The sequence below is a fragment of the Cytobacillus sp. FSL R7-0680 genome, assembly GCF_038009245.1.
GTDB classification, from domain to species: Bacteria; Bacillota; Bacilli; order Bacillales; family Cytobacillaceae; genus Cytobacillus; species Cytobacillus kochii.
In genome coordinates, this window is sequence record NZ_JBBPAO010000001.1 from 3919402 (window position 1) to 4034744 (window position 115343).

104 protein-coding genes, 12 tRNA genes, 6 rRNA genes, 2 pseudogenes and 5 riboswitches (1 of these 129 running past the window's edge) are annotated in these 115343 nt (G+C 38.5%); of the genes and pseudogenes, 109 read left to right on the plus strand and 15 right to left on the minus strand.

Annotated elements, in window-relative coordinates:
- The 15 genes from MKY26_RS19640 to MKY26_RS19710 all read left to right on the plus strand — a co-directional run.
- A protein-coding gene (locus MKY26_RS19640) for a cobyric acid synthase (protein ID WP_095370842.1) crosses the window boundary here: on the plus strand, positions 1-1312 show its 3' portion. 191 nt of this gene lie to the left of the window's left edge; only the last 1312 of its 1503 coding nucleotides appear in the window; the start codon falls outside the window, past its left edge; its stop codon occupies positions 1310-1312.
- Entirely contained in the window at positions 1309-2106 is a 798-nt protein-coding gene (cobS, locus tag MKY26_RS19645) for an adenosylcobinamide-GDP ribazoletransferase (protein ID WP_095370841.1), read from the plus strand. Before MKY26_RS19640 ends, cobS begins: the two co-directional genes overlap by 4 nt.
- Complete coding sequence (locus MKY26_RS19650) at positions 2064-2669, plus strand: histidine phosphatase family protein (protein WP_157733816.1); 606 nt, start codon at positions 2064-2066, stop codon at positions 2667-2669. The genes cobS and MKY26_RS19650 overlap by 43 nt, the downstream gene beginning before the upstream one ends.
- Positions 2621-3061 carry a bifunctional adenosylcobinamide kinase/adenosylcobinamide-phosphate guanylyltransferase gene (locus MKY26_RS19655; RefSeq protein ID WP_095370839.1) on the plus strand — a complete coding sequence of 147 codons (441 nt, stop codon included), beginning with the start codon at positions 2621-2623 and terminating at the stop codon, positions 3059-3061. The genes MKY26_RS19650 and MKY26_RS19655 overlap by 49 nt, the downstream gene beginning before the upstream one ends.
- Positions 3062-3077: 16 nt before the next feature.
- Entirely contained in the window at positions 3078-3659 is a 582-nt protein-coding gene (locus tag MKY26_RS19660; protein ID WP_095370838.1) for a cob(I)yrinic acid a,c-diamide adenosyltransferase, read from the plus strand.
- Between the two features lie 3 nt (positions 3660-3662).
- Entirely contained in the window at positions 3663-4169 is a 507-nt protein-coding gene (locus tag MKY26_RS19665) for an ECF transporter S component (protein ID WP_322910317.1), read from the plus strand.
- On the plus strand, positions 4166-4885 hold the full coding sequence (locus MKY26_RS19670) for an ATP-binding protein (RefSeq protein ID WP_095370837.1): 720 nt from the start codon (positions 4166-4168) through the stop codon (positions 4883-4885). Before MKY26_RS19665 ends, MKY26_RS19670 begins: the two co-directional genes overlap by 4 nt.
- On the plus strand, positions 4882-5484 hold the full coding sequence (locus MKY26_RS19675) for a histidine phosphatase family protein (protein WP_095370836.1): 603 nt from the start codon (positions 4882-4884) through the stop codon (positions 5482-5484). The genes MKY26_RS19670 and MKY26_RS19675 overlap by 4 nt, the downstream gene beginning before the upstream one ends.
- Positions 5485-6218: 734 nt before the next feature.
- On the plus strand, positions 6219-7295 hold the full coding sequence (locus tag MKY26_RS19680) for a D-alanine--D-alanine ligase (protein ID WP_341098410.1): 1077 nt from the start codon (positions 6219-6221) through the stop codon (positions 7293-7295).
- Between the two features lie 96 nt (positions 7296-7391).
- Positions 7392-8765 (plus strand): UDP-N-acetylmuramoyl-tripeptide--D-alanyl-D-alanine ligase, encoded by a 1374-nt coding sequence (locus tag MKY26_RS19685; protein ID WP_307315433.1) that lies wholly within the window; start codon positions 7392-7394, stop codon positions 8763-8765.
- 206 nt (positions 8766-8971) lie between these two features.
- Positions 8972-9658 (plus strand): alpha/beta hydrolase, encoded by a 687-nt coding sequence (locus MKY26_RS19690; protein ID WP_095370833.1) that lies wholly within the window; start codon positions 8972-8974, stop codon positions 9656-9658.
- A gap of 439 nt (positions 9659-10097) precedes the next feature.
- Complete coding sequence (locus tag MKY26_RS19695; protein ID WP_095370832.1) at positions 10098-11579, plus strand: DEAD/DEAH box helicase; 1482 nt, start codon at positions 10098-10100, stop codon at positions 11577-11579.
- A 212-nt stretch (positions 11580-11791) separates the two neighbouring features.
- A complete protein-coding gene (fosB, locus tag MKY26_RS19700) occupies positions 11792-12211 on the plus strand; it encodes a metallothiol transferase FosB (protein WP_341098414.1) in 420 nt (139 codons plus the stop codon).
- A 176-nt stretch (positions 12212-12387) separates the two neighbouring features.
- The gene (locus MKY26_RS19705; RefSeq protein ID WP_095370830.1) at positions 12388-12867 is read left to right on the plus strand and encodes a PH domain-containing protein; all 480 of its coding nucleotides are present in this window, start codon (positions 12388-12390) and stop codon (positions 12865-12867) included.
- Positions 12857-14296, plus strand: a complete 1440-nt coding sequence (locus MKY26_RS19710; RefSeq protein ID WP_341098415.1) for a PH domain-containing protein — start codon at positions 12857-12859, stop codon at positions 14294-14296. The genes MKY26_RS19705 and MKY26_RS19710 overlap by 11 nt, the downstream gene beginning before the upstream one ends.
- 57 nt (positions 14297-14353) lie before the next feature.
- On the opposite strand, the gene MKY26_RS19715 is transcribed toward MKY26_RS19710, so the two are convergent.
- Entirely contained in the window at positions 14354-15079 is a 726-nt protein-coding gene (locus MKY26_RS19715) for a rhomboid family intramembrane serine protease (protein WP_307315423.1), read from the minus strand.
- 91 nt (positions 15080-15170) lie between these two features.
- Here MKY26_RS19715 and acpS point away from each other — a divergent pair, with 91 nt between their 5' ends.
- From acpS to MKY26_RS19785, 14 genes are all read left to right on the plus strand, one after another.
- Positions 15171-15527 carry a holo-ACP synthase gene (gene acpS / locus MKY26_RS19720; RefSeq protein WP_095370827.1) on the plus strand — a complete coding sequence of 119 codons (357 nt, stop codon included), beginning with the start codon at positions 15171-15173 and terminating at the stop codon, positions 15525-15527.
- A 230-nt stretch (positions 15528-15757) separates the two neighbouring features.
- Positions 15758-16777 carry a LolA family protein gene (locus MKY26_RS19725; RefSeq protein WP_095370826.1) on the plus strand — a complete coding sequence of 340 codons (1020 nt, stop codon included), beginning with the start codon at positions 15758-15760 and terminating at the stop codon, positions 16775-16777.
- A gap of 276 nt (positions 16778-17053) precedes the next feature.
- Positions 17054-18202: an alanine racemase gene (alr, locus tag MKY26_RS19730; RefSeq protein ID WP_341098416.1), complete on the plus strand. Its 1149-nt coding sequence runs from the start codon at positions 17054-17056 to the stop codon at positions 18200-18202.
- Positions 18203-18419: 217 nt separating this feature from the next.
- A complete protein-coding gene (locus MKY26_RS19735; protein WP_095373546.1) occupies positions 18420-18701 on the plus strand; it encodes a CopG family ribbon-helix-helix protein in 282 nt (93 codons plus the stop codon).
- A gap of 4 nt (positions 18702-18705) precedes the next feature.
- Positions 18706-19056: a type II toxin-antitoxin system PemK/MazF family toxin gene (locus MKY26_RS19740; protein ID WP_095370824.1), complete on the plus strand. Its 351-nt coding sequence runs from the start codon at positions 18706-18708 to the stop codon at positions 19054-19056.
- A gap of 392 nt (positions 19057-19448) precedes the next feature.
- Entirely contained in the window at positions 19449-20267 is an 819-nt protein-coding gene (locus tag MKY26_RS19745; protein ID WP_095370823.1) for an STAS domain-containing protein, read from the plus strand.
- A 4-nt stretch (positions 20268-20271) separates the two neighbouring features.
- Positions 20272-20628, plus strand: a complete 357-nt coding sequence (locus tag MKY26_RS19750; protein ID WP_066192954.1) for an STAS domain-containing protein — start codon at positions 20272-20274, stop codon at positions 20626-20628.
- 4 nt (positions 20629-20632) lie between these two features.
- Positions 20633-21034, plus strand: a complete 402-nt coding sequence (locus MKY26_RS19755) for an anti-sigma regulatory factor (protein WP_095370822.1) — start codon at positions 20633-20635, stop codon at positions 21032-21034.
- Between the two features lie 12 nt (positions 21035-21046).
- On the plus strand, positions 21047-22060 hold the full coding sequence (locus MKY26_RS19760; RefSeq protein WP_095370821.1) for a PP2C family protein-serine/threonine phosphatase: 1014 nt from the start codon (positions 21047-21049) through the stop codon (positions 22058-22060).
- A gap of 58 nt (positions 22061-22118) precedes the next feature.
- Positions 22119-22451 (plus strand): anti-sigma factor antagonist, encoded by a 333-nt coding sequence (locus tag MKY26_RS19765; RefSeq protein ID WP_095370820.1) that lies wholly within the window; start codon positions 22119-22121, stop codon positions 22449-22451.
- Positions 22448-22921 carry an anti-sigma B factor RsbW gene (rsbW, locus tag MKY26_RS19770; protein ID WP_095370819.1) on the plus strand — a complete coding sequence of 158 codons (474 nt, stop codon included), beginning with the start codon at positions 22448-22450 and terminating at the stop codon, positions 22919-22921. The genes MKY26_RS19765 and rsbW overlap by 4 nt, the downstream gene beginning before the upstream one ends.
- The gene (sigB, locus tag MKY26_RS19775) at positions 22899-23693 is read left to right on the plus strand and encodes an RNA polymerase sigma factor SigB (RefSeq protein WP_095370818.1); all 795 of its coding nucleotides are present in this window, start codon (positions 22899-22901) and stop codon (positions 23691-23693) included. Before rsbW ends, sigB begins: the two co-directional genes overlap by 23 nt.
- The gene (locus MKY26_RS19780; protein WP_224938125.1) at positions 23690-24283 is read left to right on the plus strand and encodes a PP2C family serine/threonine-protein phosphatase; all 594 of its coding nucleotides are present in this window, start codon (positions 23690-23692) and stop codon (positions 24281-24283) included. The genes sigB and MKY26_RS19780 overlap by 4 nt, the downstream gene beginning before the upstream one ends.
- A 135-nt stretch (positions 24284-24418) precedes the next feature.
- Positions 24419-26584: a Tex family protein gene (locus MKY26_RS19785; protein ID WP_095370817.1), complete on the plus strand. Its 2166-nt coding sequence runs from the start codon at positions 24419-24421 to the stop codon at positions 26582-26584.
- A 73-nt stretch (positions 26585-26657) separates the two neighbouring features.
- Here the strand turns inward: MKY26_RS19785 and cmpA are convergent, their stop codons facing one another.
- Positions 26658-26777 carry a cortex morphogenetic protein CmpA gene (cmpA, locus tag MKY26_RS19790; RefSeq protein ID WP_095370816.1) on the minus strand — a complete coding sequence of 40 codons (120 nt, stop codon included), beginning with the start codon at positions 26775-26777 and terminating at the stop codon, positions 26658-26660.
- A 115-nt stretch (positions 26778-26892) separates the two neighbouring features.
- Between cmpA and MKY26_RS19795 the strand changes: the two genes are divergently transcribed.
- From MKY26_RS19795 to tsaD, 21 genes are all read left to right on the plus strand, one after another.
- Complete coding sequence (locus MKY26_RS19795; RefSeq protein WP_340977542.1) at positions 26893-27348, plus strand: SprT family protein; 456 nt, start codon at positions 26893-26895, stop codon at positions 27346-27348.
- A gap of 91 nt (positions 27349-27439) precedes the next feature.
- Positions 27440-27514, plus strand: a tRNA-Asn gene (locus tag MKY26_RS19800).
- A gap of 4 nt (positions 27515-27518) precedes the next feature.
- A tRNA-Ser gene (locus MKY26_RS19805) sits at positions 27519-27609 on the plus strand.
- A 38-nt stretch (positions 27610-27647) separates the two neighbouring features.
- Positions 27648-27719, plus strand: a tRNA-Glu gene (locus tag MKY26_RS19810).
- 15 nt (positions 27720-27734) lie between these two features.
- Positions 27735-27811, plus strand: a tRNA-Asp gene (locus MKY26_RS19815).
- 11 nt (positions 27812-27822) lie between these two features.
- Positions 27823-27897 (plus strand) — tRNA-Gln (locus MKY26_RS19820).
- Between the two features lie 7 nt (positions 27898-27904).
- Positions 27905-27977 (plus strand) — tRNA-Lys (locus MKY26_RS19825).
- A gap of 15 nt (positions 27978-27992) precedes the next feature.
- Positions 27993-28079, plus strand: a tRNA-Leu gene (locus tag MKY26_RS19830).
- Between the two features lie 65 nt (positions 28080-28144).
- Positions 28145-28221, plus strand: a tRNA-Arg gene (locus MKY26_RS19835).
- 8 nt (positions 28222-28229) lie between these two features.
- Positions 28230-28306: transfer RNA gene (locus MKY26_RS19840), tRNA-Pro, on the plus strand.
- Between the two features lie 25 nt (positions 28307-28331).
- Positions 28332-28405, plus strand: a tRNA-Gly gene (locus MKY26_RS19845).
- A gap of 118 nt (positions 28406-28523) precedes the next feature.
- Positions 28524-30072: ribosomal RNA gene (locus tag MKY26_RS19850) — 16S ribosomal RNA — on the plus strand.
- A 320-nt stretch (positions 30073-30392) separates the two neighbouring features.
- Positions 30393-33326, plus strand: a 23S ribosomal RNA gene (locus tag MKY26_RS19855).
- A 230-nt stretch (positions 33327-33556) separates the two neighbouring features.
- Positions 33557-33673: ribosomal RNA gene (gene rrf, locus MKY26_RS19860) — 5S ribosomal RNA — on the plus strand.
- The 16S, 23S and 5S rRNA genes sit together here with 12 tRNA genes alongside, the layout of an rRNA operon.
- Before the next feature lie 26 nt (positions 33674-33699).
- Positions 33700-33773: transfer RNA gene (locus MKY26_RS19865), tRNA-Met, on the plus strand.
- Positions 33774-33776: 3 nt separating this feature from the next.
- A tRNA-Asp gene (locus MKY26_RS19870) sits at positions 33777-33853 on the plus strand.
- Positions 33854-34371: 518 nt separating this feature from the next.
- Positions 34372-34791, plus strand: a complete 420-nt coding sequence (locus tag MKY26_RS19875) for a hypothetical protein (RefSeq protein ID WP_341098418.1) — start codon at positions 34372-34374, stop codon at positions 34789-34791.
- A gap of 167 nt (positions 34792-34958) precedes the next feature.
- Positions 34959-35414, plus strand: a complete 456-nt coding sequence (tsaE, locus tag MKY26_RS19880) for a tRNA (adenosine(37)-N6)-threonylcarbamoyltransferase complex ATPase subunit type 1 TsaE (protein WP_341098420.1) — start codon at positions 34959-34961, stop codon at positions 35412-35414.
- A complete protein-coding gene (gene tsaB, locus MKY26_RS19885; RefSeq protein ID WP_341049622.1) occupies positions 35411-36118 on the plus strand; it encodes a tRNA (adenosine(37)-N6)-threonylcarbamoyltransferase complex dimerization subunit type 1 TsaB in 708 nt (235 codons plus the stop codon). The genes tsaE and tsaB overlap by 4 nt, the downstream gene beginning before the upstream one ends.
- Complete coding sequence (gene rimI / locus MKY26_RS19890) at positions 36115-36567, plus strand: ribosomal protein S18-alanine N-acetyltransferase (protein ID WP_341098422.1); 453 nt, start codon at positions 36115-36117, stop codon at positions 36565-36567. Before tsaB ends, rimI begins: the two co-directional genes overlap by 4 nt.
- Positions 36564-37586: a tRNA (adenosine(37)-N6)-threonylcarbamoyltransferase complex transferase subunit TsaD gene (gene tsaD, locus MKY26_RS19895; protein ID WP_341098423.1), complete on the plus strand. Its 1023-nt coding sequence runs from the start codon at positions 36564-36566 to the stop codon at positions 37584-37586. Before rimI ends, tsaD begins: the two co-directional genes overlap by 4 nt.
- A gap of 287 nt (positions 37587-37873) precedes the next feature.
- On the opposite strand, the gene MKY26_RS19900 is transcribed toward tsaD, so the two are convergent.
- Complete coding sequence (locus MKY26_RS19900) at positions 37874-39799, minus strand: ABC-F family ATP-binding cassette domain-containing protein (protein WP_341098424.1); 1926 nt, start codon at positions 39797-39799, stop codon at positions 37874-37876.
- A gap of 143 nt (positions 39800-39942) precedes the next feature.
- On the opposite strand from MKY26_RS19900, the gene moaC reads away from it, so the two are divergent.
- Positions 39943-40425, plus strand: a complete 483-nt coding sequence (moaC, locus tag MKY26_RS19905; RefSeq protein ID WP_095370808.1) for a cyclic pyranopterin monophosphate synthase MoaC — start codon at positions 39943-39945, stop codon at positions 40423-40425.
- Positions 40426-40448: 23 nt separating this feature from the next.
- Complete coding sequence (locus tag MKY26_RS19910; protein ID WP_095370807.1) at positions 40449-41087, plus strand: redox-sensing transcriptional repressor Rex; 639 nt, start codon at positions 40449-40451, stop codon at positions 41085-41087.
- 29 nt (positions 41088-41116) lie between these two features.
- Here the strand turns inward: MKY26_RS19910 and MKY26_RS19915 are convergent, their stop codons facing one another.
- Together MKY26_RS19915 and MKY26_RS19920 are read right to left on the minus strand one after the other, a co-directional pair.
- On the minus strand, positions 41117-41320 hold the full coding sequence (locus MKY26_RS19915) for a DUF4305 domain-containing protein (RefSeq protein WP_095370806.1): 204 nt from the start codon (positions 41318-41320) through the stop codon (positions 41117-41119).
- A gap of 6 nt (positions 41321-41326) precedes the next feature.
- A complete protein-coding gene (locus MKY26_RS19920; RefSeq protein ID WP_340977548.1) occupies positions 41327-42055 on the minus strand; it encodes a CPBP family intramembrane glutamic endopeptidase in 729 nt (242 codons plus the stop codon).
- Between the two features lie 266 nt (positions 42056-42321).
- Here MKY26_RS19920 and groES point away from each other — a divergent pair, with 266 nt between their 5' ends.
- Both groES and groL read left to right on the plus strand, forming a co-directional pair.
- Positions 42322-42606, plus strand: a complete 285-nt coding sequence (groES, locus tag MKY26_RS19925; protein ID WP_095370804.1) for a co-chaperone GroES — start codon at positions 42322-42324, stop codon at positions 42604-42606.
- A gap of 60 nt (positions 42607-42666) precedes the next feature.
- Positions 42667-44295, plus strand: a complete 1629-nt coding sequence (gene groL / locus MKY26_RS19930) for a chaperonin GroEL (protein WP_341098425.1) — start codon at positions 42667-42669, stop codon at positions 44293-44295.
- Positions 44296-44370: 75 nt separating this feature from the next.
- Here the strand turns inward: groL and MKY26_RS19935 are convergent.
- From MKY26_RS19935 to MKY26_RS23410, 3 genes and pseudogenes are all read right to left on the minus strand, one after another.
- Positions 44371-44559, minus strand: a pseudogene (locus tag MKY26_RS19935) (tyrosine-type recombinase/integrase); the annotation flags it as partial.
- Positions 44560-45019: 460 nt separating this feature from the next.
- A complete protein-coding gene (locus tag MKY26_RS19945) occupies positions 45020-45934 on the minus strand; it encodes a bifunctional helix-turn-helix transcriptional regulator/GNAT family N-acetyltransferase (RefSeq protein WP_307318802.1) in 915 nt (304 codons plus the stop codon).
- 493 nt (positions 45935-46427) lie between these two features.
- Positions 46428-46655, minus strand: a pseudogene (locus tag MKY26_RS23410) (YolD-like family protein); the annotation flags it as partial.
- A gap of 171 nt (positions 46656-46826) precedes the next feature.
- On the opposite strand from MKY26_RS23410, the gene MKY26_RS19950 reads away from it, so the two are divergent.
- From MKY26_RS19950 to MKY26_RS19960, 3 genes are all read left to right on the plus strand, one after another.
- Complete coding sequence (locus tag MKY26_RS19950) at positions 46827-47018, plus strand: YolD-like family protein (RefSeq protein ID WP_341098426.1); 192 nt, start codon at positions 46827-46829, stop codon at positions 47016-47018.
- Between the two features lie 1086 nt (positions 47019-48104).
- Positions 48105-48335: a helix-turn-helix domain-containing protein gene (locus tag MKY26_RS19955; protein ID WP_341049631.1), complete on the plus strand. Its 231-nt coding sequence runs from the start codon at positions 48105-48107 to the stop codon at positions 48333-48335.
- Between the two features lie 87 nt (positions 48336-48422).
- On the plus strand, positions 48423-48641 hold the full coding sequence (locus MKY26_RS19960; RefSeq protein ID WP_341049633.1) for a hypothetical protein: 219 nt from the start codon (positions 48423-48425) through the stop codon (positions 48639-48641).
- Between the two features lie 173 nt (positions 48642-48814).
- Here MKY26_RS19960 and MKY26_RS19965 read toward each other — a convergent pair whose 3' ends face one another.
- Positions 48815-49768, minus strand: coding sequence for a hypothetical protein (locus tag MKY26_RS19965; protein WP_341098427.1), 954 nt, complete (start codon positions 49766-49768; stop codon positions 48815-48817).
- Between the two features lie 877 nt (positions 49769-50645).
- Here MKY26_RS19965 and MKY26_RS19970 point away from each other — a divergent pair.
- Both MKY26_RS19970 and MKY26_RS19975 read left to right on the plus strand, forming a co-directional pair.
- The gene (locus MKY26_RS19970) at positions 50646-51272 is read left to right on the plus strand and encodes a hypothetical protein (protein ID WP_322910517.1); all 627 of its coding nucleotides are present in this window, start codon (positions 50646-50648) and stop codon (positions 51270-51272) included.
- A 76-nt stretch (positions 51273-51348) separates the two neighbouring features.
- Entirely contained in the window at positions 51349-51978 is a 630-nt protein-coding gene (locus tag MKY26_RS19975) for a hypothetical protein (RefSeq protein WP_341049637.1), read from the plus strand.
- Between the two features lie 444 nt (positions 51979-52422).
- Here the strand turns inward: MKY26_RS19975 and MKY26_RS19980 are convergent, their stop codons facing one another.
- Both MKY26_RS19980 and MKY26_RS19985 read right to left on the minus strand, forming a co-directional pair.
- Positions 52423-52635, minus strand: coding sequence for a hypothetical protein (locus tag MKY26_RS19980; protein ID WP_341098428.1), 213 nt, complete (start codon positions 52633-52635; stop codon positions 52423-52425).
- Positions 52636-52722: 87 nt separating this feature from the next.
- Complete coding sequence (locus tag MKY26_RS19985) at positions 52723-53313, minus strand: hypothetical protein (RefSeq protein WP_341098429.1); 591 nt, start codon at positions 53311-53313, stop codon at positions 52723-52725.
- 539 nt (positions 53314-53852) lie between these two features.
- On the opposite strand from MKY26_RS19985, the gene MKY26_RS19990 reads away from it, so the two are divergent.
- The 11 genes from MKY26_RS19990 to MKY26_RS20040 all read left to right on the plus strand — a co-directional run bounded on the left by MKY26_RS19990 (position 53853) and on the right by MKY26_RS20040 (position 64834).
- Positions 53853-55205 (plus strand): aromatic ring-hydroxylating dioxygenase subunit alpha, encoded by a 1353-nt coding sequence (locus tag MKY26_RS19990; protein WP_289432755.1) that lies wholly within the window; start codon positions 53853-53855, stop codon positions 55203-55205.
- Between the two features lie 35 nt (positions 55206-55240).
- On the plus strand, positions 55241-55801 hold the full coding sequence (locus tag MKY26_RS19995; protein WP_095370777.1) for an aromatic-ring-hydroxylating dioxygenase subunit beta: 561 nt from the start codon (positions 55241-55243) through the stop codon (positions 55799-55801).
- A gap of 194 nt (positions 55802-55995) precedes the next feature.
- Positions 55996-56355, plus strand: a complete 360-nt coding sequence (locus MKY26_RS20000) for a non-heme iron oxygenase ferredoxin subunit (RefSeq protein ID WP_095370776.1) — start codon at positions 55996-55998, stop codon at positions 56353-56355.
- Between the two features lie 26 nt (positions 56356-56381).
- Positions 56382-57263 carry a 3-(cis-5,6-dihydroxycyclohexa-1,3-dien-1-yl)propanoate dehydrogenase gene (gene hcaB / locus MKY26_RS20005; RefSeq protein ID WP_218971976.1) on the plus strand — a complete coding sequence of 294 codons (882 nt, stop codon included), beginning with the start codon at positions 56382-56384 and terminating at the stop codon, positions 57261-57263.
- A 210-nt stretch (positions 57264-57473) separates the two neighbouring features.
- Entirely contained in the window at positions 57474-58883 is a 1410-nt protein-coding gene (locus tag MKY26_RS20010; protein ID WP_340977639.1) for a PucR family transcriptional regulator, read from the plus strand.
- Positions 58884-58945: 62 nt separating this feature from the next.
- Entirely contained in the window at positions 58946-59881 is a 936-nt protein-coding gene (locus MKY26_RS20015; RefSeq protein ID WP_095370774.1) for a DODA-type extradiol aromatic ring-opening family dioxygenase, read from the plus strand.
- A 14-nt stretch (positions 59882-59895) separates the two neighbouring features.
- On the plus strand, positions 59896-60750 hold the full coding sequence (locus tag MKY26_RS20020) for an alpha/beta fold hydrolase (protein ID WP_095370773.1): 855 nt from the start codon (positions 59896-59898) through the stop codon (positions 60748-60750).
- Positions 60751-60842: 92 nt separating this feature from the next.
- On the plus strand, positions 60843-61634 hold the full coding sequence (locus MKY26_RS20025) for a 2-keto-4-pentenoate hydratase (protein ID WP_328199872.1): 792 nt from the start codon (positions 60843-60845) through the stop codon (positions 61632-61634).
- Between the two features lie 281 nt (positions 61635-61915).
- On the plus strand, positions 61916-62788 hold the full coding sequence (locus tag MKY26_RS20030; protein ID WP_307318775.1) for an acyltransferase: 873 nt from the start codon (positions 61916-61918) through the stop codon (positions 62786-62788).
- A gap of 86 nt (positions 62789-62874) precedes the next feature.
- Positions 62875-63498 (plus strand): TetR/AcrR family transcriptional regulator, encoded by a 624-nt coding sequence (locus tag MKY26_RS20035; RefSeq protein ID WP_307318773.1) that lies wholly within the window; start codon positions 62875-62877, stop codon positions 63496-63498.
- A gap of 70 nt (positions 63499-63568) precedes the next feature.
- Positions 63569-64834 (plus strand): MFS transporter, encoded by a 1266-nt coding sequence (locus tag MKY26_RS20040; protein WP_341098430.1) that lies wholly within the window; start codon positions 63569-63571, stop codon positions 64832-64834.
- Positions 64835-64859: 25 nt separating this feature from the next.
- Here the strand turns inward: MKY26_RS20040 and MKY26_RS20045 are convergent, their stop codons facing one another.
- Entirely contained in the window at positions 64860-65267 is a 408-nt protein-coding gene (locus tag MKY26_RS20045) for an NUDIX hydrolase (RefSeq protein WP_095370770.1), read from the minus strand.
- Positions 65268-65440: 173 nt separating this feature from the next.
- Here MKY26_RS20045 and MKY26_RS20050 point away from each other — a divergent pair, with 173 nt between their 5' ends.
- The 10 genes from MKY26_RS20050 to MKY26_RS20095 all read left to right on the plus strand — a co-directional run bounded on the left by MKY26_RS20050 (position 65441) and on the right by MKY26_RS20095 (position 78086).
- Entirely contained in the window at positions 65441-66817 is a 1377-nt protein-coding gene (locus MKY26_RS20050; protein WP_095370769.1) for a UDP-N-acetylmuramoyl-tripeptide--D-alanyl-D-alanine ligase, read from the plus strand.
- Positions 66818-66934: 117 nt separating this feature from the next.
- The gene (locus tag MKY26_RS20055; protein WP_341098431.1) at positions 66935-67954 is read left to right on the plus strand and encodes a DUF3231 family protein; all 1020 of its coding nucleotides are present in this window, start codon (positions 66935-66937) and stop codon (positions 67952-67954) included.
- 362 nt (positions 67955-68316) lie between these two features.
- Complete coding sequence (locus tag MKY26_RS20060; protein ID WP_341098432.1) at positions 68317-69744, plus strand: aldehyde dehydrogenase family protein; 1428 nt, start codon at positions 68317-68319, stop codon at positions 69742-69744.
- 96 nt (positions 69745-69840) lie between these two features.
- Positions 69841-70005, plus strand: a riboswitch (M-box (ykoK) riboswitch).
- Positions 70006-70247: 242 nt separating this feature from the next.
- The gene (gene mgtE, locus MKY26_RS20065; protein ID WP_095370766.1) at positions 70248-71618 is read left to right on the plus strand and encodes a magnesium transporter; all 1371 of its coding nucleotides are present in this window, start codon (positions 70248-70250) and stop codon (positions 71616-71618) included.
- 1113 nt (positions 71619-72731) lie between these two features.
- Positions 72732-73103 (plus strand): MerR family transcriptional regulator, encoded by a 372-nt coding sequence (locus MKY26_RS20070; RefSeq protein WP_224939188.1) that lies wholly within the window; start codon positions 72732-72734, stop codon positions 73101-73103.
- 39 nt (positions 73104-73142) lie between these two features.
- Positions 73143-74480 carry a hemolysin family protein gene (locus MKY26_RS20075; protein ID WP_224939152.1) on the plus strand — a complete coding sequence of 446 codons (1338 nt, stop codon included), beginning with the start codon at positions 73143-73145 and terminating at the stop codon, positions 74478-74480.
- Between the two features lie 38 nt (positions 74481-74518).
- Positions 74519-75571 carry a hemolysin family protein gene (locus tag MKY26_RS20080; RefSeq protein WP_095370763.1) on the plus strand — a complete coding sequence of 351 codons (1053 nt, stop codon included), beginning with the start codon at positions 74519-74521 and terminating at the stop codon, positions 75569-75571.
- A gap of 69 nt (positions 75572-75640) precedes the next feature.
- Positions 75641-75688, plus strand: a riboswitch (PreQ1 riboswitch).
- A gap of 99 nt (positions 75689-75787) precedes the next feature.
- Entirely contained in the window at positions 75788-76288 is a 501-nt protein-coding gene (queF, locus tag MKY26_RS20085) for a preQ(1) synthase (protein ID WP_095370762.1), read from the plus strand.
- Positions 76285-76908 carry a queuosine precursor transporter gene (locus tag MKY26_RS20090; protein WP_341098433.1) on the plus strand — a complete coding sequence of 208 codons (624 nt, stop codon included), beginning with the start codon at positions 76285-76287 and terminating at the stop codon, positions 76906-76908. The genes queF and MKY26_RS20090 overlap by 4 nt, the downstream gene beginning before the upstream one ends.
- A gap of 284 nt (positions 76909-77192) precedes the next feature.
- Entirely contained in the window at positions 77193-78086 is an 894-nt protein-coding gene (locus tag MKY26_RS20095; RefSeq protein ID WP_095370760.1) for an SDR family oxidoreductase, read from the plus strand.
- A 42-nt stretch (positions 78087-78128) separates the two neighbouring features.
- Here the strand turns inward: MKY26_RS20095 and MKY26_RS20100 are convergent, their stop codons facing one another.
- A complete protein-coding gene (locus MKY26_RS20100; protein WP_340977659.1) occupies positions 78129-78593 on the minus strand; it encodes a hypothetical protein in 465 nt (154 codons plus the stop codon).
- 211 nt (positions 78594-78804) lie between these two features.
- Between MKY26_RS20100 and MKY26_RS20105 the strand changes: the two genes are divergently transcribed.
- The 18 genes from MKY26_RS20105 to MKY26_RS20190 all read left to right on the plus strand — a co-directional run bounded on the left by MKY26_RS20105 (position 78805) and on the right by MKY26_RS20190 (position 97936).
- Positions 78805-79815, plus strand: coding sequence for an ABC transporter substrate-binding protein (locus MKY26_RS20105; RefSeq protein WP_322910503.1), 1011 nt, complete (start codon positions 78805-78807; stop codon positions 79813-79815).
- Between the two features lie 703 nt (positions 79816-80518).
- The gene (gene cpaB, locus MKY26_RS20110) at positions 80519-81283 is read left to right on the plus strand and encodes a Flp pilus assembly protein CpaB (protein ID WP_322910502.1); all 765 of its coding nucleotides are present in this window, start codon (positions 80519-80521) and stop codon (positions 81281-81283) included.
- A 29-nt stretch (positions 81284-81312) separates the two neighbouring features.
- Entirely contained in the window at positions 81313-82476 is a 1164-nt protein-coding gene (locus tag MKY26_RS20115; protein ID WP_341098434.1) for an AAA family ATPase, read from the plus strand.
- A 23-nt stretch (positions 82477-82499) separates the two neighbouring features.
- Positions 82500-83828 (plus strand): CpaF family protein, encoded by a 1329-nt coding sequence (locus tag MKY26_RS20120; protein WP_251163545.1) that lies wholly within the window; start codon positions 82500-82502, stop codon positions 83826-83828.
- Positions 83829-83842: 14 nt separating this feature from the next.
- Positions 83843-84769 carry a type II secretion system F family protein gene (locus tag MKY26_RS20125; RefSeq protein ID WP_340977663.1) on the plus strand — a complete coding sequence of 309 codons (927 nt, stop codon included), beginning with the start codon at positions 83843-83845 and terminating at the stop codon, positions 84767-84769.
- A gap of 4 nt (positions 84770-84773) precedes the next feature.
- On the plus strand, positions 84774-85709 hold the full coding sequence (locus tag MKY26_RS20130) for a type II secretion system F family protein (RefSeq protein ID WP_251163547.1): 936 nt from the start codon (positions 84774-84776) through the stop codon (positions 85707-85709).
- A 104-nt stretch (positions 85710-85813) separates the two neighbouring features.
- Entirely contained in the window at positions 85814-86044 is a 231-nt protein-coding gene (locus MKY26_RS20135) for a hypothetical protein (protein ID WP_251163548.1), read from the plus strand.
- A gap of 31 nt (positions 86045-86075) precedes the next feature.
- A complete protein-coding gene (locus MKY26_RS20140) occupies positions 86076-87470 on the plus strand; it encodes a VWA domain-containing protein (RefSeq protein WP_322910498.1) in 1395 nt (464 codons plus the stop codon).
- 16 nt (positions 87471-87486) lie between these two features.
- Positions 87487-87876, plus strand: coding sequence for a TadE/TadG family type IV pilus assembly protein (locus MKY26_RS20145; protein WP_341098436.1), 390 nt, complete (start codon positions 87487-87489; stop codon positions 87874-87876).
- Positions 87877-88593, plus strand: a complete 717-nt coding sequence (locus MKY26_RS20150) for a hypothetical protein (RefSeq protein ID WP_341098438.1) — start codon at positions 87877-87879, stop codon at positions 88591-88593.
- Between the two features lie 25 nt (positions 88594-88618).
- On the plus strand, positions 88619-89887 hold the full coding sequence (locus tag MKY26_RS20155) for a hypothetical protein (RefSeq protein ID WP_341098439.1): 1269 nt from the start codon (positions 88619-88621) through the stop codon (positions 89885-89887).
- A 13-nt stretch (positions 89888-89900) separates the two neighbouring features.
- On the plus strand, positions 89901-90752 hold the full coding sequence (locus MKY26_RS20160) for a hypothetical protein (protein WP_322910495.1): 852 nt from the start codon (positions 89901-89903) through the stop codon (positions 90750-90752).
- Between the two features lie 13 nt (positions 90753-90765).
- Positions 90766-91455 (plus strand): hypothetical protein, encoded by a 690-nt coding sequence (locus MKY26_RS20165; protein WP_251163554.1) that lies wholly within the window; start codon positions 90766-90768, stop codon positions 91453-91455.
- The gene (locus MKY26_RS20170) at positions 91455-91661 is read left to right on the plus strand and encodes a hypothetical protein (RefSeq protein WP_251163555.1); all 207 of its coding nucleotides are present in this window, start codon (positions 91455-91457) and stop codon (positions 91659-91661) included. The genes MKY26_RS20165 and MKY26_RS20170 overlap by 1 nt, the downstream gene beginning before the upstream one ends.
- Before the next feature lie 133 nt (positions 91662-91794).
- Complete coding sequence (locus MKY26_RS20175) at positions 91795-93039, plus strand: DUF5068 domain-containing protein (RefSeq protein ID WP_251163556.1); 1245 nt, start codon at positions 91795-91797, stop codon at positions 93037-93039.
- 160 nt (positions 93040-93199) lie between these two features.
- The gene (locus tag MKY26_RS20180; RefSeq protein ID WP_341098440.1) at positions 93200-94579 is read left to right on the plus strand and encodes a VWA domain-containing protein; all 1380 of its coding nucleotides are present in this window, start codon (positions 93200-93202) and stop codon (positions 94577-94579) included.
- A 618-nt stretch (positions 94580-95197) separates the two neighbouring features.
- On the plus strand, positions 95198-95776 hold the full coding sequence (locus tag MKY26_RS20185) for a hypothetical protein (RefSeq protein ID WP_251163559.1): 579 nt from the start codon (positions 95198-95200) through the stop codon (positions 95774-95776).
- A 456-nt stretch (positions 95777-96232) separates the two neighbouring features.
- Positions 96233-97936, plus strand: coding sequence for a transglutaminase domain-containing protein (locus MKY26_RS20190; protein ID WP_341054033.1), 1704 nt, complete (start codon positions 96233-96235; stop codon positions 97934-97936).
- 42 nt (positions 97937-97978) lie between these two features.
- Here the strand turns inward: MKY26_RS20190 and MKY26_RS20195 are convergent, their stop codons facing one another.
- On the minus strand, positions 97979-98968 hold the full coding sequence (locus MKY26_RS20195) for a choloylglycine hydrolase family protein (protein WP_307319157.1): 990 nt from the start codon (positions 98966-98968) through the stop codon (positions 97979-97981).
- Positions 98969-99305: 337 nt separating this feature from the next.
- Between MKY26_RS20195 and MKY26_RS20200 the strand changes: the two genes are divergently transcribed.
- The 9 genes from MKY26_RS20200 (at position 99306) to rrf (MKY26_RS20240) (ending at position 113521) form a co-directional block, all read left to right on the plus strand.
- Positions 99306-100259, plus strand: a complete 954-nt coding sequence (locus MKY26_RS20200; protein ID WP_224939194.1) for an AAA family ATPase — start codon at positions 99306-99308, stop codon at positions 100257-100259.
- A gap of 1 nt (position 100260) precedes the next feature.
- Positions 100261-101457, plus strand: coding sequence for a DUF58 domain-containing protein (locus MKY26_RS20205; protein WP_341098442.1), 1197 nt, complete (start codon positions 100261-100263; stop codon positions 101455-101457).
- Complete coding sequence (locus MKY26_RS20210; RefSeq protein WP_341098444.1) at positions 101454-103646, plus strand: transglutaminase TgpA family protein; 2193 nt, start codon at positions 101454-101456, stop codon at positions 103644-103646. Before MKY26_RS20205 ends, MKY26_RS20210 begins: the two co-directional genes overlap by 4 nt.
- Positions 103647-103715: 69 nt before the next feature.
- Positions 103716-103817: riboswitch (purine riboswitch) on the plus strand.
- A gap of 208 nt (positions 103818-104025) precedes the next feature.
- Positions 104026-105546, plus strand: a complete 1521-nt coding sequence (gene guaA / locus MKY26_RS20215; RefSeq protein ID WP_412728639.1) for a glutamine-hydrolyzing GMP synthase — start codon at positions 104026-104028, stop codon at positions 105544-105546.
- 72 nt (positions 105547-105618) lie between these two features.
- Positions 105619-106131, plus strand: a complete 513-nt coding sequence (locus tag MKY26_RS20220; protein ID WP_341098445.1) for a GNAT family N-acetyltransferase — start codon at positions 105619-105621, stop codon at positions 106129-106131.
- A gap of 165 nt (positions 106132-106296) precedes the next feature.
- Positions 106297-106400: riboswitch (purine riboswitch) on the plus strand.
- A 128-nt stretch (positions 106401-106528) separates the two neighbouring features.
- Complete coding sequence (locus tag MKY26_RS20225) at positions 106529-107857, plus strand: NCS2 family permease (RefSeq protein ID WP_095370727.1); 1329 nt, start codon at positions 106529-106531, stop codon at positions 107855-107857.
- 614 nt (positions 107858-108471) lie between these two features.
- A 16S ribosomal RNA gene (locus MKY26_RS20230) occupies positions 108472-110020 on the plus strand.
- 218 nt (positions 110021-110238) lie between these two features.
- Positions 110239-113171: ribosomal RNA gene (locus MKY26_RS20235) — 23S ribosomal RNA — on the plus strand.
- 233 nt (positions 113172-113404) lie between these two features.
- Positions 113405-113521: ribosomal RNA gene (rrf, locus tag MKY26_RS20240) — 5S ribosomal RNA — on the plus strand.
- 78 nt (positions 113522-113599) lie between these two features.
- On the opposite strand, the gene MKY26_RS20245 is transcribed toward rrf (MKY26_RS20240), so the two are convergent.
- The gene (locus MKY26_RS20245; RefSeq protein ID WP_095370726.1) at positions 113600-114088 is read right to left on the minus strand and encodes a hypothetical protein; all 489 of its coding nucleotides are present in this window, start codon (positions 114086-114088) and stop codon (positions 113600-113602) included.
- A gap of 193 nt (positions 114089-114281) precedes the next feature.
- On the opposite strand from MKY26_RS20245, the gene MKY26_RS20250 reads away from it, so the two are divergent.
- Together MKY26_RS20250 and MKY26_RS20255 are read left to right on the plus strand one after the other, a co-directional pair.
- Positions 114282-114824, plus strand: a complete 543-nt coding sequence (locus MKY26_RS20250) for a DUF2179 domain-containing protein (RefSeq protein ID WP_095370725.1) — start codon at positions 114282-114284, stop codon at positions 114822-114824.
- Positions 114821-115015, plus strand: a complete 195-nt coding sequence (locus MKY26_RS20255) for an NETI motif-containing protein (protein WP_251163305.1) — start codon at positions 114821-114823, stop codon at positions 115013-115015. Before MKY26_RS20250 ends, MKY26_RS20255 begins: the two co-directional genes overlap by 4 nt.
- Positions 115016-115109: 94 nt before the next feature.
- Positions 115110-115211, plus strand: a riboswitch (purine riboswitch).
- Positions 115212-115343 lie beyond the last annotated feature (132 nt).

The window sequence follows — 115343 nt, forward strand, 5'->3', positions numbered from 1 at the left end:
TGCGAAAATAGAGGCAACCGTCTATATGAATCCAATTCTCTTAAAACCAACATCAGACTCGACTTCTGAAGTCGTTTTGTTTGGGAAAGCTGAGACGATTCAGTCTGGTCGTGACTATAGAGCCTCTTTCTATGAAAAGGGACTAGAGGCGATTAAGATAGCACTTAATAAACTAGAAAACACTTATGATGCGATCGTGATGGAAGGTGCTGGGTCTCCTGTAGAAATTAATTTAAAAGATCGTGAGCTAGTCAATATGAAAGTGGCTGAAATGGCAGATGTGCCTGTGTTGTTAGTAGCTGATATCGATCGAGGAGGCGTGTTTGCAAGTATCGTTGGGACGTTATCATTACTAGAAGAAAGCGAAAGAAGTCGAGTGAAAGCCATTATTATTAATAAATTTAGAGGAGATCTGTCTCTATTTGCGGACGGTAAGAAGTGGATAGAAGATCACTGTGGTATCCCAGTTATCGGTGTGATGCCATATTTACATCATCATATGATCGATGCAGAGGATTCCTTATCTATACAAGTTTCTAAAAAGGATAACCCAATAGATATTGCTATATTTAAACCACCGTATCTTTCCAATTTTACCGATATGGATCCGTTTTTATATGAAGATGATGTATCTTTCCGCTGGGTTAATCATAGTGATGAAATGGGCATGCCTGATGCTGTCATTTTACCAGGAACGAAAAGCACGATCCATGATTGGCAATATTTCTGTGATAGAAAGCTCGATAAATGGTTAAAGCATTATATAGAAAATGGCGGCAGAGTCATCGGAATTTGCGGTGGTTTTCAAATGTTAGGCAGGCGATTAGCCGACCCTTATGGTGCGGATACGGGAATTAAAGGGAAGGAGATAAATGGTCTCGGGGTAATTCCAGCTGACACTACTTTTATCACTGAAAAAACAACCATTCAAGTGGAAGGAACGCTTCACCCCAAGTTAAAAGGCTCATTTGTACAATCATTAAAAGGATATGAAATCCATTTAGGCGAAACAGTAGTAGAGAATCATGATAGGCATTATTTTCTGAAAAAAGCTGATGGCCATTATGATGGATATACAAGTAAAGGTGGCAAGGTTATTGGTACATATATGCATCATGTTTTTCATCACGATGAATGGCGTGCACATTGGTTAAATCAGATTCGCGTAGATAAAGGTTTGCCTTTAAAAGACCCGGTTTATATCAGTACCAAGAAGGACAAAAAGTATGCAGAACTAGCAGCACACTTTAAATCAAATGTTGACTTTAATCTTCTTAAAGAAATCATCGGTATAGAGGATCACACCTTATGAAATTATGGCTAAAAGGATTATTAATTAATTTACAATTTTTCACTGCTATTCCGATTCCTCTCCAATTACCGATGGATAATAAGCATTTAAATGGCGCGATTAAAACGTTTCCATTGTTAGGTATCATACAAGGTGTCATCTATGCGCTTATATTTTATTTGTTATTAATGATTTCTCCTTTTTCGCCATTAGCATCTGCCATTTTTCTTTGGGTGACATTAATCGTTGTCACAGGAGGGATTCATTTAGACGGTTGGATGGATGCAAGTGATGCATACTTTTCCTATGGTGATCGACAAAAGCGATTAGAAGTGATGAAGGATCCAAGAGTGGGTGCTTTTGGTGTGCTATCGGTCATTCTCTTATTAGGTACAAAACTATTTTTTATTTATGAAATTGCTATTAAGTTAGAAAGCACATCTGTTTTCTTTTTTATTGCTTGTATTCCTTTTTTTAGTCGTATGGTCATGGGCATGATGCTAGTGAAGGTGAAGACAGCTAAAAATAGTGGGTTAGGTAAAATGTTTCAGGATGCAGCTACTTCGAGAAGTGTTGTGATATATGGTGTATATATTTTACTAGTTGCTATAGGGCTGTTCTTCTTTTTTCCTTCCCTTTTATTCGGATTTACTTGCATGTTAATCATTTCATTATGCTTATTTATGATCATGAAACAAAAAAGCGTAGGTTGGTTTGGGGGCACAACAGGTGATGTCATTGGTGCATGTGTGGAAGGAGTGGAATGGAGTTTATGGATGGTTCTTTGGTTATCACATTATTTCGTCATGGGATGACAGAGGCCAATAGGAGGAAAGCCTATCTAGGTTGGAGTGATTCTCCGCTTGTTTCGGCGAAAGCTATCGTCCCAATCGTCCCACCTTGCGATATCATTGTAACAAGTGATTTAGGTAGATGTATTGAAACGAGTAAGCAATTATTTCCTGATGAACCACTTGTCTTGATGAGTGATTTGAGAGAACTTAACTTCGGTGAATGGGAAGGCTGTACGTATGAGCAATTAAAGAATCATCAACCATATCGAAAGTGGTTAAATCATTGGCAAACATTATCACCCCCTAATGGTGAAAGTTATAGTGAATTTAGTCAACGACTTGATCACGCGTGGGACTCGTTAGTAGCAGAAGCGCTGAGGAAAGCAATTTCAACAATGGCGATTGTCACGCACGGTGGAGTGATCCGCCATATATTACATACGAAAGTGAAAAATAAAAAAGCTTTTTGGGACTGGAAGATTCCTTATAGTGGAGGCTATCAAATCGATGTTAAATTGAAAGGAGGAGAGATTATATGCACTTTGTTACAGGAGGAGCCTATAACGGAAAGGGAGAATGGGTAGAAAAACAATATGGTATTCACCGAGCAAGCCATTTCTGGTATTCCGCCTACCGTAGTTCATCACCACCTGAAGTAGAAAAATTTACAGATATTGATGGTGTAATTGTATGGGAAGGAATAGAATATTGGGTAAAGGATGTATTAACTTACAGTGGTGAAGAGGAGATACAACAAAGAGTACAGCAACTCCTCGTTGATTTTGCAGCATGGGAAAACAGCAGACGTACACGCAAGGTCATCTTAATTGGTACGGATATAACAAAGGGCATTGTACCAGTAGAAGAAAAAGATCGACTTTTACGCGATGTTTGCGGACGAGTGTATCAAAAAATGGCAAAACAGGCAACGCAAATGGATATTATTTGGTATGGTATAGCACAGAAAATTAAATAAGGGAGTGGGCGATTAGATGAGAATTTATACGAGAACAGGAGATAAAGGAAAAACGAGCATTATTGGCGGCAGAGTAGAAAAGGACGATATACGTGTTGAAGCCTATGGTACAGTTGATGAAGTCAATTGTTTTGTCGGTCAGGCTGTAACTGAGTTGGATCAAGCAAAATTCGCAGACGTCTTGGATGATTTAGAGAAGATACAACATGAACTTTTTGACTGTGGTGGAGACTTAGCAAACGTAACAAAGACACGTGAACTGAAGCTAAAACAAGAGTCCATTGATTATTTAGAAGAGAGAATTGATGTGTTTATTGCAGAAGCACCGGAATTAGAACGTTTCATCTTACCAGGTGGTGCCAAGGCATCTGCTTCTATCCACATAGCAAGAACCGTCACAAGAAGAGCAGAAAGATTAGTCGTATCACTTAAGAAAACAGATGATACTGTTCCAGATGTAGCTGTTATGTTTTTAAATCGCTTATCTGATTACTTTTTTGCATTAGCCCGCGTCATCAACTTTCGCTTAGGGAATCCGGATGTAGAATATGTACGTAGTGCGAAAGTATTCCGTGGGGGTAAAAGAAAAGGGGAATAAGTGATGGGTCTTTTGAAAGGAATTAAAATAACATGGCTAAGTGTTTTTGTTGCCCTATCGGTGATTGGTGCAGCAATTAAGATTCCAGCTGGGATTGTCACTAGTGTGGCACTAGATTCATTTCCTGCGCTACTTGCTAGTGCCTTATTAGGAGGTCCGGCTGGTGCAATCGTTGGAGGGACGGGTCATTTATTGTCAGCACTATTAGGTGGGTTGCCAATGGGGCCCTTTCATTTGGTAGTAGCGATTGAAATGGCCATTCTAAGTTATATATTTGCCTTATTTTACCGCAATGGACATAGATGGATTGCTTCTATTCTCTTTGTACTTGGAAACTCGTTTGCTGCCCCACTTCCATTTCTTTTTATTATGGGGGAAGCGTTTTATTTGGCACTCGTACCTTCGCTTTTAGTTGGTTCTATTTTTAACGTAGCTATAGCGCTTATCCTCATTCCAAGATTGGCAAAAATCATACAACCTGTAAAAACATCCATGGAAAATACCAAATGAGAGATGTGCTAGTGATTCCATATAACAAGGAAGAATCACTTGTCATAGCAAGTGATAATAGCGGTGGTATTGGATTAAAGCATGAGGATTTAATTAAAGTTTCTTATGAGGATGTCGCTTATTATGCTTTAAGGGTATCGATGATGGAATGTATAGCTATAGGTGCAACGCCCTTAGCGATAATTTTACAGAATTTTTCTGGAGATCAAGTGTGGCAATCATTAGTAACAGGAATTGAAAAGGGCTTGCTGGAACTAGGCCTAACCGATTTATCTATAACAGGAAGTACAGAAAGTAACTTTGAGTTGAAGCAATCTGCAACAGCTGTATCTGTTATGGGAAAAATACATGCGAGTAAAGATATTCATACGATAGAGTTTACAGAAGAAAATCAGATAGCAGTTATCGGTAGACCGTTAGTAGGAGAAGCCGTCATTCATGATGCTCTACATATAGCTCCGCTAGCGCTATGTTCAAAACTCGCCAATATGGAAAAAGTGACAGTCATGCCTGTTGGCTCTAAAGGGATATTAGCTGAGTTAAATCAATTATTTGAGGATCGTGTCTTTGCCCTAACTGATATCACTTGCGAATTAGACTTACTCGCTTCTTCAGGTCCTGCAACCTGTTTCATTATTAGTTACACACTTGCGAATGAACAGAAAATAAAAGAAATGGCTACTGGTTATTTTTATCCTGTAAAGGTGAAGGAATGAGTTTAACTGTTTTTATAACAAGGCACGGGCAAACGGAATGGAATATAGAGAAGAGAATGCAAGGTCGATTAAACTCTCCTTTAACTGACAAAGGTAAGCAAGATGCTTTAAAACTTGGCCAGAGATTAGCGCAAACAAAATTTACAAAGGTTTTCTCCTCTCCAAGTGGTCGAGCATTAGAAACAGCACAAATCATTACAAATGGGGAAGCGATTGTTAAAGATGAGCGATTGATGGAGATTATGCTTGGGGAGTGGCAAGGGAAAACTGAAGAGGAAATTTGGGAGAATGATCCTTTATTATTTGCGCAATATTGGCAACACCCTAATGAATATGACAACCCATACGGTGAAAGCTTTCAAAATGTGATTGATCGCTTGCGTGCCTTTCTAGCAGAATTAACTTTAACAAGTGGGAATGTGTTAGTGGTCACTCATGGTGTCGCATTGAGAGCTATTTACTCTATTTGTCGCATGCTGCCAGTTCATCAATTTTGGAACGGCGCGCCAGATATTGAGGGAACAAGTTTAACAATCCTTACCTATGAATCACAGCGTTTTCAAATTGTGAAAGAAGCATGTACGGCACATTGCCAATAACTGGCGTGCGGATGCTTCTTTTTACTTTGACAGTAGTCAATGTGGCATGGTTAGAAAGTGAATATACATAAAGGTGGTAGGTCTTTTGGTTGATTTTATTTACCTAATGGCAAATCGTACGATTGTAATCGAAACGATGCGATGATTAATCTTGCCATTTATTTTAGCTAGTATAAAATATATAAATGAGGTAAAATGGGCTGGCAATCATTTGTCCTATTTAGTGAATGATACCTAATGTCAGTTCGTTAAAAAAGGAAATTTTTTATTATATATAGATAACGATTACAGATATTAATCTTTTTGTAATAGAAAACTAGAGCTTTTGTAACATAATGTTAACAGAGAAGTAAGTGAAAAAAAGTATAATAGTGGTATATCAGTAGGTAGAACAACTTCAAAGAACTTAGCATCTATATTGATGCTATCTATAGGTTGTAGCAGGAATGAAGGATATATTATTAAATATTTCAGGATAATGGGAATTAGGTCTTTATATCCTGACATGAGTTCATCTCATTGCCATTAATAGTCGATATGAGGACAATCTCCAATGACGATATCACTTTTTTTAAGAGAGAAATGGCTATTTTTTAATTGAAGTAAGCTCCTTTTCCCATGGTTATACATACATATACTTTTATAGGCATTTATCTTGTTGAAACATTTACTCTCTTATTTTATAAAGTGGTAAAATAAATATAAGTTACTTGTTAAAATTGGAGGTTTTATTGATGACAATTAAGATCGGACTTTTGTACGGTGGGAAATCTGCTGAACATCATGTTTCTATGCAGACAGCGCTTGCCGTGATTAAAGCATTAAACACAAATAAATTTGATATTTATCCTATTTATATTTCGGAAGAAGGTCAATGGATCAAGGGGCAACAACTTACTGGGCCCGTGGAGACAGTGAAAGAATTATCTTTTTCAGAAGGCCAACAGCTATCACCTTTAGCGTTAGCACCAACCCTTTTCGAGTCAAAAGAAAGTCGACCTTTTGATGTGATTTTTCCTTTATTGCATGGTCCAAATGGGGAAGATGGAACGGTTCAAGGAATGCTTGAGCTTTTGAATTTACCATATGTCGGAAATGGCGTCCTTTCTTCTTCAGCAGGAATGGATAAAGTGATCATGAAAAATATCTTTGCTCAAGCTGGATTAAACCAAGTTGATTATGTTTGGTACCTTCGAGGGGAATGGGAAACTGCGGAAGAGGATGCTTATCGCAAAGTAGAAGATACCATCGGATACCCGTGCTTTGTTAAGCCAGCAAATTTAGGCTCAAGTGTAGGGATTAGCAAATGTACGAATCGTAGTGAGCTCCATGAGGCATTCGTTGAAGCATTTAAATACGACCGTAAAATTATTATCGAACAAGGTGTAGATGCAAGAGAGATTGAACTAGGTGTAGTGGGAAATGATTATCCTGAGTGCTCTGTTGCCGGTGAAATTATTCCGAAAGATAAAAACTTCTACGATTATACGGCAAAATATGAAGATGGGAATACAATTTTAATGATTCCTGCTGATGTTACTGAAGCTGAATATAGCGAATTAGAAGCGATGGCAATTAAAGCCTTTAAAGCATTAGATTGTTCGGGACTTGTTAGAGCGGATTTCTTCTTAACAAAGGAAGGAAAAGTCTATATAAATGAAGTGAACACAATGCCAGGCTTTACACCATACAGTATGTTCCCATTACTTTGGAAGCATTCAGGTGTTGAATATCCAGCCCTTATTGAACGTCTTGTCAAATTAGCAATTGAAAGACATCAAGAAAAACAAAAAATTAAGCATACAAAGTAACTGTAAGCGGAACAGCTAAGCTGTAACGTATACAGTTACATAGAAAGATAGGCTTTGCACCCCGCAGTGCACCTGTCAAAAAGGAGGCAGGAAAAGTTGATTAAGAGAACCTTGAATGATATAGCAGAAATGATTCAAATAGAGAATGATCTTTCACCATACGGAAAAAAAGAAATTCAAGGTGTAAGTATAAATTCTCGTGAGATTACTCCAGGACAACTATTTATACCCTTTAAAGGAGAGCGAACAGATGGGCATCAGTATGTGTCGGATGCTATCGAAAAAGGAGCTGCGGCTGCTTTTTGGCAAGAGGATGTACCAAATCCACCGACTCACTTACCCATTATCATCGTTAAAGATACGTTAACTGCATTACAAGAGCTGGCAAGAGCCTATCGTAATCAGTTAAGTATAAAAGTGGTAGGGATTACTGGTAGCAATGGTAAAACGACGACAAAGGATATGATGGCGAATCTTTTAGCGTTGAAATATAAAGTCCAAAAAACCGAAGGCAATTATAATAATCATATCGGTCTTCCGCTTACCATCTTAGCGCTAGAAGAAACAACAGAGGTAGCTGTATTAGAGATGGGTATGAGTGGTAAAGGTGAAATTGACTTTCTAACTAAGCTAGCACGCCCTGATGCAACGATTATTACCAATATCGGTGAATCACATCTACAAGATTTAGGCTCAAGAGAAGGAATTGCTGAAGCAAAGCTTGAGATTATAAATGGCTTAAAGTCAGATGGATTGATGGTATACATGGGGGATGAACCCCTTTTAAGAAATTACTTTGATTCATATGAAGGGCAAGCTACGGTTAAAACCTTTGGAAGAACCGAACAAAATGACCTATATCCTGTGAATATCCAACAATTAGACAACGGTAGTAAGTTTCAGGTCAATGCGAGCGAAGTAGAATTCACTTTACCTATTTTAGGTATGCATAATGTCTTAAATGCTCTATCAGCTATGATTGTTGCACAACATTTTAATGTGTCATTTGCGGAAATGGAAGCAGGATTAGTGAAAGTGAGACTGACAAATATGAGGATGGAAATACTACAGGGTCAAAATGGCGAGAAAATAATTAACGATGCATACAATGCAAGCCCTACTTCAACGCAAGCTTCGATAGAATTATTAGCGAATTTACCAGGATATAAGAAGAAAATACTTGTTCTAGGTGATATGTTGGAATTAGGGGCAGATGAAGAGAGATTTCATGAAGAAATTGGGTTATCCATCTGTGCGGAAAACATCGATGCCGTATTTACCTATGGTCGATTAGGACACTTAATTGCAAAGGGAGCCAAGGAAGTATTGTCTGAAGACCGTGTATTTGCTTTTGATGAAAAGGCGCCATTAATTGAAGAACTAAAAAAACATGTCAATGATGAAACAATTGTACTCGTTAAGGCTTCTAGAGGAATGAAGTTAGAAGAAGTCGTTGAGGGATTGCAATAATACTATACTAAAATTCAAAAAACCTTATTGTTTCACATGGAACATAAGGTTTTTTCTATCTTTTGAATTATATTATAATAATTAACATTTTTTGCGTTGTGAGGATTTAATTTTCCGTATAGAGGGTAAAAAATAAACTAGATGTTTATGTTAAAGTTGATAAGCTGTTCAATAGCCTGATAAATTTACCATTGGCGGTGTAAAAGATGATTGGATGTTTATGCATACATGGATTTACAGGTGCACCTTATGAAGTCGCCCCATTGGCGAATTATATAAAGGAACATACGGATTGGGAAATAGCGGTTCCAACATTACCTGGCCATGGAGAAAAGCAGTCCTTAAAGGGGATTGTATTTCAAAAATGGATCAATCATGCAGAGGAAGAATTAAAAAACTTACTAGAAAAATGCGAAGTTGTTTATATAATTGGATTCTCCATGGGAGGCATGATTGCTAGTGAATTAGCGGTAAAATACCCGGTAGCGAAACTGGTTTTACTTAGTGCAGCTGCCTACTATTTAAATCCTAGACAAATTTTCCTTGATATTAAAGGGTTATTAAGAGAAGGACTTCAAGGCACAAGAATAACGCAAAATCCATTATTTATACATTACAAACAAAAGATCAGCTCCACGCCGTTTGCTGCAGCTAGGCAGTTCCAAAAGCTAGTAGCGACGGTTCGCCCACGATTAAAAGAAGTGAAGGTTCCAACTTTCATCGCTCAAGGAGAAGATGATGGCATCGTTCCTGTACGCAGTGCAGATTATCTTTATAAACACATCACCTCAGAACAGAAACACAAAATTATTATTAAACGGTCAAAACATTTAATTTGTCATTGTGATGAAAGTGAGCACCTGTTTAAAGAAGTACTTCAATTTCTTTCATAACCTTTTAGTTAAGGCGATTTTCTTCAAATGAACTCTCTTTTGTCAATTGTTTATTTTTATACTACTGTCATACTATGTCCTGCTAAAGCATTGCAAATCATGCGTTGAGATGGTAATATATACAACAAAGTGTCAACAGGAACTCCATTGAAACCCGGACATACTCCACTGGTAGGAGAATGTCTTTTTTCATTACATGTCTGAATAAAAATTTCTATTTGTAATTGTTCGTTAGATTTAGGATGCGGAAGTCATCATACATTTATTTTTTTATACAAATAAGCATAGCAATTCATGCATTGGTAATAAATTCTCCCTCATCCTCTCTATAGTGGGTTTCTCTTAAATCGTTGTAATTATAACAACTTTGATTGGGGAAATTTCCTGCCTACTTGATGAAATAAAATATTTTTCAAAGAACAGAAGGAGATTGGATACATTGACTAAGTTTCAAGATTTGGGTATAAGCCCTGAAACAATGAAGTCTCTTAAAAGAATGGGGTTTGAAGAGGCAACTCCGATTCAAGCAGAGACGATTCCTTTAAGCTTGCAGAATAAGGACTTAATTGGACAAGCACAAACAGGTACAGGTAAAACAGCCGCTTTTGGTATTCCTATGATTGACCATATTGACTATAATGATAGTTTTATTCAAGGTTTAGTCATCGCGCCGACAAGAGAATTAGCCATTCAAGTGTCAGAGGAATTATACAAACTCGGTTTTGGGAAAAGAACGAGAGTGTTATCGATTTATGGTGGCCAAGATATTAACCGTCAAATACGAGCGTTAAAAAATCGTCCTCATATTATTGTCGGTACACCTGGAAGAATTCTTGATCATATTAATCGAAAAACACTAAAATTAGATCATGTCAAAAAAGTGATTTTAGACGAAGCTGATGAAATGTTAAATATGGGCTTTATTGATGATATTGAAAAAATCTTATCAAGTGTCCCAGAAGAGAAGCATACTTTACTCTTCTCTGCGACGATGCCACCAGCCATTCAACGTATTGCTGAACGGTTTATGAAAGAGCCACAAATCGTTCGAGTAAAAGCGAAGGAAATGACTGTACCACTCATTGAGCAATATTATATTGAAGTACAAGAAAAAAATAAATTTGATGTGTTAACAAGACTGCTTGATATTCAATCACCAGAACTTGCGATTGTTTTCGGACGTACGAAAAGAAGGGTTGATGAACTTTCTGAAGCCTTAAGTTTAAGAGGTTACAATGCAGAAGGAATACATGGTGACTTGAGCCAGGCTAAACGTATGTCTGTCCTTCGTAAGTTTAAAGAAGGGTCCATTGATGTCCTTGTCGCAACAGATGTAGCAGCTCGTGGATTAGATATTTCTGGTGTTACACATGTGTATAACTTTGATATACCACAAGATCCGGAAAGTTATGTTCACCGTATTGGTCGAACAGGTCGTGCTGGTAAAGAAGGAATGGCCATGACATTTATTAACCCACGTGAGAAATCATACTTACGTATCGTTGAAAAAACAACGAAAAAGAAAATGGAAAGAATGGCTGCTCCGACGTTAGATCAAGCATTAGAGGGGCAACAAAAGGCTGTTGCAGAAAAAGTCGAGCAAATCATTGAGGATAATCATCTTCAATATTATCAACAATCTGCACAACAATTACTTGAACACCATGACGCAACAACGGTAGTTCAAGCATTGTTGAAGCTCATGATCAAAGAACCGGACACGACTCCGGTAAAACTAACAGAAGAGAAACCTTTACCGGCTAAACGAGACAGAAGATCCACAGATAGAAGTAACCGTCCTAGAGGTGGGTATAGCCCGAAAGGAAGACAAAGTAACTCCTATCGCTCCCGTGATGGTAAACCTTCAGGTAAAAGGAATTATCAAGGAAATAAGAAAACAAATGCAAATAGCTATAGATAATATATTGGGAGAACCGAGCATTGAAATGAAGCTCGGTTCTTTTGTGTTATGTAGACATGTAGCAAAAGGGGTCTGTGGTGGAAGAAAATGAAAAGTCCATATAAAACTTATAGACGTTAAACTAGATGTGTTTTTATCTATAGTATTTGCTGCTGCTTCAGTATAATGGTTAATAGGATGCCAGATAAATTTAAGATGAGGTGAACGGCAGTATGATTAAAGGTTTGAACCATATGTTATTCTCTGTTTCTGATTTAGACCGTTCTATTGCTTTTTATGAGAAGGTTTTTGCAGCTAAGTTGCTTGTAAAAGGGAGAACGACAGCATATTTTGATTGTCAAGGCATGTGGATTGCCCTTAATGAAGAAAAAGACATACCTCGTCAGGAGATTGCCCAATCTTATACTCATATTGCGTTTTCTATTGATGAAGATGATTTTGAAAGTAGTTATCAACGCTTACAAGACTTAAAAGTGAATATTTTATCAGGCCGCATAAGGGACAAAAAAGATAAGCGCTCGATTTATTTTACTGACCCGGATGGTCATAAATTTGAGTTCCATACGGGTAACTTACAAGATCGATTAGCCTACTACCGACGAGATAAAGATCATATGACATTTTATAAGTAAATGAAGTAGATAGGTAAGGGATTAATCAACTTCACTCTAATTGAAACCTTTTCTTTAGATTATCGTATAGAAATAATAAATAAGAATGAAAAAATATCCAAGTTTTTACTGAGAAATAGTATGGCTTTCATGTATACTATAGTTGTTCAATAAGGAATTTTAGGGGGTTTACATATATGTTATCGAAGCCGCAAAAGCGTATTTCTAAACGGGGTCTGACTGTTTGGAAAATATCTGGTGCACTACATTCCCTTATCCCATTTGTATTGGCAATTGGCGCTATTGTTTTAACATTCATTTTTGATTGGCCGATGTGGATAATTGGTGTTGCATTAATTATATTTGCTCTTTATGCCTATTTAGCGATTAAAGTTTTTCCGACTGTGCGGTGGAAAAGGTGGCGCTATGAAGTGAGAGAGAATGAAATAGAACTACAGCATGGAATATTTATCATTAAACGTACACTCGTCCCAATGATTAGAGTACAGCATGTAGATACTCACCAAGGACCTATTCTTCGAAAATATAAACTAGCTACCGTGACGGTTTCAACTGCGGCAACTGTTCATGAAATACCCGCATTAGATCTAGAAGAAGCAGAAGAACTGCGATTTTTTATATCTAACTTAGCAAGGGTGGCTGTAGATGATGTCTGAGCCGAGAAGACTTCATCCGATTGCAGCCGTATCAAATGTACTGAAAACATTAAAGGACTCCATTATTCCCATTTTAATTATTGTCGTATTTGGTAATAGTGAAGGGAAGATTCAGCTTTTTATTACAATAGGTATTATTGCTCTTATTCTTATATCCGGTATTCTTACTTGGCTTCGTTTTACCTACAGAATAGAAGAGGGAGAATTACGAATTGAATCAGGGTTAATTATTCGGAAAAAAAGATATATCCCTTTCGAAAGAATCCAAAGTCTTGATTTATCAGAAGGTATTTTACAAAGACCTTTTGGTTTAGTGAAAATGACCATTGAAACAGCTAGTTCAGGACTAGAGGCAGAAGCTATATTGACTGCTATTTCTAAAAATGAGGCACAGCAGATTCAAGATATCCTATCACAATCTAAAAATGCACATATAGAGTTAGATGAGCAAATCGAAACAGAACAAAAAGAGGAACAAATACTTTACCAAATTAAACCTGGAGAGTTGATTTTACTTTCTTCGACCTCTGGGGGAGTAGGTGTTGTGATATCAGCTGTCTTTGCCTTTTTATCACAATTTGCTGAAGTCATTCCTTATGAGAAGGTATTTGATGAATTGAGTGTCTTTATTACAGGTGGTGTTATGCTCATCAGTTTAATGGTTTTCCTTGGTTTCGTTCTTGCTTGGCTTATTGCTCTCATTGGATCAGTGTTAAAGTATGCTAATTTCACTGTAAGAAAAGTGGGAGAAGAATTAGTTATTACCCGCGGTCTATTGGAGAAGAAGCAACTAACGATTCCCTTACATCGGATTCAAGCATTAAGGATAAATGAGAATCCAGTTCGACAAGCGATTGGCTATGCATCTGTTTACCTTGAGAGTGCAGGTGGGTCATTAAAGGATGCGGATAGCTCGAAAGTGATGCTGTTACCGATCATTAAGAGAAACCGAATTCGCGAGAAGATAGAAACTGGACTAAATGATTACCAATTGACAGATATGTTTGTTCCAGCACCAAAAAGGGCTTTACGAAGATACATATTGAGAGGATTATTTATCTCTGTTCCAGTCGCAGTTATCCTTCTTTATTTCTTCTCAGTGTGGGGTTTATTTAGTTTAGTGTTCGTTGGATTGATGCTTATTTTATCTTATTACCGTTATAAAGCAGCTGGTTGGACGATTATAGGAAATCAACTCGTTCTTCGTTCACGATTTATTTCTAAAACAACTGTTTATTTGAGGAAGAATAGAACACAATCAATTTCAATGAAAGAAACGTATTTTCAGAAGCAAAATCAGTTAGCTACTATTTCTGCTAAGGCTATGTCTGGTTCAGGTGCAACTGGAGGAGATGTAGTTGACCTAGAAGTAGAAGATGTATTATCTATATACAAGTGGTATTCTTATACTCCTGAGAATACAGAATGAGAAACAGCAAATCCGAACATAAATTGTTCGGATTTGCTGTTTGTTTGAACGATTTCATTAACGTGACAATAGACCGATAATGGCAAGAAGAATAATGCCCCCAAAGATAATAATGGTTGATAGGGGGACACCTTTTAATCGTCTAGCTGAAGATTTCCATTGGTTTGTTGGTCTCGTTGCACCATATCCAGCTTTTAATTTCGTTTTAATCATTGCTGAACCAGTGAGGAAACCTGCTAATAGACCAAATAGATGGGCAATCACATTTACATTCGCTTGCAAGAAGGTCATAATTACACCAATAACTGTGATGGCAAGAATGAGCTGAGTATTTTGCTGTGAAAGTAAATCTCTGCGGTACACAATAATAGCAATAAAGAAACCGAAGATACCATAAATCGCCCCGCTCGCGCCAACGTGAATATATGTTAACGGTTCAAGGATGAGTGTTGCGATATTCGCGCCAATACCAGCTAGGAAGTAAACAAGGAGGAAACGCCCCTTGCCAATTGCTCTCTCAAGTGGGGGTCCAAATAACACAAGCGAGAAGCAATTAAATAAAAGGTGAGCAAATCCGCTATGCATGAAGATAGGTGTAACAAGTCGCCATAACTCCCCTTGCATAATATAAATATTAATACCTGCAAAATGCGCCATTAACCAATTGGTTGGTAGGATGGGCAAAACAGTAAGTAAATATAATACAATATTAATAGCGATAATAGAAGTAACGATGGGATAGAAGCGAATAAATTCTCTAAAGCTTTCTGTCCTGATAAACAATAATTGACTCCTCCTAAAATGTTCTCATACATTAAATATACTATAGTTTGTTTTATGCAGCATTTATTTTATTTAGAAGATGGTGATTAGAATGATTAAAGGTATTGGTATCGATATGATTGAAATACAGAGAATTAAACAATTAGTAAAAAGAAAAGAACGGTTTGTCGAACGTATTTTAACAACAAGCGAAAAAAAGAAATATGAGACTCTAACTGGGCATAGAAAAATAGAATATTTAGCAGGGAGATTTGCTGCGAAAGAAGCCTTTGCTAAAGCGAAAGGAACAGGCATCGGACAATCACTTTCGTTTCTAGATATTGAAACAGCTAACCATACGACTGGACAACCGATAATTGTTCGTCCGGTTGATGGCTGTCTTGTACACTTATCTATTTCCCATAGTAGAGAGTATGCCATTGCTCAAGTGATAATTGAAAAAGAGTAGTATTCATTAGGACAGGAAGTAAAGTTGATTATAGCTACTATTCCTTCAAATAAACGCCTGTAATTAATTACATACAAATCATCCCCAGGCTCGAAAAAATATTCTTGATCTATTAGAAGGTCTGGAATAATCTTTGAGGTTGTCTCATATATTCAATAGTGCAATGGAGGAGACAAGGCCACGGAAGCGTTTGACTGCACTGTTGATTATAAGAAAAAGGGGTTGAAGGAATGAAGAAGAAGTTTTTCTGGCTACTCATGGGACTGGCCATAACTGTCACACTAGCTGCATGTGGGACAAAATCCCAGGAGGATGTGACAAAAGATCTATCGAGCAAACTAGAATCATTAAAAAGCTATAAGGCGGAAGCGAAAATGACGCTGCAAACAGGTTCCGAGCCGCAATCCTATGATATAGAAATATGGCATAAGAACCCGGAATTTTATCGTGTGGCACTTAAAAACACTGAAAAAGATCAAAGTCAAATGATCTTAAAGAACAAAGAAGGTGTGTTTGTTCTTACGCCAGCTTTGAATAAAAGTTTTCGCTTCCAAAGTGACTGGCCAAACAATAGTAGTCAAGCGTACCTTTATGAGTCATTAATTGAAGATATTCAAAATGATAAGGAAGCAAAATTTAAAGCAACGGAAGATCATTATGTTTATGAAACAAAAACGAGTTATCAAAACAATCAAATGCTACCTCTCCAAGAGATTACCTTAAATAAATCGGATCTATCTCCAGTTAGTGTAAAGGTAATGGATGCAGAAAGAACACCAGTTGTAACGGTAGATTTCTCCAATGTGAAATTTAATGAAGAACTAGATAATAAAGATTTCGATACGAAGAAAAATATGACAGGTGCGCAGTTAGAATTCCCAGTCATGGCTGAAGTAGCAGAAGAAGAAGATTTCACTGTCTTCTATCCAGAATCGCTACCTGAAGTTGAACTTGTTTCTGAAAAAGAAGTAGAAACAGAAGAAGGTAAACGTGTCATTCTAACCTATGAAGGTGAAGACAAATCATTCACAATGATTCAAGAGAAGGCTGTTATTGTTCAAACCTCTGGTGGTGAAGAGGCGATGATGAATGGTGACCCTGTTGACCTTGGCTTCACGGTAGGAGCCGTATCAGATAATATGGTATCCTGGACGCAAAATGGCGTGGATTATATGATTGCATCGACAAACCTATCGAAAGAAGAAATGATCCAAATTGCACAGTCTGTACAAGGGGAAGTTGTAAAATAAATATAGATAAGATAAACCCGAGGTAGATTCCTCGGGTTTCTTTGCGTTGTTTGCGGTTTCTACGGATGATAATTTTGCCAATATTAACGCCATATCATCTAGATTAATTGGTAATCAAAGGTAACTTAAAGTTACCATGTTTAACATACTTCTTAAATTACATCTTACACTGCTTTTACTTCACTCGGTCTAAGAAGAAAGTTTGTCTTTTCTGTTATACGTTAATGTGACATAATCAAATAATAGAAGGAAAAGTATAAAGAGGAAGTGGACGGTATGAATCAACAGGTCCCATATTTTCGTGATACTTGGGCAGAGATAAATTTGGATTATATCACATATAATGTAGAGTCAATGATTAAACATATTGGAGAAGAAGCAGAGTTGTTTGCAGTTGTGAAGGCAAATGCATATGGCCATGGAGATATAGAGGTAGCCAAGACAGCTCTAAAGGCTGGTGCCACATACTTAGCGGTGGCGACTTTGGATGAGGCTTTTGCTCTTAGAAATAAAGGGATTGACGCTCCGATATTAGTTTTAGGGCTCACACGACCAGAGGATGCTGGGTTAGCCGAACAAGCAGCAATTACTTTAACTGTTTGCCAAGCTGAGTGGCTGAAGAAAGCTGCACCATTCATAAGTAAAGAAGTAAAAGTTCATGTGAAGATGGACTCGGGGATGGGTAGATTAGGGATTAAATCAAAAGAAGAATGGGGAATATTTCAATACCAACTACAGCAAGGAAAGTTCCATGTTGAAGGAGTTTTCACGCATTTTGCGACAGCAGATGAACTTGAGACATCCTATTTTAATGAACAGTTAAGCACCTTTAATGAAATGATAAGCTGGATAGATGAACAACCAAGATATATTCATGCTAGTAATAGTGCAGCTGGCATGAGACATCCTGAGGCGAAATTTAATGCAGTTAGATTTGGGATTTCAATGTATGGCATGTCACCATCTTCTGAAATTAAAAATCATTTACCTTTTAAATTAAAAGAGGCGTTTTCACTTCACACGAAAATTGTTCATGTGAAAAAATTGCAACCGGGCGAGAAAGTGAGTTACGGAGCAACGTACGAAGCTGAAAAAGAGGAATCAATTGGTACCTTGCCAATCGGATATGCGGACGGGTGGATTAGGAGGTTAGCAACACAAGAGGTCCTTGTTAATGGAAGAAGAGTAAGTATTGTCGGCAGAATTTGTATGGACCAATGCATGATTCGTATTAGTGAGGAAGAGCAAATTGGAGATGTCGTTACGTTAATCGGGACTCAAAATAATCAGACCATCTCTGTAGATGACATAGCTAACACACTTGAAACAATTAATTATGAGGTAACTTGCCAAATAGGTATGCGCATACCAAGAATCTATATTCAGGATCAAACAAAAATTTCTACAAGAAATGGGATTCTTTAATGCATATCAATGAACATGTTGGTAGATAATAGTTATTAATAATTTGGGAAATTATCACTGAAATTCCTAGGAAGACATTGAAAGAAAATGCAACTGTTTTTATGGATAATTTCTTACTAAATAAAAAACCCCCTTTGCAGCCTAAGAGAATAATGGTAATATGAAAATTGGTAGATATAAAAAATATGGTGTGTAGTGATGGTGGAGGTGTATGTTTGTGTCTGAATCCAGCGCAACAACAGAAATAGTGGTGAAGCTGCCGCAACATCTATTAACGGAATTAGATGGCTATGCGAAGCAAGAGAACGTAAACAGAAGTGAGTTTATTTATCAAGCAACGAAAATGTATTTGCGTGAACGGAAGAAAAGACATATTCGTGAGTCCATGAGACGTGGTTACATGGAAATGGCAAAATTAAACTTGACGATAGCATCTGAAGCATTTCAAGCGGAATACGAGGCAGAAAACGCAGTTGAACGTCTTGTAAGCGGAGGCTGATCCTTTGATTGTTAAACGTGGTGACGTTTATTTTGCAGACCTATCCCCAGTTGTTGGCTCAGAACAAGGCGGTGTCCGTCCAGTACTTGTTATACAAAACGACATCGGGAATCGGTTTAGTCCCACAGTAATCATCGCAGCAATTACCGCTCAGATTCAAAAAGCAAAGCTGCCTACTCACGTTGAAATTGATGCGAAGCGATATGCTTTTGAAAGAGATTCAGTAATATTGTTAGAACAAATTCGTACAATTGATAAGCAGAGATTAACCGATAAAATCACCCATCTTGATGACGAAATGATGGATAAGGTAAATGAAGCCTTACAAGTCAGTTTAGGTCTTATAGAATTTTAGAAAACGCTCAAAAAAGTTGGGGCGTTTTTTTATATGCTTCCTAATCTTAAACAAGTCCATTTATTGTAATGATAGGACTTATTAATATATGTAATACACTTATTGAAACGGGCTTAAACTTTAAATCCCCCAATTTTATATTTGAGATATTATTCTGAACAAAAAGAAATAAAAGGAATTTAATGTTTTAGGTTTGATAATAAGCAAAAAAGGGTACACACTTAATTTGGATATATTGTTAAAGACGTTTCAAATAGAAAGCGTTATAATATAAGGCAATAGTTGTAGATTTTTGCTGGATTTTTTACAATCATGTAGATTTTTTTACAATCAATGATAATAAGGAAAAACTAACCAATAGATGTGCTAGTATAGGAGGTAAGGGAAGACAAATGACTTTGAAATATATTCAACATAATAAAGAAGATATTTTTAAAGAATGGTTGAACCGATTAAAAGAGGATTCTGACGAAACAATTACCAATGTCATCCTAGATCAAAACTTCGAGACATATGGAAGAGAGTTAGTGGAGCTCGCTATCTTGAAAATTTCTGGCAAAAAGGACGAGTATGAGCGTCAATCAGAGAATTTTTCAGATAGAATTGTCAGTTTAGGCTGGCCTCTACGTTTTGTCGTAAATGCTCTAGATGTACTGGGCGATGTTGTATTTGATGAAATGGTCAAAGATAAGTATATTCGTCCAGAGAATGAAGCGAAAGTGATGCATGATTTGAATCATTGGTTAAAAGCGATGAATAGTGAAATAATTAATGATTACACTGTTTCTTGGGAAAGAACGATCGCTAATCAAAAGATTGCATTGCAAGAACTATCGGCACCGTTAATTCCTGTATTTGAAGGCATTACAGTTATGCCATTAATTGGGATGATTGATACAGAACGAGCGAAGCAAATTATGGAAAACCTTCTTCAAGGTGTGGTAAAACATCGTTCAGAAGTTGTCTTGATTGATATTACAGGTGTCCCTGTTGTTGATACAATGGTTGCTCACCATATTATCCAAGCAGCAGATGCAGTCCACTTAGTAGGAGCAAAATGCATGCTTGTAGGTATTCGTTCGGAAATTGCGCAAACGATTGTGAGCCTTGGTATCGACTTAAACCGAATTATTACGAAAAATACAATGAAATCAGGCGTAGAAGCAGCATTGGAAATGACTAAACGTAAAATTGTGCCATTGGAGGGGTGACGTTTTGAGAATTCCGATTTTAAAACTACATGATTGTTTACTTGTTTCTATTCAATGGGAACTAGATGACCAGACGGCACTTCAATTTCAAGAAGACTTGTTAAAGAAAATACATGATACGAGTGCAAATGGTGTTGTAATCGATTTAACATCAATAGATTTTATTGATTCTTTTATCGCTAAAGTATTAGGTGATGTGATTGAAATGTCCCATTTAATGGGTGCTAAAGTTGTCATTACAGGCATTCAACCAGCAGTAGCAATTACGTTAACTGAATTAGGAATCGGTCTGAATAATGTATTGACCGCCCTAGATTTAGAAAAAGGTTTGGAGAAATTACAACAGGAATTGGGGGAATAGCCGAATGGACAACCAATCCTGCGTTAAAATAATCAATGAATGGGATATCGTTTCAGCGCGTCAGCTTGGTAGAAATGTTGCAAAAGAGCTGGGCTTTGGGACGGTTGACCAAGCAAGAATTACAACAGCAATAAGTGAACTTGCGAGAAACATATTCTTATATGCAGGTCAAGGTCAAATTTGTATAGAGAAGCTCTATGAGAATGGCAAAACGGGACTAAGGCTATTATCGATTGATAGTGGTCCAGGTATTAAAGATTTGCGCCAAGTAATGGAGGATGGATATTCGACATCGGGCGGACTAGGAGCAGGTCTCCCAGGGGTAAAAAGACTGATGGATGATTTTCAAATAGATTCAAGCCCGGGTGAAGGCACAGATATAAGGGCGATTAAATGGCTCCGTTAGGGGGAACTTGAGATGGATTTCAGACAGAAATTGGAGTCCAAATATAGAGAGATATTAACGAATTATTTAGCTGACCGCTCAGAGCAGGCATTATATCAAGGACAAAAGTTAAGTAGGAATGCAATTGAACGGAACATTCCTCCAGAGGAAATTGTCAGCATCCATAGAAATATTATGGCTGAGATGTTTCCAGAAAAATTTAACGATAGAATGCAGGAGTCTTTTGATATACTGCTTGAAGTGATGGTGGCATATGGTTTTGCTTACCGCGAACACCAAAATTTAAAGCATATTCAACAGGAATTAAGAACCGAAATGGAAATCGCGGCTAATGTGCAAAAAACATTGCTTGGGACAGAGATTCCATGTAAAAAAGACATGGATATTGGAGCAATCAGCGTCCCAGCAAAACATATGAATGGTGATTATTTTAATTTTGTTGAGGATGAAAATAATAGTGTGAGCATCGCAATAGCTGATGTTATTGGAAAAGGGCTACCAGCAGCCCTTTGTATGTCTATGATTAAATATGCTATGGACAGTTTACCAGAAAATCGTAAAACGCCTACTCTGGTGTTGGAGAATCTAAATCGTGTTGTGGAACAAAATGTTGATTTAACGATGTTTATTACGATGTTTTATGGCACATATCATATCGATCATCATATCTTTTCCTATGCCTCTGCTGGGCACGAACCAGGCTTGTTTTATCATGCGGAAACACAGACATTTTCTGAGTTGCCTGCAAAGGGTCTATTATTAGGTATTGAGAAGAACACGAAATATAGAAAGTACGAAAAAGAAGTGATGCCTGGGGATATGATTATTTTGATGTCTGATGGCGTAACTGAATCAAGAACAAAAGAAGGCTTTATTGAAAGAGAAGAATTATTAGCCTTAATTGAGAAAAACATACACTTAAAAGCACAAAATATTGTGCAAAACGTATATAAAGAACTTGAAAAATTACAAGATTTCCAATTAAGGGATGATTTTACTTTAATTATATTAAGAAGAAATGTTTAAGCTAAAATTAAAAGGGTAAATGAGGAGTAACCAGCTATTCCTAAAAGGTGGGCAAAATATGAACATTAATATAGATGTAAATCATAATCAAAATATTACTGAGGTAACTGTAGGTGGAGAGATTGATGTATACACTGCACCAGAATTAAAGAAAGAACTTATTCCGCTTTCTGAAAAAGATAATGTGGAGATGATTGTTGACCTTTCGGGTGTATCCTATATGGATAGCACCGGCTTAGGTGTTTTTGTAGGACTTTTCAAAAATGTACGTGCGCACGATGGTCAATTTAAAATCATTGGGCTTTCTAGTCGTTTAAAAAGGCTGTTCGAAATTACTGGTCTTGCTGACATTATTGATATCAGCACCAAAATGGAAGGTGAAAAGAAATGACCGAGTCGTACGACTACATTGAGATGAAAATCCCATCGAAGCCGGAATACGTCGGTATTATTAGATTAACCTTATCTGGTATTGCCAGTAGAATGGGATTTAACTATGACGAAATTGAAGATTTGAAGATTGCAACGAGTGAAGCTTGTACAAATGCAGTTCAGCATGCATACAAAAACAACGAAAATGGTGAAGTGCTTGTAGGATTCGGCCTTTATAAAAATAAATTAGAAGTCATGGTTGCGGATGAAGGTGAGAGCTTGGATTTTCAACAAGCAAGAGACAGTGCAGGTCCTTATCAAGCAAATGATTCTGTTGAATTTTTACGAGAAGGAGGATTAGGCCTTTACCTAATAGAAACATTAATGGATGAAGTGAAAATTCATCATCAAAAAGGTGTAACAGTCTTTATGACTAAGTACCTAGAAGGAGAGCAGGTGGAGAGTGATGCAGAAGCAATCTCAACCTAAACAACGATCAAAAGAAGAGATTAATGATCTCATACAACAATATCAATTACATCAGGACGAATACGCACAGGAACAACTTGTTGAACAGTATTACAAATTGGTTGAATCCATCGCACGAAAATACTCTAAAGGTAGACCTTATCACGAAGATATTGTTCAAGTAGGTGTGATTGGACTACTTGGTGCGATTCGTAGATATGACGCTTCTTTTGGCAAAACGTTTGAAGCATTTGCTATTCCGACAATCATCGGTGAGATTAAACGTTTCTTACGCGACAAAACCTGGAGCGTGCATGTACCGAGACGAATAAAAGAATTAGGGCCAAAGATCAAAGCTACGGCGGAAGAATTAACAACTACTTTGCAACGTTCGCCTAAGGTCGAGGAAATTGCGGATGCTCTAGAAGTAACAGAAGAAGAAGTTTTAGAAGCAATGGAGATGGGCAAAAGTTATCAGGCGTTATCAGTTGACCATTCCATTGAAGCTGATTCCGACGGTGGTACTGTTACGCTCCTGGATATTGTCGGTAATGTGGATGATGGCTATGAAAAAGTCAATCAAATGCTCGTACTTGAAAAAGTGTTGCATGTTTTATCAGATCGAGAGAAACAAGTTATCCAGTTTACATTCCTAGAAAATCTAAGCCAAAAAGAAACAGGGGAAAGACTGGATATTTCTCAAATGCATGTATCAAGGCTGCAAAGAAGAGCAATTAAAAAATTGCAAGAAGCCATCCATGCTGAAAATGAAGGTTCGGAGTATATTCTATGATGAATGATCCACATCAAATGGACGTCATTACCGATCAGCTTGCTAAACGTGGTCAGTCCGTTTGTGGTGATTCTTTTTATTATCACACAACTGATGATTATTTTATTTGTGTATTAGCTGATGGTTTAGGTAGTGGAGAATATGCAAATGAAGCTTCATCTGCTGTTGTCAATACCGTTAGAGAAAATCACGATTTAGATATTTCAACCATTATGGATTTAAGTAATCAGTCACTTTTACATAAAAGAGGCGCTGCAGTAGGTGTGATTAAGATTAATTTTCACACAAAAGAATTAGCCTACTGTTGTACTGGAAATATTCGTTTTTTCTTTTATGGAGATACTGAGAAGCTCATTTACCCACTGCCAACATCGGGTTATTTGTCAGGAAAGCGTCAAGCATTTAAAATTCACCGTTTTGATTATACAAACGGAATTAAATTCTTGATGTTTTCAGATGGATACCCCATTTCTGGTATAAAAAAACTGATGAATAAATATTTACCAATCGAAGCAACTGCGAAGTTAATTAGGGCGCAGAACATGAATCTTATAGACGATGCAACATTTATAATCGGAAGCTTGCAATGATTGTTTCAATCAGCAAGCTTTTTTTTGCTCTTTAAAACATGAATCAAGACGGGGCTATAGCCAAAAATGCTTTACCTTTAAAATTTTGGTAGAATAAAGCAATAGTACAGTTTGCACTCAGGAAGGTGAAGAGACATGGATGATAAGAAAGATATTTTTGGACGAATAGCAAAAGAATTTTCATTATCCACAAAACAAATTGATCGAACCATCGCGTTAATTGAAGAAGGAAATACCGTTCCGTTTATTGCGCGTTATCGAAAAGAAATGACCGGTGCGTTAAATGAAGTACAAATCAAAGATATTGTTGAAAGATGGCAATACATACAAAACGTGAAGCAGAGAAAACAAGAAGTACTTAGGTTAATAGAAGAGCAAGGGAAATTAACCCCGGAATTATCTAATCAAATAGAAAAAGCGGAGAAATTGCAGGAAGTAGAAGATTTATATCGTCCGTACAAACAAAAAAGAAGAACAAAAGCAACCGTAGCGAAAGAAAAAGAGCTAGAACCATTAGCTACTTGGTTATTATCCTATCAAAATGATGATACGCCTGAAGAAAAAGCAACACACTTCCTAAATGAGGAAAAAGGTGTCACAACAGTTGAAGAAGCACTTCAGGGGGCGCGAGATATTATTGCAGAAATGGTATCTGATGATGCGCAAAGTAGGAAATGGATTCGCGAAAAAACCTATAAACAAGGAATTATTGAATCAGCTGTTAAAGATGAAAGCATCGACGAAAAGCATGTGTATGAGATGTATTATGAATATAGTGAAAACGTAGGTAAAATTGTTCCTCACCGTATACTAGCATTAAATCGTGGGGAAAAAGAAGGCGTACTTAAAGTCAGTATTAAGGTGGAACAAGAGCCAATTTTACAGTATTTAAACCGAAAATGGATCACTGTATCAAAACATATCAATGCACCATTTGTGGAAGAAGCGATTGAAGATGGTTATAAACGCTTAATTCAACCATCAATTGAAAGAGAATTAAGGGCTGAACTAACCGAAAAAGGTGAGGAACAGGCGATTAAAATTTTCTCTGAAAATCTTAAGAATCTCCTTTTACAACCACCACTAAAAGGGAAAGTCGTCCTTGCGGTAGATCCAGCTTATCGTACAGGCTGCAAATTAGCGGTCATTGATGAAACAGGTAAGGTATTAAAGATTGATGTTATCTATCCTCATCCGCCTGTTTCTAAATTAGGTGTAGCCAAAGACAAAGTCCTTTCCATGCTCAAAGCATATGAAGTGAAGATGGTGGCTATAGGTAATGGAACGGCATCAAGAGAGACAGAACAGTTTATTGCTGACTTGCTGAAAGAATTGAATGAAGAAATCTATTATTTAATCGTAAATGAAGCGGGGGCAAGTGTCTATTCCGCATCTGATATTGCACGTGAAGAATTCCCTGACTTTCAAGTTGAAGAAAGAAGCGCTGTTTCAATCGGGAGGAGACTACAAGATCCACTTGCTGAACTAGTAAAAATTGACCCTAAATCAGTTGGTGTCGGTCAATACCAACATGATGTCTCTCAAAAAAGGTTAACGGAATCATTAGATTTTGTTGTCGAGACGGCTGTAAACCAAGTTGGAGTGAATGTGAATACAGCTTCTCCGTCACTATTACAACATGTAGCTGGTTTATCGAAGGCTGTCGCAACGAATATTGTTAAGAAAAGAGAAGAAGAAGGCAAATTTACTAATCGGAAACAATTAAAGAAAATTCCTCGCTTAGGCGCGAAGACGTACGAGCAAGCCATTGGATTCTTGCGAATTGTTGATGGAGAGGAAGCATTAGACAGAACATCGATTCACCCTGAAACCTATGGGGAAGTAAGTAAATTGCTTAAAATGTTAAAGATGAATTCTAACCATTTAGGCTCTGCACAATTAATAGAAGCGTTAAGCCAGTTATCTATAAAAGAAACAGCAGAAGAATTAAATATTGGTGAATTAACGCTCAAGGATATAATTGATGCATTAATGAAACCTGGTCGAGACCCTAGGGATGAATTACCTGCTCCGCTATTAAAGAAAGAAGTATTAAAGCTGGATGATTTGAAGGAAGGGATGGAACTTCAAGGGACCGTCCGAAATGTAGTTGATTTCGGAGCTTTTGTAGATATTGGCGTGAAGCAAGATGGTTTAGTCCATATCTCAAAGCTAAGTAATCGGTTTGTGAAACATCCGTTAGATGTCGTATCTGTTGGTGATGTTGTGACTGTATGGGTCGATTCGGTTGATCAACAAAAAGGCAGAGTGGCGTTAACCATGCTCCAACAAGGTCAATAAATAAGCATAAAAAGCCGTGGGATTTTTCCAACGGCTTTTTATGTAAATCATTGTGGGTTTGAGAAGGAGTTTTCTACGTACCAGAACAATGCTTCTTTCTATAAAAGTACCAGCATTGATTCAATAATTTGATTTGATAACGGTCCTTCTCTAAGAAAGCACGTTTCATTTGGTTCTGTAACCAAACAGGCATGGAATAGCCTCCTTTCTCTCACTTTCCACGGTCCTTTATGCTATGCTAATGTATATCAATTGTATGCGCTTATAGGTTGTCACGTGCTAATTTTATCCTTGAAAGGAGTGAAGAAATGAGTGATAAGGAATTACAAAGGTTAGTTGAAGAAGTATCTTTGAGGTGGTTCGATCTTCCTTTTCGTCATACAGCGAAATTCAATAGTAGATTAAGAACAACCGGAGGACGATATATGCTGACTGATCATCGCATTGAAATTAATCCGACATATTATCAGCATCTAGGAATGGAAGAATTAGTTGGTATTATTAAACATGAACTATGTCATTACCATCTGCATTTGGCTGGAGCAGGCTATCAACATCGAGATAGTGATTTCCGGAGGCTAATGGCTAAAGTAGGTGCACCGAGGCATTGTTCGTCTTTACCTCAGAAAGTTTCTTACATTATGTATAAATGCAACCAGTGCAATCAACTCTATAGAAGGAAACGTCGAATAAACACAAACAAGTATAGATGTGGCCAATGTATGGGCAAATTAGTGTTAATATCTACTGATAAAAATAATTGAAATTCATGCTTGACTTTTTACATGGTGGTAATTATAATTTAAAGAGTCGATAAGGCAGTGCTTGTTGACTACATATTCTCTTTTAACATATTCCGCAGTAGCTCAGTGGTAGAGCATTCGGCTGTTAACCGAACGGTCGTAGGTTCGAATCCTACCTGCGGAGCCATTTTGGAGAAGTACTCAAGTGGCTGAAGAGGCGCCCCTGCTAAGGGTGTAGGTCGGGCAACTGGCGCGAGGGTTCAAATCCCTCCTTCTCCGCCATTCTTATATACATATTTGTTTTTCTTTTTTTATGTTATGGCCCCTTGGTCAAGCGGTTAAGACACCGCCCTTTCACGGCGGTAACACGGGTTCGAATCCCGTAGGGGTCATCTTTTTAAAGGTTAGGTCCGGTAGTTCAGTTGGTTAGAATGCCTGCCTGTCACGCAGGAGGTCGCGGGTTCGAGTCCCGTCCGGACCGCCATATCTTAATAATGGGCTATAGCCAAGCGGTAAGGCAACGGATTTTGATTCCGTCATTCGCAGGTTCGATCCCTGCTAGCCCAGCCATTTTTATGAGCCATTAGCTCAGTTGGTAGAGCATCTGACTTTTAATCAGAGGGTCGAAGGTTCGAGTCCTTCATGGCTCATCTTAAAAAATTTATGCGGTCGTGGCGGAATGGCAGACGCGCTAGGTTGAGGGCCTAGTGGGTGAATAACCCGTGGAGGTTCAAGTCCTCTCGGCCGCACCAAAAAGATTTAAAAAAATACTTGACTCATTAAAATTAGTATGATATTATAATAGAGTTGCTTCAAGGCGCCCGTAGCTCAATTGGATAGAGCGTTTGACTACGGATCAAAAGGTTAGGGGTTCGACTCCTCTCGGGCGCGCCATATACTTACGGGAAGTAGCTCAGCTTGGTAGAGCACTTGGTTTGGGACCAAGGGGTCGCAGGTTCGAATCCTGTCTTCCCGACCATGCAAAACCAACAAATTAATTAAATGCGGGTGTAGTTTAGTGGTAAAACCTCAGCCTTCCAAGCTGATGATGAGGGTTCGATTCCCTTCACCCGCTCCATTACCGAAAAGATTGTTCTTTGAAAACTGAACGAACGTAAAACGTCAAGCGTAATTCTAAAAAAAGCTGATTTATCAGCAACAAAGCACCATAGGTGCAAATGAGCTAATCAAACACTTTATTGGAGAGTTTGATCCTGGCTCAGGACGAACGCTGGCGGCGTGCCTAATACATGCAAGTCGAGCGAATCTGAGGGAGCTTGCTCCCAAAGATTAGCGGCGGACGGGTGAGTAACACGTGGGCAACCTGCCTGTAAGACTGGGATAACTCCGGGAAACCGGGGCTAATACCGGATAATATCTATTTATACATATAATTAGATTGAAAGATGGTTCTGCTATCACTTACAGATGGGCCCGCGGCGCATTAGCTAGTTGGTGAGGTAACGGCTCACCAAGGCGACGATGCGTAGCCGACCTGAGAGGGTGATCGGCCACACTGGGACTGAGACACGGCCCAGACTCCTACGGGAGGCAGCAGTAGGGAATCTTCCGCAATGGACGAAAGTCTGACGGAGCAACGCCGCGTGAGTGATGAAGGTTTTCGGATCGTAAAACTCTGTTGTTAGGGAAGAACAAGTATCGGAGTAACTGCCGGTACCTTGACGGTACCTAACCAGAAAGCCACGGCTAACTACGTGCCAGCAGCCGCGGTAATACGTAGGTGGCAAGCGTTGTCCGGAATTATTGGGCGTAAAGCGCGCGCAGGCGGTTCCTTAAGTCTGATGTGAAAGCCCACGGCTCAACCGTGGAGGGTCATTGGAAACTGGGGAACTTGAGTGCAGAAGAGGAAAGTGGAATTCCAAGTGTAGCGGTGAAATGCGTAGAGATTTGGAGGAACACCAGTGGCGAAGGCGACTTTCTGGTCTGTAACTGACGCTGAGGCGCGAAAGCGTGGGGAGCAAACAGGATTAGATACCCTGGTAGTCCACGCCGTAAACGATGAGTGCTAAGTGTTAGAGGGTTTCCGCCCTTTAGTGCTGCAGCAAACGCATTAAGCACTCCGCCTGGGGAGTACGACCGCAAGGTTGAAACTCAAAGGAATTGACGGGGGCCCGCACAAGCGGTGGAGCATGTGGTTTAATTCGAAGCAACGCGAAGAACCTTACCAGGTCTTGACATCCTCTGACAATCCTAGAGATAGGACTTTCCCCTTCGGGGGACAGAGTGACAGGTGGTGCATGGTTGTCGTCAGCTCGTGTCGTGAGATGTTGGGTTAAGTCCCGCAACGAGCGCAACCCTTGATCTTAGTTGCCAGCATTTAGTTGGGCACTCTAAGGTGACTGCCGGTGACAAACCGGAGGAAGGTGGGGATGACGTCAAATCATCATGCCCCTTATGACCTGGGCTACACACGTGCTACAATGGATGGTACAAAGGGCTGCAAGACCGCGAGGTTTAGCCAATCCCATAAAACCATTCTCAGTTCGGATTGTAGGCTGCAACTCGCCTACATGAAGCCGGAATCGCTAGTAATCGCGGATCAGCATGCCGCGGTGAATACGTTCCCGGGCCTTGTACACACCGCCCGTCACACCACGAGAGTTTGTAACACCCGAAGTCGGTGGGGTAACCTTTTGGAGCCAGCCGCCTAAGGTGGGACAGATGATTGGGGTGAAGTCGTAACAAGGTAGCCGTATCGGAAGGTGCGGCTGGATCACCTCCTTTCTAAGGAATATACGGAATTAACTTGATGTTAGACTGTTCGTTCAGTTTTGAGAGTATAATCTCTCAATTCAATCGTTCTTTGAAAACTAGATAATGTAATGAAGAAGATTACCGAGTAATCGCCACCTTAGTTATTTTCTCTCTATATAATAGAGTAGAGATACTAAACTTTTTTTAAAAACACACAACCGTGAGGGTTGTGAGAAGCCAGCAGTTCAAGGAAGCGAGCGAGGAAACACCGGAGTGTGCGTCTTGTGCACATGAGGATGTTGACGAGTGAGCTGACGCCGAAATGCGTAGCTTATCGCAAGCCGAACAATGGTTAAGTTAATAAGGGCGCACGGTGAATGCCTTGGCACTAGGAGCCGATGAAGGACGGGACTAACACCGATATGCTTCGGGGAGCTGTAAGTAAGCTTTGATCCGGAGATTTCCGAATGGGGAAACCCCCTATCCGTTATGGGATAGGATCCATACCTGAATACATAGGGTATGGAAGGCAGACCCGGGGAACTGAAACATCTAAGTACCCGGAGGAAGAGAAAGCAAACGCGATTCCCTGAGTAGCGGCGAGCGAAACGGGATTAGCCCAAACCAAGAGGCTTGCCTCTTGGGGTTGTAGGACATTCTATACGGAGTTACAAAGGAACGAGATAGACGAAGAGGTCTGGAAAGGCCCGCCATAGGAGGTAAAAGCCCTGTAGTTGAAACTTCGTTCCCTCCAGAGTGGATCCTGAGTACGGCGGGACACGAGAAATCCCGTCGGAAGCAGGGAGGACCATCTCCCAAGGCTAAATACTCCCTAGTGACCGATAGTGAACCAGTACCGTGAGGGAAAGGTGAAAAGCACCCCGGAAGGGGAGTGAAAGAGATCCTGAAACCGTGTGCCTACAAGTAGTTAGAGCCCGTTAATGGGTGATAGCGTGCCTTTTGTAGAATGAACCGGCGAGTTACGATTACATGCGAGGTTAAGTTGGACAGACGGAGCCGTAGCGAAAGCGAGTCTGAATAGGGCGAATTTAGTATGTGGTCGTAGACCCGAAACCAGGTGATCTACCCATGTCCAGGGTGAAGTCCAGGTAACACTGGATGGAGGCCCGAACCCACGTACGTTGAAAAGTGCGGGGATGAGGTGTGGGTAGCGGAGAAATTCCAATCGAACTTGGAGATAGCTGGTTCTCTCCGAAATAGCTTTAGGGCTAGCCTCATGCGTAAGAATCTTGGAGGTAGAGCACTGTTTGGACTAGGGGCCCTCATCGGGTTACCGAATTCAGACAAACTCCGAATGCCAAAGATTTATCCATGGGAGTCAGACTGCGAGTGATAAGATCCGTAGTCAAGAGGGAAACAGCCCAGACCACCAGCTAAGGTCCCAAAGTATACGTTAAGTGGAAAAGGATGTGGAGTTGCTTAGACAACCAGGATGTTGGCTTAGAAGCAGCCACCATTTAAAGAGTGCGTAATAGCTCACTGGTCGAGTGACTCCGCGCCGAAAATGTACCGGGGCTAAACGTATCACCGAAGCTGTGGATTGAACATCGTTGATGTTCAGTGGTAGGAGAGCGTTCTAAGGGCGTTGAAGCTAGACCGTAAGGACTGGTGGAGCGCTTAGAAGTGAGAATGCCGGTATGAGTAGCGAAAGATGGGTGAGAATCCCATCCACCGAATGCCTAAGGTTTCCTGAGGAAGGCTCGTCCGCTCAGGGTTAGTCGGGACCTAAGCCGAGGCTGAAAAGCGTAGGCGATGGACAACAGGTTGATATTCCTGTACCACCGTATTCTGTTTGAGTGATGGGGGGACGCAGGAGGATAGGGTAAGCGCACTATTGGATGTGCGTCTAAGCAGTTAGAGGGACCATGAGGCAAATCCCATGGTCATATACCTTGAGCTGTGATAGCGAGGGAAATTTAGTACCGAAGTTCTTGATTCCACACTGCCAAGAAAAGCCTCTAGCGAGGAATAAGGTGCCCGTACCGCAAACCGACACAGGTAGGCGAGGAGAGAATCCTAAGGTGAGCGAGAGAACTCTCGTTAAGGAACTCGGCAAAATGACCCCGTAACTTCGGGAGAAGGGGTGCTCATTAGGGTGTTAAAGCCTTGATGAGCCGCAGTGAATAGGCCCAGGCGACTGTTTAGCAAAAACACAGGTCTCTGCGAAGCCGCAAGGCGAAGTATAGGGGCTGACGCCTGCCCGGTGCTGGAAGGTTAAGAGGAGAGGTTAGCTCACGCGAAGCTTTGAATCGAAGCCCCAGTAAACGGCGGCCGTAACTATAACGGTCCTAAGGTAGCGAAATTCCTTGTCGGGTAAGTTCCGACCCGCACGAAAGGCGTAACGATCTGGGCACTGTCTCAACGAGAGACTCGGTGAAATTATAGTACCTGTGAAGATGCAGGTTACCCGCGACAGGACGGAAAGACCCCGTGGAGCTTTACTGTAGCCTGATATTGAATTTTGGTACAGCTTGTACAGGATAGGTAGGAGCCTTAGAAGCCGGAGCGCTAGCTTCGGTGGAGGCGTCGGTGGGATACTACCCTGGCTGTATTGAAATTCTAACCCACATCCCTTATCGGGATGGGAGACAGTGTCAGGTGGGCAGTTTGACTGGGGCGGTCGCCTCCTAAAGAGTAACGGAGGCGCCCAAAGGTTCCCTCAGAATGGTTGGAAATCATTCGTAGAGTGTAAAGGCACAAGGGAGCTTGACTGCGAGACCTACAAGTCGAGCAGGGACGAAAGTCGGGCTTAGTGATCCGGTGGTTCCGCATGGAAGGGCCATCGCTCAACGGATAAAAGCTACCCCGGGGATAACAGGCTTATCTCCCCCAAGAGTCCACATCGACGGGGAGGTTTGGCACCTCGATGTCGGCTCATCGCATCCTGGGGCTGTAGTCGGTCCCAAGGGTTGGGCTGTTCGCCCATTAAAGCGGTACGCGAGCTGGGTTCAGAACGTCGTGAGACAGTTCGGTCCCTATCCGTCGTGGGCGCAGGAAATTTGAGAGGAGCTGTCCTTAGTACGAGAGGACCGGGATGGACGCACCGCTGGTGTACCAGTTGTCTTGCCAAAGGCATCGCTGGGTAGCTATGTGCGGAAGGGATAAGTGCTGAAAGCATCTAAGCATGAAGCCCCCCTCGAGATGAGATTTCCCATAGCGCAAGCTAGTAAGATCCCTGAAAGATGATCAGGTTGATAGGTTAGAGGTGGAAGTGTGGCGACACATGTAGCTGACTAATACTAATCGATCGAGGACTTAACCAATTCGAAATGCGGAGGCGCCTTGCCCAGGTGCGACAAGCATAAGACGAATTTGACAGGAGGTTGTTCTTTAACCTCATGACAAATTTGGCTTATGACCTCGAGCACCTAGGCGCCGCAGCTAGACAGCACTACGTAAGTAGTCGCATCAGCAACGCATAGGCGATTACTCAATAAATATCTTCTTCAACATTACCTAGTTTTGAGGGAACGATTCCCTTACAATTTCATAGTCCGGTGGCGATAGCGAGAAGGTCACACCCGTTCCCATACCGAACACGGAAGTTAAGCTTCTCAGCGCCGATGGTAGTTAGGGGCTGTCCCCTTGTGAGAGTAGGACGTTGCCGGGCATATGATTTTTATAAAATAATATTATCGCGGGGTGGAGCAGTTCGGTAGCTCGTCGGGCTCATAACCCGAAGGTCGCAGGTTCAAATCCTGCCCCCGCAATCTGGTCCGGTAGTTCAGTTGGTTAGAATGCCTGCCTGTCACGCAGGAGGTCGCGGGTTCGAGTCCCGTCCGGACCGCCAGTTTAATTTTATATGTGAAACGTATCGAAACAGGGAACTTGTTTCGTTTTTTTTGTGTAGAAAACTTAGGTTCTATAGGTTCAAGTAGAATTGTTTTGTGCCTCGTAAAAAAGTACATCATGACTAATTTGTAAGTCCTTGATAGAGATATAACGCATTATTATTTACAAAAATCCTTACGTTTAATCTATCCCAATAGCTGTAATGATCAGTTTATCCATCATATTGTATATTACTAGAGAAACTATCACTTTAGCTCGCCATTAGGCGGGTTTTCTTTTTGTCAAAAAACAAATGCAAATTAGGATGCGTAAACCAAAAATATGTTAAGTAATTTCTAAAAACAACTATTTTTAGTTGCCTCTACGGAAATAACCGTTAAATAGTAGATACAGGCAAAAGATAGTGTTGAAAAGTTTTAGGCGGGAACGGAAGAAACGCGCAAAAGAAAAAGAAAGAGAGCAAGGAATTGCGCGTAAAAGGGAGATACGCAAGAGAAAGAGAAAAAGAGCAAGGAATTGCGCGTAAAAGGAAGATACACGAAAGAGAAAGAGAAAGAGAACCGGGAATTGCGCGCAAAAGGAAGATACGCGCAAAAGAAAAAGAAAAAGAGCAAGGAATTGCGCGTAAAAGGAAGATACGCGCAAAAGAAAAAGAAAGAGAGCAAGGAATTGCGCGCAAAAGGAAGAAACGCGCAAAAGAAAAAGAAAAAGAGCCCGGAATTGCGCGCAAAAGGAAGATACGCGCAAAAGAAAGAGAAAAAGAGCCGGGAATTGCGTGTAACAGGAAGATACGCGCAAGAGAAAGAGAAAAAGAGCCGGGAATTGCGCGTAAAAGGAAGATACGCGCAAGAGAAAGAGAAAAAGAGCCCGGAATTGCGCGCAACAGGAAGATACGCGCAAAAGAAAGAGAAAAAGAGCCGGGAATTGCGTGCATAAGGAAGATACACGCAAGACAAAGAGAAAAAGAGCAAGGAATGCGCGCAAAAGGTTACTGTCCCGACAAATCAAAGTGTTCTTTGATGTCTATGAAAAAATCATGTAAACTACATGTATATGTGTCATTATTATTGTAAATAAATGAAAGACCAAATGTAGGTGATAAAATGGATCAATTCCAGTGGAATACAAAAAATACGGAAGAAACAATGGCATTTGCAAAGAGGTTAGGAGAAAAAGCAGCTGCAGGTGATGTCATTTTATTAGAAGGTAATTTAGGGGCAGGTAAAACAACATTTACGAAAGGGCTTGCGTTAGGCCTTGGTATTGAACGAAATGTGAATAGCCCTACATTCACTATTATAAAGGAATATAATGGTCGTCTACCTTTGTACCATATGGATGTTTACCGGGTGGAGGATGGCGATGAAGATCTTGGGTTTGATGAGTATTTTCATGGGCAAGGTGTGACCGTCGTGGAATGGGCTCATCTAATAGAAGACCAACTGCCAGAAGAAAGGTTAAAAATTGTAATCCATTATACCGGAAATGAAGAACGAAGAATAGCGCTCCATCCAAAAGGAAAACGCTATGTGAAGCTGTGTGAGGAGTTAGTAAAATGAAAATATTAGCTATAGACACGTCAAATTATACACTAGGGATCGCTCTAGTAGATGACGACAAAATTATAGGGGAATATATCACGAATATCAAAAAGAATCACTCAGTTCGTGTAATGCCCGCGATAGAAATGCTTTTAAAGGATTGCGATACGTTGCCACAAGATATAGAAAAGATTGTTGTCGCAGAAGGACCCGGTTCATATACGGGGGTAAGAATTGGTGTAACCATAGCTAAAACATTAGCTTGGACGTTGAATATACCTCTTTCAGGCGTATCGAGTCTAGCTGTTTTGGCAGCAAGTGCAGGTAGTTATTTTAACGGTGTCATTTCACCGTTATTTGATGCGAGAAGAGGTCAGATTTATACTGGTTTATATCAATTTCAAGAGAGTCGGTTATTAGATCTAGCATCGGATCATCTAACGTTGACCGTTAATTGGACGCAACGTTTATTAAATAGAGAAGAACCGGTTTTATTTGTCGGTAATGATTTATCCATACACAAGGAACAAATTAAAGCAGACTTAGGGGATCGGGCATATTTTGCACGTGTAACCGAACAAAATCCTCGTCCTTCTGAATTGGCCATTTTAGGTAGAGATAAGGAAGCTGTTGATATCCACAATTTTGTCCCTAATTATATCCGTCTTGCTGAGGCAGAGGCAAAATGGATTGAAGCTACGAAAGGGAGCAAGCTCCAATGACCAGTAAATTAACGTTTCGGTTAATGAACGAAGATGATATTGATGAAGTATTAAAAGTAGAACAGGCATCTTTTTCTTCACCTTGGAGTAGAGAGGCCTTTTATAATGAAATGACATTGAACCAATTCTCGGTCTACGTTGTATTAGAAGACGGAGAAGAATTGATAGGATACGGTGGGGCATGGGTGGTTACAGACGAGGCCCATGTAACAAATGTAGCGATACTACCCAGATATAGAGGGAAGAAACTTGGCGAGGCGTTAATGGTCCAGCTGATGGATGTTGTAAAAGAAATGGGTGCCCTTAAATTGACCCTAGAAGTAAGGGTGAGTAACATGATAGCAAGACGGTTGTATAGCAAGCTAGGTTTTCAAGAAGGCGGAATTAGAAAAAATTATTATTCGGATAATCATGAAGATGCTTTAGTAATGTGGGTGAATATAAAATGAAAAAAGATCAATATATATTAGGGATAGAAACAAGCTGTGATGAAACAGCAGTAGCCATCATTAAAAATGGTAGAGAGATCAACGCTAATGTTGTCGCTTCTCAAATTGAAAGTCATAAAAGGTTTGGCGGGGTTGTACCAGAAATCGCTTCAAGGCATCATGTAGAACAAATGACCATTGTGTTAGAAGAAGCGTTAAATAAAGCGAGTATGACGATGAACGATATCGATGCAGTTGCTGTGACAGAGGGTCCAGGGTTAGTGGGTGCCCTACTTGTCGGTGTAAATGCAGCGAAGGCGATTGCCTTTGCTCATCAAAAGCCACTTATTGGGGTGCACCATATAGCAGGGCATATTTATGCCAATCGCTTAATTAAAGAAATGACTTTCCCGGCGCTTGCATTAGTCGTTTCCGGGGGCCATACAGAGCTCGTTTATATGAAAGCACATGGTGATTTTGAAGTTATTGGCGAAACACGTGATGATGCTGCTGGAGAAGCATATGATAAAGTAGCGCGAGTTCTAAATATGCCATATCCAGGTGGGCCACATATTGATCGCCTTGCCCATGAAGGAGAAGCGACAATTAAGCTTCCTCGTGCGTGGCTAGAAGAAGGCTCCTTTGATTTTAGTTTCAGTGGATTGAAGTCTGCCGTTATCAACACAGTGCATAATGCTGAACAACGTGGTGAGACCATCTTACCAGAGGATTTAGCAGCGAGCTTTCAAGAAAGCGTCATTGAGGTATTAGTGACCAAGACCTTAAAAGCAGTAGAGGCATATGATGTGAAACAACTACTATTAGCAGGTGGCGTTGCAGCAAATAAAGGACTTCGTGAAGCATTAACAGAGACCTTTAAGAATAAGGAAGAGATAGACTTAGTCATTCCGCCATTACATTTATGCACAGATAATGCAGCGATGATTGCTGCAGTGGGTGCAATTATGTTCGAAAAAGGGATGTTCTCAGATATGAGTATGAATGCAAACCCAGGGTTAGATATACAGTTTCAACAATAATAATGAAGACTAGTGAATCATGATCATCTATTCACTAGTCTTTTTATTTTTAGTGATGACAGAAAGTTATTCACAATATCAAGTATAGTATTGGTGGCATATCATATTGTGGATAATATTAAAATTTTCAGAGTTTTTGTTGATAAGTATCATAAAAATTGTGGATAATGTGGAAAAGTGTTGTTTCACCTATTGTTAATCCGTTTGTGCTGTGAATAAAAATGTGGACAAATTTACTTGTAGAAAGAAAAGCTGGGGATAATTAAATTATCCCCAGCTACGTTTAATTACATTAAATCTCCCAAATCGCTCCATTCTTCAAGTAACCGCTCGAGTTGTGCTTTTATAGCCTCATTTTTAGTTGTAATCTCGAGGACTTTCTCGTGGTCCTGGAAGATTTCAGGGTCACAGAGTTGTTCATCGTAAGTTTCAATTTGCGCTTCTAACTCTTCGATTAATTGTTCAATTTCTGTTAGCCTTCTTTTTCGTTGTCTTTCTAGTTTCTTCGCTTCTTTATCTTGTTGATAACTTTGCTTTTCTGGTTTAGTGATACTTTCTTGTGGCAGGTCTGCTGATTCAAAAAGCTCTATTTCTTCAATTTCCGCTTTTTTATCCACATAGTAATCATAATCCCCTAAAAATTCCGTTGCTCCACTTGTTGATAACTCAATCACCTTTGTTGCGATCCTATTAATAAAATAGCGGTCATGAGAGACAAAGAGGAGCGTACCTGGAAAATCAATTAGTGCATTTTCAAGAATTTCTTTACTATCAAGGTCTAAATGGTTGGTCGGCTCATCTAGTATGAGGACATTTGCTCTTTGCAACATCAACTTAGCTAGTGCTAATCGTGCTTTTTCTCCACCACTCAATGTAGAGACAATTTTCAGGACATCATCTCCAGAGAAGAGGAAGTTACCTAACACGGTACGGACATCTTTTTCAGGCATGAGGGGGTAATCATCCCAGAGCTCGTTTAATACGGTTTTATTTGAACTCAAATCAGCTTGCTGTTGGTCGTAATAGCCAATGCGGATATTTGAGCCATATTGAAACGTGCCACCTAAAGCAGGTAGCTTGTCTACAAGGGTCTTCAATAAAGTCGACTTTCCAATACCATTGGGACCTACTAAAGCAATGGAATCGCCTCGAGACATGCGAAATGAAATGTGATCACTGATCTTTTCTTCTTGATAGCCAATTGCTAAAGAGTCAGCGGTTAGCACATCATTACCTGTTTGACGATCAATTTGAAAGCCGAATGTCGCTGATTTCTCATCCCCTTGGGGACGATCCACTCGCTCCATCTTCTCAAGCTGCTTGCGCCGGCTTTGTGCACGCTTTGTTGTCGAAGCACGGGCAAGGTTGCGTTGAACAAAGTCTTCTAGTTTCGCAATTTCTTCTTGTTGTTTTTCATACATTTTCAAGTCACGTTCATAATTCGCTGCTTTTTGGTCAAGATATTTGCTGTAGTTACCAACGTATTTTTTAATATGGTTACGTGATAGTTCATATACCTGGTTGACGACTTTATCTAAGAAATAGCGGTCATGTGAGACAATTAAAATAGCGCCATCATAACCACTAAGATACTGCTCTAGCCATGACAATGTTTCAATATCTAAATGGTTGGTCGGCTCATCTAAAATCAGTAAATCAGGTTTGGTTAACAATAATTTCGCAAGTGCAAGTCGCGTCCTTTGCCCCCCGCTTAATGCAGAAATTTTTGTATCATAGCTAAACGATTGAAAATTAAGGCCATGTAGTACAGAACGAATGTCTGCCTCGTATTGATAGCCACCTTGTTCTTTAAAGTTGACTTGCATTTGATCATAGGTTTTTAAAATTTTATCGTAAGCTTCACTGTTTTCGATGAGTGTTGCATCGCCCATCTGTGTTTCTAGTAAGCGCAGTTCCTTCTCTTGTTTGCGCAAATAATCAAACACGGTAAGCATTTCGTCCCAAATAGATAGCTCAGATTCTAGTCCTGTATTTTGTGCAAGATAACCGATTTTGGTTTCTTTCGATTGAATAATTTCACCGGAATCATAGGACATATGTCCAGCAATAATTTTTAAAAGAGTTGATTTTCCCGCACCATTACGTCCAACTAATGCAATGCGGTCTCTCGTTTGTACTTCAAGCTTTATATTCATTAATATAGGATCAGCCACAAAACTTTTCGAAAGCTGATTAACCTGTAATAATATCATTATATTTCACCTCTGTTATAGTGATAGTGTACCTTAATCAGGTGAGGTTCGGCAATAAAGTCACTATTTGGATAGAATATATAAAAAACTACATTACACAGATGAATCAAAATAGTGTATCATTTTCATGTGAGGTGTTATGAATGGCTGAATTTACACATTTTAATGAAGAAGGCAGAGCGAAGATGGTGGATGTGAGTGAAAAACCACAAACTGCCCGTACAGCAATTGCTCATAGTAGTATTGAGCTAAATCAAGAAATCTATCAGAAGATTACTGATGGCACAATGAAAAAGGGAGATGTGCTGGCTGTTGCTCAAGTGGCAGGTATTATGGCTGCGAAAAAGACATCTGATATCATCCCGATGTGTCATCCACTCGCCTTAACCGGTATTGATATATCTTTCAATTGGGAAGAGGTAGAGGATCAGTATGTGTTACATATTGATTGTACAGTGAAAACAAATGGGCATACCGGAGTAGAAATGGAAGCGTTGACAGCTGCTACAGCTACCGCTTTAACGGTATATGATATGTGCAAAGCAGTAGATAAAGGCATGGTAATAGGACCAACATATTTAGTAGAGAAAACCGGTGGTAAAAACGGTGATTTTAGAAGGGCTTAAGTAAATGGAATGGAGTGGAGCCTATGTCCAATGAATCAACGAAAATCCCTCAAGCAACAGCTAAGCGATTGCCTTTGTATTATCGTTTTTTGAAAAATTTACACGCATCAGGAAAGCAGCGAGTTTCTTCAGCAGAATTAAGTGAAGCGGTGAAAGTAGATTCTGCAACAATTCGACGAGATTTCTCCTATTTCGGTGCTTTAGGGAAAAAAGGTTACGGATATAACGTAAATTACTTATTAGGATTTTTCCGTAAGACACTCGATCAAGATGAAGTGACAAAGGTAGCGTTAATTGGTGTAGGGAATCTAGGTACAGCGTTTTTAAATTATAATTTTTTAAAAAATAATAATACAAAGATTGAAGTGGCATTTGATGTTTCAGAAAGTAGGGTTGGCACGTCTGTAGGAGAGGTACCTGTCCGTCATTTAGATGACCTAGAAAAGTTGATTGATGAGCACCATATTCAAGTTGTCATTTTGACTGTACCGTCCCATGCGGCACAACCAATTACGGATCGAATCGTTAAAAGTCATGTAAAGGGAATCTTGAACTTTACGCCAGCGCGGTTAACGGTTCCTTCCCATATTCGCATCCATCATATTGATTTGGCGGTCGAATTGCAATCATTAGTATACTTCTTAAAACACTATCCATCATAAAAAGGGAGCTGACCCGCATGGAGTCAGCTCTATTTTTTATCCTCTTTCTTTTTCATACGATAATGCATAGCGATTAATTTAATCCCGCCACCAATATCAAAAGTGGCAAAAATCAAAATGAAGATCGTTAAAAATCCCCAACCTCCACCGTTTTGAAGGTTAATAATTGCAAAATAAATAAATACAAATCCAAAAAGAAGGGAGATAATCCCTGTGAACAAAGGTGTTCTCATCTAACATCATCCTAATCTGCTAAAAATCATTTGTACCGTTTCTAAGTCTGTCATATATTTTTCTAGCTTATCCATATTCAATTGAATCACAACGACAAAGGTATTCATCGCTACATGAGCAATGATCGGTACGAGAATACGATTGGTTTTTACATATAAAAACGCGAACGTAAAGCCCATCGCTGCATAAAGAAGTAAGTGCTCAATTTCCCCATGGGCGAGAGAGAAAATTAATGAACTAATCAGTGCTGATAAAAAGAAGTTCAATCGTTTATGCAAGGAACCAAAAATGATTTTCCTGAAAATGATCTCTTCTAAAATCGGCCCAATAATGGAAACAACGATAATCACAAGAGCAGACGTTTCAATTAATGACATAATTTGCTGCGTATTATCTGACCCCATATCAATGCCGAGCATTAATTCAATATTCGCTGCAACGGTTTGAGCAATAAATGCTAGCGGAATACCTGCAATCGCCCACCCGATAGAAGTCGATAATGGTGCTTGATTCCTCATTGACATCTCTTTGCTTTCTTTCCGTAAAAACCACAAAGTTAAGAGAAGGGTAATTGTAAAACTAATGACAATCCAGAGTGGCGGTGCAATTTTTGCAACCTCATCAAAGCTGTATCCTAACATATTACCTAGAAAAAGAATGGCAGGAACGCCAACGATGGCTGATAATTGCATGGCTATATAAATCATAATGATAAACCAATACTCTTTTTTCAATGGCTAGTCTCCTATTCATAAAGAAGTTACACTAATATTTATTTTACCTGTTAAACACTATTAGTTTCAAATAGTACATCCTTATGAAGTGCATAAAACAAATAGAAGATGTATAGAATGGAGAGGTTCGCATTTTTTTTTGCAAAATTGCAAGGTTCTTACTTGCAAAAAAGAGTAGTTTTGATTAATATAATAATTGTGTTAGCACTCAAGACTAACGAGTGCTAATAAAATAATTTTTGAATGAATTGAGGAGGTTGTTTCACTTGTTGAAGCCACTAGGTGATCGAATTATTATCGAGCTTGTTGAAACGGAAGAAAAAACTGCAAGCGGTATCGTACTACCAGATAGCGCGAAAGAAAAGCCTCAAGAAGGTAAAGTCGTAGCAGTTGGTACTGGACGTGTACTAGAAAATGGTGAACGTGTAGCATTAGAAGTTGCAGAAGGCGACCTTATTATCTTCTCAAAATATGCAGGAACAGAAGTGAAATACGAAGGTACAGAATACTTAATTTTACGTGAAAATGACATTCTTGCTGTGATCGGTTAATAAAAAAACAGCTATATACTTATTATAAAGATTTTTAACTATTAGAGGAGGTACTTAATAATGGCTAAAGATATTAAATTTAGTGAAGACGCTCGCCGCGCGATGCTTCGTGGTGTGGATACACTTGCAGATGCAGTAAAAGTAACTCTTGGACCTAAAGGACGTAACGTGGTTCTTGAGAAGAAATTCGGTTCTCCATTAATTACAAATGATGGTGTAACAATTGCTAAAGAAATCGAACTAGAAGATGCATTCGAAAACATGGGTGCGAAACTAGTTGCTGAAGTAGCAAGTAAAACAAACGACGTAGCTGGTGACGGTACAACAACTGCAACGGTTCTAGCGCAAGCAATGATCCGTGAAGGTTTGAAAAACGTAACAGCTGGTGCAAATCCAATGGGTATCCGTAAAGGGATCGAAAAAGCGGTTGCTACAGCAGTTGAAGAGCTACAAGCAATCTCTAAACCAATCGAAGGCAAAGAGTCTATTGCGCAAGTAGCATCCATCTCTGCTGCTGACGAAGAAGTTGGACAATTAATCGCTGAAGCTATGGAACGTGTAGGTAACGACGGTGTTATCACAATCGAAGAATCTAAGGGATTCACAACAGAAATGGATATCGTTGAAGGTATGCAATTCGACCGTGGATACAGCTCAGCTTACATGGTAACAGATACAGATAAAATGGAAGCAGTATTAGATGATCCTTACATCTTAATCACTGACAAAAAAATCGCAAGCATTCAAGAAGTATTACCAGTACTTGAGCAAGTAGTACAACAAGGTAAACCATTACTTCTTATCGCTGAAGATGTAGAAGGCGAAGCATTATCTACATTAGTAGTGAACAAATTACGTGGAACATTCAATGCAGTAGCTGTTAAAGCGCCTGGATTCGGTGACCGTCGTAAAGCAATGCTTGAAGATATCGCTATCCTAACTGGCGGTGAAGTAATCGCTGAAGAGCTAGGTCGTGACCTTAAATCTGCTACAATCGACTCTCTAGGACGCGCTTCTAAAGTCGTTGTAACAAAAGAAAACACAACAATCGTTGAAGGTGCTGGTGCAAGCGACCAAATCGCAGGCCGCGTAAACCAAATCCGTAAACAAATGGACGAAACAACTTCTGAATTCGACCGTGAAAAATTACAAGAACGCCTTGCTAAACTAGCTGGTGGCGTAGCAGTCGTAAAAGTTGGAGCGGCTACAGAAACAGAACTTAAAGAACGTAAACTACGCATTGAAGATGCCCTAAACTCTACACGCGCAGCTGTAGAAGAAGGTATGGTATCTGGTGGTGGTGTTGCCCTTCTTAACGTATACAACAAAGTTGCTGCATTAGAAGAAGAAGGCGATGTTCAAACAGGTATCAACATCGTTCTACGTGCAATGGAAGAGCCAGTACGCACAATCGCTCACAACGCAGGTTTAGAAGGATCTATCATCGTAGATCGCCTAAAACGCGAAGAAGTAGGCACTGGCTTCAACGCTGCAACAGGCGAATGGGTAAACATGATCGACGCTGGTATCGTTGACCCTGCCAAAGTAACACGTTCAGCTCTACAAAACGCTGGTTCAGTTGCTGCCATGTTCCTAACAACAGAAGCAGTCGTAGCTGACAAACCAGAAGAAAACGCACCTGCAATGCCTGACATGGGCGGTATGGGTGGAATGGGCGGCATGATGTAATCTAGCTTTTAAAAGCTTGTTATATCAACGTTCACACCATCGGCACCATTAAATAGGTGCCATATTGATAGAATATCAGAGGCTTCTCATTAGTTCTCCGAACTTTTGCGAAGCCTCTTTTTTTCGGTCTTTTGTTATATGCAAATATACTTGAGTTGTCGTTGAATCTTCTGTATGACCTAAACGGTCCATGATCTGAAGTAACTCAACTCCAGCCTCAGCTAAAAGAGATGTATGGGTATGTCTTAATGAGTGCGGGTAAAGGGAGATACTTTCTGTGTTTATCTAAAAAATACGGTACTACTGTAGTGAACTTAAAGAAATAAAATCAGAATGTTAAGGAAGAAGCTTTAAAAATTAGTAGCAAACTAAACATTACAGCAGGTGCAAAGTATCATAAGGTCGTAAAAGGTGATACAATAGCTGCACCTGCTAAGAAATATGGCAGTACGATTAAGCAAATTCGCGAATGGAATAAAATAGACTCAAGTATACGATTTATGTTGGTCAGAATTTAAGAGTGAAGTAACAACAAAGCCCTCTCATTCAAGGGGAGCATTTTAACTAAAGCACCTAAGCTTAAGTGCATTTCTTCACAAAGATATCCTTTTACAGTCCATTTAATACAGGAATGCTGCTACTTTAGCAACATAATAAAAGGAGTTCTCCTTTTATTAACGGACAACTCCTCGATTAACTAGTGGCAACTATCAACTAAGTCGAGTTACTTCAATTCTAAATCCCATCGTTCTTCCACGATTCTTTGCCCCCACAATAATTGTTCCTCTTTTGTCTTAGTGATTTTAAATCCAAATTTAGCATATAATCGTCTAGCCACTGGCAAACTACTTACTGTCCATAAATACACTCTTTCATATTGTTGCTCTTTGCAGTATTTAAGTAATGTTTGAACTAATTTTGTTCCTATTCCTTTTCCACGAATGGATGGATCGACAATGAACCACCTTAACAAAGCTGTTGTTTCATTATCCTCGACTAATCCCACACAACCTGCAAATTTTCCGTTATCCTCTGCAATCCAAATTTTTTTAATTTTCCCCTCAAAGGAATGGTGTAGATAATCTGAAAAGGTTTCATCAAACCCAAAAGTCTCACTATAAAATGCTCTTTGCCTTTCAATAATAGTTTCTTTGTCTTCCTCTGTATATTCATCGCGGATAGAAATTTCGGATTTATATTGATTAATAATCTCCGATAAAATCATTTCAATTATTCTCATTGATTCTATGAGGTTCTGCTGTTTTTTCGGTTCTATATTTTTTAGAAGAGATTTGACCTGTTGTTCGGCTTTCATTTCTAGTTCATGGTAAATTATCTGCCCTTTTTCGGTTAAATGAATATAATATGTACGCCCATCATTCTTCCCTTTCTGCTTAAAGATTATCTCTAGTTCTTCGTAACGTTTTAGGATTCTACTTACATATCCACGATCTAAATCCAGTTCTTCTTGCAAAAACTTTGCTGTACAATTACTTGTACTATTAATTTCAAATAATATCCTTGTTTCAGTTAATGAAAAAGGACTATCGTATACTTGCTGGTTCAGCAAACCAAGAACCTTTGTATAAAACCGATTAAATTTTCTAACTTCAGATACGATTGGAACAGTAGCTTGCATAATATGAACAACCCCCTTTATTAAAATGATTGACTTTAGCAACTATAATAAAAATGATAACGCAATATGATTGCTTTAGTCAACTATTGAATTGTGTTTATTAGTATTTTTATGTGAAGTATTTCACTTAAATAAAACTGTTCCGTTTAACAAAAAATAAGTCTCGTTTAGTTATTTGCTAAGTAAAAGCTGAAAAGTTCCTCACATTTATTCCTAATCCTAGGATTAAAATAATTATGCTAATCATAATATCCTTTATATTGAAACTCATACATAGTTAACGATTCATCATGTCCAATTTGGTTTACTCTCATATTTCCTTTTCTCAATTTATCTTTTACTTCTTTCAGATCACGCTGAACCTTCTTAATTTAATCTAAAACAAGGACTTTTCAATGATCTTTAAATCTCTTTCAAAGATAATAATAATCATTGGTAAGTATATAGTTGCTCAAGAAAATCACGATCAGCTTCATTAATCCTAGTCATGTTGTTAAACCCTTTCGACTGATATCACTTCATCAATATGAAATTTTAAGATTTTTAAATCGTTCGTTTTTAAGTAAAGGTACATATTAATATGATCAATTTTACCGACAATGCCTTCATAAGGTTTTGTGAATCCATCAACCCAAAAGGTCATTTTGATTGTAAGGGTGTAGTTTAATGATTCCATCGTTATTATCTGTATTTCTTGAAGTTCTTGCTTATCTAATTCCGGCCTTTTTACTTTTCATATTTGGCTGGTAACTGCTTAAGTAATTCGGTATGTTCACTCATAAAGAATCCTTGCCATTTCATTTTTCAGCAGAGGACATATTAAGATATGTAAATTCTTATCGATTTGTCCAGTTAGGAACGTAAAGAGCGAAGCTTAAACATGGGAGTGAAAATGCCAAAAAAGTCAAAGCCACTACGACCTTCAATGGATGAATTTGAATTAGAAGAGCTGGGAAATGGAGTAGTTGAGGAGCATAGGGTAAAAGCTGTGGTATTAATATTGTTGTGGCAAAGAGATCCTGTACAAGGGGAAATTGTTAAGCTTGATGGCCGATCTCATATGAAATCGCTATTGATAGTCTGATACAGTAAAGTAGGAAACGTCGTATAAAAAGCACCATTTAAGGTGCTAAAAAACCCTTGCTTTAAATTTACTTGGATTCGAAATCTTAATTGATAGTACCTCCCCGCAATCTAAGCAGAATGTATAAATTTTTTCAGAACCAATTGTATACTTTTTAACTAGTGGTCGGATATTTATGTAGTCACTTCCTTGGGCAAATGATGTTCCTTCACATTGAGCACATTTTTTGTCTGGTGGATTCATTTTTTATCACCTCTTTATAAATAGTTACGATTGTATTTATAGAAAGGTTTCAAGTAAACAGAAGATATACAGGTAGTTGATTAAATGAAGGTGACGAGTTGTAACGTTTACTTTGCCGTAATTCCAGTAAAAGAAACAATAGTCTTTGAACATTGATGTATTTGTCGCAAATGTCGTAGTAAGCAATAAAAAAGCCAGGAATCCTTGGCATCCAACAGCTACCAGCAAACATATAAGCAAACATATAGAATCGATATTAAAGAATTACCATTGATTGATAACTCGATTAAGATGCTGAGAGACTCTCTGAAGGAAGTCGGGGAGGAATTGATGGCTCAGTATGTGACGAATCTGCTATGACTAAAAGTCAAGCAACTACTATCCCTATTTATAAAGGGATTGTTAGAAGCGAAAAGAGACATTAAAATTGGACAGTATGAGGAAAACAACGATACGAAATGGAAAATGTAAGGCAGGACACGTGAGGGATTTAAACAAGCTGCTCCCTCTATTTTATAAAAGAAACCTTTTAGTGTATTTATATAAATACAAGTAATTAATACCTTTTATTAATTTTAAAATTCTTATTTTTGACCGATATTTCGATTGAGGTGAAATATAATGAGAATAGAGAGGTTAAATACCACTCCTAAGGAGTAGTATCCGACTCCTTGAGCTCCTACCTCAAATATAAAATAAATAAGTAAAAACACAAATGCTAAAAATATTATTGGACGGAGGAACAAAACATGTTAACCACCGCGTTGATTATTTCATTAGTTGCTCTAGGTATTTCTCTATATACATTAGTTCTTACTTCGAAGAACAATAAGAGGTGAACAAATGATTAGTATTAAGTCTGTTGAAGAGTTAAAAGATTTCTTAAATAAAGAAGTAATTAGCACCATCGAAGCAGCAGAAATTCTTGATTGTTCAAGACAAAATATTAAAAGAATCGTTGATAATGGAAAGTTGGTTCCAATTAAAGAACTGGAGAGAGATCGATTGTTTCTAAAACAAGATGTACTAAAACGAAAAGAAGAAATGGATATGAAGAAAGTATCAAAAAAATAATTGCATGCTTTCCTTTAATTTTAGGAGAAAGACAGGCGAATTTTATAAAAACACACCATAAAACACCAATATAGAAGGGTGGGTAATATGTTTGCGAATATCCCTTTATTAGATTCAAAGGTAAAAGTTAAAGTTATTTTTGATGATGATAGTATCTTGATAGGTATTGTTGACCATTGGACTTCTCCTGGAGATAGTGAAAAGAACGTGGAAGAATTAACGATTGTTCCTATCCAAGGAGATTTAAAAGGTAACTACATCAATTTTGATGAAACAGAAGTGAAAAGTATTGAAATAATTGATTGAAGCACTTAACATTGGAAAAAAGGGTTTAAGTGCTTTATTATGTCTTGAAAAAACACTCCACATTAACTGATTGGTAGTACAAGTTAGTTATTTGTCCTAAGCAAGTTATTAAAAGTAATTAAGACCACTTTTAAAAAGGTGGTCTTAATTTATTATTATCTAAGTCAACTATATTAAAAGAAAGGAGGACCAAGGCGAACAATGTTCAAGTTGCGATCAGTTATACTAATATCACCTGTTAACTCAGTAACAACCAAAGATATATTGTCTAACGGCTCAATTTGTATTGTAGTACTTCCTGTTGGACTGTCTGGACCTAAGACTATTGTGGAGCCTGGTACAATACTACCGTTAACAGATAATTGTAAAGTTGCTGATCCGGTTCCTTGCGAGACTACATTTGCTGTTGCTTCATAAGCACCAAACACATTAGCGAATATCGTATCAGTACTACTACCAGTATTATACTGAGCTCGTGTTGTATCAAAAGTAACTAGTTGATCAATATTTGATAGAGACAATGGTGAAGTACCATATAATGTACCGTATGCGATTGTCTGTCTAAGCGCTTCATATACAAATTGAAAAACTAGCCCAGGATCAATTGGTCCTGGTGGTCCTTCAGGGCCAGTGGCTCCAGTGGTACCAGTAGCCCCTAAACCAGTAGTGCCAGTAACTCCGGTAGCGCCCGTAATGCCAAGTCCAGTAGCCCCAGTGATACCAGTAATTCCCGTGACTCCGGTAGCGCCCGTAATGCCAAGTCCAGTAGCCCCAGTGATACCAGTAGTTCCTGTGACTCCGGTAGCGCCCGTAATGCCAAGTCCAGTAGCCCCAGTGATACCAGTAGATCCCGTAACGCCAGTAGCGCCCGTAATGCCAAGTCCAGTAGATCCAGTAATGCCGGTAACGCCCGTAATGCCAAATCCAGTAGCCCCAGTGATACCAGTAACGCCAGTAACTCCGGTAGGACCAGTAATGCCAAGTCCGGTAGAACCAGTTACACCAGTTGGCCCAGTAGCGCCGGTCGTTCCTTTGATTATAATTGGTTGACAACATGTTTTTTGACATGGTTTATATCTTTTATTTTGCTGGTGACATCTCCTTTTTTTAGATAATATTGAGATCACCCCTTACTATATAGGTTAATACTATAAGATATAATCAAAAAGATAATCTGTTTGTGCTAATATCACGATATAGGTACAAAGTTTTCATATCATTCTCGTTAGGTAAAAGTAGAATAGACTGTACTTAAAATGTTGTACTGTTTAAGGTATGAACGGAGGTTGGAAGCGAGATTTAAATAAATGACCATTTTTTACTACTTTTAACATATCAAAGGAAGTAAATATAAAGTTTAAATTGTATTAAAAATCAAATGCAGTGAAATATAATATTTTATTAAACGATAACGCACAGGTGAAATGATTTAATCTGCCCTCAAACTTGATAAATAAGGTTTCGTAAGTATGATACGATTGCATGCTAACAATAAGGATTAAGGCTCTTCAAAGGTTCACTGGACTTTTAGGAGGCTCTTTTTCATTTCTTGTTGATCAACTTGTCAGTATTTCTTATAGCCTCAATAATCCTCCTAAGTTTATTAAGCATTTTTGTAGCATCAGAACAAGTTCTTCTTTTTACTCCAACATTTTTCTTCAGCAATCCGGTAAGGTGAAATCGGATTTTTTTTATAATCGTCCAATTGGTTAAAGTGCAAAAAAATAATCTCGACATGAATTGAGCAATACATATACCTAAAAAGATGAGTGAGTGTCTTTATCATAAGAGTTGTTTTTATAGAATAATGTAAAAACTGTAAATTTTATTAATGATATGCCGATAAGTAATATAAAGGCTTCTGAATATGCGGCTTAATATGTACAAAATAATAAATTGAGTGCAAAAATGCCAATAAATACATGGATGTTCTAAAAGTGGATATTAGTATAATAGAAAAGCATTATTGCATTAGTTATTAGAGAGAGATAGGGGGAAACATTTATGAAAAAATTAAGCTGTTTACTTGTACTATTGGTGATTTTCCTTGTTGCCTGTTCGAATGAATCAGCAGAAGGTGAAAAATCAACAGATCAAAAGCAAGAAGAAAAAGAAGGAGCAGTAAACGTCGATAAAGGTCTCTTAAATGTGGAATTAACACTACCAGCTTCTTTTTTTGAAGGAGAAGATATAGACACAGTTATTGCTGAAGCTAAAAAAGAAGGAGTAAGTGAAGTCACAAAAAATGAAGATGGATCTCTCACTTATAAAATGCCTAAATCTGAACATAAAAAAATGATGACAGAAATGGGAACATCTATCACAGATTCAATAGAAGAAATGAAAAGTAGCGAAGATTATGTCTCAATCAAGGATGTTACTCATAATAAATCATTCACAGAGTTTACTTTATTGGTAGATAAAGAATCTTATGAAAATAGCATGGATGGATTTGCTATATTTGGTTTAGGTTTACAAGGTTCTATGTATCAAATGTTTAATGGAGCGAATCCAGAAGATTATAAGGTAACGGTATCTGTGAAAGATGAAGTAACAGAAGAGGTTTTCGATGAAGTTATTTATCCTGATGCTTTAGAAGAAATGGGAGAAACAGAAGAAGGAACAGAGTAGAACCCTGGCCTTAAGTCAGTTTCGTTTTTTATGTTTTATGGAATAGGGTGTTTTTCATTCAAGAGGAGGAAGAAATTTGAACAACAGTTTCAGACTACTTATTTTAGGATTAATAATGGTCGTTTTTCTCGCGGCCTGTGGGCAGGATACAAAAGGTACAGAAGTGAACGAAGAGAATCAACAAGGTGAAACTGCACAACCAGAAGAAGTAGAGAAAGAAGAAGAGCCAAAATCAAAACTTGGTTCACGAACAAATCCTGTACCTTTCCAGAAAACGGCTACAGTAGATGATGAGTTGTATGATGATGAAGGTAATACGTACGCAATTAAATTTGATTTAACAGTAAAAGGTGTTATTCGCGGGGATGAAGCCTACCAAAAATTAAAATCTATGAATGAGTACAATGAAGCGGCTCCAGAAGGATATGAATGGGTATTAGCCGAAACCAAAGTGAAATTTGTTGAATCTGAAACAGAAGACTTATCCTTCTATATTGATGGGATCATGAACTTTGAAATGGTAAGTGAGAGCGGAGATATTTATAGTGGGGATGTTTATGGAACAACGGAACCGGATTTTAGCTTCGAGATGTATGTGGGGAACGAAAAAGAAGGTTATATATCTGGTTTAGTGAAAACAGGAGAAAATGCGCAACTTCGCTATGAAGAAATGTTAGGCGGACAGGTTTTCTTTAATTTACAGTAACTTAAAGTAGGGAAAATTGAATAAATAATTAGAGGTTATCGGGCGTTGTACAAACAGCTTGGAGACCTCTTTTTATTTTACAAGGTATAATTTATTTCCACAGGTAAACTAGGATTAAATATATTCGGTGCTATTGAGAAGGGCTTTTGTTAATGTGGAAGATAAGGTTTTAGGGGGCAGTTTTAAATTTAAATTAAATCGTCTTTGTTAAAACACAGAAGCATCCTTTTTAATCTCTAGGAGGCTTCTGAAGTAGTAATATTTATTTTTGTTTTCTTTGTAATCCAATTACAACTAAATATCCTGTTACGACAATAATAATACCTCGCAGGAAATTACCTAAAATAAGTCCTATTGAACCACTGTCTTGGTTTTCTACAAATCTACTTAGATAGTAAAATACTATGGTTGCAATAATAAAGTAAATTAAATACCCTAAATATCTCATTTTGTTATATCAATCCATCCGTTATTTTTATACCAATCTCTTCCATCGATAAATCTAGCTATTGCTGTCCCAGGATCGCCATAGTTTAATGCAAATCCAATAGCAGAACCGATTACTGTTGCAATAGCAACTCCTCTTATTGATTTAATCTTAAGTTTTTTAGCCTGGGCTGTAGCAACTCTAGAAAGCCCTTCTTTAGCTTTCTTCATACCCTTCTTTTTAATGTAATTTTTAAGTGCTGATATACCTCCGCCAACTACCCCAGCTATTGCTAAGTTAAAGGCTGCCCCTGCAACTTATATACCAACAGCAACTTTTCCTTTTTTCTTTTTTGCTGCATAAACAGTATCTGCACCAAAAAGGACATTTTTCACTGTAGAGACAAAAGCAATTTCTTCACCTTCTAATACTTCTGCATAATTCTCTTCTAACTGGATTTGAGTCGCTTCTAAATCATTAAATGTTTCAGAATTTCCATCAAAGAGACCTATTAGTGCCTCTTCTAATAGTTCTACTTCTTCTGTTCCAGAAATGGCTGCTGTTTCTTTAGCGAGTACTAAGAATTTGTCTTTTTCATTCGCGTCCATTTTGGATATATCTAATTCATCAACAGCTGCTTCAAAATCAAAATCATCATTTAAAATCTCTTCATTAAATTCTTCTGAACCTTCTCCTGTATACAGTCCTAAATCTTCAAGTTCATTATCACTTAACTTATCTAAATCTTCAAATGTTATATTTTCAAGCGTTCCCTTATTAGAGAAAAAATCATCTTCAAAATTTCTTGATGGGTTGGTATCGGCGTAAGATAGAAGTGGTTCTGAAACGGTTGAAAGGAAAAGAATTAAAGCGGATAAAAATAAGAATTTAGGTAATATTAATTTCATAGAAACCCCCCTTTTGGTATTTAATTACATATAGAACTATTCCAACTATGGATCTGTCAATAAATATTTGAATATTATTCCAAATTAAAAGTTTTTATAATATGTAGAACTTAATTTACTGTACTTATAATAGTTTATATGTGAGTATTTTGTAGTCTTTCAATCTTTTTAATTTTATTCCCTCCTTAAAGCAATATATTGCTCCTTTTTTAATGGTTTTGATATTCCTAGGATTTTCTTTTACCCTCGAGATTATGTTTGATATTTCGATAAGCTTCCACATCAATATTTGAGATGAACTTCTCTTATCACATACATAAAAAAATGGTGCTTTTAATAATAACCCTTTATTATCCTACATCAATCCTTCGTTATATATCTTCAAATGGGATTTTCTGTATAAAATTACATACAAAACATTCAGAAAACACAGTCATAAAAAGCAATTATTGTTGTATTTTTTCGTTGGGAAAGATTTTAAACTTAGTTTAAGAAAGCGATTTCATTTAGGAGTTTAATGGAAAGGGTGGTTCTAGTTTATGAGTTTTAATAATGGAAATTGGACATCAGAATCGATTCATTCACTAGTGGATGCAGAGCAGGGGAAAATCGATCCACGTATTTATACGGATCAGGAGTTATATGAGTTGGAATTGGAGCGGGTTTTTGGTCGCTCGTGGTTGCTTCTTGGTCATGAGAGTCATGTGCCTAAGAAGGGAGATTATTTAACTACTTATATGGGAGAAGATCCTGTTGTGATGGTACGTCAGAGGGATGGCAGTATTAAGGTGTTTCATAATCAGTGTCGACATCGGGGGATGAGGATTTGCCGGGCTGATTGTGGGAATGCGAAGGCGTTCACTTGTACGTATCATGGTTGGGCATATGACACAGCTGGCAAATTAGTGAATGTGCCATTTGAAGAAGAGGCGTTTCCTTCTGATTTTAAGAAAGAAGATTGGGGGCCGTTGCAGGCGCGTGTGGAGATATATAAAGGATTAGTATTTGCCAATTGGGACCCAGAGGCACCGGATTTGTTGACATATTTAAGTGATGCCACACCATATATGGATACGATGCTGGACCGCTCTGAGGCAGGTACAGAGGTTATTGGTACGATGCAAAAGTGGGTGATTCCTTGTAATTGGAAGTTTGCGGCAGAGCAATTTGCAGGTGATATGTACCATGCGGCTACCACTTCTCATTTGGCAGCAGTAGTAGCAGGGTTGCCGGAAGATCAAGATTTGTCTGTTTTTCAACCACATATGAAAGGTCACCAGTTTCTTTCTGAATGGGGCGGTCATGGTTGTGGATTCTATCTTGATACAGCAAGAGGTTCGGTGCGTGTCGGTCCATTAGTAGATAAGTATTATAGTGAAGGTCCGGCATTTGAAAAGGCAAAAGAGCGATTAGAATCTAAAATGCCTTATCACAGAATGGGTGCAAGTCATATGACAATCTTCCCGAACTGTTCATTCCTTCCTTATGGAATGAATACTGTCCGCACATGGCATCCAAAAGGTCCGAATCAAATTGAAGTCTGGGCATTTGTCATTGTTGATAAAGATGCACCGCAGGAAATTAAGGATGAACTGGCTAGACAAAATGTCCGCACATTCAGTGCCGGTGGTGTATATGAGCAAGATGATGGAGAGAACTGGGTGGAGATTCAAAACGCTCTTCGTGGCTATAAGTCAAAAACAGCTCCACTAGCTATGCAAATGGGGTTAAATGTACAAGGGAAAAATAATCCGGAATTTCCTGGTCAAACATCCTATGTATTTTCAGAAGATGTGGCGAGAGGGTTTTATTCTCATTGGGTCCGTATGATGTCTGAGTCAAGTTGGGATACATTGAGACCGCAGCCGGCCACAACCGCAACTGTTAAGTGAGTAGTGTTTAGTCAAACAAAGGAGGGTGAAAGAGGATGGAAGTAAAAGAGCTGGTTAAGCCGTTTAAATGGGCAGACAGTAGCCCAAGTTTGGAACTGCAGCATGAAATTGAACAGTTTTATTACAAGGAAGCACAGCTACTAGACCATTCGGAGTTTGAGGCGTGGTTAGCGTTAATGGATAAAGATATTCATTATTGGATGCCGATTCGCATGAACCGTTTAGGTAGAGAAATGGCTCAGGAGTATACGGCTATAGGACAAGGTGGGCATTACGACGATACTTATGAAACGATGCGCGGACGTATTCGGGCAAGAGTATCTGGGGTGAACTGGGCAGAGAATCCAGTATCGCGCACAAGGCATCTCATTTCGAATGTGATGATTAATGAGACGGAGGAGCCGAACACGTATGAAGTCGTGTCATCCTTTATCGTGTATCGTAATCGTTCTGAAAATCAGGCAGATATATTTCCAGGAGAGCGCAGGGATGTGCTGAGACGTTCAGAGGGAGGATTAGGTTTTAAAATAGCCCGCCGCACGATTTTAATCGATCAGAGTACACTTTTGTCAAATAACTTATCTGTCTTTTTTTGACATATAAGAAAGTATAAAATTTTTTAGTGGGTTTTCAGATCTAGCTCCAGGCGCCATCGGCTCTATGGCCTAAGCCAATCCGCAGGAAAGGTTAAGGAACAACCTTTCCGCCGGCTCATCTTATGCTTGTCGGCGATTACGGGCGCCTTGCGCTTTTCTAAAAACATGATTAACAAGGAAAGGGGATGTATGGATTGAAATATACAAAGGTTTGCACCTTGTCTGATTTACCAGATGATGAGGGATTAAAAGTAGTGGAAGGGGATACGGCTGTAGCAGTGTTTAATGTGAATGGTAAAGTACTTGCCACACAGGATCGCTGTTCTCATGCCAAATGGTCACTGTCCGAGGGCGGTTATTTAGATGGAGATGTCATCGTTTGTTCACTGCATATGGGGAAGTTTTGCGCTCATACGGGGGCAGTAAAGATGGCTCCACCTTGGAAACCTTTGAAGAAATATCCGGTAAAGGTTGAGGGGGAGGATGTATTTGTGGCATTTGAGGATGGTTACTTTGAAGCAGAACAAAGTAAGAGCAAAGTAATGGATGGTTGACTTATTTTCACGAGTGGGGAGCTACAATGATGAAATTGACAAATGAAGTGGCCTTTATCACAGGCGGAGCGTCCGGTGTTGGCCGGGCGATTGTAGAACGTTTCGTGTCTGAAGGTGCGAAGGTAGCAATATTTGATAAGTCAGTGGATCGTCTAAAAGAGCTTGAGCAGACATTTGGCGATGATGTCATGGGCATTGTTGGAGATGTTCGACAGCTGAGTGATTTGAAGTCAGCGGTCAATCAGTGTAGCGAACATTTTGGCAAAATTGACACCCTCATTGCAAATGTAGGCATTTGGGATTACAATATGGCACTTGTCGATCTTCCAGAAGATAAATTAGATCAAGCATTTGATGAATTATTTCATGTCAATGTGAAGGGATATTTACTAGCAGCTAAAGCCTGTCTTCCACAACTGGCTGAAACTAGAGGGAATATGATCTTTACTGTTTCAAATGCTGGGTTTTATACAAATGGTGGAGGACCGCTTTACACTTCCACAAAACATGCGGTGGTTGGGTTAATCCGCCAGTTGGCCTTTGAGTTGGCTCCTTATGTTCGTGTGAATGGAATTGCGATTGGCGGTGCCATGACAGATTTAAGAGGACCTGCTTCATTAGAAATGGATAGCCGCTCTGTCACAAGCATGTATAAGGAATGGTATGAGGACGAAGATTTGGAAGCAGGTAAAGAGAATATCGCAGCAGCATCTCCAGTCGGCCGTATTTTGCAAGGAGAAGATTATGCAGGTTCTTATGTGTTTTTTGCCTCTCGAGATGACAATATTCCCGCTACAGGCACTGTATTGAATTTTGATGGGGGTTGGGGAATACGCGGGATTCGTAGAAAAACAGGTAGTGAGGGTCTGTTGGAGAAATTAAAGGTTAAAGCTTTTGAAGGATTATAAATGAACGTTCGAGTAAGCGGATCATTGGTGGGCTCAGAGCAATAGAAACCCCAACTTAGCTAAGTTATTTGACTATAGTGTTTTACCTGTTTTGCTTAGGCTCACTAGTCATTAATCGACAGATACTTCCAAAAGGAGTAGAATAATTGTAAAATACTAATTTTTCGGGTAACTAATTCAACTAGTAACTTTCTTAAGTGGGTGAGTATATTGCAAAATAAGGTTCATTATCCTGAAGCTTTAGAGGCATTTGTACAAATGTCTTCAAATTTTGGCAACTTTAACTACACGGAGAAGGAATTCGAATCAGGATTGCCTCAAATGCTTTTGAATTGCTTAGATAGAGTGTTAACAGAAAAAAATCATTTACAAGCTGCTGTAGATTTTAATAATGAAGCCATTGGACACTTCCTAAATGGTGTTGGCGAAGCACGATTGGCTGATGTATGTTATCAACTTACCAATAATCCTATTATTCTTGAAGATTTAGGATTTAATTACCTATATTCAGTCGGGTTAGATGCAGAACTGGCTAAACAATATAGTAATCAATTAAAGACCATTGTGAAAAACAATCAGAATAAAGCTATGCAGACGAAATTGAATGAACTGATAGACAATCAGCAAGTAGTCGAAATGGAGCAATCTAATCAACATAAGAGATTAATAGCACCGATGATTTCAAAGGGGAAGGTGGTAGGATATTGCTCCTTTATTAAGCCTTCTTTTACTGAACTCGATTGGTTGAAAATGAAACAAATGCATTTGGTTGGGTCAGTAAGTAACTACAATAAGGAGTCCATTTTAGATACAGAGCTTAGGTTAAACATTAAAGGTGGACTGTTAGAAGACATGATTCATAATCGTCTAAATCCTGTCGTGTTGTTCAAAAGGGCAAGACATATTGGCGTAGATTTAGGGAAAGAGTATCAATTTCTCGTTTTAAAAGTGGATGCAGATTTTTATCCGAGTGAAAAGGAACCAATTGGTGCAATGAATCTGATTGAAGTTTTCTCAAGATATTTTATGGAACGTAATCTGAATATTCTCATATCGGAGGGTGCACAAAACATTGCCGCTTTGTTACCTATAGATATGTTCTCGAAGCATTTTATAAACGTCGATGAATTTATACGGAAATTACTTCATTTTCTTAAAGAGAAATATCCTCAAAATCCTTTTAAAATAGGCATAAGTTCAAAAGCAACATCGCTTGAAGATATTCCTATTCTATACAATGAAGCACTCATTTCATTGAATGTGAATAATCAACAAAAAGACATCATGTACTTCGATGATTTGGGTGCTGTAGGGATATTATTTCGTACAGGCAAAAATGAAGATATCCGACATTTCTGTAACAAGATGTTGTCAAAGTTAGTTGAGTACGATCGCGGGAAAGAATCAGAACTTACCAAAACATTATACATCTATATTAAAAATGGACAAAATATGTGTAAAACAGCAAAAATCATGAATTTATCACTAGGTGGTTTACGTTATCGTATACAAAAAATCGGAAAAATTTTAGAAGCAGATATTAATGATCTCCAAACAAGTAGTCAGCTTTTCTTAGCATTGCAGGCAAGCATTATTTTAGGAGATCTACATTTTGAATAATCATTGGCGGGTTGATATGTGCCTGCCGTGATATGAACAGTAAAACATAAGAGGTGGGAGTTATGGCTGAAATAGTAGCAGGAGTAGCAATGTCACATAGCCCAATGATCATGACAAATGAAGCTGGCGGTGGTGAAAAAGGACAACGCTTTCTAAATACCGTTACTGAGATGAAACAATGGCTTAAGGATATGGGGACAGATGTGATTGTGCTTATATCTGATGATCACTTTAATAGTTACTTTTATGATCACATGCCCTCCTTCACGATTGGAGTTGATCGCTGTGAAGGATGGGGAGATTGGGAAATTCCTGAATATCAAATTCCAGTCGAGAAAGAGTTAGCGAAGCATGTACTTGATACAGGATTGGGTAATAATGTAGACTTTGCTTTTTCCATGAGAATGAAAGTGGATCATGGTCATACGCAAGCAGTCCACTTTTTAAACGATGATTTAAATATTCCAGTTGTGCCGATTGCGGTGAATACAGCTGCCCCTCCACTTCCGACAATGGATCGGTGCTTCCAAGTCGGAGAAGTGGTTCGTAAGGCAATTGAAACATGGGAAAGTGATAAAAAAGTAGCGATTGTGGCATCAGGCGGCATTTCTCATTGGGTGCCGATTCCGAAGATTGATAGTGAAAAACCTGAGGATCAAGAGCTAATTAAAGTTCTGACAAATGGTCGTCAGCAGATTGAAGAGCTGGATGAATATTTAAACACGCGTAAAACACGTGTGACAAGCTTGAAATCTGGACCGGTCAATGAAGAGTGGGATCGTAAATTTTTACGAAACATTAGAGAGAAAGATTATCAGGCACTTAGACAATGGTCTCCAGATTATATAGAAGAAAATGGGGGAAATGGCGGCCAGGAGATACATAATTGGCTTGTGCTGCTTGGAATTTTGCAAGAGTTTGAACCAGAGGTTGCCTGTTATGAACCCATCCCTGAGTGGGTGACAGGAATGGGTGTTGTTAAGTTCCATAAAGTATAAAGGAGGATGTTCAGATGACAATTTGGAATGATTTAGCCGATTTAGCTTTTAAAAATTATTATGTCGATGCCAATGGAATAAGAACGAGAGTGCTAGAAGCAGGAACTGGTGAACCACTTATTTTGCTTCATGGTACAGGTGGTCATATAGAAGCCTATGCTCGGAATATTAGAGGATTAAGTGAGCACTTCCGCGTCATTTGTATTGATATGCTTGGGCATGGATACACGGAGAAGCCTAACCACCCATATGGAATTGATAGCTATAGTGATCATCTATTAGGAGTGATTCAAGCTTTAGATTTGAGGGAAGTCTATTTATCTGGTGAATCCCTAGGCGGATGGGTTGCAGCCTGGTTTGCAGCCCATCACCCTGGCATTGCTAAAGCTTTAGTATTAAATACGCCTGGAAATGTGAATAACAAAGCTGAAGTGATGAAAAAACTGAAGGAATCTACCGTTAAGGCGGTGCTAGAAGCAAACTATGAAAATGTGAAAACGCGGCTTGAATGGCTAATGTATGATAAGAGTCAAGTGACGGATGAACTGATAGAGGCACGATACAACATCTATACCCAACCATCCTATCAAAAGGCAGTTGATCATATTGTCGCCTTACAAGAAATAGAATTTAGACAAAAATATAGCTGGGACCCCTCTTGGTGTGGAAAGATTGATGTGCCAACCTTATTAGCATGGACCGACCATGACCCAACTTCAACTGTTGAGGAAGCTATGCCGATTCAAGAGATGATACCCGGAAGTGAATTAATCGTTATTAACGACGCGGGCCATTGGCCGCAATGGGAAAAGGTTGATGCGTTCAATAAGGTCATTATTGACTTTTTTAGCAAAATACCTGTGAAGTAAGTTTGTTTTGTCTTACCTGACTTTGATAGTACAAGTGTAAAAATGTACTATCAAAGTTTTTTTGATATTCACAAGAAAGGGAGTTTAATCATTTGAGTAATCAAAAGACGATTAGTATACAGCAAATATACGAGCATTTACTTCATGCTGAACAAACGAAAACAGCGATTAAGCCACTAACTAATCAATATCCTAACCTAACTATTCACGATGCATATCAAGTCCAACTAAGAGCAATTGAACAGAAAGTGAAAGACGGTCATAAAGTTGTTGGTAAAAAGATTGGTTTAACATCCTTTGCGATGCAAGAACTTTTAGGAGTCGATCAACCTGATTACGGTCACTTATTAGATAGTATGAGCATACCCAACAAGGGATCAATCGATATCGATTCACTTTTCGAACCAAAAGTTGAAGGGGAAATTGCATTTGTACTTAATAAGGATTTAAAAGGCCCACATGTGACAGCCGAGGAAGTTTTATCCGCAACTGAATATATTATTCCTTCATTAGAAATTGTAGATAGCCGTATTCACAATTGGGAAATCAAATTAGAAGACACTGTTGCTGATAATGCATCTTGTGGGCTTTATGTATTAGGAGATGAGAAATTTAATGTTAGTGGTTTGGAGCTAAATAAAATCGAAATGAGCCTTTATAAAAATGGTGAATTATCGAATAAGGGAACAGGTGCAGATGTCTTAGGCCATCCAGCTGCATGTGTAGCATGGTTAGCGAATAAGTTATTTGAATATGATGTTGTTTTAAAAGCGGGAGAAGTAATTTTATCAGGTGCCTTATCCGCAGCAGTCGTTGCGCAAAAAGGAGATGTGTTTACTGCGGAATTCAGTAAGCTAGGAAAGGTGGAAATTGTTTTTCGTTAAAGGTACATACAAATAATCTATTATGCACCCTTATGAAGTATCAGTCTGATTACTCCATAAGGGTTTTTGCACTTTAATAGAATGGATATAGTTCTTTTGTTCATAATAAAGGGATAAATAACCATTTTAGGTTACGTTTTATACGTGATTATTACAGGTGATGTAAAAATTAAAGTATCTTAAATACAAAGTCATTAAGTTAGGATTAAAATGCGTATGATGAATAGATTCTTTTGTATAATAAATGCGTTTTAATGCTAATAAAAGTAGGTGTGTAAATAATGGAAACCATCACAGATATATTTAAAAAACCAACTTCAAATAATGAAATCCAATTAATAGGGATGAAAGAAGAGGAAATTGCATTTGATCATTCGAAGGTGAAGTTTGTCGGAGAGGGCAATACATTAATTGTTGAACGTGGCGCCAAATTTAAAAATACGAATATTCATTTTAATGGCAATCATTCAGTTGTCATTATTGGTAAATCCAATCGACGTGCGACATTTAATGTTTCAGTATGGAATAATAGTGCCTTCTTTATTGGGCGCAATTATTCTTTTAATGGGAGTGCTAGATTTATTCTTTCAGAGCAAAAGAATCTTTTCATTGGTCATGATAATATGTTTTCCACAGGTGTGGTTGTAAGGTTAGCAGATCCACATTTGATTTATGATGCAGCAACGAAAAAGCGCATCAATCCAACTAAAAGCGTTTATTTAGGTGATCATATTTGGATTGGACAAGATGTGATGATATTAAAAGGTGTTAATATTGGGTCTGGTTCTATTCTTGGAGCAAAATCACTTGTGACAAAATCATTACCATCCAATGTGTCAGCAGCGGGAAGTCCGGCTCGAATTGTGCGCAATGATGTGTTTTGGGCTCGCCCATCTGTACATGCGTATACAGAAAATGAAACGGAAGCCGCAGAGCAATTTGCCGATGATCGGTTCATTTATAGCGAAGATGGAAGTATAAAGGAACCTATGAAGGTTATTGAAAAGCAATTAATTGATGCTGCTAACTGTAATGAGAAAGTAAATATCTTATTGCCTTACTTAGAAAATACTCCTAAAAATCGCTTTTATACTCCTGTGAAATCGAAACAGAAAGAGCCATTACTTAAAGGGATATTTTCAAAAGGAGAATAATTACTTCACATAAGTTGGTAATTGGTATAATATAATTATAAAATAATTGATGATTGATTAATCAATCATTTTAAGAAGGTGTTCAAATGCCATTATCGGAAAAACAAATTCAAAATATGGAGCTCCGGAAAAAGAAGATTTTAGAAGCGGCTATGGGGTTATTTGCGACTGAAGGGTATGAGGGTACGACAATTAAGAAGGTTTCTGTTGCTGCTAATGTTAGTTTTGGTAGTGTGTTTACTTATTTTAAAGATAAGGAAGCATTGTTTTATACCGTTGTTGTTGAACCATTAACAGAATTGAAGGAGCGCGTTTTATTTTTTGATGAGACGTCTGCTGATCCTTTATTGGAAACAAAACAGATGTTAAGAGAGCATTTTAGAGCATTTGCAGAAATGAATCGTTATTTGCAATTGGTTGTACAAGTTGTGGGACAGCATGAACGGTATGCTGATGTGTTTAAGGAATTAGATGAGTTCCATGATGTATTTCGTGGGAAGGTCGGACAATTGGTACAAAACGGGCAGCAAATAGGGGTGTTTAAGAAACAAGATCCGCTTATTGTTGCTACATTGTATACGAGTCTCTTAATAGGCGTTCGTTTAAATTCAACTGATAATCGCTATAGTGATGTGTGGGAACAATATGCTGTCACTGCACTAAATCTTTTTGCACCAACTGAAAAAGTAACAGATAAAGGACTTTCTTAGTTTAGGGAAGTCTTCTCATTCGCTTCAATAATGATTGATTAATCAATCATTAAAAAGAGGAGGAATATGTATGAAAAATCTGCACCCAGCCATCCGTATTAGATTACTGTTACAATTCATTTCATCTATTTCAACAATGGCGATTTTACCTTATATCATTATTTATTTTGCTGAAGAAGTTGGGAGGGCCGTGACAGGTGTTCTATTTCTATGTGTGATGTTGGCAAGTGTTTTAGGCTCCTTATTAGGTGGATTTACTTCAGACAGAGTAGGGAGAAGGAAGGTAATATTGCTTGCAGAACTGTTTGTATTTATAGGGTATATAGGTGCTGCAGTTGCCAATACATCCGTTGGTGCCTATCCTTACATCACTTTTCTATTTTTTATGATCATTCAATTTAGCACAGGTGTCGTCAATCCAGCCTATCAAGCATTAATCATTGATGTGAGTTCCCCTGAAGAAAGAAAAATCATTTACACTTATGCCTATTGGGTTCGAAATTTAGGGATTGCTATTGGTAGTATGGTCGGCGCTTTCTTCTTTTTTTCCCACCTTGTCTTATTACTCCTTAGTGCAGCTCTTGTGTCCTTCCTTTCTATTTTGATGACAAAGGTGTTTATTAAAGAAACCTATCAACCTAACGTGCAGCGACAAAAAAGTAGTCAAACGATTCAAGTGTATAAAGAGTATTTAAATATATTAAAGCATAAATTTTTTATCATATTTATTCTTGCTAGTGTATTAATTGTAGCTGTGGAGGAACAATTAACGAATTATATTGGTATTCGTTTAAAAGAACAGCTCCCAAATCCAATACAAATCATTACCGCCATTCCTATGGAAGTAGATGGTGTGAATCTACTAGGATTTTTGAAGGCAGAAAATACTTTACTTGTTGTTGCGCTTACGTTCGTTGTTATCACAGTCATAAAAAAGTGGAAGGAACGTGTGACATTTTTGGTTGGACTTTTGCTATTTTTCACCGGTTATACAGTTCTTAGCTTTACAACCATTCCCATGCTGCTTATTGTTGCTATGTTCCTCGCATCAATTGGTGAGATGATGTATATCCCGATGCAGCAGACCTTGCTCGCTAATAGTGTGCCTGATCATGCGAGAAGTACTTACATGTCGCTGTATGGTGTTGCCATTTTCTTAGGTGTCAGTGCTGCAGGTGTAGTTGTCATTGTAAGTGAATGGGTTCCGCCTCTTGTTATTACTGGTGCAATTGGTCTAATGGGCGGGGTGAGTTTTATTTTGTTTGCGCGGTTAGTAAGCATAGCAAAGGAACAAGAAGAAACAAATATAACTAACCTAAAATCAGTCTCTAGATAGTAGGTTAGGTTAAAACGCAATATGTTTAAAAATCGACAAAAAAAGGGTGCCTACCTTCATCCAAACAATACTCGACCCGTTGCCTGTAGTTTTGCCATTCAATCATTTGTAATGCCTGGTCAATAGGGAAGTAGCCAACTGCTAAGCTTTCTGAGCTTGTGGTTAGTTCTCCGCCGGTAGGTTTGGCAAGGAATAAGGTGTTACAGATGGATTTTTCTACGTTTTGGAAGATGCCACAGAAGCGTAGGATCTCTACGTCGATTCCAGATTCTTCTTTTGTTTCGCGGATGGCTGCCTCTGTGATGGATTCACCTTCTTCTACTTGTCCACCAGGCATTTCCCAACCTCTTAGTGGCCCTTTTATGAGTAGGATTTCATTATGATCGTTTAAAACAATCGTTGCTGCTGAGACAATATGTTTAGGTGTAGCCATAAAATCTCCCCTTGTATTTTTTAGATAATTTATTCCATATTATCATGAATGGATGAGATTTTTTCTAAAAGTTAAATCTATTAAAACATTTCAGCTTTACCTTACTAAAGAGTTTTCTTTTTCTGCAAAAAGGTCTACAATTTGATGTAAGTAATCATTGTGGAGGATTTAGGATGATAAAGCGAAGTTTAGTTGAAATTCAGGATATGTTAAATGGTTCAGGTCTGCAAGAAGAATACGCTGATATCCGTGTTGACGGGGTTTCGATAGATACAAGAACATTACATAAGGGGAATTTATTTATTCCTATTATGAGAATTGATGATGGTCATAACTATGTAAATACGGCTTTTGATCGGGGGGCTACTGCAACCCTTTGGAAGAAGGGGCATAAGCATCCACCAGAAGGAGTACCTGTGATTTACGTCGATGATCCACTTCAAGCATTACAAGAGTTGGCAACTGCTTATCGTGAGCAATTAAATATGAAGGTTGTCGGTGTAACGGGGAGTAATGGAAAAACAACAACGAAGGATATGATTAAGTCCATCTTACAGACGACATATAAAGTCCATAAGACAAAAGGGAATTTAAACAGCCAAATCGGTTTGCCTCTTACCATTCTTGATGTCGCAGAAGAGACAGAGGTCCTTGTTCTAGAAATGGGTATGAGTGAAAAGGGACAAATTCATCGTCTGTCAACTATTGCTCAGCCTGATGTTGTAGTTATTACGATGGTTGGTTTGGCACATATTGCGACACTAGGTTCAGAAGAAAATATCGCCAATGCTAAACTGGAAATTATTGATGGTTTAAGAGATGGCGGCTTATTTATATACTATGGCGATGATGCTCACTTAAAGCAGGCGTTAGCCAATGTTGATTTACCCATGCGTGTTAAAACATTCGGTCATGAAGTAACGAATAATTACTACTATGAGAAAGTAAAAGAATATAAAAAATATCTTGAGTTTGATATCGCAGGAGAGCAGTTATTTAAAGATCTAAAAGTATCGATCATTGGTAAACATAATGTGAAAAATACGTTAGCAGCGGTAGCTGTCGCTCTTGAATTGGGAGTGACGCCTGAAAACATTATCGCCGGATTGAAGAATTTAGATTTGACTGCCATGCGAATGGAAACAATTCAAACAAAAAAAGGATACACCATTATTAACGATGCTTGGAATGCGAGTCCGAACTCTGTACAAGCTGCGATTGAAACAGTACAGGAAATGGAGGGCTATCATCAGAAAATATTAGTACTAGGAGATATGCTAGAGCTAGGTGATAGTGCTGAAACTCTCCATAAACAAATGGCAAAGGCAATTGACCCGAATGAAATTGATTTTGTCGTCACATATGGAATATTAGCCTCTGCAATTGCTAAAGAAGCGAAACAAATGATGGGGGAAGACAAAGTGGTGTCTCCTTATACAAAATCGGAAATCGTCCAATTTATTAATAAAATCGTGAAGAAAGAAGCCCTCATTCTATTTAAGGGCTCCAGGGAGATGAAATTAGAAGAAGTAGTGAAAAACTTAATCTAGGTTTAAAAGCAGCTCACTTAAAATTTATGTGAGCTGCTTTTTTATTTTCCTATTTGGTATAATTCTCCTTTCAATAACAAATAGTAAGGTCAGAATATTGTGAAGGGAAGTGCACGCATGACAGAAGAAAAGATTAACCTTTCTTCTTCGGAGTTAGCGTCTTTATGGACATCTTATATGCAGAATACGATGTCCGTTCAGTTTTTAAGTTATTTGCGAGAAACCGTTGAGGATAAGATGATATCTCAACTAGTACAAACTGCTTGTCAGATTTCAGAAGACCATATAGCAAAATTGAAAAGTATCTTTCAACAAGAGAAAATACCCATTCCAAAAGGGTTTACTGCTGAGGATGTAAATATTCATGCCCCGAAAGTGTATACAGATATTTTTATGTTAACCTACATTCATCATATGGCTAAAGCTGGCATGCTTAGTTATAGTGGCTTTCTTTCCTTAAGTGCAAGAAAAGATATAAGGAAGCTTTTTAATAATACACTTTTTGCGACAGCTGATTTATTTGAGCAAAGTTCAGAAATTCAAATCAATAAAGGTGTATTTGTCCGATCGCCAGTTATTCCTTATCCAAAAGAAATTGATATGGTTGATGATAAAAGTTATTTCAAAGGATTAAATCCGTTTGCAGACAAAAGAGCGTTGAATGCTGTGGAAATCTCTCATCTTCATCTTAATTTTTTCAATAATGTTGTTGGGCTAAAATTAGCTACAAGCTTTGCCCAAATGTCACCAAGAAAAGAAGTACAAAAGATATGTATACAAGGCAAAGATATTTCAGAAAAACATGTGGAATTATTTGCTGTTACTTTGATTAACAATGGTCTTCAAGCACCAATTGATGGAGATGTTAGTATTACCAATTCAACTGCCGAAGTATTCTCGGATAAATTAATCCTTTTTCAATTAGGGATGTTAACAGCTGCCGGGAGTGGAAACTATGCGACGGGTGCTGCAGCAAGTCAAAGGCATGACCTGATCATCAATTATGAACGTTTAGCTATGGAAGTGGGTCAGTATGCAAAGGATATAGGGAATTTAATGGTGGAATTGGGTTATCTTGAACAACCACCTGGAACATTAGATAAAGAAACATTAGCCAAAAATAAAGAAAAACATTAGTAAGGTAAGCATCGTGAAGATGCTTACCTTTTTACTATCCGTGATTGGTAGAACGTCTACTTTACGCCATTGACCTAGCTCTATTTATTCTTAGGAGGCGATTAGATCTCTTGTAGATAGAGTAGTTTAATTTCACTAACCATCTTTGGATTAGATGAATCAAATGAGCAATAAATTCCAACGTCCATCCCTCCACACCGATATTACGTGACGAGCACGTAGCCCTATCTTTTCCTAAAGAATAAATGTTATACAGATGAAAAGTTGGTAATAAATGACGAATGTGACATGTTTAATAAAGGGGAGAAAGGGAATGGGTTAAGTAGAATCAATAATATCCCTAAAGGAGCTTGATTATACTTATGCGAAATTATACTAAGCACTATATTAATGGCGAATGGGTCACATCAACGGGATCTAAAACCATTGATGTCATTAATCCAGCAACAGAAGAAGTAATGGGAAAAATTAGTTCAGGAACAGAAGAAGATTTAGATAAAGCAGTGGCAGCGGCCAAAGCTGCATTTCCATCATTCTCTCAAACATCAGTAGAAGAAAGAATTGAGTTACTTGAGCGAATTTGTCAAGAATATGAAAAACGTAAAGACGATATTATAGAAGTGATTACAGAAGAACTAGGCTCTCCTGTTAAGCGAAGCAATAAAGTCCATTATCAAATGGGTTTACAACACTTTAGACAAGCGGTAGAGGAATTAAAGACGTTCAAATTTGAAGAAGAACGAGGCAACACATTAGTTCGCAAGGAAGCGATTGGTGTAGCAGGACTCATAACACCATGGAACTTCCCTACGAATCAAACCTCTACTAAACTGGCAAGTGCGTTTGCTGCTGGTAGTACCGTAGTGCTTAAACCAGCATCTAATACACCATTTGCAGCGATGATTTTAGCGGAAATCTTTGAAGCGGCAGGTTTGCCAAAAGGTGTCTTTAACCTAGTAACAGGTTCAGGTTCAACAATCGGTAATGGCATTAGTTCACATCCTGATATTGATTTCGTATCCTTTACAGGATCTGGTGAAGTCGGACAAAAAATTATGGAAAACGCAGCTTCAACTATCAAGAAAGTTTCTCTTGAGTTAGGTGGAAAATCACCACTTATCGTGTTAGATGATGCAGACATTAAAGGAGCGGCAAAAACAGCCGTTGCGCTCGTCGCAGGAAATACAGGTCAAGTTTGTACAGCGGCAACAAGAACACTCATTCCAAAAGGAATGCATGATGAATTCGTTGAGGCTGTAAAAGAAGTGATTGAAAACTTCCCAGTCGGTGATCCAACAAGTCAAGATGTTCAAGTGGGTCCGCTTGTCGATGCAGATCAATGGGAAAGGGTACAATCGTATATTAAAAAAGGATCAGAAGAAGGAGCAGATTTAATTGCCGGTGGTCCTGGAAAACCAGAAGGACTGGAGAAAGGTTATTATACGAAAATCACTGCTTTTACAAATGTGAAAAACGATATGACGATTGCCCAAGAAGAAATCTTTGGACCAGTAATGAGTATCCTCACATACGATAACTTGGATGAAGCAATCGAAATCGCTAATGATACCATTTATGGATTAGCTGGCTACGTTTACGGTGGCGATCGTGACACATTACAAAAAGTGGCCAAAGGCATTCGCGCTGGACAAATCCAAGTCAATAATTCAAAAACTGATTTCTCAGCACCGTTTGGCGGCTTTAAACAATCAGGCATTGGACGTGAATGGGGAGACTTTGGTATCGAAGAATTTTTAGAACCTAAATCCATCATCGGCTACTATGCTTAAATCTAATAGGTTCCCTTGTACCGGGGACCTTTATTAATTTTTCTAAAGGTGTTGACAGAATGTAACACTAGATGTAAAGTGAACATGGCAATCCATATGAATCCTCGTTAGGTGAGGCTCCTGTATAGAGATATGCTACTGCCCAAAAATGTCCAAAGACGCCAATGGGTCAACAGGAACCATCGACATAAGGTGGTTTTTAATGTAGCTGGTATTTACCTATGCTGTACAGTGCTAAAGCTCTACGAATGGAGGGGTAATTACTGCTTGTACAATACACGTACATGTTGTATTTTCTATGCATTTTATGCACCTCCACGGTTAGTTGGAGGTGCTTTTTCATTTTAAAAAAACAAGGAGGTGGTGCGGGATGGATAGTATTCCCAATCCGAGGTCGAGTAAACAGGAATTGATCAATAGGGAGAAAAGAGGAGGGTATTTGTTCTGCACCACTCATCTTATACAGAATAAATAGGCTCTTCTTCAGAAATGGAGGAGTCGAAATGAACCAATTATTAAAATTAAAACAAAAAAAAGATTACCAAAAACAAGTATTAAAATATATCACTGAACGCAACTTAAAAATGTTTCGTGAGACATTCCTTGAATTGCATCCGACGGACCAAGTAGAAGTGTTTAAAGAAATGGAACTGCCATTACAAAAACAATTGCTACTTTTTCTGACACCCGAAGAGTTCTCTGATATTTTCCAAGGGCTAGACTTAGAGGATCAATCTGAGGTTTTCACTCATATAGGCTTTCAATATGCTGTCGCGATGTTTAATTATATGTCCGCTGATGACGTTGCCGATTTCTTGCTTGAAATGGAAGTAGAAAATGCAGATGATATCCTTCAATCCATGGATCAAGAAGAAGCCAATAAAGTCATCGAGCTGATGACTTATGCACCGAGAACGGCCGGTGCCATTATGACGAAAGAATTCATTCGCATTTCAGTTGAGTCCACTGCCGCCCAAGTCATTGAAGAACTAAGAGAAACGGCAATGGCTGCTGAGACGATTTACTATTTATACGTCGTCGATATAGAGGAGCGTCTTGCTGGGGTTGTTTCATTAAGAGATTTAATTATTGCACAGCCTGATCAAATCATTGATGATATTATGAGCACACAAGTGGTTTCTGTACCGGTCAATGAAGATCAAGAAAAAGTGGCACGTTTGATTAAAGAATATGATTTTCTAGCGGTTCCTGTCATTGGGAAAGAAGGAAAGCTTGTCGGAATTATTACAGTCGATGATGTTATCGATGTACTAGAAGAAGAGACAGATGATGATTTTGGAGAATTTGCTGCTTCTAAAGGGGCGACAGATTTAAACTTAACGGCTTTTAGTGCCGCAAAAAAGCGTGCACCTTGGATTGTTTTATTGATGTTTTTCGGTATGATTACCGCTAACATCATCGGTCGCTTTGAAGAAACATTACAGCAAATTGTCATCCTCGCTGCATTTATGCCATTGATTATGGGAACGGCAGGTAACACAGGGACACAATCATTAGCTGTTGCTGTCCGTGGATTAGCCACTGGATCAGTAGAGAAAAACGGTGTATGGCAAATAGTGAAAAGGGAATTGGGTACTGGTTTGATGCTCGGTGTCGTATGTATGATCGTATTAACAGGTATTATTGGTCTATTCTACCAAGGAAATTGGCTGCTTGCTTTTATCGTTGGTGCGTCACTATTTTTAGCATTAAGTATGGCCGCAGTGATTGGAGCAGTTGTTCCGCTCATTATCAACCGCTTAAAAATTGATCCAGCCATTGCATCCGGCCCTTTTATTACTACATTAAATGATATTCTTAGCCTACTGATTTATTTCTCTATTGCAACGACCATGATGGACAAAATTATATGAAAGAACCAACACTTCCATTTAAGAATGGAGGTGTTTTTTTATGGGGAAAATACAATACAAAGCAAGCGGAGAAAGATAATTAGGAAATCGGGGAAAGATAACTTTGTATCATTCTTGGCGTATGACAGTAAATTCGCAACGAGCCAGGATTTGTTGAGAGTACCGATTTTTGGAGCGTTTATTCCTTAAACGAGTCAAATATAGATAAACTCCCTTTTATTTGATACGTTTCCAGCAAGAACGAGTCAGGATTCTGAGAGCGGTGAAAAATTTGAAGCATTTGTCTGTTAAACGAGTCAAAAATAGTAGAAGGTTCAAATGTTTGATTCGTTCCTTTCTAAAACGCGTCAAGATTTGCAGAAAGTCCAAAATTTTGGAGCGTTTACTCTTTAAACGAGTCAAATATATATAAACTCCCTTATATTTGATACGTTTCCGGCAAGAACGAGTCAGGATTTTGAGATTGGTGAAGAAATTGAAGCGTTTGTCAGTTAAACGCGTCAAATATAGTAGTTGGTTCAAATGTTTGATTCGTTCCTTTCCAAAACGAGTCAAGATTTGCAGAAAGTCCAAAATTTTGGAGCGTTTACTCTTTAAACGAATCAAATATAGAGAAACCCCATTTTATTTGATACGTTTCCAGCAAGAACGAGTCAGGATTCTGAGAGCAGTGAAAAATTTGAAGCGTTTGTCTGTTAAACGAGTCAAATATAGTAGTTGGTTCAAAATAATTGCCGCGTTTCCAACTATTACAAAAGCTAGCTCGCCTATTCTGATTCGAGTTCACTAGAACAAGCCAATATTTCCGGCTGAGTACAATTCAGGCACCGTCATCTCATCAGCCCGTTTATCATTGAAGTTTCTTTTTTTGAGATATCTGCTGTTATCAGTTAAAATATAATTGAGAATGGGGAGTTGTGGACTGAAAAAGCTACCACTTGATTTCAGTTACAGTCCATTATATAATTTTCTCATAAACTATAACGTAATAGTTTGTGTTTTTTCTTAAAAAGTTTCAACCTATAAACATAGGTTTTAGATAAAACTGAAACGTAATACTTAATATAGAAAGGGGGTTACTTCATTGGGAAGGCGTTATTGCGAATTGGTCAGGTGGCGAAATTGAGCGGTTTAACATCACGGACGATTGATTATTACACAAAAAAGAATTTATTGAGTGTCGAACGTTCCTCTTCAAACTACCGTCTTTATCCTGAGGATGTCCTGAATACGTTAGAAAGGATTAAAGCTTTGAAGAAAGAGAGATTATCAATTCTAGAGATTCAGAGAGTACTTCATACACAGGATAACCAAGGAGTAGACCCCATGGTAATAGAGGTCCAAGAGGAAATCAATCGTTTAAAAGGGAAGCTTGAAATCGTAGAACAACGATATCAACAATGTTCCGAAATCGAAAAAAAGCGTGTGTTTCGCTTACTTGAAAAAGAATTATCAGATTGTTTCAAACGATTGAATGAGTGTTAACTATTTTGGAGGTGAATCCCTCAGTTAAGAGGGAAATAATTGGACATAATAACCATTACGAATTTAATAATGCTTGTAATTTTACTTGCTCTGACGGCGTTTTTCGTTGCGTCTGAGTTCGCAGTAGTCAAACTCCGTATGTCGAGAATTGACCAGTTAATTGCTGAAGGAAATAAAAAAGCGGTTCTTGCTAAGAAAGTAGCAGCGGACCTGGATTATTATTTATCAGCTTGTCAACTTGGTATTACGGTAACAGCCCTTGGTTTAGGTGCATTAGGTAAACCGGCTGTAAGTGCTGTGTTGTATCCTGTTTTTAGTTGGTTAAACATTTCCGCTACTATTGCTGATGTTGCTTCTTATGCAATTGCTTTTGCATTAGTAACTTATTTACACGTGGTAGTCGGAGAGATGGCACCGAAAACTTTAGCTATTCAATTTTCGGAAAAAGTGACTTTAATGCTTGCTCCTTCACTTTACTGGTTCGGTAAGATTATGTCGCCGTTTATTTTTGCTTTAAATGGTGCTTCTCGTCTTTTATTGCGTATGTTTGGTGTCGCGCCAGCTCCGCAAGAAAAGGCATACACTGAGGAAGAATTAAAAATCGTTATGGCACAAAGTTTCCAAGGTGGAGAAATTGATCAAACAGAACTGAAGTATTTAGAGAACGTCTTTTCTTTTGATGAAAGAGTAGCAAAAGATATCATGGTTCCAAGAACAGATCTTGTGACAATTGATAAGGATATGACTCCAGATGAACTGATCGCCATTTTAGATGAACATAATTATACGCGTTATCCCGTTGTCGAAAATGGGGATAAAGACCGTATTATTGGTGTTGTCAATGCGAAGAAAATGCTCAGTCACATTGTGAGTGGCAGGGAAGTAAAGTTAGAGCAATATATGCGTGATGTTCCATTTGTTGTAGAAGTAACAAGTATACAAGATGCGCTGTTGAAAATGCAGCAAGAACAAGTCCATATGACTGTTGTTATGGATGAGTACGGCGGAACTTCTGGTGTTTTAACGATGGAGGATGTACTTGAAGAGCTAGTTGGCGAAATTCGCGATGAATTTGATGAGGATGAAGTAGCGGATATCCGTCCAGCGGGTGAACAAAAGTATATCATCAATGGACGTGTGTTATTGACTGATTTGGAAGACCGGTTTGGCCTAACATTTGAAGATAGTGAAGATATCGACACAATTGCTGGTTGGATACAATATAAAAACCTTGAAGTAGTAGAGCAGGGTGACGAGGTTCATCACGATAATCATGTGTGGGAAGTGGCTGAAATGGATAATTATCAAATTAAACAAGTCATGTTCCATCAATATTTAGAAGATCAAATAGCAGAGGAAACCCCTCAATCATCGTAATCATCTTGGAGGTGAATCCCTCAGGAAGAGGGAAATAATTGGACAGTATAATCATATTAAACTTGTTTTTAGTTGCATTATTTATTTTGTTTACGGCATTTTTCGTAGGTGCCGAGTTTGCTATATTGAAAGTGCGTATGTCTAGACTCGATCAATTGATCGCAGAAGGAAATAAAAAAGCAGTACTTGCTAAAAAAGTAGCTCATAATCTTGACTATTATTTATCTGCCTGCCAGCTAGGTATTACCATTACAGCGCTTGTTTTAGGTGCTTTAGGTGAACCAACTGTACAGAAGATTTTAGAACCTTTGTTTATTGAATTTGAAGTATCAGCCGCTGTAGCGACAATACTTTCTTATATCATCTCACTGACTATTGTCTCGTTCTTACACGTCGTTATTGGTGAACTTGCACCAAAAACATTAGCGATTCAATATGCAGAAAAAATGACACTTCTACTGGCGCCAGCTTTATATTGGTTTGGTCGCATTATGAAGCCAGTTATTAGTTTATTAAATGGTTCCGCAACGTTTATTTTAAGACGATTCGGTGTTGAGCCAGCTGGTCATGATACTGTGCACTCGGAAGAAGAGTTGAAGTTGATTGTCACACAAAGTTATGAAGGTGGAGAAATCAACCAAACAGAACTTGCTTATTTGGAGAACATCTTTGCCTTTGATGGTCGTCAATTAAAAGATATTATGATTCCGAAAGAAGAAATGATTACACTGCAGAAGAATCAGTCATTGGACAGCATGTTAAAGGTCATCGATGAACATGAATATACAAGATACCCTGTTACATCTAAGACGAAGGAATATATCGGCTTCATTAATACGAAGGAAATGTTAACGAGTTTAGCTGCAGGACGTAAGGAAGATTTTAAAGAATTTATGCATGAGATTCCAAGCTATAAAGAAACTATCTCCATTAAAGAGGTTTTCTTGAAAATGCAGCAAACACGTACACATATGGCCCTTGTAACAAATAATCAAGGCAAAACCGTCGGGTTAGTAACAATGGAGGATATTCTTTCTGAAATTGTTGGTGAAATTAAAGATGAATCGGATGGCAATGAAGTGTACGCCTAACAGAAAAGATTGACAGTGATCACAAGCTTATATAAACTGAGAAAAGTAAATGAATAGACTGGAAGATATCCAGAAGAGGTTCATAGCTTTAAACCCTCTATAAAAAACTATGGATGCATGAAAAAAACCATGTCCATATTCGGGCGTGGTTTTTTGTTTCTTAGTTGACAGATGGTTTTAGCTCCCTGAACGAAATTGATTCAAGGAGGCTTTTTTATGTCAGGAAGAAAAGAAGAACAAGGATTAACGGATTTAACTTTATTAGGTAATCAACAGACCCAATACCCATCAGATTACGCACCAGAAGTACTTGAGGCTGTGGACAGCTTACATAGCGGCAGAGATTATTTTGTCAAATTTAATTGTCCAGAATTCACAAGTCTTTGCCCCATCACAGGCCAACCGGATTTTGCTACGATGTATATCTCTTACATCCCTGATGAAAAAATTGTAGAAAGTAAATCATTGAAACTGTATCTCTTTAGCTTTAGAAATCATGGCGATTTTCACGAGGACTGTGTCAATATTATTATGAATGACCTCATTGATTTATTGAACCCCCGTTATATTGAAGTTTGGGGGAAATTTACACCTCGTGGTGGTATTAGCATTGATCCATGGTGCAATTATGGCCGACCGGAAACGAAATACGAAAAGATGGCAGAGCATCGATTAATGAACCATGACCTCTATCCAGAAAAAGTGGATAATCGATGATTCTATATTTAAACGGCATCTATGTGGGCTTGCTTATATTAGCAAATATAGTTGCTGTGAAATTATTCAGCCTTGGCGATTTAGCGATTCTTCCAGCAGCAGTGGTCGTTTTTATTTTTACGTACCCAATCATTGATATTATCGTCGAATTATATGGGAAAGAAGCTGGTAAACAAACGGTGAAAGCTGGTCTTATCACACAAATATTGGCGATTATCTTTATTATGATCACCATCCAATTACCTGCTGCTCCCGTATTCGGCGAACAGGCATCATTTCAGGCGATTTTAGGTGGTAGCTTTCGTGTAATAGTTGCGAGTCTTGTGTCTTATTTTATTAGCCAGCATATTGTTGTGTATGTTTTTCATAAACTAAAAATGCGTCATGGTAAGAAGAAGTTATGGTTCAGAAATAATATGTCTGTAATGATTAGTCAAATCGTCGACACATCGATATTTATTACGATCGCCTTTTACGGAACGATTCCAACTTCCGCATTATTGGGATTGATTTTCTCGCAATATTTATTTAAATTTATTGCCTCAATTTGCATCACACCGCTTGTTTATTTAGTTGTGCATATGATTCGTAAGCGTGAATTCATTATGGAAAAAGTGTAATTCGATGAAAAATTAGAGTCTTGCTTCCTTTTAATTGAAGCAAGGCTTTTTTTATACGGTTCTATTGGTTTTTTCCCCCACTTACATAACTGTTCTAAAATAGGTACAGACTTAGGTGGTCATCGATTTGTTCAAAGAAAAGTTTAGACCAAAAGGCGATAATTATGTAGATATCACTTCTTATCTTTCAGCAATCGTACCCAATAGTTTAAGAGCTAGGTATTTTCGCGTTTGCACCACCTTCTCTCAATTAAAATAATATGATGAAGAGGAGGGGAAGCCCTATGGAACGAGGAAATTACGGAAAAGAAACAAAATGTGAGGAGATTGTATTTAGCTTTCCGAAACAAAAGCAGAATAGACAGCCAGGGATGGAATACGAAATGGTACCAAGACCCATATATGATAATCCGCAATATAGAGGTACCGGCAAGCTAAAGGATAGAGTAGTAATTGTAACTGGGGGCGATAGTGGGATAGGGAGAGCCGCTGCGGTCGCTTTTGCGAAAGAAGGAGCGAATTTAGTAATTGCCTATTATGATGAACATCGCGACGCAGAAGAGACGAAACAGGCAATCGCTTATTATGGCGGGAAATGTCTTCTTATTCCAGGTGATCAAAGGGAGGAAGCGCATTGTAAACGAATTGTAGAAGAGACCATCCAAACCTTTGGCAGATGTGATGTGCTTGTGAATAATATCGCTGTACAGTTTTTGCAAGATGAATTTACAAATATTAGTTCAGATCAGTGGAACATAACCTTTGACGTGAATATTCGGTCGTATTATTATATGACAAAAGCAGCCATGCCTCACTTGAAAGATGGGGCCAGCATTATTAACACAACCTCAATTAATGCCTATATCGGTAGAAAAGATCTCATTGATTATTCGGCAACAAAGGGCGCAATTGTTAGTTTCACACGAGCGTTAGCTAATAATGTTGTAGACAAAGGCATTCGTGTCAATGCCGTTGCACCGGGGCCAATTTGGACGGCACTCCAACCTGCAAGCCAATCCCCGGAACAAATCCAAACATTCGGTCTCGATGTCCCAATGAAAAGAGCAGGGCAACCGTATGAATTAGCACCCGTTTATGTCCTTTTAGCATCTGATGACGGCTCTTACATCACAGGTCAAACCATCCACGTTAACGGGGGAGATTTTGTTGGCTCCTAATAAAAAAGCCGAGCGACTTTAACTAAAAGTGCTCGGCTTTTTTTAAGAGCTTTTCTGTCCAGATAGCTTCCCATTCAAAAATTCAATCGTTTCAGCAACAGTCTGTTTATACGCAACAGCCTTGTGAAGCTGATAAATCGCACGATCTTCAGCTGCAACTATTTCTTCAAAAGAAATTGTTCCAAGCAAATTCTTAAAAGGGTGGTCTTTTTTAAGAAGCTTGATCTCTTTACTTATATCTTCCGCATTAACTTCATTGATGATATAAAAAGGGAACTGCAGCTGTTTTTCATTCATGATCTCGTGAAGTTTTACACGTTGCCCCTCGTTCCACTCACCATCGAGTATTTCTGTTGTCACTTCTACGTTATCGAGGTCTCCGACAGGAAAGGCAAATTGGGTATCGTATGTTTCTTGACTTGAATTCTTATCCGTATAGCAGGAGACTGCATAGTAGGTAATTTTAGCTTTTTTCAACTTTTTTAAGTTAAACATGCCCTCATTCATTCAAAAACTCCTTTATGTAAGTATCTGATATAAGAATAGCATACATAATTGTAAAATTTCACCACGATTTTTCTATGAAAAAGAAGGGGAATCAATATGTGTGGAGTATCATTACTATAATGAAAACGCATGCAAAAAAATTCATTGCTTTAAATCAACAAAGCGTGTTATTATCGAAATATTAAAAATTTTATAAGTGGGGAGTTAGGTCATGAGAAAATTATTAGCAGGTTTGATTGGTAGTTCAATGCTGCTTCTTAGTGCATGTGGTTCTTCAGGTGCTGATGAGGCAAGTGGCGGTGGGGACAATGAAAAAGAGCAAAAGGTTGTTAAAATTGGTATTACACAAATTGTTGAGCACCCTTCATTAGATGCTGCAAGAGAAGGTTTTATGGCTGCTTTAAAAGATGCAGGCTATGAGGAAGGAAAGAATTTAGAGTTAGATTATCAGAATGCTCAAGGGGACGCTAATAATAATATGTCTATTGCTCAAAACTTGGTTACTGCTGACAATGACCTAATTCTTGCAATAGCAACAGCAAGTGCTCAATCTGTTGTTCAATCAACCAAGGATATACCTGTTCTTTTTACAGCCATTACCGATCCGATTAGCGCAGATCTTGTAAAAGACTTGGACAAGCCGGGTGCAAATGTAACTGGTACTTCTGATACCCATCCAGATGCGATTAAAAATACGATTGCTTCTATTAAAAAGTTTGTCCCTGAAGCAAAGACGGTCGGAATCATTTATAACGACGGGGAAGCTAACTCAATTGTTAATGTAGAAAATGCGAAGAAGGCATTAGAAGAGAATGGACTTGAATATGCGTTGACGGCAATTTCAACTAGCTCAGAAGTGAAGCAAGCAGCAGAATCACTTGTTGATCGCTCCGATGTCTTTTATATTCCAAAGGACAATACCGTCGTTTCAGCTTTAGAATCAGTGATCACAGTGGCTAATAAAGAAAAAATCCCTACATTTGTTGGTGAAAGTGATTCGGTTGAAAGAGGCACGTTCTCTTCCTATGGCTTTGAATACCATGACCTCGGTTATAAAACAGGTGAAATGGCTATAGAGATATTAAATGGCAAAAAGCCAAGTGACATCCCAGTTGGTTTCCCTGATAATCTAGAATTAATCGTTAACAAGGATGCAGCTGAGAAACAAGGTGTTGAATTAACAGATAAACTATTAGAAGGGGCAAAGGTCATAGGTGAATAATTATATTCGGGTTAAGAGAGGTGTAGTAATTAACTACATCTCTTTTTGTATGGAAAAAATGTCGATTCTTGTCAACTATTTATCTTGTGTTTAATTACTTTGTCCTAGGTTAGCATTTTTTGTATCTATGTCGTTTGAAATGGGACGATACTATATTGATAAAATGACTATAAGGTATAAAAAGGAAATAAATATAAAATTTTACCTAATAAACAATTGTTATTTAACTTTTTATTATACTTTTAAAGAAAATAAATCACATGGAGTGAAAAATTACTCTCGATACCCCGAGGGGAATTTTTCAGAGAAATTTCCAACACTTATATGAGTATATTTTAGGTTGAAACCCACTTTGCTTACAAATTGAGTCTAAAAGACTATAAAAATATATATTCCTCAATTATTTGCAATAAAGTAATTAGAATTGTTTCTCTGCTCCTGTACTGACATCCTTCCAAAATCACATAAAAAATCTCGAATTTGAGAGAAAACTAGTACGAAAATCACAGACAAATTTCGACATGGACAAAAGTGGATTTGACGGAAATTTCTACTCATGTTAGTAAATATATAGCAGAAAAAAAGAAAAAACTTCAAATTATCAGGTTTAAAATTTTTTAAACGAGGTAAAAAGTAGTAAATTATTTACCAAATTTTACTTAAATATAGAAAAATATGAATGATGTGGGAGAGAAGAAGCAGAATGTTGGAATCGAAGAGAAGAGCCATAATCTTTATATCTATTTCATTATTATTAGCAGTGGCAGCTGGTTTTTTCGTCCTTCAAAAAGTGAGCGAACTTAATGCTGATCTTGGTGGGATGACGGAAGTTTATGTAGCAGCAGATGATATTCCTTCTAGAACAGTTATTAAACCAGAACAAGTGAAAGCCATTGAAATACCTAATAGGTATGTAAATGAATCGTATGTATTAAATGTTGAAGATCTAATTAACAAAGTTTTAGTCGTACCATTAAAGGAAGATGAAGTGATTACACAACCAATGATTAAACCTGTATCAACAGCTACTGATGAGAATAGTCGTCTCGTGATGATAACGCAGACTGAAAATGTAAGCTTTGATACACAGTTAGAGGCACTTGATCGAGTGGACATTATTGTTTCACACAAGTTTGACGGTAATCCAGTTACTGAAAGCTTTAAGAAGGATGTAAAGGTTGCTCGTATCTTACAAAGTGATAAAAAGTTTTCAGGAATTGTCGTGGAAGTCCCTTTTGAAGCTGCGCCAGAAATTATACATATGCAAAATTACGCTGATAGTATGAGAGTACTAAAGGCAAATGTTGGTTTAGAAGAGGAAGTGCAAGAAGTCGATGGTGAGGCAAAAGAAGCGGCTTCTGTAGAGAAAGAGGAGAAGGTAGACGAAGCTCCTGCTAATGAAGAGAAGAAAGAAGAACCTAAAGAAAAAGAAGAGAAGAAAGAAGAAAAGTCAGATAAAAAAGACTGATTATAAGGTATGTCAAAAATGAGGTGGTCATGATGGCTGAACAAATCAATATCCTGATAGTGAGTGATAGTGATGAATCGCTTACTAATATTATGGGGTTATTTAATGAATATAACAAAATAGATACACTTAATTATTCTGATATAAGGTCAGAATTGGATCGATTATCTCCAGATTTAATCTTTCTAATCGAATCCTCTTCAGAATCAACAGTGGATACGATTGAATATATCCACACTTATAATCATATACTCCCAATTGTTTATATCTCCTTCTCAAGAGACTTTGACACATTAAGGGATATAACAAGAGCAGGAATTACTGATTATTTTGTTTTACCGGATGAAAATACCATGCTTTATGGCAGAATGGACAGCATTATACAACTGGCTATTCAAAAAAGAGAGCAGTTGGAGGAAACAGCTTCAGCTAATCAATCTTTTAAACGGGGAAGAGGAAAGATTCTCTCGTTTTATAGTGGTAAAGGTGGAAGTGGCCGCACGATACTATCGAGTTCTTTTGCACAAACATTAAAATTAGAATCCACTGCACAAGTGATTTTAATCGATTTAAATTTGCAGTACGGTGGTACGGAAACTTATCTTTCGATTGAATCGAACAGGTCGCTTGCAGATCTTCAACCAGTTATTAGCGAATTAGCGGAAACCCATATTAGAAACGTATCAGAAAAGGAAAAATACTCAAAGCTTGAAGTGTTATTAAGCCCTAAAGATGCTGAGGTAAGTGAAAGTCTTCCTTCTGATTTTATTTCTAAATTATTGAGGACCTGTAGAAGGAGCTATGATTTTGTCATTGTCGATCTTCCTACATATGTGAATGAACAGACATATATTGCATTGGAAGAGTCAGATAAAATCTATTATGTGATGAATTTGGATGCACCATCTATCAATATGTTAAAACAAGTTGAAAATCTTTTTGTAAGGCTTGGTATCGAAACACAGGATCGTATGGAATTGTTATTAAATGAAGTCGGGAGAGAAAATGAAATAAAGCCGAATGATTTAAAAGATATTATTTCTTACCCTATAGCGTTTAAGATACCAAGAGACATTAAAGGGGTTCAAACACATATCAATAAAGGTGAACCATTTAGAAAAGAAGCGGTCGAAAAGAAGTTGATACCATTTACTAAGAGCGTGAAGAAATGGGTTAACCAAATGTTAGAATAATATAATTTAAGGATTGATGATTGATGTCTTTGTTTGATAAAAAAACAGAAAATAATAATCGAAATCGAACGATAAAAAGGTCGTCAGTTCAAAATCAATACATTTCAGAGCTTGTAGAGCATTACAAAACGCGCATATTAAAAGAAACGAATCTTGAACTGTTAACCAGCTTGCCACAAGGGGAAATGAGACTCAGAATTGAACAACTTATCAGTCAATTTATGAGTGAGGAAAAAATCATTCTTCCGAGGCATGATAAAGAATTACTGATTACAAGGATTATAGATGAGTCCATTGGCTATGGTCCCCTAGAACCATTATTAAATGATCCAAGTATTACGGAGATTCTTATCAATAACTTTAATGAAATCTATATTGAGCAATATGGAAAGTTGCAACTTTCGCCCATCTCATTCAGAGATGAAAGCCATGTTAGACATGTCATTGACCGTATTGTAGCTCCACTTGGCAGAAGAATTGACGACAGTTCGCCGATGGTTGATGCCAGGTTACCCGATGGAAGTAGGGTGAATGCAGTAATACCTCCAATCAGTTTAGGAGGATCTGTCGTTTCCATTCGAAAGTTTCGCAAAGAACCATTCCGCATTCAAGATCTATTAAACTTTGAATCACTAAATGAAAATATGTCTCGTTTTTTAGATGCGATTGTAAGGGCAAAAATGAACGTGCTTATTTCAGGAGGAACAGGTAGCGGTAAGACAACATTATTAAATGTTCTTGGCGATTCTATTCCAGTAGGTGAACGAATAATTACGATTGAAGACTCCGCTGAGCTTCGCTTAGATAAACCAAATGTCGTGGGATTGGAAGCCCGCCCTGAAAATATGGAGGGCGAGGGCGAAATCTCTATTAGACATTTGGTGAAAAACTCATTACGGATGAGGCCTGATCGCATCATCGTCGGTGAGGTTCGTGGCTCTGAAGCATTTGATATGCTGCAAGCGATGAACACGGGTCACGAAGGGTCGATTACAACAGTACACGCCAATACCCCATTTGATGCACTGAGAAGGGTCGAGGGAATGGTTGTCATGGCGGGTATGGATTTACCATCACATATTGTTAGAGAGTATATTGTGGGCGCATTAGATATTATCGTTCAAAGTACACGATTAACAGATGGAACAAGAAAAATCGTTTCTATTTGTGAAGTTTATAGGAGTGAATCAGGTGAAATCAATATTGATGAAATATTCACCTATAGACGTAAAGGGCTAAAGGAAAATGGTCAGGTTGAAGGTTCGTTTGAACCAACAGGAAAAATACCTAAATGTTTAGAAAAAATTAAGATGTATGGAATAGAGCTAGATGAAGAAATTTTTAAAGGATAGGAGGTGGAGTAACTATGGAGGCAGCCATACTTTTTGGATTAGCAACATTGCTCTTTATATGGGGTGTTTATAATTACTTAGGTTATCGTAGTGATAAGAAAGAAATTATTAAAAAGCAAGCAAAGGAATTTCAAGAAAAAGAAGAACGTAACAGCTTTATTGCAAAATTGGGTGATAGGTTTGATAAAACTGATTTTGCCGATAACTTTAAGCAAAAGTTAGTAAAATCCAATATATCTATTCTACCTTCTGAATTTTTTGCCATTCTATTATTTATCGCCTTTACTGTCACCATCATGTTATTCGGCTTCTTTAGTGTACCGCTTATCTTAAGCTTAATCATTGCGGTTGTGCTCTGTGCAGGGGCTTATTGGATTTTATTCTTAATAAGGAAGAATAAATACATAGAGAAGTTAAACAATCAATTGTCTGAGGTATGCCGAATTCTCGGGAACGCAACGAAATCTGGCATGACAATTGTCCAAGGGCTTGAAATCGTAGCGAGTGAAGTGAGTTCTCCTGCTAAAGACGAATTTAAATCATTGACCCAAAATATGAGATTAGGTGTCGATTTCGAGCGAGCGTTAAAAGAATTAGAAGATCGAGTACCTACGAGAGAGTATAAACTATTTATCTCTGCTCTATTAATTCAAAAAAGAGCAGGGGGTAACTTAACACAAGTTTTATATGAAATGGCTCACACGCTTGAGGAGAGGAAGGTACTCAGACAAACAATTTCAACAGCTACCGCTGAACAAAGGTTTGTTTCGTATATCTTACCTGCTCTGCCCATCTTCTTGTTGTTCATGTTAAACAATATTATGGATGGATTTATGGAATTGTTATTCACTGTTCCAGGAGCTATATTAATGATTATTTTTATTATAGGGATGGTAATCGCGCTATTACTTGTAAGAGCTGTTACCAACATAAAGGTGTAGCGTTATGGATTCTTTCATATTATTCGCCGTTATATTATGTTGGCTATCTCTCGCTCTCGGATTAGCTAGTTTATATCAGTATTCTAAACAAAAGCAATACTTGAAAGCTCATTTACAAGAAATAGCAGTTACCTCTTCCGTACTTGTAGCTGGCAAGAAAGGCAGATTGGAAAAAATCATTCAATTTCTCGCCAGATATGCTGATGACTTCTCCACATTAGGAGAGAGGATTAATTTTTATAGTGAATCTGAAGAGGTAGATAAGCTATTAAAAAGATCAGGTAACCCTTATGAATTAAGTGTGAAGAGATTTCAAGGATTTAAAATCGTGTTTATTTTATTGGGACTTTTACTTGGTTTCTTTATGGTAATTATGGGGTTCCCCCTAGCAAATATTGCTTTTGTTACTTTACCAATTTTAGGTTTTTTCATACCCATTATTTGGGTGAGGTCATTAGGTAAAAAAAGACAGGATCTATTAAGAAAGGACTTACCAGACTTTTTAGATACGGTAAGTATTAGCTTACAAGCTGGATCGAATTTAGATAGTGCCATCAAAGAGGTAATTAAATATTTTGATGGTCCAATAAGAGAAGAATTTGCCCAATTTCTTCAAGAAATCGATCTGGGTGTCCCTCGAGAAAAAGCTTATGCTGGATTATTAGATAGAAATGAAAATGAAGACTTTCAATCTTTAATTAAATCACTTATTCAAGCAACGAGATTAGGTGTTCCGATGGCTTCGACTTTTAAAGCACAAGCTGAGGATATTAGGAAAATAAGCTTAGAACAGGTAAAAGAAAAAGCAGCTAAAGCATCTCCAAAAGTCACTTTAATCACATCATTCATTATCGCTCCACTGATTATGTTGCTGATTATTGGATTAGTGATTCTCAACATGATCTATGGTGAGAACAGTATTATGAATATCTTTAGTTAATAAAAATAAATCTTTGAAAGGGGTGATTATTTCTAACTGAAGGTTAGCTCACGCCATCAAAAAAATTAGAAGTAATAAAACCAATTATTTAGGAGGAATAACAAATGAAAAATTTTATTGAAAAAGTAAACGGGAAAATGCAGGCTCTGTATGCGAGAACACAAAAGGCAGTTAATAACGAAGACGGAGTATCAACAATTGAATGGGTAGGATTAGCGGCAGTAATCGTTGCTTTAATGTTTGCGGTTGCGACGGCTATGGATGGTCAAGGAAGTGGTTTGGCAGAGACAATTGTTACTAAAATAAGTGATATGCTAGAAAGCATAGGTAGCTAATTTAACTATAACAATGGTTGGAGGCTTTAATGTGAAAAAAACAGTTTATATTTGTCTGCTTCTACTATTTTCCGTAATGGTTGTAGCTTGTTCGTCTGATGAAGGGAAAAGTAATGATACACCACAGCAAACCCAAAATCAAAAGGAACAGACAGATGCTGAAACTCAAGAAACATTACAGAAAGCTTCTGAAGAAAATGAAATAGCTGAGGAAGCCATCAATGAAGAATTAGTTGCAAAAGAACTGCCAAAAAATATAGAAGAAATTATTGAATATCCTATTGGCATACTAGGTTCTGAAGATACAATGTTCGGTGATAGGAATGTAGAAGCGGTACTTAATGATATTCCTGCTTTACCAGAGGATGCAAATGATGAGGAATTACAGAAGCTGACGAACTATTTGTATTCAGTATTTAAGATGCCATACGAAGACCCGAAAGTTTCTATTGAAGAAAGCAGTTTAAACAAGCCTGAGGAAGCCGAAGAATTAGCATCTAAAGAACAATATAATGTAGAAATTGTATTGGACGCCAGTGGAAGTATGGCGAATTATATGGGTTCTAAAACAAGGATGGATTTAGCTAAAGAATCAATCGAGGAGTTTGCATCCACATTACCGGAAGATGTGAATTTAAGTTTAAGAGTGTATGGCCATGAAGGATCGGGCTCAGATGAAGATAAGAAAATGTCCTGTGCCGCCAATGAGTTAGTATATGAGTCAAAAACATATAATGAGTCTGAACTGTCCAACGCACTTGATTCCTTTGATCCAGCAGGGTGGACACCATTAGCTCAATCTATTAAGGAAGCGAAAGAGGACCTATCAAAGTACTCTGGAGAAGAGCATAAAAACGTTGTCTATATTGTCAGTGACGGAATTGAAACATGTGATGGCGATCCGGTAGCAGCTGCGAAAGAATTAAAAGATTCGGGAATCTCACCAGTGGTTAATGTCATTGGATTTGATTTAGCCAGTAAAGATGAACAGCAACTGAAAGAAATCGCCAAGGCAGCAGATGGTAGTTATGTGAATGTAAACAATCAAAATCAACTCAATGATGAATTAGGTAAAACAGTAAATGATACTCTGAAGTGGATTGGATGGAAGAACAGTGAAACGTTAAGTGCTATTAGTACGAAAAACAAAGAAATACTGGAAATCATTAGTGTCAATAATAAATGGAAAAATAAACTACGTAAAGAAAAAAATCTAACTAAACAATCGGTATATAGTCTGAAGAATGATGACAAAATTTCCGATGACCAATCCCAAAAAATTGTCTCTAATGTAGAAGAATTTTATAAGAAACATAATGAGTCTATAGAAGAACTAAAAACAGTCTTAATGGATTTATCAAAAGAAAACTTAAAAGAAACTTTAGATGAAATTGATAAACTTTATGAAAAAAATGTCTCAAACTAAAAAGGAGGGGCATCAAATGAAGAAAAAAATCAATAATGAAGATGGTTCAGCGACAATCGAGTTCTTAGCAATGGTGCCCCTTGTTTTCTTGATTATGATGATTTTGTGGCAGTTTTTGGTTGCGGGTTATGCAGTGATTGTTGCTCAATCTGCATTGAATGAAGCGGCAAAGACCTATGCAGTAACTGAGAATAAAGCTGAGGCAACCAGTTCTGCTAGAGATCTTGCTAATAAAGCCGGAGGCAACATAAAGATACTGGATCTCGATCCGATGAATAACGGTAACAATCATTTTACTTTAACGATGCATGTGAATCTAGATCTAGTTTTTATCCCAGATAGCATAGCGGGATATATTCCGAAGGTTTCCTTTACGAGAGAAATAAGTGGCAGGGTGATGGAGTAAATGAAATATTTAAAGAATGAAAAAGGAAACACCATGCTATTTATCATTGGATTGTTTAGTGTGTTCTTTTTAATGTTTCTTTTAATCCTAAGCTTTGCCAATGTTTTTATTGAAAAAGAACATGCGTCCAATAATGCTGAGCAGGCAAGCATTGTTGCTTCAGGTATTATAACGAAGCACCTTGCTTTATCAATAGAAGAATATGATGACTATTTAAAAGATCAATTTAAAGAAGCGGAAGAGGAAGCCAAAGAGGAAGCAGAGGAAAACGAAGATAATGAAGATTATGAACCACCAGAGCTAGAGGAACCTGAATTATTATCAAAGCAAATAGAAGAGCTCCTTCCTACACTTCCCAACTACTTAAAAGAATCTGAAAAGAAACATCAAGCAATCAATAAAATAATTAAGCGTGAGTTAAATAAACCAGATAGCCATGTTTTAAGAATGTTCATTGCTTCATCATTAAGTAATGCGGAAAGTGAGATTTATAGTGAAGTAAGTACGAATATTCAAAGAAATGGTGGCCAAGTATCAGAAACAGAAATCTGGTTAAACGAAAACCAAAGAATTGAAGTGAAGACAGCTACTAAGTACGAAGCCTTTAAGTATGATGAATACTTTTCTGATAACCAACGGCATGTGAGACAAACAGGACAGGGGCCATCTTTCGAATTATTCGATTCGTTCGCATGGGGACTGAATATTAGTTATTAATAAAAAAGATTAGGAGGTGTTGTCAATGAGAAGGTCATACCGTGTCCTCATTGCACTATTATCCATATTTGTTATCATGTTTATGAATATAGGTAGTTATGCCAGTGTTGCACATGCATGGGGGACTTGGAATAATGCGCCAACTTGGAGTGGACCTCAATGGGAGACACCACCAGAATGGGAAACCCCTCCCGAATGGGAGACACCGCCCGAGTGGGAACAATCTCGATGGGAAACTTCACCAGAGTGGAATGAACAATTATGGCAAAATCAATCTGAATGGGTAACGCCGTATTGGAATACCTCACCGGTTTGGGAACATGCACCATGGGAACAAAATTTAAATTCCGATAATAGCAATAATAACACTTCTAATGATCCAAACAACCCAAACAATCCAAATAACCCAAACAACCCAAACAATCCAAATAACCCAAACAACCCAAACAATCCAAATGATCCTTCAAACTTACCCGAAGGACCCATTGCAGGCAATCCACAACCACCATATAGCCCAGACTATCAAAATCCGACACTGGATACATTAGATAGGTATAATAATACAGTATCTGATAATCAGTCGTTTTTTGAGTTTGAAGATCCAAAGGCTTATGACGGTATAAAGTTTGTTACAAATGACGTCATCGGTAATACAGTTAACTTTGCTGATGAAATGGTTCGTGCTGGAGATACAGCTGGCTTTAGCAATTATGCATCCAGTCGTTCCAATCTTGTCCTAGCAGGATTCAAAACTTTCGCCAAAGGTGACGCGACAATTGATGCTGCTTATGATGTAGCGGATGTTGGGCTGAAGGGGAAGGAAGTTTATGATAATTTAAAAACAGTTAATGAATTTAGAAATATCGAAATGATAAGATCCTCTAGTGACATAATTGATATTGCCAGCGTTGATGATTTATATAATGCTACAAAAACTTTCACACCTGCAAATGCTGTTGTGTCCGCAGTTACATTACCTTTTGCTATTAAAGATACAGTTGATAATGTTGGGAAGTTAAACTCAGCAAGTACTTCAGAAGAGAAAACAAATGCTGCATGGGACCTTGTTGGTAATACAGGAGAAATCATTACTGGACTTGCGCCAGCAGTTGCTATGATACCCGGTGCTCAACCAATAGCTGCTGGGATGGTAGTGGTTGGTGGGGTATTATCAATTGCTAGTTTAGGTCAAAAATTATATAGGAATAGAAAAGAAATTATCTCAAATGTTAAAGATAAGTTCAATAAAGCTAAAGAGTCTGTTACAGGGTTCTTTAAATCTGTATTTAGTTAAATGAGGTATATGTATGATAAATGTTAATCCAACACCTGAACAAATAAAGAATATAAAAAGGCACAAAAGGCTATTTGAGAAATGGGATATGTGGAAATTTGCTTTCTTTTATAAAGGTCAACATTATTTTATAGTGGATTATGCAAAATTAAATAATAAAGTTAGTGGTTATCTAATTATGGATAAAGCTGGGGAAGTATTGTCCTTAGAAGAAGCAAAACTACCTGCTTATTATTTGTTACTTTTTAATACGATGGCGAACAACGCTGGTAGAGGGATGGCCATTCAAGCAAAGAAAGAACCCCTAACCTATAAGGAAATGAACCGTATATTATTAGATAATCAAGAAAAATTATTGACTGAATATCCTCATATGGTACAAGTGATTAATAGAATTGTAGAACATAATGAAAAAGTAATTGAACGACCTAAGAGAATAAAAGAAATTATTTACAATTTAGGCTATATGCAAAGAGAAGTAACAAGAAATATCGGTTATTTTGATATCCCATTTATGGACAGTTTTGAAGATGAATATGGGAAATATAGTGCGATGATGTATACCATAGCTAAAAATGAAATTTCATTAGAAAGGGATTATGAAGAGTTAAAAAAAGTAATGTCTAATGAAACTATCTTTTCTTCAAAGAAAGATAAAAATACATTGCAAACACTTTTAAATGACTGGTTAAAAACAAATGATACATTAAGGAAATCGATTGCTACATTCGAATTAGACGAGAGAGGAAATAAGCTACAAATAGATGAAAGAAATATAAAGCAGTCTTTATCAAAAAACAGAGAAGACATAGGTAAAAGGGATTTCGAAAACAAAATAGTCCCCGTCTTAAGAAACCCAAAATAACCAGGAGGACTCTATGAAAAGTATTCTATCAAGCTCCTTCTCTTTATATATACAAGACTTTTTAAAGTTAATGTTGTTGTCAGTTTTGACATATGTCCCCTTGTTATTTTTGCATGCGATAATTGTTAATTATATTTATGCCGAGACAAGGTTTGCTGAATATCCCGGTTTGATTGGGGATGTGGCTAATGGGATTTTCATGATTGTTTTTCTTACGATTGCTCAGTTGCCATTCATTAAGTATACGCTTTTAGAAAGTGAGGATGCTGATCATCCCCTCAAGCAAGCGATTTCGTTCGCGATAGAAAAAGCATTACCTATTTATTTGTTTGCTTGCTTGTACTCTATTTGCATTTTTATCGGTGGCTTATTATATGTGATTCCTGGTCTAGTTGTCCTTGTATTATTTTATTTTGTTCCTTTTTTCTTAGCGGAGAATGGAAAATTAAGAACCGCTTTGAAAAAATCAGTTGGATTTATTAAAGCTCATTTTTTCAAAGCGATTTTCGTTATTTTTATATTAAGTATTATTCAATTGGTATTCGAGAATATCATGATTTATTTATTATCTCTGTATACTGACGTGTATTTCACAACTTTAGCTTTAAAAATCGTACTACTCATGTTTTTATTACCACTTCAAGTGATTTTTCTGACAAACATTTTTAATAGTTGGCGGGAGACAGAAAAAGGAGGGATATAATGTCGCAGAAAGAACGTAAATGGAGAAGAATCTATTTATTTATTATGTTATTTGTCTACATCCTCTTCGTTCCCATTTCACTTTTTGAATGGTTATTATCAAGTGATCGCTTTCCAATTGCTGCAGCGGTAGTGGCCATTGCTTTGCCGTTTATGCGTAAAAATCATTTAAATACCATTAGAAAAGAAGAAAGTAGTAGTTTATGAAGTTAAAAGAAGCTTCTTAAAGTAGACTTATTAATGTAATGTATGTTGGGGTCTACTTTTATGGTGTTTCTAACTAACACAAGGACCATACAGAAAGCGAATATTTTAATAAACAGAATAAGGTCGTGAGTGAATGAAACAGAAAAGACTTTTTTTGATTACGCTTATTTCTTCCGTTATGCTAATGGCGGCATGTGGAAATGCAAAAGAAACGAATAGCACACCTAAGGAAGAAACAAAAGAAGTTAAAGCAGAAGAAACAACAACGGAACCAGAAGTGGAAGAAGAAAAAAAAGAGGAATCTTCAAATGGTAATGACGGCATGCTTAATCCTAATATTGAAGAAGAATCCCAAGGTAATGTTGAAGTGGTGTTCACGAACAAAGATCCTCAATTTATAAATGATTTAGATGGATTTAAAGTAAGTGTAGATGAGTACCAAATTGTAAAGGTGACAGATGTTAGCGCCGATTATACTATACCATTTAAAGATCAAACAGAAGGCTATGTAATGACAGCCAAAGTAACCATTGATAATACGACAGATAAAGGTATTTATTATAATAATATATATAGAGTGCAGTTCGGAAGTGAGTTTGATTACATAACTAATGATATTAATAAAACTTTTGTCCGAGAAGAATTTCCGAAATCAGAAAAAGAGACAGAAGTAGGGAAATTCGCACCTGGAGAGAAAGTATCAGGTTTGATTTCTTTTATTTTCACTAATGATGAGTTTAAAGCGTTAGATTCTGTAAAACCTAAATTCATTATTGAAGGCGGAGCAGCCGATAATAATCAATTCTCAGGTAGCAATAAACAACAAGCTGTTTTCGACTTCCCTTATAGCGGCGGTCAGCAAGAGGAATTAAATAACGCTACATCATTTTATCCAGATAGGTTAACAACTGCAAATATGGCGAATAAAGAAATGATTTTTGAAGAAACAGCTATTAATGAAACAAAACAATTAGATGATGTAAAAGTGACTTTAGCAGGTGTTCAATATACAGAAATTGAGCCAACACCAGATAATAAAGAGCGCTTCAGAAACTTTGGAGATAAAGGCATCGTTGCTATTACTGTTAAATTGAATTTAGACAACCAAACAGATGCTCCTATTAGTCTTTGGAATATTAGCTCCAAAGTCGATTTAGATAAAGATAGAGGACATATTAGAGCTCAAGGTATGGTAGAACCTGAAGAACCTAAAGAATTAAAAGCTGGAGAGCAGAGTGAAAAATATCATGTTTTCTTAATGAACAAAGATGAGTTCGAGCTATTTGAATCATTTGACTTACAGTTTGGCCCGTTTGTTGGAGAAGACGGTAAAGATATGTTCAAAGGTGAAAGTGTAGAGTTCAATTTACCAAGATAGTGCTAAATAGAAATAAGTATAATGGAGGAAAGCAGTCTTACAGGCTGCTTTTCGGTGTTTATGTTCAAAAAAACAGCGATATCCGTAATGATAAATGAGTGAGGCACCTCAAAAAATCACTCGATTGCATTTTTTAATTATATATCTGGAGGATTCAATCATGAAAAAACGATTCACACTCTACCTCCTTGTTCTTTTCTTTCTCTTGGCCGCCTGTTCAGCAGAAAAAGAGGCGAGTAATCAAAAAGAAGATGACCAAAAGAAAGCAGGAGCGGAAGTAGCAGAGGAGCAACAAAAATCGGACGAAGAAAATGAATCAGTGGAAGACGTAGATAATGAAGAATTGGTTGTGAGAGAACTGCCTAAAAGTATTGAAGAAGTTGTTGAATATCCTATTGGTGTGTTAGGTGTTGAGGATATCATGTTTGTTGATGAGCGGATAGAGACGATCTTAAAAGATATTCCTGCTTTACCAGAGGATGCAAGTAATGAGGAATTACAGAACTTGACAAACTATTTGTATTCAGTATTTAAGATGCCATACGAAGACCCGAAAGTTTCTATTGAAGAAAGCAGTTTAAACAAGCCTAAGGAAGCCGAAGAATTAGCATCTAAAGAACAATATAATGTAGAAATTGTATTGGACGCCAGTGGAAGTATGGCGAATTATATGGGTTCTAAAACAAGGATGGATTTAGCTAAAGAATCGATCGAGGAGTTTGCATCCACATTACCGGAAGATGTGAATTTAAGTTTAAGAGTGTATGGCCATGAGGGGTCGGGTTCAGATGAAGATAAGAAAATGTCTTGTGCTGCCAATGAGTTAGTATATGAATCGCAAACATATAATGAGTCAGAATTATCCTCTGCGCTTAATTCTTTTGAACCAGCAGGATGGACACCGCTAGCTCAGTCGATTAAGGAAGCGAAAGAGGATCTATCAAAGTACTCTGGAGAAGAGCATAAAAACGTTGTCTATATTGTCAGTGACGGAATTGAAACATGTGATGGCGATCCGGTAGCAGCTGCGAAAGAATTAAAAGATTCGGGAATCTCACCGGTGGTTAATGTCATTGGATTTGATTTAGCCAGTAAAGATGAACAGCAACTGAAAGACATCGCCAAGGCAGCAGATGGTAGCTATGTAAATGTGAATAACCAAAACCAGCTTAATGATGAATTAAGTAAGACAGTAAATGATACTCTGAAATGGATTAAGTGGAGTAGTGGTGAAAAAATAAGTGCAATTTCAAAGTCTAACGAAGAAATAATGGGAATTATTAGTCTGGAAAATGAATGGAAATCTAAATTATTTAAAGAAGAAGACATGATTATGCAATCAATTTATGAATTACAGAATAATAATAAACTTACCAAGGAACAGGTAGATAAAATGTTTTCATCTGTTAAAGAGTTTTATAAGAGCCATCATGCTTCTATAAACATGTTGAATGATGTATTAATTGATTTATCATATGAGAATCTAGATGAAACTTTAGATGAAATTGATAAGTTATATGATGAAAATATACCAAATTAATTAGTGTATACTTAGTATGAATAAAGCAGTGCTGCGAAGGTGGGAACCACTATTTAGATAAGAGGTATAACCAGTGATTAATGTAAAACTAACTAAAAATCATAAAAAAAATATTAAAGCTTATAAACGTTTATTTGAAAAGTGGGATATGTGGACTTTTGCTTTTAAACAAAATGATGAATATTATTTCATCACTTCCTATACACAAAGAATAACCGATAAAGTGAAAAGGTTATTTAATTTTAGATAGTAATGGGAATGTTCCTTCATTAGAAAAAGCGAAGGTACCTTTATACAGCTTGGTTTTATTTAATACAAAAGCTGATAATGCAAGGACTGAGATGGTCCATCAAATGAAAAAGAGTCTGAAACCTTACAAAGATATGTATGAAGTCCTTAAGACAAACAAAGATCATATTCTCAATGAGAACCCTCAAATGGAATTCACTATTAATGCCATAATGCAGCAAAGTAAAGAAGGGATGAAAGGCCGAAAAAAATTAGAGAGATTGTGATGAATTTAGGTAATATGCAAAGGGAGGTCACTAGGGGTACGGGTTTCTTGGAGACTTCCTTTTTACGCTAATGCATAATACGATTAACGGAATAGGTCCTCAAATGAAAAAAGGTATGAGTACGTATGAAAAAATGTATCAACTTTTAGAGAAAAATCGAGATAGGATTATTAAGAGTAATCCCCAATTTAAAGAACAATTGGATCAAATGATTGAACATAATAAAGAAGCAGCAAAAAGACCAGAGAAAATTAAAGAGATTTATTATAATATTGGGGAAATGCAAAGAAAAGTAACTAGGGGATCTGGATATTTTGATATTAACTACTTAGTAAGATTACAGGATGCATTTGGAAAGTATGGCACTTTAATGTATACATTCGGAATAGGAGAGCGAGCATTAAAAGGTCCTTATAAAGAATTAAGTCAATTGTTATCCACAAAGGGACTAGGTGTTCCGTCTAAAGATAAATCTACAATTAGAGCCCTAATAAAGGCATGGTTGCCAACAGTGGAAACAAACTTAAAGAAGTCCATGGCTACCTTTGAATTAGATGAGAGAGGAAAGAAACTTTCTATCGATCATCAAAATATAAAACAATCATTAGCAAATAATAGGGAAGAGATTGCTAAGCGAGATTTTAATAAAAAGATATTACCTTTACTAAGAAACCCACAATAATGTTGAGACTAACTCGACTTCGACCAAACCCAAGCCAAAGGAGGGAATCTCTCATGCTAACTAATAAGAGAATAACCCTGCAGACTCTCTCCGATGCTTTTTTTTGTAATACCTAGGGGTGTTAGTGTTGAATAATAAGTTCATAGTGTTTTCCAGTTTCATTCCCTTGGGTAAAGTGTTTTGAACGAAGGTAATAGCTGACAATATCCAACTTATCAATTGATATTTACCAATCCCAAACCATCTACCTCCAAGAATCAACCCCCAAAATCCACATTTACTCCTTTCTCCTTTTGTAAAGCAAAGGAAAATCTTTTATTGTTATTCATATAGTGGTAAAAGTGTGAAAAAAGGGGTAATTGGATAGAGAAACTTTTTACCTTTTGTATCGTAAGTATGATTGAACTGATTTTTGTAATGATATGTTTGATAATTAGGGTTCGTAAGGAGGTTAACATGTTAAAACGAGTTTCGTTGTTTCCTATATTACTTGTGATGGCAGGTATGTTGCTGATCGGCTGTAATGATAAGGGAGCCGTGAGTAGCGAAGAAGTGAAAAAGCAGGTTGATCCGTATGAACAGTTAGTGGAAGAAAAGAATAAGGAGTTAGAGCTAGAGCCTTTGACATTAACGACGTATAGTGATGAAATTGGTGCAACGTTTGATTCGCCGGAGTACCGGGAGTTTGCGGCGAATGGTACGGTGACGATTGAGGGGAGCATTGAGGATTATCGAGGATTGAAGTCTGGTTATGCTTGGATTAGTGTGACGGCAGAGGAAGACGGGGTTGCCGGAAGAGAGCATGAATATTATGCGCCTATAAAAGAGGGTCAAATCAAGCAGGATATTCAGTTTTTTAATGGCGAAGGTACGTATCATATAAAGGTACAATTACCCGATGATGAGCGGGAGAATTATTATTATGATACAGCACGGTTTACTGTTCATAATGTGAATCCGGATGTGAAGAGAGATGTGACGTATACACCATATGGTCAAGAAGCAGGACTTTCGTTAGGGTTGGATACAAGCTTCTTTGAAGCAGAAGAAGTTTTCCCATTAAAAGGTGTGGCAGAAGGATTGGATGAGGAAGATACAGTAATGCTTCGTGTGTCGAAGGGAACGGATAATTGGAATCATGTACTCGCCGTTAATCAAGAGCACCAATTCGCTTATGAGGTGCCTCTCTTTTATGGAGAAGGCTTGCATAAAGTGGAAGTCATGGTACCGGATGGTGACCGAGAGAATTATTATCAAACGGCTACGACTCTCATGGTGAATAATACATCTCAGCAAACGATGGAGCCAATCGAGTACTCTAGCCTTTATAATGAACGAGGGGTAACTTTAGAAACGCCTGCATACAGTGGAGATGAATCGAGTGGGGATTATACCATCAGTGGAATGATTCAACCTGAAGCTGAATTAGCGAGTGAGACAACACACCTTTATGTATCGAGTAAAAAGGGTGAGGATACGGCATTAGATGTGATTCCAGTTCAGGATTTTCGCTTTGACGACTCCTTTTATTTGAGGTTTGGACCAGGTACTTATGATATTACGGTTAGTGTACCTGAGATTACGAAAGAAAATAGTGATACCTTTCGCTTTTATAGCGTAGCTAAATTTCAGGTGGAAAATACCGGTGAAGATCGCCGGGATTTGTTACCGTCTCGTGGAGTTCAGTCCGACCATCCGAAGATTAATAGTTTAGCAGAAGAACTGCTTCAAGGGGTGGAAGGCGACCGTGAGAAAGCAAAGGCGATCTATGACTATGTGGCCGAACATATCGCTTATGATGTGGAGAAGTATAATACAGATGACTTTCATTGGGATGACAGTGCTATAAAGGCATTGGAAACGAAAAAAGGTGTTTGTCAAGACTATGCCTACTTAGCCATTGCTTTGCTGAGGGCAAGTGACATGGAAGCAAGGTTTGTTGAAGGTAATGCTGGTTCTGGTTTTACAAGGGGGGCACTCGGTGGCCGCCATGCGTGGGTAGAAGTGAAGGTGGATGGTGAATGGCTAACAATGGATCCTACTTGGGGTTCTGGTTATGTAGAAAATGATACCTTTGTTGCAGCTTATAACGAAGATTATTTTGACCCGGAACAAGCCTCTTTTGAGGAGACCCATTATCGTACAGGAATATCTTATTAATAAAGAAACGACATTCCCGAGCGAATGTCGTTTTTTTATGGCTCATTTATGTTGAAAATGGATGGATTCCTTGTTAAGAAAAGGATATTTTTTTACTTTTTTTGCGTTAAGATCATGTTTAAATAGATTGATTGCGTTAATCTGGTGATTATTGTAAGTATTATAGTAATAGGTACCTGATTGGGCACACATGGCATTTGTGTAGATGGTGTACCATGAGAGGTTATCACTTAATTCCGCTCCTTTTGCTACCTCACAGTATTCTAAAGTTTTGAATGTGTTCCGGACACCGCCAACCTCGTTAGTAACTGGCTCAATATGATTTCGCATGAATGCGGCTCTCACGAAACGGGAGGGGGAGGAGAAGTCGCCAGGTATGCCGAATGTACCGCTTAATAAATCCCCGCCTTCTAATGGATATCTACCCCAAGTGGCTTCTTCAGGATCATCTGCACTTACTGTTGAATAGATACCAAGGTGAGTTAATTGCCATTCAAAATCAGGACTGTTCGTCATCACACCAATTTTATTTGCATGAACCTTTAATCCCTTTTTAGTTTTTTCGACAACGATAGAACGACCAGATCGGTCACTAAAAATCCAATGCATGGGTGGGATGCTGTCAAGAACCTCGATTTTTGCACCAACTATATTCACCTGGGCGATATGTTCGGCGAGTTCTTCTATTGATTGAAATTGTGATAAAGCCCAAAAGAGTACATCATAGCAAGCAAGGTTGATCACGTTGTTTTTTGGGGTGCTATAGTAAGCATATCCTTCAAAATAGAGAACCGCACCCATCAGACCTTGTTCATTCATGCCGTCAATCATGGCGAATTGATTTTGACCCATTAATCCCATACCTATTATTGCATATGGGTTCGTAATGGTTTTTTGATCCTCACGATTTACCCATTGATAATTTCGAGGGAACACATAGATGTTATAATCCGCCGGAAGATCCACAAAGTCCATATTCCTACCAAGGAAACTCAAACGATTCTTCGTACGTAACGCTACGCTTGTGCACATTAATAAACAACTCCTTTCCTTTAATATCCTTATAACGATATATGATATGTAGGAAGGGGATTGTATTAGTCGTAACTTGTGAAGGGATGAACATTTATATAACCATTTATAAGCCAACTTAACCGAGTCTGAATGATTTATCTTAAGTGTTAAATCATATAAAATAAGAATTATAAATGTTAGTTCATTTTTATTCTTTTTTTCCTAAATCATAGGAAGAAAGAAGATGAATTTGTGCGAAGAATGGTAGATTTCACAGGAATTTAGCAAGATTTAGCGAATAGAAGTATAAGTAAGGAGAAGAATGCCCTTTATTAAAAAATCAGGAGGATGGTCAATGAATCATAAAATGAATCCGGTAGTCGAGCAAGTGCTCATTAATATAGATAAAGTAATGATCGGTAAAAGAGAAGTGGCAGAATTGAGCTTGGTTGCCTTATTATCTGGTGGTCATGTGTTACTTGAAGATGTGCCTGGTGTTGGTAAGACGATGATGGTTCGAGCGCTGGCAAAATCGCTAGGTGCGAACTTTAGGAGAATTCAATTTACCCCTGATTTATTACCATCGGATGTGACAGGCGTTTCAATTTATAATCCGAAAGAAATGGCATTTGAATTCCGCCCGGGTCCAATAATGGGTCAGATTATATTAGCAGATGAAATCAACCGGACATCCCCTAAAACACAGTCCGCCTTATTAGAAGGGATGGAGGAGAAGAGTGTAACAATTGATGGAGTGACTCATCAATTAGGTAGCCCTTTTTTTGTTATGGCGACACAAAATCCGATTGAATATGAAGGAACTTACCCGCTCCCAGAAGCGCAGCTTGACCGTTTTCTGTTAAAAATGCGTATGGGTTATCCTGAAGGAACAGAAGAGATTGAATTATTAAGTCGTGTTCAAAGTGCACTCCCGATAGAAGAAATACAGCCAGTAATGGAGTTAGAACAGCTGAGAGACATGCAGGCGAAAGTAAAAGAGGTGTATGTCGATCATTCCATTAAAAGCTATATTGTTCATATGGCTGAGCAAACAAGAAACCATAAACATGTGTATTTAGGCGTTAGCCCTAGGGGGTCTATTGCTTTAATGAAAGCATCACAAAGCTATGCGTTTATGCATGGAAGAGATTATGTCCGCCCTGATGATGTGCAATATTTAGCAAGTGCGGTCTTTAGTCATCGCTTAATTCTCAAGTCAGAAGCAAAATTTGAAGGGGTCAAAGCAGAACAAGTGATTGAGAAGATTATCGATGTTACACCGGTACCAGTGCAAAAGGCTGTGAAATAGGATGAGGCGGTGGTTATTCGCAGTAAAGGGTGTATGGAAGTTAGTGTTATTGTTCCTTTTACTACTCATTACTTTTTCATATGCGATGTTTCAAGGAGGATTTGTCAGCTGGTTCTTATTTTATAGCTTTTTACCGTTTGGTTTATATGCATTTGCACTGGCAATGTATCCGTTGCATCGTATCCATGTAAAGAGAGAACTTTCCAGTCAAGAGGTGAGTGCAGGAGATACACTATCGATACGTCTTTCTATTCATATGGATACGATTTTTCCGTTATTTTTTCTTGTTATCGAAGACCATATAACATCTTCGCTACAGATGAAGAAATATCTGTTATTTCCTGGATTTCGTAAAAACATCGTTGTTTCGCAATCATTTAAGGAAATCCCTCGCGGAGAGCACGTTTTCCGATATGTTCGGCTGAAAATAGGTGACCCTCTTGGATTAATCGAACGTGAAGTAAACATGTCACTTGAAGACCGCATGATTGTGTATCCAACTTATGAAGAAATAGTTTATCAACCATTTAGTCACCAATTTGATCAAGGAATGACGGCTTCAGATGAAAGGGTGCAGAGAGATACGTCTATGGCTACAGGCGTCCGTGAATATCAACCAGGTGATCGTTTTTCTTGGATTAACTGGAAAACATCCGCCAAGCGTAATGAAATGATGGTGAAAGAATTTGAACAACGCAAATCGCATGATGTATATCTTCTCATCGATCGTTTTCCTGATGTACATTTTGAAGCAATCGTTTCTTTTACCGCTTCTCTTGTACATGCAATACTCCGAAAAGGGGCACAGGTAGGGTTCCTTTCAGCGGGGAGAAATCGAGTGGAGTTCCCAATTCTTGGTGGTGAAGGGCAGCTACAACGAATCTTTTATCATCTAGCTACAGTGAAGGCGGATAGTAAACGTCCTTTAGAACAAGTGTTAGACGTAGAAAGAAGTCTTGCCCAACAAAATGATCAACTACTGCTTGTTACTGCCAAACTAAACAAACGTTTGATTGAAAAGGCGAGCTTTTATTCTCAAAAAGGAAGTGTGACGATTTTTCTTGTGAAAAGAAAGGAAGAGCAAGCAGTACAAGAGGAAATTCGTTTAAAAGACACCGCTACTTCAAGAGGAATACGTATACAAATTGTGCATGAAGGTCAATTTTCTGCCGCATTCTCGGAGGTGAGGAGCGGATGATGAAGAGATTTTCTACTTTGGTTCTTTATCTATTTGGTTTTCTCCTCATTTGGGAGTGGATTAGGCCGTTAGAGCAATTAACGGATACAGGGAATGTGTGGGTGTTCTTACTTTTCCTATGTATTGCCCTTGCGATGGATTTTTTAAAATGGCATTGGGTCATCCGTTTTGTCATTAATGGAGCAATTATTTTCTTCAGTTTAATGTATATTTATTTTCTTGATCAATATGGACTGATTGGGTCGTTTCCTATGATGATTCAAGAGTTATTTGATAACTTTTTGACGATGTTACAAGCGCAATGGACCGCTATAACAGACATGTTTAGGACTTTATTATTCTTCATTCTTTTATGGTTGATGTCTTACCTTATTCAATATTGGCTCATCCAACGGAGACAAATTTTTATTTTCTTTTTCATGACATTGGTCTATATTACTGTTCTTGATACATTCACGCCATATAATGCAGAAATGGCGATTATTCGAACCGTGATTTGTGGATTTTTAATGATGGGGATTCTCGCCTTCTATCGTCAACTAGAGAAGGAAGATATTGAAGCGAAAACATCGAAACTAAGCAAATGGATGATCCCTCTAAGTGGATTGGTGCTCATCAGTTCTCTCATTGCTTTCGCTGCACCGAAGGCAGATCCAATTTGGCCTGATCCTGTTCCTTATATCACTTCATTTAATGAAGATAGTAGAAATGAAGAAGCTGGAGGGGTGCGGAAAATTGGCTATGGTGAGGATGATTCTTTATTAGGTGGCTCTTTTGTTCCTGATGATACTCTTGTGTTTGTTGCGAAAACGGAAGATCCCCATTATTGGAAAGTAGAGACCAAAGATGTCTATACAGGTAAGGGGTGGGAGCTTTCAGAAGAAGATCGTGGCAGCGAGTTTTTTGCATCAGGAGAAGAAGTGCCTTTGGAATCATTTTCAGAGAATGAAAATGTCGTTGTTGAGGAAAGAGTCAGTAATGTACAAATGAACAGAGCACGTCCTCAAATTGTCTATCCATTAGGGATAAAAAGTTTTCAAAGTGAAAACATCCCATTTGAATTGAATGAAGCGCTTGAGAAATTTTCAATTAGATATGCAGAGGATTCTCTCATGCCAACTTATGACGTAATCTTTAATGAACCCACTTATAGCGTGAATGCATTGAATACAGTTAATAATGATAATCACGGTTTAGATTCAGCGTTTTATGAAAGGTATACGCAATTACCCGAAGATCTCCCTGATCGTGTGCGTGAATTGGCAGAAGAGATTGTGGCAGGGCATGATAATTGGTTTAACCAAATTCGTGAGATTGAAGGCTATTTTGCTCGATCGGGTTTTGTTTATTCACAAAGAGATGTGGCTGTGCCAGGACCAGATGAAGATTATGTCGACCAATTTTTGTTTGATACGAAGTTAGGTTATTGTGATAACTTTTCAACAGCAATGATCGTGTTAGCCCGTTCTGCTGGTATTCCGACTAGATGGGTTAAAGGGTTTACAGAAGGTGAAAGAACCAACGCAAATGGATTAACTGTTGGTACTTATGACATTACGAATAACAATGCTCACTCATGGGTGGAGGCTTATTTTCCTGGCGTTGGATGGATTCCGTTTGAGCCAACAACAGGTTTTAGTAATCCTGTAGAATATGAGTTTGATTTAGATGAGGAAACAACGCCTAATAACGCGGAGGAAACGGAAACACCGGAAAGAGAAGAGAGACCAGATGAAGCAGAAACGACTGAACAAACAGAAACAGCGTCAAGCACTTTTAGTTTGACGGAGCTATGGGATTCGGTAAAGGAAGCGGTTCAACAACACTGGAAAAAGATTATTTTAATAATCATTGTGCTTGCTTTCATCGGTTACCTAACGTATATCAAGCGGGGTAAATGGCTACCTTACTTCTATATTTGGACATACAAACATCGTAATAATGATCGGGATTTTGAGAAAGCGTACCTTGTTTTATTACATGAATTTTCACGGTTCGGGGTGAAAAGGAAACAAGGACAAACCTTACATTCTTTTGCCAAAGAGGTCGATCGTTTGCTTGGGCATCAACAGATGAGTCAGCTAACGGATAGTTACGAGGCTTATCTATATAGCGGTAAGCAAGAAAAGGGCATTTGGAAGAGAAATAAGGAATTGTGGGAAAATTTAATAAAAGCCACAATCGCTTGACCGTTAAAATAACCTGTTGTTAAAATAGTTGAATGAGAAGTCATGGATTCATATGCATGATGACTATCAATAATTTTAACGAATAACCTTCATATATCCTTGGTAATATGGTCCGAGAGTCTCTACCAGACTGCCTATAACAGTCTGACTATGAAGGCAGAATATATTTAGCCTAGCTAGATTTCTGCCTTCTGACTATATTTTCGGGGGGAAGAACTCTAGTTTTTTGTATGAAATAGTAGGTGTTGGATAACCTACAAATGATACATTCGGAGTCACTCTTCATATATGAAGTGGAATAAAAGAATGAGGGAATCATTCTATCAATGTTGACGAGGTGAACAGCGTGACGGGGAAAGTAGAATTGCATGACCAGGAAATGATCGTTGTACTAGACTTTGGTAGTCAGTACAATCAGTTGATTACACGCAGAATTAGGGAGTTTGGCGTTTATAGTGAATTACATCCGCATACCATTACTGCACAAGAAATCAAAGAAATGAATCCAAAAGGAATCATCTTCTCTGGTGGTCCAAACAGTGTTTACGGCGAAAATGCTTTTCGTTGTGATCCAGAAATTTTTGAATTAGGTCTACCAATCTTCGGTATTTGCTACGGTATGCAATTAATGACGATGCATTTCGGAGGAAAAGTAGAAGGTGCAAAGCAGCGTGAGTACGGTAAAGCTGTATTAAAATTACAAAATCAATCTAAATTATTTGCCGATCTTCCTGAAGAGCAAGTGGTTTGGATGAGTCATGGTGACTTAGTCGTTGAAGCACCAGAAGGTTTTGCAATTGATGGCACTAACCCTTCTTGTCCTGTCGCAGCGATTAGTGACGAAGCACGTGGGTTATACGGAGTTCAATTCCACCCAGAAGTACGTCATTCTGTATACGGTAATGATATGCTGAAAAACTTTGTTTTCGGTATTTGTGGCTGTAAAGGCGATTGGTCTATGGAGAACTTTATTGAAATCGAATTGGAAAAAATTCGCCAAACAGTTGGAGATAAGAAAGTCCTTTGTGCACTTAGTGGCGGAGTAGATTCTTCTGTTGTTGCTGTTCTTATTCATAAAGCGATTGGTGACCAATTAACATGTATTTTTGTTGATCACGGTTTATTGCGTAAAGATGAAGCAGAAGGCGTTATGAAAACTTTCTCTGAAGGCTTCAATATGAATGTCATTAAAGTAGATGCTAAGGAGCGTTTCTTAAGCAAACTTGAAGGTGTCAGTGATCCTGAGAAAAAACGTAAAATTATTGGTAATGAATTCATTTACGTATTTGATGATGAAGCACATAAATTAGAAGGTATTGATTATTTAGCACAAGGTACACTTTATACAGATATTATCGAAAGTGGTACTGCAACAGCGCAAACAATCAAATCTCACCACAATGTAGGTGGACTACCTGAAGATATGCAATTCCAATTAATTGAGCCGCTTAATACTTTATTTAAAGATGAAGTACGCGCACTTGGAACAGAATTAGGTATTCCAGATGATATCGTTTGGAGACAACCATTCCCAGGTCCTGGTTTAGGTATCCGTGTTCTTGGTGCAATCTCTGAAGAAAAACTTGAAATTGTCCGTGAATCAGACGCGATCCTTCGTGAAGAAATCAAAAATGCTGGTCTTGAAAGAGATGTGTGGCAATATTTCACTGTCCTACCTGACATTCGTAGCGTAGGTGTAATGGGTGATGCGCGTACGTATGATTACACAATTGGTATCCGCGCCGTTACTTCAATTGATGGAATGACATCCGATTGGGCACGTATTCCTTGGGATGTGCTTGAAGTTATCTCAACAAGAATCGTTAATGAAGTGGACCATATCAACCGCGTAGTGTATGATATTACTTCTAAGCCACCAGCAACGATTGAGTGGGAATAAAACAATACACCTTAGAATCCTAGTTTGGATTCTAAGGTTTTTTAATAAGTATTCTTTTTGGGAGGGTGTTAGATGTTATATTTAAAACAGGCACAATTAGAAGAGTTAGATGAAATCATGTCCATTGTTGACCGAGCAAGGGAAACGATTGTTAAAAGAGGTATCCCACAATGGCAGGATGGAGATGGACCCAATCGAGAAATCATTACAGAGGATATTTCTAATAAGGAAGCCTACGTGTTGATGGCGGATGAACGAAAAGTCGGTATTGGCACGATTTTAACTGCGCCAGAAGAACCTTATGAGCAATTAGTGAATTGGGAGAAAGCAGAAACGCCGTATGCATCGATTCATCGAGTAGCGATTGACCCAGAGATACAAGGAAAGGGTTATTCGACGATATTGCTTCAACATTTAATTACCGCTGCTAGGCTCAATGGATTTCGTGATATTCGCATTGACACCCATCCCGAAAATGAAGTCATGCAAAAGGTTATTCAGAAAGCTGGTTTTTCCTATATTGGGGATGTGGAACTAGATGTTCCAAATGGTAATCGATTTGCCTACCAAATATTGCTTAAATAAAAGAAGTATTGCTTCATAAATCCATTTGGTTTATAGTAAAACCAAATGAAATTACGTAAATAAAGTGGAAAATAAACCTAATTCCGAACAATGGTAAAAAACGGACTGAAAAATGTTCGTTTTTTATATTGACTAGGACTTTTTTAATTGCTAATATAATAGAGAATTAAATATTAAAAACATCTTCGTATAATGTTGGGAATATGGCCCAAAAGTTTCTACCAAGTTACCGTAAATGACTTGACTACTTGATGTGTGTGCGTAACAAAGGAATGTGCTTTAGATATTATACTAATCTTATTTTTTACATTCCATGTTACTTATACCATCCCTGTTGTCAAGACTTCGGTTACTTTCCGAAGTTTTTTTAATGCCAACTTTAGGGGGAAAATTAAAAATGAAAAAGTACTTCCAATTCGACGAACTCGGCACCAATTTTCGCCGTGAGATTATTGGCGGGATTACAACATTCTTAGCTATGGCTTATATATTAGCAGTCAACCCTGCTGTACTATCGTTAGCAGATGTACCAGATCTTCCAGATGCTATGAGAATGGACATGGGGGCAGTCTTTGTTGCTACAGCTTTAGCAGCCGCGATTGGTTCAATCCTCATGGGGGTTATCGCTCGTTATCCAATAGCTCTTGCTCCAGGTATGGGTATAAACGCATTTTTTGCCTATACTGTAGTACTGACAATGGGTATTTCATGGCAACATGCTTTAGCTGGAACATTTATTTCGGGTGTGATTTTCATTCTATTATCACTATCCGGTATTAGAGAAAAAATTATTAATGCAATTCCAGCACCATTAAAATTTGCTGTATCTGCAGGGATTGGCTTGTTTATTACATTTGTTGGTGCGCAAAACGCTGGTCTTATTGCAAATGATGACGCAGTGTTAGTTGGTTTAGGTGATTTCTCTGATGGTAATGTGTTATTAGCTATTTTTGGTATTATTATTACTGTTATTTTAATGACAAGGGGTTTAAAAGGTGGTATTTTCATCGGGATGGTCGTAACGGCTGTTGTTGGTATGATCTTCGGTCTGGTGGATGTGCCTCATAAAGTCGTTGGAGCAGTACCAAGTATTGCACCAACTTTTGGTGAAGCGTTCGGTTCTTTTGGAGACGCATCATTCTACTCAACACAAATGCTTGTGGTTGTTTTAACATTTTTATTCGTAGACTTCTTTGATACAGCAGGTACACTTGTAGGTGTAGCGAATCAGGCGGGATTAATGAAGGACGGTAAATTACCAAGAGCAGGAAAAGCTTTACTTGCTGACTCAACAGCAACTGTTGCAGGTTCAATTTTAGGAACATCTACAACGACTTCTTATGTAGAATCTTCTTCAGGGGTCGCTGCAGGTGCAAGAACAGGTTTCGCTGCTATTGTAACAGGTGTCTTATTCTTACTAGCAATCTTTTTCTTCCCGATTGTGTCAGTAGTTACATCAGCAGTTACAGCACCGGCCTTAATTATAGTAGGGGTATTAATGGTTGCTTCATTAGGTAATATAGATTGGACAAAATTTGAAATAGCGGTACCAGCGTTCTTAACTATCTTAGCGATGCCTCTTACCTATAGTATTGCAACAGGTATTGCAATTGGATTTATTTTCTATCCAATTACAATGATTGTTAAGGGGAGAGCTAAAGAGATTCATCCAATTATGTACTTCCTATTTGTAGTATTTGTTCTTTACTTTATTTTCTTGAAATAATATCTTGGAGGAATATCCACTCCTTATATAGCCAGTTCCCATCATTTAATGGGACTGGCTATTTTGTTATTTATAGGGTGAAAATTTCATTTGGTAGCAGATGTTTGCAACTTAGCGACTTCAGTATCAGCCAAAGAGGAACAGTTAATCTTATAAAGAAGAAATAAGTAGTGAGATTTTGAGTTTTTGACAAAAACATTGGTTCTATTCTTCTTATTCAAGTGGAAAGGAGTGAGGAAATCTAATTGCTTTGTAAGAATAAGAGTTTCTCGAACTATTAAGAAATAAATGTTTAAATCCTTATAAAGGAGGTATATATACAACAATAGTATTTTTATAAAAAAACTTTATATTTGTTGTTGACGAAAGTAGAGAGGGATGATACTATTATAAAGCAGTCGTTGATAACGCTTTCGAAGATTACTTTCGAAAAAAGAACTTTAAAAAGTTGTTGACAATAGATTGCGAGAATGTTATATTAATAAAGTCGCTTCTGAAGCGAATGAGATTGTTCTTTGAAAACTGAACGAACGTAAAACGTCAAGCGTAATTCTAAAAAAAGCTGATTTATCAGCAACAAAGCACCATAGGTGCAAACGAGCTAATCAAACACTTTATTGGAGAGTTTGATCCTGGCTCAGGACGAACGCTGGCGGCGTGCCTAATACATGCAAGTCGAGCGAATCTGAGGGAGCTTGCTCCCAAAGATTAGCGGCGGACGGGTGAGTAACACGTGGGCAACCTGCCTGTAAGACTGGGATAACTCCGGGAAACCGGGGCTAATACCGGATAATATCTAATTATACATATAATTAGATTGAAAGATGGTTCTGCTATCACTTACAGATGGGCCCGCGGCGCATTAGCTAGTTGGTGAGGTAACGGCTCACCAAGGCGACGATGCGTAGCCGACCTGAGAGGGTGATCGGCCACACTGGGACTGAGACACGGCCCAGACTCCTACGGGAGGCAGCAGTAGGGAATCTTCCGCAATGGACGAAAGTCTGACGGAGCAACGCCGCGTGAGTGATGAAGGTTTTCGGATCGTAAAACTCTGTTGTTAGGGAAGAACAAGTATCGGAGTAACTGCCGGTACCTTGACGGTACCTAACCAGAAAGCCACGGCTAACTACGTGCCAGCAGCCGCGGTAATACGTAGGTGGCAAGCGTTGTCCGGAATTATTGGGCGTAAAGCGCGCGCAGGCGGTTCCTTAAGTCTGATGTGAAAGCCCACGGCTCAACCGTGGAGGGTCATTGGAAACTGGGGAACTTGAGTGCAGAAGAGGAAAGTGGAATTCCAAGTGTAGCGGTGAAATGCGTAGAGATTTGGAGGAACACCAGTGGCGAAGGCGACTTTCTGGTCTGTAACTGACGCTGAGGCGCGAAAGCGTGGGGAGCAAACAGGATTAGATACCCTGGTAGTCCACGCCGTAAACGATGAGTGCTAAGTGTTAGAGGGTTTCCGCCCTTTAGTGCTGCAGCAAACGCATTAAGCACTCCGCCTGGGGAGTACGACCGCAAGGTTGAAACTCAAAGGAATTGACGGGGGCCCGCACAAGCGGTGGAGCATGTGGTTTAATTCGAAGCAACGCGAAGAACCTTACCAGGTCTTGACATCCTCTGACAATCCTAGAGATAGGACTTTCCCCTTCGGGGGACAGAGTGACAGGTGGTGCATGGTTGTCGTCAGCTCGTGTCGTGAGATGTTGGGTTAAGTCCCGCAACGAGCGCAACCCTTGATCTTAGTTGCCAGCATTTAGTTGGGCACTCTAAGGTGACTGCCGGTGACAAACCGGAGGAAGGTGGGGATGACGTCAAATCATCATGCCCCTTATGACCTGGGCTACACACGTGCTACAATGGATGGTACAAAGGGCTGCAAGACCGCGAGGTTTAGCCAATCCCATAAAACCATTCTCAGTTCGGATTGTAGGCTGCAACTCGCCTACATGAAGCCGGAATCGCTAGTAATCGCGGATCAGCATGCCGCGGTGAATACGTTCCCGGGCCTTGTACACACCGCCCGTCACACCACGAGAGTTTGTAACACCCGAAGTCGGTGGGGTAACCTTTTGGAGCCAGCCGCCTAAGGTGGGACAGATGATTGGGGTGAAGTCGTAACAAGGTAGCCGTATCGGAAGGTGCGGCTGGATCACCTCCTTTCTAAGGAATATACGGAATTAACTTGATGTTAGACTGTTCGTTCAGTTTTGAGAGTATAATCTCTCAATTCAATCGTTCTTTGAAAACTAGATAATGTAATGAAGAAGATTACCGAGTAATCGCCACCTTAGTTATTTTCTCTCTATATAATAGAGTAGAGATACTAAACTTTTTTAAAACACACAACCGTGAGGGAAGCGAAAGCAACCCAAACATATGGTTAAGTTAATAAGGGCGCACGGTGAATGCCTTGGCACTAGGAGCCGATGAAGGACGGGACTAACACCGATATGCTTCGGGGAGCTGTAAGTAAGCTTTGATCCGGAGATTTCCGAATGGGGAAACCCCCTATCCGTTATGGGATAGGATCCATACCTGAATACATAGGGTATGGAAGGCAGACCCGGGGAACTGAAACATCTAAGTACCCGGAGGAAGAGAAAGCAAACGCGATTCCCTGAGTAGCGGCGAGCGAAACGGGATTAGCCCAAACCAAGAGGCTTGCCTCTTGGGGTTGTAGGACATTCTATACGGAGTTACAAAGGAACGAGATAGACGAAGAGGTCTGGAAAGGCCCGCCATAGGAGGTAAAAGCCCTGTAGTTGAAACTTCGTTCCCTCCAGAGTGGATCCTGAGTACGGCGGGACACGAGAAATCCCGTCGGAAGCAGGGAGGACCATCTCCCAAGGCTAAATACTCCCTAGTGACCGATAGTGAACCAGTACCGTGAGGGAAAGGTGAAAAGCACCCCGGAAGGGGAGTGAAAGAGATCCTGAAACCGTGTGCCTACAAGTAGTTAGAGCCCGTTAATGGGTGATAGCGTGCCTTTTGTAGAATGAACCGGCGAGTTACGATTACATGCGAGGTTAAGTTGGACAGACGGAGCCGTAGCGAAAGCGAGTCTGAATAGGGCGAATGAGTATGTGGTCGTAGACCCGAAACCAGGTGATCTACCCATGTCCAGGGTGAAGTCCAGGTAACACTGGATGGAGGCCCGAACCCACGTACGTTGAAAAGTGCGGGGATGAGGTGTGGGTAGCGGAGAAATTCCAATCGAACTTGGAGATAGCTGGTTCTCTCCGAAATAGCTTTAGGGCTAGCCTCATGCGTAAGAATCTTGGAGGTAGAGCACTGTTTGGACTAGGGGCCCTCATCGGGTTACCGAATTCAGACAAACTCCGAATGCCAAAGATTTATCCATGGGAGTCAGACTGCGAGTGATAAGATCCGTAGTCAAGAGGGAAACAGCCCAGACCACCAGCTAAGGTCCCAAAGTATACGTTAAGTGGAAAAGGATGTGGAGTTGCTTAGACAACCAGGATGTTGGCTTAGAAGCAGCCACCATTTAAAGAGTGCGTAATAGCTCACTGGTCGAGTGACTCCGCGCCGAAAATGTACCGGGGCTAAACGTATCACCGAAGCTGTGGATTGAACATCGTTGATGTTCAGTGGTAGGAGAGCGTTCTAAGGGCGTTGAAGCTAGACCGTAAGGACTGGTGGAGCGCTTAGAAGTGAGAATGCCGGTATGAGTAGCGAAAGATGGGTGAGAATCCCATCCACCGAATGCCTAAGGTTTCCTGAGGAAGGCTCGTCCGCTCAGGGTTAGTCGGGACCTAAGCCGAGGCTGAAAAGCGTAGGCGATGGACAACAGGTTGATATTCCTGTACCACCGTATTCTGTTTGAGTGATGGGGGGACGCAGGAGGATAGGGTAAGCGCACTATTGGATGTGCGTCTAAGCAGTTAGAGGGACCATGAGGCAAATCCCATGGTCACATACCTTGAGCTGTGATAGCGAGGGAAATTTAGTACCGAAGTTCTTGATTCCACACTGCCAAGAAAAGCCTCTAGCGAGGAATAAGGTGCCCGTACCGCAAACCGACACAGGTAGGCGAGGAGAGAATCCTAAGGTGAGCGAGAGAACTCTCGTTAAGGAACTCGGCAAAATGACCCCGTAACTTCGGGAGAAGGGGTGCTCATTAGGGTGTTAAAGCCTTGATGAGCCGCAGTGAATAGGCCCAGGCGACTGTTTAGCAAAAACACAGGTCTCTGCGAAGCCGCAAGGCGAAGTATAGGGGCTGACGCCTGCCCGGTGCTGGAAGGTTAAGAGGAGAGGTTAGCTCACGCGAAGCTTTGAATCGAAGCCCCAGTAAACGGCGGCCGTAACTATAACGGTCCTAAGGTAGCGAAATTCCTTGTCGGGTAAGTTCCGACCCGCACGAAAGGCGTAACGATCTGGGCACTGTCTCAACGAGAGACTCGGTGAAATTATAGTACCTGTGAAGATGCAGGTTACCCGCGACAGGACGGAAAGACCCCGTGGAGCTTTACTGTAGCCTGATATTGAATTTTGGTACAGCTTGTACAGGATAGGTAGGAGCCTTAGAAGCCGGAGCGCTAGCTTCGGTGGAGGCGTCGGTGGGATACTACCCTGGCTGTATTGAAATTCTAACCCACATCCCTTATCGGGATGGGAGACAGTGTCAGGTGGGCAGTTTGACTGGGGCGGTCGCCTCCTAAAGAGTAACGGAGGCGCCCAAAGGTTCCCTCAGAATGGTTGGAAATCATTCGTAGAGTGTAAAGGCACAAGGGAGCTTGACTGCGAGACCTACAAGTCGAGCAGGGACGAAAGTCGGGCTTAGTGATCCGGTGGTTCCGCATGGAAGGGCCATCGCTCAACGGATAAAAGCTACCCCGGGGATAACAGGCTTATCTCCCCCAAGAGTCCACATCGACGGGGAGGTTTGGCACCTCGATGTCGGCTCATCGCATCCTGGGGCTGTAGTCGGTCCCAAGGGTTGGGCTGTTCGCCCATTAAAGCGGTACGCGAGCTGGGTTCAGAACGTCGTGAGACAGTTCGGTCCCTATCCGTCGTGGGCGCAGGAAATTTGAGAGGAGCTGTCCTTAGTACGAGAGGACCGGGATGGACGCACCGCTGGTGTACCAGTTGTCTTGCCAAAGGCATCGCTGGGTAGCTATGTGCGGAAGGGATAAGTGCTGAAAGCATCTAAGCATGAAGCCCCCCTCGAGATGAGATTTCCCATAGCGCAAGCTAGTAAGATCCCTGAAAGATGATCAGGTTGATAGGTTAGAGGTGGAAGTGTGGCGACACATGTAGCTGACTAATACTAATCGATCGAGGACTTAACCAAAAACGAAATGCGAAGGCGGCTCGTCCAGGAGCGACAAGCATAAGACGAATTTGACAGGAGGTTGTCCTTTAACCTCATGACAAATTTGGCTTATGACCTCGAGCTCCTAGCCGCCGCAGCTAGACAGCACTACGTAAGTAGTCGCATCAGCAACGCATTCAGGCGATTACTCAATAAATATCTTCTTCAACATTACCTAGTTTTGAGGGAACGATTCCCTTACAATTTCATAGTCCGGTGGCGATAGCGAGAAGGTCACACCCGTTCCCATACCGAACACGGAAGTTAAGCTTCTCAGCGCCGATGGTAGTTAGGGGCTGTCCCCTTGTGAGAGTAGGACGTTGCCGGGCAAGATAAAAGAGCACATCATTTGATGTGCTCTTTTTTTGTGGTTATTTACTAGGTCTCTATAAGATTACAAGCTTTTTTTATTTAATCTGTAAATACCGATAAAAGTGATATAATTCTGTCCGCATTAGATAGTTTTCTTGTTGTAGGGTTGATGTAATGTTCTTTAGTTGGTTCAACTCTTCTTGCATATATTGGAGTTGTGTTTGTATATTTGTCATATTGGTTTTTGCTATATTCTTTTCCCTTGCTTCTTCGCGAGAGATAATTTCATCTTCTCTAATCCCTTTTATAATGGATGCTGTTCCGATACTTTCTCCGGCAGCTACAATAATACTTCCAAGTAAGGCTAACCTAAATGACTCTAAACTAAGTATTCCTTCACTTTCCGATTCAGTTATGCCTTCTTCATCTTCTTCTAGTTGATCAAAAAGACCAATGACAACGATTATGCTCCCAATTGCAGAGAGAGCGCCGCCTAGTAATGCCAGTCTCTCACTTTCACGAACCCCTTCGCCTTCAGTTTGGAAATTTGCATGATGTGCGTAAAATGGATACCAAAAGACCATCTCTCTCCACCTCTTTTCCGATCATTAGGCATACATCCTGTATAACAGAGTATTCTTTTTTATGTAGATGGTACATTGTTTCAAGCGTTTAATTTAGGAAATTTGGGGAATCGAACAGGAAAGTAGTCATTTAACCTTGAAAGTTTGGGTATAAAGGTAATAAGAAGGTTTGAAGTGAGATAGGAGTGTTAAAATGTTAGAGAATGGCCTTGTAATGGTAACGATTATTTTGGTTATTAATATTGTGTATGTGTCCTTTTTTACGATTCGTATGATATTAACATTAAAAGGGCAGCGTTACCAGGCAGCATTTATTAGTATGATTGAAATTGTTATTTATGTGATTGGTTTAGGCTTAGTGTTAGATAATTTAGACCAGATACAGAACATTATCGCCTATGCAGTCGGGTATGGTATAGGCGTCATTGTTGGGATGAAAATTGAAGAAAAGCTTGCACTTGGCTATATTACTGTTAATGTAATAACGAAGGAGTATGATAAAGATTTGCCAAAGGATTTACGGGCCAAAGGATATGGTGTAACGTCTTGGGCTGCGAATGGGCTTGAAGGGGACCGTATGGCACTGCAAATCTTAACTCCAAGAAAGTATGAATTAAAGCTGTATGATACGATTAAAACACTTGATCCGAAGGCCTTTATCATTGCTTATGAACCAAAAACGATATATGGTGGCTTCTGGGTTAAATCTGTTAAGAAAGGTAAGTTATTTAAGTGAGTCAAAAGAAAAAGAAATTTGAAGTGTTGGAAAATGAAACCATTGATCAATGCTTAGATCGCATGAAGCAAGAAGGGTATTTTCCAATAAGAAGAATGGAAAAACCGTACTTTAAAGAAATGAAGAAAAATGGGAAGACAGAATATGAACCTGCAGGGCAAAAAATAGTCTTTGAAGGACAACTTTTGTAGCAAAACACGAACATTAATTTTCTGACTTCTTTAATCGTTCGAGATTATCATTGACGGACAATTCGGAAGTTGTTAAGATGAAATTGAAAGAAAACCTAACAACATTTTAACCCCTCATATAATAATGGGAATATGGCCCATGAGTCTCTACCCGGGAACCGTAAATACTCGGACTATGAGGGAAAGCTTCTTGTTTGTCCAAGGGACTAGTGTCTCTAAATTCATAACATTTCAATTTATGAATGAATGGCTCAGACAGAATCTTTCTCTCTTAGATTAGAGCGAGGATTCTATCTGGGCTTTTTCATTTTTTGGACAAAAAGGAATG

Excerpts from the sequence above, each read along its gene's own strand:
- cobS (WP_095370841.1), top strand. The coding sequence starts at position 1,309 with ATGAAATTATGGCTAAAAGGATTATTAATTAATTTACAATTTTTCACT.
- MKY26_RS19650 (WP_157733816.1), top strand. The coding sequence starts at position 2,064 with ATGGATGGTTCTTTGGTTATCACATTATTTCGTCATGGGATGACAGAG.
- MKY26_RS19655 (WP_095370839.1), top strand. The coding sequence starts at position 2,621 with ATGCACTTTGTTACAGGAGGAGCCTATAACGGAAAGGGAGAATGGGTA.
- MKY26_RS19660 (WP_095370838.1), top strand. The coding sequence starts at position 3,078 with ATGAGAATTTATACGAGAACAGGAGATAAAGGAAAAACGAGCATTATT.
- MKY26_RS19665 (WP_322910317.1), top strand. The coding sequence starts at position 3,663 with ATGGGTCTTTTGAAAGGAATTAAAATAACATGGCTAAGTGTTTTTGTT.
- MKY26_RS19670 (WP_095370837.1), top strand. The coding sequence starts at position 4,166 with ATGAGAGATGTGCTAGTGATTCCATATAACAAGGAAGAATCACTTGTC.
- MKY26_RS19675 (WP_095370836.1), top strand. The coding sequence starts at position 4,882 with ATGAGTTTAACTGTTTTTATAACAAGGCACGGGCAAACGGAATGGAAT.
- MKY26_RS19680 (WP_341098410.1), top strand. The coding sequence starts at position 6,219 with ATGACAATTAAGATCGGACTTTTGTACGGTGGGAAATCTGCTGAACAT.
- MKY26_RS19690 (WP_095370833.1), top strand. The coding sequence starts at position 8,972 with ATGATTGGATGTTTATGCATACATGGATTTACAGGTGCACCTTATGAA.
- fosB (WP_341098414.1), top strand. The coding sequence starts at position 11,792 with ATGATTAAAGGTTTGAACCATATGTTATTCTCTGTTTCTGATTTAGAC.
- MKY26_RS19705 (WP_095370830.1), top strand. The coding sequence starts at position 12,388 with ATGTTATCGAAGCCGCAAAAGCGTATTTCTAAACGGGGTCTGACTGTT.
- MKY26_RS19710 (WP_341098415.1), top strand. The coding sequence starts at position 12,857 with ATGATGTCTGAGCCGAGAAGACTTCATCCGATTGCAGCCGTATCAAAT.
- acpS (WP_095370827.1), top strand. The coding sequence starts at position 15,171 with ATGATTAAAGGTATTGGTATCGATATGATTGAAATACAGAGAATTAAA.
- MKY26_RS19725 (WP_095370826.1), top strand. The coding sequence starts at position 15,758 with ATGAAGAAGAAGTTTTTCTGGCTACTCATGGGACTGGCCATAACTGTC.
- alr (WP_341098416.1), top strand. The coding sequence starts at position 17,054 with ATGAATCAACAGGTCCCATATTTTCGTGATACTTGGGCAGAGATAAAT.
- MKY26_RS19745 (WP_095370823.1), top strand. The coding sequence starts at position 19,449 with ATGACTTTGAAATATATTCAACATAATAAAGAAGATATTTTTAAAGAA.
- MKY26_RS19755 (WP_095370822.1), top strand. The coding sequence starts at position 20,633 with ATGGACAACCAATCCTGCGTTAAAATAATCAATGAATGGGATATCGTT.
- MKY26_RS19760 (WP_095370821.1), top strand. The coding sequence starts at position 21,047 with ATGGATTTCAGACAGAAATTGGAGTCCAAATATAGAGAGATATTAACG.
- MKY26_RS19765 (WP_095370820.1), top strand. The coding sequence starts at position 22,119 with ATGAACATTAATATAGATGTAAATCATAATCAAAATATTACTGAGGTA.
- rsbW (WP_095370819.1), top strand. The coding sequence starts at position 22,448 with ATGACCGAGTCGTACGACTACATTGAGATGAAAATCCCATCGAAGCCG.
- sigB (WP_095370818.1), top strand. The coding sequence starts at position 22,899 with ATGCAGAAGCAATCTCAACCTAAACAACGATCAAAAGAAGAGATTAAT.
- MKY26_RS19780 (WP_224938125.1), top strand. The coding sequence starts at position 23,690 with ATGATGAATGATCCACATCAAATGGACGTCATTACCGATCAGCTTGCT.
- MKY26_RS19785 (WP_095370817.1), top strand. The coding sequence starts at position 24,419 with ATGGATGATAAGAAAGATATTTTTGGACGAATAGCAAAAGAATTTTCA.
- cmpA (WP_095370816.1), bottom strand. The coding sequence starts at position 26,777 with ATGCCTGTTTGGTTACAGAACCAAATGAAACGTGCTTTCTTAGAGAAG.
- MKY26_RS19795 (WP_340977542.1), top strand. The coding sequence starts at position 26,893 with ATGAGTGATAAGGAATTACAAAGGTTAGTTGAAGAAGTATCTTTGAGG.
- tsaE (WP_341098420.1), top strand. The coding sequence starts at position 34,959 with ATGGATCAATTCCAGTGGAATACAAAAAATACGGAAGAAACAATGGCA.
- tsaB (WP_341049622.1), top strand. The coding sequence starts at position 35,411 with ATGAAAATATTAGCTATAGACACGTCAAATTATACACTAGGGATCGCT.
- rimI (WP_341098422.1), top strand. The coding sequence starts at position 36,115 with ATGACCAGTAAATTAACGTTTCGGTTAATGAACGAAGATGATATTGAT.
- tsaD (WP_341098423.1), top strand. The coding sequence starts at position 36,564 with ATGAAAAAAGATCAATATATATTAGGGATAGAAACAAGCTGTGATGAA.
- MKY26_RS19900 (WP_341098424.1), bottom strand. The coding sequence starts at position 39,799 with ATGATATTATTACAGGTTAATCAGCTTTCGAAAAGTTTTGTGGCTGAT.
- moaC (WP_095370808.1), top strand. The coding sequence starts at position 39,943 with ATGGCTGAATTTACACATTTTAATGAAGAAGGCAGAGCGAAGATGGTG.
- MKY26_RS19910 (WP_095370807.1), top strand. The coding sequence starts at position 40,449 with ATGTCCAATGAATCAACGAAAATCCCTCAAGCAACAGCTAAGCGATTG.
- MKY26_RS19915 (WP_095370806.1), bottom strand. The coding sequence starts at position 41,320 with ATGAGAACACCTTTGTTCACAGGGATTATCTCCCTTCTTTTTGGATTT.
- groL (WP_341098425.1), top strand. The coding sequence starts at position 42,667 with ATGGCTAAAGATATTAAATTTAGTGAAGACGCTCGCCGCGCGATGCTT.
- MKY26_RS19945 (WP_307318802.1), bottom strand. The coding sequence starts at position 45,934 with ATGCAAGCTACTGTTCCAATCGTATCTGAAGTTAGAAAATTTAATCGG.
- MKY26_RS19950 (WP_341098426.1), top strand. The coding sequence starts at position 46,827 with ATGCCAAAAAAGTCAAAGCCACTACGACCTTCAATGGATGAATTTGAA.
- MKY26_RS19955 (WP_341049631.1), top strand. The coding sequence starts at position 48,105 with ATGATTAGTATTAAGTCTGTTGAAGAGTTAAAAGATTTCTTAAATAAA.
- MKY26_RS19960 (WP_341049633.1), top strand. The coding sequence starts at position 48,423 with ATGTTTGCGAATATCCCTTTATTAGATTCAAAGGTAAAAGTTAAAGTT.
- MKY26_RS19970 (WP_322910517.1), top strand. The coding sequence starts at position 50,646 with ATGAAAAAATTAAGCTGTTTACTTGTACTATTGGTGATTTTCCTTGTT.
- MKY26_RS19980 (WP_341098428.1), bottom strand. The coding sequence starts at position 52,635 with ATGAAGAAAGCTAAAGAAGGGCTTTCTAGAGTTGCTACAGCCCAGGCT.
- MKY26_RS19985 (WP_341098429.1), bottom strand. The coding sequence starts at position 53,313 with ATGAAATTAATATTACCTAAATTCTTATTTTTATCCGCTTTAATTCTT.
- MKY26_RS19990 (WP_289432755.1), top strand. The coding sequence starts at position 53,853 with ATGAGTTTTAATAATGGAAATTGGACATCAGAATCGATTCATTCACTA.
- MKY26_RS19995 (WP_095370777.1), top strand. The coding sequence starts at position 55,241 with ATGGAAGTAAAAGAGCTGGTTAAGCCGTTTAAATGGGCAGACAGTAGC.
- hcaB (WP_218971976.1), top strand. The coding sequence starts at position 56,382 with ATGATGAAATTGACAAATGAAGTGGCCTTTATCACAGGCGGAGCGTCC.
- MKY26_RS20015 (WP_095370774.1), top strand. The coding sequence starts at position 58,946 with ATGGCTGAAATAGTAGCAGGAGTAGCAATGTCACATAGCCCAATGATC.
- MKY26_RS20020 (WP_095370773.1), top strand. The coding sequence starts at position 59,896 with ATGACAATTTGGAATGATTTAGCCGATTTAGCTTTTAAAAATTATTAT.
- MKY26_RS20030 (WP_307318775.1), top strand. The coding sequence starts at position 61,916 with ATGGAAACCATCACAGATATATTTAAAAAACCAACTTCAAATAATGAA.
- MKY26_RS20035 (WP_307318773.1), top strand. The coding sequence starts at position 62,875 with ATGCCATTATCGGAAAAACAAATTCAAAATATGGAGCTCCGGAAAAAG.
- MKY26_RS20040 (WP_341098430.1), top strand. The coding sequence starts at position 63,569 with ATGAAAAATCTGCACCCAGCCATCCGTATTAGATTACTGTTACAATTC.
- MKY26_RS20045 (WP_095370770.1), bottom strand. The coding sequence starts at position 65,267 with ATGGCTACACCTAAACATATTGTCTCAGCAGCAACGATTGTTTTAAAC.
- MKY26_RS20050 (WP_095370769.1), top strand. The coding sequence starts at position 65,441 with ATGATAAAGCGAAGTTTAGTTGAAATTCAGGATATGTTAAATGGTTCA.
- MKY26_RS20055 (WP_341098431.1), top strand. The coding sequence starts at position 66,935 with ATGACAGAAGAAAAGATTAACCTTTCTTCTTCGGAGTTAGCGTCTTTA.
- MKY26_RS20060 (WP_341098432.1), top strand. The coding sequence starts at position 68,317 with ATGCGAAATTATACTAAGCACTATATTAATGGCGAATGGGTCACATCA.
- mgtE (WP_095370766.1), top strand. The coding sequence starts at position 70,248 with ATGAACCAATTATTAAAATTAAAACAAAAAAAAGATTACCAAAAACAA.
- queF (WP_095370762.1), top strand. The coding sequence starts at position 75,788 with ATGTCAGGAAGAAAAGAAGAACAAGGATTAACGGATTTAACTTTATTA.
- MKY26_RS20090 (WP_341098433.1), top strand. The coding sequence starts at position 76,285 with ATGATTCTATATTTAAACGGCATCTATGTGGGCTTGCTTATATTAGCA.
- MKY26_RS20095 (WP_095370760.1), top strand. The coding sequence starts at position 77,193 with ATGGAACGAGGAAATTACGGAAAAGAAACAAAATGTGAGGAGATTGTA.
- MKY26_RS20100 (WP_340977659.1), bottom strand. The coding sequence starts at position 78,593 with ATGAATGAGGGCATGTTTAACTTAAAAAAGTTGAAAAAAGCTAAAATT.
- MKY26_RS20105 (WP_322910503.1), top strand. The coding sequence starts at position 78,805 with ATGAGAAAATTATTAGCAGGTTTGATTGGTAGTTCAATGCTGCTTCTT.
- cpaB (WP_322910502.1), top strand. The coding sequence starts at position 80,519 with ATGTTGGAATCGAAGAGAAGAGCCATAATCTTTATATCTATTTCATTA.
- MKY26_RS20115 (WP_341098434.1), top strand. The coding sequence starts at position 81,313 with ATGATGGCTGAACAAATCAATATCCTGATAGTGAGTGATAGTGATGAA.
- MKY26_RS20120 (WP_251163545.1), top strand. The coding sequence starts at position 82,500 with ATGTCTTTGTTTGATAAAAAAACAGAAAATAATAATCGAAATCGAACG.
- MKY26_RS20125 (WP_340977663.1), top strand. The coding sequence starts at position 83,843 with ATGGAGGCAGCCATACTTTTTGGATTAGCAACATTGCTCTTTATATGG.
- MKY26_RS20130 (WP_251163547.1), top strand. The coding sequence starts at position 84,774 with ATGGATTCTTTCATATTATTCGCCGTTATATTATGTTGGCTATCTCTC.
- MKY26_RS20135 (WP_251163548.1), top strand. The coding sequence starts at position 85,814 with ATGAAAAATTTTATTGAAAAAGTAAACGGGAAAATGCAGGCTCTGTAT.
- MKY26_RS20145 (WP_341098436.1), top strand. The coding sequence starts at position 87,487 with ATGAAGAAAAAAATCAATAATGAAGATGGTTCAGCGACAATCGAGTTC.
- MKY26_RS20150 (WP_341098438.1), top strand. The coding sequence starts at position 87,877 with ATGAAATATTTAAAGAATGAAAAAGGAAACACCATGCTATTTATCATT.
- MKY26_RS20155 (WP_341098439.1), top strand. The coding sequence starts at position 88,619 with ATGAGAAGGTCATACCGTGTCCTCATTGCACTATTATCCATATTTGTT.
- MKY26_RS20160 (WP_322910495.1), top strand. The coding sequence starts at position 89,901 with ATGATAAATGTTAATCCAACACCTGAACAAATAAAGAATATAAAAAGG.
- MKY26_RS20165 (WP_251163554.1), top strand. The coding sequence starts at position 90,766 with ATGAAAAGTATTCTATCAAGCTCCTTCTCTTTATATATACAAGACTTT.
- MKY26_RS20170 (WP_251163555.1), top strand. The coding sequence starts at position 91,455 with ATGTCGCAGAAAGAACGTAAATGGAGAAGAATCTATTTATTTATTATG.
- MKY26_RS20175 (WP_251163556.1), top strand. The coding sequence starts at position 91,795 with ATGAAACAGAAAAGACTTTTTTTGATTACGCTTATTTCTTCCGTTATG.
- MKY26_RS20180 (WP_341098440.1), top strand. The coding sequence starts at position 93,200 with ATGAAAAAACGATTCACACTCTACCTCCTTGTTCTTTTCTTTCTCTTG.
- MKY26_RS20185 (WP_251163559.1), top strand. The coding sequence starts at position 95,198 with ATGAAAAAAGGTATGAGTACGTATGAAAAAATGTATCAACTTTTAGAG.
- MKY26_RS20190 (WP_341054033.1), top strand. The coding sequence starts at position 96,233 with ATGTTAAAACGAGTTTCGTTGTTTCCTATATTACTTGTGATGGCAGGT.
- MKY26_RS20195 (WP_307319157.1), bottom strand. The coding sequence starts at position 98,968 with ATGTGCACAAGCGTAGCGTTACGTACGAAGAATCGTTTGAGTTTCCTT.
- MKY26_RS20200 (WP_224939194.1), top strand. The coding sequence starts at position 99,306 with ATGAATCATAAAATGAATCCGGTAGTCGAGCAAGTGCTCATTAATATA.
- MKY26_RS20205 (WP_341098442.1), top strand. The coding sequence starts at position 100,261 with ATGAGGCGGTGGTTATTCGCAGTAAAGGGTGTATGGAAGTTAGTGTTA.
- MKY26_RS20210 (WP_341098444.1), top strand. The coding sequence starts at position 101,454 with ATGATGAAGAGATTTTCTACTTTGGTTCTTTATCTATTTGGTTTTCTC.
- guaA (WP_412728639.1), top strand. The coding sequence starts at position 104,026 with ATGATCGTTGTACTAGACTTTGGTAGTCAGTACAATCAGTTGATTACA.
- MKY26_RS20220 (WP_341098445.1), top strand. The coding sequence starts at position 105,619 with ATGTTATATTTAAAACAGGCACAATTAGAAGAGTTAGATGAAATCATG.
- MKY26_RS20225 (WP_095370727.1), top strand. The coding sequence starts at position 106,529 with ATGAAAAAGTACTTCCAATTCGACGAACTCGGCACCAATTTTCGCCGT.
- MKY26_RS20245 (WP_095370726.1), bottom strand. The coding sequence starts at position 114,088 with ATGGTCTTTTGGTATCCATTTTACGCACATCATGCAAATTTCCAAACT.
- MKY26_RS20250 (WP_095370725.1), top strand. The coding sequence starts at position 114,282 with ATGTTAGAGAATGGCCTTGTAATGGTAACGATTATTTTGGTTATTAAT.